Annotated in this window: 96 protein-coding genes and 1 pseudogene (2 of these 97 running past the window's edge); 49 read left to right on the top strand and 48 right to left on the bottom strand. The window is 74.3% G+C overall.

Features of this window, described 5'->3' with window-relative positions:
* Positions 1-157, bottom strand: the 5' portion of a protein-coding gene (locus tag ACZ66Z_RS19605) for a DUF952 domain-containing protein (protein ID WP_469935547.1). It extends 206 nt beyond the left edge of the window; 157 of the gene's 363 nt are visible here — the first part of the coding sequence; its start codon is at positions 155-157; its stop codon lies off the left edge, out of view.
* Between the two features lie 53 nt (positions 158-210).
* Complete coding sequence (locus ACZ66Z_RS19600) at positions 211-1140, bottom strand: LysR family transcriptional regulator (protein WP_469935545.1); 930 nt, start codon at positions 1138-1140, stop codon at positions 211-213.
* Positions 1141-1814: 674 nt separating this feature from the next.
* Here ACZ66Z_RS19600 and ACZ66Z_RS19595 point away from each other — a divergent pair.
* On the top strand, positions 1815-2642 hold the full coding sequence (locus tag ACZ66Z_RS19595) for a maleylpyruvate isomerase family mycothiol-dependent enzyme (RefSeq protein ID WP_469935543.1): 828 nt from the start codon (positions 1815-1817) through the stop codon (positions 2640-2642).
* A gap of 100 nt (positions 2643-2742) precedes the next feature.
* A complete protein-coding gene (locus ACZ66Z_RS19590) occupies positions 2743-3042 on the top strand; it encodes a DUF1876 domain-containing protein (protein WP_190157843.1) in 300 nt (99 codons plus the stop codon).
* Positions 3043-3110: 68 nt separating this feature from the next.
* Here ACZ66Z_RS19590 and ACZ66Z_RS19585 read toward each other — a convergent pair whose 3' ends face one another.
* Complete coding sequence (locus tag ACZ66Z_RS19585) at positions 3111-3713, bottom strand: CBS domain-containing protein (protein WP_469935541.1); 603 nt, start codon at positions 3711-3713, stop codon at positions 3111-3113.
* A 184-nt stretch (positions 3714-3897) separates the two neighbouring features.
* On the opposite strand from ACZ66Z_RS19585, the gene ACZ66Z_RS19580 reads away from it, so the two are divergent.
* Together ACZ66Z_RS19580 and ACZ66Z_RS19575 are read left to right on the top strand one after the other, a co-directional pair.
* Entirely contained in the window at positions 3898-5184 is a 1287-nt protein-coding gene (locus ACZ66Z_RS19580) for a YncE family protein (protein WP_469935539.1), read from the top strand.
* Between the two features lie 34 nt (positions 5185-5218).
* Positions 5219-7132 (top strand): glycoside hydrolase family 5 protein, encoded by a 1914-nt coding sequence (locus ACZ66Z_RS19575; RefSeq protein WP_469935537.1) that lies wholly within the window; start codon positions 5219-5221, stop codon positions 7130-7132.
* A 63-nt stretch (positions 7133-7195) separates the two neighbouring features.
* On the opposite strand, the gene ACZ66Z_RS19570 is transcribed toward ACZ66Z_RS19575, so the two are convergent.
* The 4 genes from ACZ66Z_RS19570 to ACZ66Z_RS19555 form a co-directional block, all read right to left on the bottom strand.
* Positions 7196-9265 carry a galactose-binding domain-containing protein gene (locus tag ACZ66Z_RS19570; RefSeq protein ID WP_469935535.1) on the bottom strand — a complete coding sequence of 690 codons (2070 nt, stop codon included), beginning with the start codon at positions 9263-9265 and terminating at the stop codon, positions 7196-7198.
* Between the two features lie 124 nt (positions 9266-9389).
* On the bottom strand, positions 9390-9983 hold the full coding sequence (locus ACZ66Z_RS19565) for a TetR/AcrR family transcriptional regulator (RefSeq protein WP_469935533.1): 594 nt from the start codon (positions 9981-9983) through the stop codon (positions 9390-9392).
* Between the two features lie 419 nt (positions 9984-10402).
* Complete coding sequence (locus ACZ66Z_RS19560) at positions 10403-11083, bottom strand: GntR family transcriptional regulator (protein WP_469935531.1); 681 nt, start codon at positions 11081-11083, stop codon at positions 10403-10405.
* A 66-nt stretch (positions 11084-11149) separates the two neighbouring features.
* A complete protein-coding gene (locus ACZ66Z_RS19555) occupies positions 11150-12358 on the bottom strand; it encodes a CaiB/BaiF CoA transferase family protein (protein ID WP_469935529.1) in 1209 nt (402 codons plus the stop codon).
* A 240-nt stretch (positions 12359-12598) separates the two neighbouring features.
* Here ACZ66Z_RS19555 and ACZ66Z_RS19550 point away from each other — a divergent pair, with 240 nt between their 5' ends.
* Positions 12599-13780 (top strand): acyl-CoA dehydrogenase family protein, encoded by a 1182-nt coding sequence (locus ACZ66Z_RS19550; RefSeq protein WP_469935527.1) that lies wholly within the window; start codon positions 12599-12601, stop codon positions 13778-13780.
* Positions 13781-13805: 25 nt separating this feature from the next.
* On the opposite strand, the gene ACZ66Z_RS19545 is transcribed toward ACZ66Z_RS19550, so the two are convergent.
* Entirely contained in the window at positions 13806-14309 is a 504-nt protein-coding gene (locus ACZ66Z_RS19545; protein ID WP_469935525.1) for an FBP domain-containing protein, read from the bottom strand.
* A gap of 63 nt (positions 14310-14372) precedes the next feature.
* Positions 14373-15794, bottom strand: coding sequence for a DUF6777 domain-containing protein (locus ACZ66Z_RS19540; protein ID WP_469935523.1), 1422 nt, complete (start codon positions 15792-15794; stop codon positions 14373-14375).
* Between the two features lie 111 nt (positions 15795-15905).
* On the opposite strand from ACZ66Z_RS19540, the gene ACZ66Z_RS19535 reads away from it, so the two are divergent.
* Entirely contained in the window at positions 15906-17240 is a 1335-nt protein-coding gene (locus tag ACZ66Z_RS19535) for a streptophobe family protein (RefSeq protein ID WP_469935521.1), read from the top strand.
* Here the strand turns inward: ACZ66Z_RS19535 and ACZ66Z_RS19530 are convergent.
* From ACZ66Z_RS19530 to ACZ66Z_RS19520, 3 genes are read right to left on the bottom strand one after another with little or no spacing between them, the layout of a single operon-like run.
* Complete coding sequence (locus ACZ66Z_RS19530; RefSeq protein WP_469935519.1) at positions 17237-18256, bottom strand: serine/threonine-protein kinase; 1020 nt, start codon at positions 18254-18256, stop codon at positions 17237-17239. The two genes, ACZ66Z_RS19535 and ACZ66Z_RS19530, sit on opposite strands and share 4 nt — an antisense overlap.
* Positions 18256-18939 (bottom strand): SH3 domain-containing protein, encoded by a 684-nt coding sequence (locus ACZ66Z_RS19525; RefSeq protein WP_469935517.1) that lies wholly within the window; start codon positions 18937-18939, stop codon positions 18256-18258. Before ACZ66Z_RS19525 ends, ACZ66Z_RS19530 begins: the two co-directional genes overlap by 1 nt.
* A 33-nt stretch (positions 18940-18972) precedes the next feature.
* Positions 18973-21588: an FHA domain-containing protein gene (locus tag ACZ66Z_RS19520; protein WP_469935515.1), complete on the bottom strand. Its 2616-nt coding sequence runs from the start codon at positions 21586-21588 to the stop codon at positions 18973-18975.
* Positions 21589-21698: 110 nt separating this feature from the next.
* Between ACZ66Z_RS19520 and ACZ66Z_RS19515 the strand changes: the two genes are divergently transcribed.
* Positions 21699-22358 carry a TetR/AcrR family transcriptional regulator gene (locus ACZ66Z_RS19515; RefSeq protein ID WP_469935513.1) on the top strand — a complete coding sequence of 220 codons (660 nt, stop codon included), beginning with the start codon at positions 21699-21701 and terminating at the stop codon, positions 22356-22358.
* Here ACZ66Z_RS19515 and ACZ66Z_RS19510 read toward each other — a convergent pair.
* Positions 22322-23128 carry a class II aldolase/adducin family protein gene (locus ACZ66Z_RS19510; RefSeq protein ID WP_469935511.1) on the bottom strand — a complete coding sequence of 269 codons (807 nt, stop codon included), beginning with the start codon at positions 23126-23128 and terminating at the stop codon, positions 22322-22324. The genes ACZ66Z_RS19515 and ACZ66Z_RS19510 overlap by 37 nt on opposite strands.
* Before the next feature lie 394 nt (positions 23129-23522).
* Here ACZ66Z_RS19510 and ACZ66Z_RS19505 point away from each other — a divergent pair, with 394 nt between their 5' ends.
* Positions 23523-24215 (top strand): ThuA domain-containing protein, encoded by a 693-nt coding sequence (locus tag ACZ66Z_RS19505; RefSeq protein WP_469935509.1) that lies wholly within the window; start codon positions 23523-23525, stop codon positions 24213-24215.
* Positions 24216-24355: 140 nt separating this feature from the next.
* On the opposite strand, the gene ACZ66Z_RS19500 is transcribed toward ACZ66Z_RS19505, so the two are convergent.
* Positions 24356-25096, bottom strand: a complete 741-nt coding sequence (locus ACZ66Z_RS19500; RefSeq protein WP_469935507.1) for a dienelactone hydrolase family protein — start codon at positions 25094-25096, stop codon at positions 24356-24358.
* A gap of 202 nt (positions 25097-25298) precedes the next feature.
* A complete protein-coding gene (locus ACZ66Z_RS19495; protein WP_469935505.1) occupies positions 25299-25787 on the bottom strand; it encodes a VOC family protein in 489 nt (162 codons plus the stop codon).
* 199 nt (positions 25788-25986) lie between these two features.
* Here ACZ66Z_RS19495 and ACZ66Z_RS19490 point away from each other — a divergent pair, with 199 nt between their 5' ends.
* Positions 25987-27384, top strand: a complete 1398-nt coding sequence (locus ACZ66Z_RS19490; protein ID WP_469935503.1) for an NADP-dependent succinic semialdehyde dehydrogenase — start codon at positions 25987-25989, stop codon at positions 27382-27384.
* A gap of 220 nt (positions 27385-27604) precedes the next feature.
* On the opposite strand, the gene ACZ66Z_RS19485 is transcribed toward ACZ66Z_RS19490, so the two are convergent.
* Complete coding sequence (locus ACZ66Z_RS19485) at positions 27605-28633, bottom strand: PHP domain-containing protein (protein WP_469935501.1); 1029 nt, start codon at positions 28631-28633, stop codon at positions 27605-27607.
* A gap of 10 nt (positions 28634-28643) precedes the next feature.
* Complete coding sequence (locus ACZ66Z_RS19480) at positions 28644-30728, bottom strand: SpoIIE family protein phosphatase (RefSeq protein ID WP_469935499.1); 2085 nt, start codon at positions 30726-30728, stop codon at positions 28644-28646.
* Positions 30729-30906: 178 nt separating this feature from the next.
* On the opposite strand from ACZ66Z_RS19480, the gene ACZ66Z_RS19475 reads away from it, so the two are divergent.
* The 9 genes from ACZ66Z_RS19475 (at position 30907) to ACZ66Z_RS19435 (ending at position 44548) form a co-directional block, all read left to right on the top strand.
* Positions 30907-34239, top strand: a complete 3333-nt coding sequence (locus tag ACZ66Z_RS19475) for an AfsR/SARP family transcriptional regulator (RefSeq protein WP_469935497.1) — start codon at positions 30907-30909, stop codon at positions 34237-34239.
* Between the two features lie 296 nt (positions 34240-34535).
* On the top strand, positions 34536-34736 hold the full coding sequence (locus tag ACZ66Z_RS19470) for a hypothetical protein (RefSeq protein ID WP_469935495.1): 201 nt from the start codon (positions 34536-34538) through the stop codon (positions 34734-34736).
* 198 nt (positions 34737-34934) lie between these two features.
* Entirely contained in the window at positions 34935-36113 is a 1179-nt protein-coding gene (locus tag ACZ66Z_RS19465; protein WP_469935493.1) for an acyl-CoA dehydrogenase family protein, read from the top strand.
* Positions 36114-36265: 152 nt separating this feature from the next.
* Positions 36266-37180, top strand: a complete 915-nt coding sequence (locus ACZ66Z_RS19460; RefSeq protein WP_469935492.1) for an oxygenase MpaB family protein — start codon at positions 36266-36268, stop codon at positions 37178-37180.
* Complete coding sequence (locus ACZ66Z_RS19455; RefSeq protein ID WP_469935490.1) at positions 37162-39408, top strand: serine/threonine-protein kinase; 2247 nt, start codon at positions 37162-37164, stop codon at positions 39406-39408. Before ACZ66Z_RS19460 ends, ACZ66Z_RS19455 begins: the two co-directional genes overlap by 19 nt.
* Positions 39409-39582: 174 nt before the next feature.
* Entirely contained in the window at positions 39583-41139 is a 1557-nt protein-coding gene (locus ACZ66Z_RS19450) for a phytoene desaturase family protein (protein ID WP_469935488.1), read from the top strand.
* Positions 41140-41375: 236 nt separating this feature from the next.
* Positions 41376-42410, top strand: a complete 1035-nt coding sequence (tdh, locus tag ACZ66Z_RS19445) for an L-threonine 3-dehydrogenase (protein ID WP_469935486.1) — start codon at positions 41376-41378, stop codon at positions 42408-42410.
* A 3-nt stretch (positions 42411-42413) separates the two neighbouring features.
* Complete coding sequence (locus ACZ66Z_RS19440; RefSeq protein WP_469935484.1) at positions 42414-43613, top strand: glycine C-acetyltransferase; 1200 nt, start codon at positions 42414-42416, stop codon at positions 43611-43613.
* A gap of 26 nt (positions 43614-43639) precedes the next feature.
* On the top strand, positions 43640-44548 hold the full coding sequence (locus ACZ66Z_RS19435) for a LysR family transcriptional regulator (RefSeq protein ID WP_469935482.1): 909 nt from the start codon (positions 43640-43642) through the stop codon (positions 44546-44548).
* Between the two features lie 195 nt (positions 44549-44743).
* Here ACZ66Z_RS19435 and ACZ66Z_RS19430 read toward each other — a convergent pair whose 3' ends face one another.
* Both ACZ66Z_RS19430 and ACZ66Z_RS19425 read right to left on the bottom strand, forming a co-directional pair.
* A complete protein-coding gene (locus tag ACZ66Z_RS19430) occupies positions 44744-46792 on the bottom strand; it encodes an exo-alpha-sialidase (RefSeq protein ID WP_469935480.1) in 2049 nt (682 codons plus the stop codon).
* Positions 46793-47052: 260 nt separating this feature from the next.
* A pseudogene (locus ACZ66Z_RS19425) lies at positions 47053-48842 on the bottom strand (serine hydrolase domain-containing protein).
* A gap of 116 nt (positions 48843-48958) precedes the next feature.
* On the opposite strand from ACZ66Z_RS19425, the gene ACZ66Z_RS19420 reads away from it, so the two are divergent.
* From ACZ66Z_RS19420 to ACZ66Z_RS19410, 3 genes are all read left to right on the top strand, one after another.
* Positions 48959-50071 (top strand): NAD(P)H-dependent flavin oxidoreductase, encoded by a 1113-nt coding sequence (locus ACZ66Z_RS19420; RefSeq protein WP_469935478.1) that lies wholly within the window; start codon positions 48959-48961, stop codon positions 50069-50071.
* Positions 50068-51702, top strand: coding sequence for an acyl-CoA synthetase (locus ACZ66Z_RS19415; RefSeq protein ID WP_469935476.1), 1635 nt, complete (start codon positions 50068-50070; stop codon positions 51700-51702). The genes ACZ66Z_RS19420 and ACZ66Z_RS19415 overlap by 4 nt, the downstream gene beginning before the upstream one ends.
* 474 nt (positions 51703-52176) lie before the next feature.
* Positions 52177-53283, top strand: a complete 1107-nt coding sequence (locus tag ACZ66Z_RS19410) for a calcium:cation antiporter (RefSeq protein WP_469935474.1) — start codon at positions 52177-52179, stop codon at positions 53281-53283.
* A gap of 9 nt (positions 53284-53292) precedes the next feature.
* Here the strand turns inward: ACZ66Z_RS19410 and ACZ66Z_RS19405 are convergent, their stop codons facing one another.
* On the bottom strand, positions 53293-55740 hold the full coding sequence (locus tag ACZ66Z_RS19405; RefSeq protein WP_469935472.1) for a penicillin acylase family protein: 2448 nt from the start codon (positions 55738-55740) through the stop codon (positions 53293-53295).
* Positions 55741-55897: 157 nt separating this feature from the next.
* Here ACZ66Z_RS19405 and ACZ66Z_RS19400 point away from each other — a divergent pair, with 157 nt between their 5' ends.
* Positions 55898-57406 carry a fatty acyl-CoA synthetase gene (locus ACZ66Z_RS19400; RefSeq protein WP_469935470.1) on the top strand — a complete coding sequence of 503 codons (1509 nt, stop codon included), beginning with the start codon at positions 55898-55900 and terminating at the stop codon, positions 57404-57406.
* Positions 57407-57434: 28 nt separating this feature from the next.
* On the opposite strand, the gene ACZ66Z_RS19395 is transcribed toward ACZ66Z_RS19400, so the two are convergent.
* Complete coding sequence (locus ACZ66Z_RS19395; protein ID WP_469935468.1) at positions 57435-57815, bottom strand: VOC family protein; 381 nt, start codon at positions 57813-57815, stop codon at positions 57435-57437.
* A 23-nt stretch (positions 57816-57838) separates the two neighbouring features.
* A complete protein-coding gene (gene paaK, locus ACZ66Z_RS19390; protein ID WP_469935466.1) occupies positions 57839-59125 on the bottom strand; it encodes a phenylacetate--CoA ligase PaaK in 1287 nt (428 codons plus the stop codon).
* A 296-nt stretch (positions 59126-59421) separates the two neighbouring features.
* Here paaK and ACZ66Z_RS19385 point away from each other — a divergent pair, with 296 nt between their 5' ends.
* Complete coding sequence (locus ACZ66Z_RS19385; RefSeq protein ID WP_469935464.1) at positions 59422-60843, top strand: family 2B encapsulin nanocompartment shell protein; 1422 nt, start codon at positions 59422-59424, stop codon at positions 60841-60843.
* A gap of 57 nt (positions 60844-60900) precedes the next feature.
* The gene (locus ACZ66Z_RS19380) at positions 60901-61677 is read left to right on the top strand and encodes a GNAT family N-acetyltransferase (RefSeq protein WP_469935462.1); all 777 of its coding nucleotides are present in this window, start codon (positions 60901-60903) and stop codon (positions 61675-61677) included.
* A 3-nt stretch (positions 61678-61680) separates the two neighbouring features.
* On the opposite strand, the gene ACZ66Z_RS19375 is transcribed toward ACZ66Z_RS19380, so the two are convergent.
* Positions 61681-62028: an ArsR/SmtB family transcription factor gene (locus ACZ66Z_RS19375; RefSeq protein WP_469935460.1), complete on the bottom strand. Its 348-nt coding sequence runs from the start codon at positions 62026-62028 to the stop codon at positions 61681-61683.
* Positions 62029-62177: 149 nt separating this feature from the next.
* Between ACZ66Z_RS19375 and ACZ66Z_RS19370 the strand changes: the two genes are divergently transcribed.
* Entirely contained in the window at positions 62178-63182 is a 1005-nt protein-coding gene (locus ACZ66Z_RS19370) for a zinc-dependent alcohol dehydrogenase family protein (RefSeq protein WP_469935458.1), read from the top strand.
* Between the two features lie 13 nt (positions 63183-63195).
* On the opposite strand, the gene ACZ66Z_RS19365 is transcribed toward ACZ66Z_RS19370, so the two are convergent.
* Positions 63196-64011, bottom strand: coding sequence for a pentapeptide repeat-containing protein (locus ACZ66Z_RS19365; protein ID WP_469935456.1), 816 nt, complete (start codon positions 64009-64011; stop codon positions 63196-63198).
* 170 nt (positions 64012-64181) lie between these two features.
* Here ACZ66Z_RS19365 and ACZ66Z_RS19360 point away from each other — a divergent pair, with 170 nt between their 5' ends.
* Positions 64182-65702, top strand: coding sequence for an alpha/beta fold hydrolase (locus tag ACZ66Z_RS19360; RefSeq protein ID WP_469935454.1), 1521 nt, complete (start codon positions 64182-64184; stop codon positions 65700-65702).
* A 37-nt stretch (positions 65703-65739) separates the two neighbouring features.
* On the opposite strand, the gene ACZ66Z_RS19355 is transcribed toward ACZ66Z_RS19360, so the two are convergent.
* Positions 65740-67383 (bottom strand): acyl-CoA synthetase, encoded by a 1644-nt coding sequence (locus ACZ66Z_RS19355; protein WP_469935452.1) that lies wholly within the window; start codon positions 67381-67383, stop codon positions 65740-65742.
* Between the two features lie 172 nt (positions 67384-67555).
* Here ACZ66Z_RS19355 and ACZ66Z_RS19350 point away from each other — a divergent pair, with 172 nt between their 5' ends.
* The 7 genes from ACZ66Z_RS19350 (at position 67556) to ACZ66Z_RS19320 (ending at position 73300) form a co-directional block, all read left to right on the top strand.
* A complete protein-coding gene (locus ACZ66Z_RS19350) occupies positions 67556-68356 on the top strand; it encodes a crotonase/enoyl-CoA hydratase family protein (RefSeq protein WP_469935450.1) in 801 nt (266 codons plus the stop codon).
* Between the two features lie 66 nt (positions 68357-68422).
* The gene (locus ACZ66Z_RS19345) at positions 68423-69391 is read left to right on the top strand and encodes a Zn-ribbon domain-containing OB-fold protein (RefSeq protein ID WP_469935448.1); all 969 of its coding nucleotides are present in this window, start codon (positions 68423-68425) and stop codon (positions 69389-69391) included.
* Positions 69388-70440 carry a thiolase domain-containing protein gene (locus tag ACZ66Z_RS19340; RefSeq protein WP_469935446.1) on the top strand — a complete coding sequence of 351 codons (1053 nt, stop codon included), beginning with the start codon at positions 69388-69390 and terminating at the stop codon, positions 70438-70440. The genes ACZ66Z_RS19345 and ACZ66Z_RS19340 overlap by 4 nt, the downstream gene beginning before the upstream one ends.
* Entirely contained in the window at positions 70433-71599 is a 1167-nt protein-coding gene (locus ACZ66Z_RS19335) for a thiolase domain-containing protein (protein ID WP_469935444.1), read from the top strand. Before ACZ66Z_RS19340 ends, ACZ66Z_RS19335 begins: the two co-directional genes overlap by 8 nt.
* A gap of 30 nt (positions 71600-71629) precedes the next feature.
* Positions 71630-72076: an ACT domain-containing protein gene (locus tag ACZ66Z_RS19330; RefSeq protein ID WP_469935442.1), complete on the top strand. Its 447-nt coding sequence runs from the start codon at positions 71630-71632 to the stop codon at positions 72074-72076.
* Between the two features lie 343 nt (positions 72077-72419).
* The gene (locus ACZ66Z_RS19325) at positions 72420-72920 is read left to right on the top strand and encodes a hypothetical protein (protein ID WP_030688984.1); all 501 of its coding nucleotides are present in this window, start codon (positions 72420-72422) and stop codon (positions 72918-72920) included.
* Positions 72921-72934: 14 nt separating this feature from the next.
* Positions 72935-73300: an RNA-binding S4 domain-containing protein gene (locus ACZ66Z_RS19320; RefSeq protein ID WP_030688986.1), complete on the top strand. Its 366-nt coding sequence runs from the start codon at positions 72935-72937 to the stop codon at positions 73298-73300.
* Between the two features lie 103 nt (positions 73301-73403).
* On the opposite strand, the gene ACZ66Z_RS19315 is transcribed toward ACZ66Z_RS19320, so the two are convergent.
* From ACZ66Z_RS19315 to ACZ66Z_RS19305, 3 genes are all read right to left on the bottom strand, one after another.
* Entirely contained in the window at positions 73404-75602 is a 2199-nt protein-coding gene (locus ACZ66Z_RS19315; protein ID WP_469935439.1) for a terpene synthase family protein, read from the bottom strand.
* A gap of 159 nt (positions 75603-75761) precedes the next feature.
* Positions 75762-77693, bottom strand: coding sequence for an N-acetylmuramoyl-L-alanine amidase (locus ACZ66Z_RS19310; protein ID WP_469935438.1), 1932 nt, complete (start codon positions 77691-77693; stop codon positions 75762-75764).
* 340 nt (positions 77694-78033) lie between these two features.
* On the bottom strand, positions 78034-79167 hold the full coding sequence (locus ACZ66Z_RS19305; protein WP_469935436.1) for an aminoglycoside phosphotransferase family protein: 1134 nt from the start codon (positions 79165-79167) through the stop codon (positions 78034-78036).
* Positions 79168-79400: 233 nt separating this feature from the next.
* Here ACZ66Z_RS19305 and ACZ66Z_RS19300 point away from each other — a divergent pair, with 233 nt between their 5' ends.
* Positions 79401-80891 (top strand): DNA-binding protein NsdB, encoded by a 1491-nt coding sequence (locus ACZ66Z_RS19300; RefSeq protein WP_469935434.1) that lies wholly within the window; start codon positions 79401-79403, stop codon positions 80889-80891.
* 213 nt (positions 80892-81104) lie between these two features.
* Here ACZ66Z_RS19300 and ACZ66Z_RS19295 read toward each other — a convergent pair whose 3' ends face one another.
* Entirely contained in the window at positions 81105-82583 is a 1479-nt protein-coding gene (locus ACZ66Z_RS19295; RefSeq protein ID WP_469935432.1) for a PP2C family protein-serine/threonine phosphatase, read from the bottom strand.
* A 467-nt stretch (positions 82584-83050) separates the two neighbouring features.
* Here ACZ66Z_RS19295 and ACZ66Z_RS19290 point away from each other — a divergent pair, with 467 nt between their 5' ends.
* The 4 genes from ACZ66Z_RS19290 to ACZ66Z_RS19275 all read left to right on the top strand — a co-directional run bounded on the left by ACZ66Z_RS19290 (position 83051) and on the right by ACZ66Z_RS19275 (position 87282).
* On the top strand, positions 83051-84343 hold the full coding sequence (locus ACZ66Z_RS19290) for a hypothetical protein (RefSeq protein ID WP_469935430.1): 1293 nt from the start codon (positions 83051-83053) through the stop codon (positions 84341-84343).
* Between the two features lie 89 nt (positions 84344-84432).
* Positions 84433-85644, top strand: coding sequence for a threonine synthase (locus ACZ66Z_RS19285; RefSeq protein ID WP_469935428.1), 1212 nt, complete (start codon positions 84433-84435; stop codon positions 85642-85644).
* 59 nt (positions 85645-85703) lie between these two features.
* On the top strand, positions 85704-86234 hold the full coding sequence (locus tag ACZ66Z_RS19280) for a GNAT family N-acetyltransferase (RefSeq protein WP_469935426.1): 531 nt from the start codon (positions 85704-85706) through the stop codon (positions 86232-86234).
* A 109-nt stretch (positions 86235-86343) separates the two neighbouring features.
* Positions 86344-87282 carry a carbohydrate kinase family protein gene (locus ACZ66Z_RS19275; RefSeq protein WP_469935424.1) on the top strand — a complete coding sequence of 313 codons (939 nt, stop codon included), beginning with the start codon at positions 86344-86346 and terminating at the stop codon, positions 87280-87282.
* Here ACZ66Z_RS19275 and ACZ66Z_RS19270 read toward each other — a convergent pair.
* The 3 genes from ACZ66Z_RS19270 to ACZ66Z_RS19260 form a co-directional block, all read right to left on the bottom strand.
* Positions 87260-88549, bottom strand: coding sequence for an ATP-binding protein (locus ACZ66Z_RS19270; RefSeq protein WP_469935422.1), 1290 nt, complete (start codon positions 88547-88549; stop codon positions 87260-87262). The genes ACZ66Z_RS19275 and ACZ66Z_RS19270 overlap by 23 nt on opposite strands.
* Positions 88550-88737: 188 nt before the next feature.
* Positions 88738-89094 (bottom strand): DUF805 domain-containing protein, encoded by a 357-nt coding sequence (locus ACZ66Z_RS19265; protein WP_469935420.1) that lies wholly within the window; start codon positions 89092-89094, stop codon positions 88738-88740.
* Between the two features lie 213 nt (positions 89095-89307).
* On the bottom strand, positions 89308-89745 hold the full coding sequence (locus ACZ66Z_RS19260; protein ID WP_469935418.1) for an SPW repeat protein: 438 nt from the start codon (positions 89743-89745) through the stop codon (positions 89308-89310).
* A 302-nt stretch (positions 89746-90047) separates the two neighbouring features.
* Between ACZ66Z_RS19260 and ACZ66Z_RS19255 the strand changes: the two genes are divergently transcribed.
* On the top strand, positions 90048-90419 hold the full coding sequence (locus ACZ66Z_RS19255; RefSeq protein ID WP_469935416.1) for a cupin domain-containing protein: 372 nt from the start codon (positions 90048-90050) through the stop codon (positions 90417-90419).
* A gap of 102 nt (positions 90420-90521) precedes the next feature.
* Here ACZ66Z_RS19255 and ACZ66Z_RS19250 read toward each other — a convergent pair whose 3' ends face one another.
* Positions 90522-90887: a hypothetical protein gene (locus ACZ66Z_RS19250; RefSeq protein ID WP_469935415.1), complete on the bottom strand. Its 366-nt coding sequence runs from the start codon at positions 90885-90887 to the stop codon at positions 90522-90524.
* 249 nt (positions 90888-91136) lie between these two features.
* Between ACZ66Z_RS19250 and ACZ66Z_RS19245 the strand changes: the two genes are divergently transcribed.
* Complete coding sequence (locus ACZ66Z_RS19245) at positions 91137-92615, top strand: carboxylesterase/lipase family protein (RefSeq protein WP_469935414.1); 1479 nt, start codon at positions 91137-91139, stop codon at positions 92613-92615.
* On the opposite strand, the gene ACZ66Z_RS19240 is transcribed toward ACZ66Z_RS19245, so the two are convergent.
* Positions 92612-93118: a DinB family protein gene (locus tag ACZ66Z_RS19240; RefSeq protein ID WP_469935413.1), complete on the bottom strand. Its 507-nt coding sequence runs from the start codon at positions 93116-93118 to the stop codon at positions 92612-92614. The two genes, ACZ66Z_RS19245 and ACZ66Z_RS19240, sit on opposite strands and share 4 nt — an antisense overlap.
* A gap of 110 nt (positions 93119-93228) precedes the next feature.
* Here ACZ66Z_RS19240 and ACZ66Z_RS19235 point away from each other — a divergent pair, with 110 nt between their 5' ends.
* Positions 93229-93921, top strand: coding sequence for an RraA family protein (locus ACZ66Z_RS19235; RefSeq protein WP_469935412.1), 693 nt, complete (start codon positions 93229-93231; stop codon positions 93919-93921).
* Positions 93922-93937: 16 nt separating this feature from the next.
* Here ACZ66Z_RS19235 and ACZ66Z_RS19230 read toward each other — a convergent pair whose 3' ends face one another.
* The 3 genes from ACZ66Z_RS19230 to ACZ66Z_RS19220 all read right to left on the bottom strand — a co-directional run bounded on the left by ACZ66Z_RS19230 (position 93938) and on the right by ACZ66Z_RS19220 (position 96351).
* The gene (locus tag ACZ66Z_RS19230) at positions 93938-94375 is read right to left on the bottom strand and encodes an OsmC family protein (RefSeq protein WP_030689015.1); all 438 of its coding nucleotides are present in this window, start codon (positions 94373-94375) and stop codon (positions 93938-93940) included.
* A 64-nt stretch (positions 94376-94439) separates the two neighbouring features.
* Positions 94440-95228, bottom strand: a complete 789-nt coding sequence (locus tag ACZ66Z_RS19225; protein WP_469935410.1) for a type 1 glutamine amidotransferase — start codon at positions 95226-95228, stop codon at positions 94440-94442.
* A gap of 469 nt (positions 95229-95697) precedes the next feature.
* Positions 95698-96351: a class I SAM-dependent methyltransferase gene (locus tag ACZ66Z_RS19220; RefSeq protein ID WP_469935408.1), complete on the bottom strand. Its 654-nt coding sequence runs from the start codon at positions 96349-96351 to the stop codon at positions 95698-95700.
* Positions 96352-96573: 222 nt separating this feature from the next.
* Between ACZ66Z_RS19220 and ACZ66Z_RS19215 the strand changes: the two genes are divergently transcribed.
* From ACZ66Z_RS19215 to ACZ66Z_RS19205, 3 genes are read left to right on the top strand one after another with little or no spacing between them, the layout of a single operon-like run.
* The gene (locus ACZ66Z_RS19215) at positions 96574-98955 is read left to right on the top strand and encodes a molybdopterin cofactor-binding domain-containing protein (protein ID WP_469935406.1); all 2382 of its coding nucleotides are present in this window, start codon (positions 96574-96576) and stop codon (positions 98953-98955) included.
* Between the two features lie 14 nt (positions 98956-98969).
* Entirely contained in the window at positions 98970-99449 is a 480-nt protein-coding gene (locus ACZ66Z_RS19210) for a (2Fe-2S)-binding protein (RefSeq protein WP_469935404.1), read from the top strand.
* 57 nt (positions 99450-99506) lie between these two features.
* Positions 99507-99938, top strand: coding sequence for a MarR family winged helix-turn-helix transcriptional regulator (locus ACZ66Z_RS19205; protein WP_469935736.1), 432 nt, complete (start codon positions 99507-99509; stop codon positions 99936-99938).
* 44 nt (positions 99939-99982) lie between these two features.
* On the opposite strand, the gene ACZ66Z_RS19200 is transcribed toward ACZ66Z_RS19205, so the two are convergent.
* Positions 99983-100675, bottom strand: coding sequence for a FadR/GntR family transcriptional regulator (locus ACZ66Z_RS19200; protein WP_469935402.1), 693 nt, complete (start codon positions 100673-100675; stop codon positions 99983-99985).
* Positions 100676-100855: 180 nt separating this feature from the next.
* Here ACZ66Z_RS19200 and leuA point away from each other — a divergent pair, with 180 nt between their 5' ends.
* A complete protein-coding gene (gene leuA / locus ACZ66Z_RS19195) occupies positions 100856-102595 on the top strand; it encodes a 2-isopropylmalate synthase (RefSeq protein ID WP_469935400.1) in 1740 nt (579 codons plus the stop codon).
* 84 nt (positions 102596-102679) lie between these two features.
* On the opposite strand, the gene ACZ66Z_RS19190 is transcribed toward leuA, so the two are convergent.
* Positions 102680-103060, bottom strand: a complete 381-nt coding sequence (locus ACZ66Z_RS19190; RefSeq protein ID WP_469935398.1) for a MerR family transcriptional regulator — start codon at positions 103058-103060, stop codon at positions 102680-102682.
* A gap of 77 nt (positions 103061-103137) precedes the next feature.
* On the opposite strand from ACZ66Z_RS19190, the gene ACZ66Z_RS19185 reads away from it, so the two are divergent.
* A complete protein-coding gene (locus ACZ66Z_RS19185; RefSeq protein ID WP_469935396.1) occupies positions 103138-104364 on the top strand; it encodes an MFS transporter in 1227 nt (408 codons plus the stop codon).
* A gap of 74 nt (positions 104365-104438) precedes the next feature.
* Here ACZ66Z_RS19185 and ACZ66Z_RS19180 read toward each other — a convergent pair whose 3' ends face one another.
* From ACZ66Z_RS19180 to ACZ66Z_RS19165, 4 genes are all read right to left on the bottom strand, one after another.
* Entirely contained in the window at positions 104439-105266 is an 828-nt protein-coding gene (locus ACZ66Z_RS19180; RefSeq protein ID WP_469935394.1) for a hypothetical protein, read from the bottom strand.
* Entirely contained in the window at positions 105266-106540 is a 1275-nt protein-coding gene (locus tag ACZ66Z_RS19175; RefSeq protein WP_469935392.1) for a VWA domain-containing protein, read from the bottom strand. The genes ACZ66Z_RS19180 and ACZ66Z_RS19175 overlap by 1 nt, the downstream gene beginning before the upstream one ends.
* A 50-nt stretch (positions 106541-106590) precedes the next feature.
* Positions 106591-107148 carry a hypothetical protein gene (locus ACZ66Z_RS19170; protein ID WP_469935390.1) on the bottom strand — a complete coding sequence of 186 codons (558 nt, stop codon included), beginning with the start codon at positions 107146-107148 and terminating at the stop codon, positions 106591-106593.
* Between the two features lie 284 nt (positions 107149-107432).
* Positions 107433-108314: a winged helix-turn-helix transcriptional regulator gene (locus ACZ66Z_RS19165; protein WP_469935388.1), complete on the bottom strand. Its 882-nt coding sequence runs from the start codon at positions 108312-108314 to the stop codon at positions 107433-107435.
* A gap of 138 nt (positions 108315-108452) precedes the next feature.
* Between ACZ66Z_RS19165 and ACZ66Z_RS19160 the strand changes: the two genes are divergently transcribed.
* Positions 108453-109709, top strand: a complete 1257-nt coding sequence (locus tag ACZ66Z_RS19160) for an MFS transporter (protein WP_469935386.1) — start codon at positions 108453-108455, stop codon at positions 109707-109709.
* A 45-nt stretch (positions 109710-109754) separates the two neighbouring features.
* On the opposite strand, the gene ACZ66Z_RS19155 is transcribed toward ACZ66Z_RS19160, so the two are convergent.
* The 3 genes from ACZ66Z_RS19155 to ACZ66Z_RS19145 form a co-directional block, all read right to left on the bottom strand.
* Positions 109755-110471 (bottom strand): flavodoxin family protein, encoded by a 717-nt coding sequence (locus ACZ66Z_RS19155; protein WP_469935384.1) that lies wholly within the window; start codon positions 110469-110471, stop codon positions 109755-109757.
* A gap of 286 nt (positions 110472-110757) precedes the next feature.
* Positions 110758-111021: a DUF6296 family protein gene (locus ACZ66Z_RS19150; RefSeq protein ID WP_469935382.1), complete on the bottom strand. Its 264-nt coding sequence runs from the start codon at positions 111019-111021 to the stop codon at positions 110758-110760.
* Between the two features lie 10 nt (positions 111022-111031).
* On the bottom strand, positions 111032-111904 hold the full coding sequence (locus tag ACZ66Z_RS19145) for an N-formylglutamate amidohydrolase (protein ID WP_469935380.1): 873 nt from the start codon (positions 111902-111904) through the stop codon (positions 111032-111034).
* 190 nt (positions 111905-112094) lie between these two features.
* On the opposite strand from ACZ66Z_RS19145, the gene ACZ66Z_RS19140 reads away from it, so the two are divergent.
* On the top strand, positions 112095-112670 hold the full coding sequence (locus ACZ66Z_RS19140) for an HPP family protein (protein ID WP_469935378.1): 576 nt from the start codon (positions 112095-112097) through the stop codon (positions 112668-112670).
* A 53-nt stretch (positions 112671-112723) separates the two neighbouring features.
* Here ACZ66Z_RS19140 and ACZ66Z_RS19135 read toward each other — a convergent pair whose 3' ends face one another.
* Positions 112724-113152 carry an ATP-binding protein gene (locus ACZ66Z_RS19135; protein ID WP_469935376.1) on the bottom strand — a complete coding sequence of 143 codons (429 nt, stop codon included), beginning with the start codon at positions 113150-113152 and terminating at the stop codon, positions 112724-112726.
* Between the two features lie 181 nt (positions 113153-113333).
* Here ACZ66Z_RS19135 and ACZ66Z_RS19130 point away from each other — a divergent pair, with 181 nt between their 5' ends.
* Positions 113334-114206: an RNA polymerase sigma factor SigF gene (locus ACZ66Z_RS19130; RefSeq protein WP_469935734.1), complete on the top strand. Its 873-nt coding sequence runs from the start codon at positions 113334-113336 to the stop codon at positions 114204-114206.
* Positions 114207-114568: 362 nt separating this feature from the next.
* Here ACZ66Z_RS19130 and thpD read toward each other — a convergent pair whose 3' ends face one another.
* On the bottom strand, positions 114569-115343 hold the 3' portion of the coding sequence (gene thpD / locus ACZ66Z_RS19125; RefSeq protein WP_469935374.1) for an ectoine hydroxylase. Its footprint extends 122 nt past the window's final position; 775 of the gene's 897 nt are visible here — the last part of the coding sequence; its start codon lies off the right edge, out of view; it ends in the stop codon at positions 114569-114571.

Genomic DNA, 115343 nt, shown 5'->3' with positions numbered 1-115343 from the left:
GCCCGGGGACGCCGCCGAAGAAGGCGTTGACGACGGCGAGCGTGGTCGGTTCGTCGGGGGAGCAGTGGACGAAGCCCTCCTCCGCGAGGGAGGCGGGGGCGTACGGCTCCTCCGGCCGGGCGGACCATTCGGCGGGCGTCACCACGTGGTAGATCATGTTCCGGTTATAGCAGGGGGTCCGCGCCCTCCGAAGGGCCGCGGCCGCCGGGATCACCAGGTGGGCCCGGCCTCGATCAGCAGGTCCCGGACCCGGGCGACGTCGGGGTTTCCGGGGCGGCCCGGGCGCTGGACGAGGTAGCCGGTGTTGAGGGGCGGGTCCTCCGGTTCGTGCAGGGCGACCAGGGCGCCGGAGGCCAGTTCGGCGTCGCAGAGGTAGCGCGGCAGGACGCTGAAGCCCGCTCCGGCGACGACGGCGGCGAGCACGCCGCGCAGGTCGGGGACGGTCACGTCGGCGGAGCGGGACAGCCGCGCCCCGAACACATGGCGCCAGTAGCGGCGGGCGATGGGCAGGTCCTCGGCGTACGCGACCAGGGGGACGGGGTGCAGCGCCGCCGGCCCCTCCAGGGCCGGCCGCTCCTTGACGCGGTCGGCCCACCCGGGGGCCGCGACGAGGACGAACTCCTCGTCGGTGAGCGGTACGGCGGTCAGCGCCCGCCCGCGCGGCCGGAAGGTGGCGATCACCAGGTCGTGCCGGCCCGCGCGCAGCTCGTCGAGGAGCGGCTCGGTCAGCCCCTGACTCACCCTCAGCCGTACGCCTTCGGCGGCCAGCGGGGCGAGGGCGGGCAGGACGCGCGCGCAGAGCAGTTCGGCGGGGCCCGCCAGGTGGACGGGAGCGGCCCGCTCGTGGGGCGCTGCCTCGCGCCCGGCCACCGCGGCCAGCGCGTCGAGGGGCCCGGCGACCCGGGCGGCGAGGTCGTCGGCGACGGCGGTCGGGGCGACACCGCGCGGCAGCCGCTCGAAGAGTTCGCGGCCCGTCTGCCGTTCCAGGGCGCGGATCTGGGTGGTCACCGTCGGCTGCGACAGACCGAGCAACCCCGCGGCCGCGGTGAAGGAACCGGAGCGGTGGACGGCGAGGAACGTCCGCAGCAGGTTCAGGTCGGTCACCGGCTGCACCGCGCCGTCGGAATCCCCGTGTCTCACCCGCCCCAGCCTATCGACCGGACCGGGGAAGGGCGGCCCCGCCCCGGAACGCGCGCCGGTACGCGAGCGGGGAGACGCCGATCACCGCCCGGAGGTGCCGGCGCAGCGAGGTGCCGGTCGTGAAGTCCGCCCGGCCGCGACGTCGGCCACGGCGAGGTCCCTGGACTCCGGCAACCGCCGGGCCCGGGCCGCCCGTTGCGGATCGGCCGGTGGCCGGGGCTCATTCCGGCCTCCTCGCCGGACCGGCGGGCGAAGGCCCGCGGCCCGTCCGGGCGTGGTCGGCGAGCTCGCTCGGCGTGAGCGGCTCGTGCGGGTTCTCCAGCGCCCGCTGCCGGGTCGCCGAGGTCCCGTTCGCGCCGGTCCCGGGCACGGGCTGCCCGGTGCACCGCGCCCGCCGTCCCGCCGGGGCGGTACGACGCACACGCGCGCCACGGGGGCGGCGACGGCGGCGCCGTGGTCCTTCCGTACGAGGTGCAGGCGCACGGCCGTGCCCGACGCGGCGCCCGCCGAGGTCGGCACGTCGCCGTCGTCCTCCGGGCCGAGCGGGCGCGCCCCGCCCCGGCGGCGTCCGGGGCCTTCCCGACGCCCTCGGTGCCGGAAGTCCTACTCGCTGGTACGGTCCCTGACCTACCGGTGCTCCACGGGGAGCGGCCGGAGCCGGGAGGGGCGGAGCCATGACGCGACGGACGGGCGGGGTGCTCCCCGGAGGGCTGGCCGAGGCGATACGGGACACCGCCGACGACATCGCGGCGGTCCTGCGCACCCCGGCACCGGACGGTTCCGGAGACGTCGCGCGGCTTCCCGTCCCCCGCTCCACCTGGACGGTCGGCGAGGCCGCCGCCCACCTGGCCCAGGCCAACGCCCTCATGGCCGACCTGGCCGCCGGGCGCGAGCGCCCCTACGGCGACGGCACCCCCGGCAGTCTGGCCGAGGCCAACGAACGCGCCCTCGCCGGATTCGCCGAGCGGTCGCCCGGCCCGCTCGCCGGGATGATCACGGCGCGGGCCGCCGCGTTCCTCGCGGACGTCGAGGAGCGCGACCCCGACGAGCAGCTCTCCACACCGCTCGGCCCCATGAGTCCGGCCGTCCTCGGCTCGTACCTGCTGACCCACATGCTCGGCCACGGCTACGACCTCGCCCTGGCCGTGCACCGGCCCCACATGCTCGACGCGCGGCGGGTCGAGCTCACCCTGCCGTTCATGGTCGAGGCGATGCCCCGGGTCGCCGACCCGGCCGCCGTCGCGGGCCTGACCGCGAGCTTCGCCGTACGGCTCCGGAACGGCCCGGGCTTCGGCGTCACCGTCACGGACGGCGCGGTCCGGACCGACCACGAGGCACCGGCACGTCCCGACTGCACGATCCTCACGGAGCCGGTCGCCTTCCTCCTCCTCGGCCTCGGGCGGGTCGACCCCTGGCCGGTGATCGCGCGGGGCAAGGCGCTCGGCTGGGGCCGCAGGCCGTGGCTGGCGCCCCGCTTCCCCCGCCTCTTCCGCGCGCCCTGACCGGTCCCCGCGCGTTCCCGTCCCGGCCGGTGGATCCTGGAGGTGTCGGAAGGGGCCGCACCTCGATTCCGCGCGGCCCGGCGATGCGAGGAGGCGGACCATGAGCCGCACGCTGGAATGGACGGTCGGCCTGGAGCTGACCGAGGAGAGCGGCAGGACGAAGGCCGAGGCCCGGCTGAGCACCGGCACCTCGACCCTCACGGGCCACGGCTCCGCGCGGTGCAACCCGGCGGACGTGGACGTGCCGGCGATCGGCGACGAACTCGCCGCGAGCCGGGCGATGAAGGACCTGGCGGGCAAGCTCATGCGGGAGGCCAACCGGGAGATGGAGGCGGTGGGCGCCGGGACCGTGCCGCAGCACACCGGCCCCGGGTACGGCTGGCCGGAGGCGGTCTCCTGACGGAGCCGCCGCCCGCACCGGGAACCCGACGGAGCCGGGAGCGGCCCCGCCGGGCCCCGGGCCGGTTTCTAGGGCCTGTCCCCGCCCTCCTCGTACGCCATCCGGTCCACGACCTCCACCACCCCGTCGACCGTCTCGCACAGGCGGACCAGGATCGGGCCGAGGCCCGGGCGTTCCAGGATGCCGCTGAGCGTCACCCGGCCCTCGTCGACGTCGATGTGCACGGCCGAGGGGGAGAGGCGCAGGATGCGGACGATCACGTCCTCGCGGATCTCCTCCTGGATCGAGCGGTCCCTCCGCAGGAACAGCTGGAGCAGATCGCTGCGGCTGAGCACCCCGATCAGCCGGCCGTCCGCGTCCACGACGGGGAGCCGCTTCACCCGGTGCCGCTCCATCAGACGGGCCGCCTCGACCGCCGTCCAGGAGGGCCGGGCCGTCACGGCCGGACTCGACATCATGGCCTCGGCCGTGCTCGGCCCGTCCTTGGCCGTGTGCCGCCGCAGCAGGTCCGCCTCGGAGACGACGCCCACCGGCCGGTTCTCCTCGTCGACCACCGGGACCGCGGTGACGCCGTACTCGTCGAGGAGCCGCGCGATCTCCTTGAACGACGTCCCGCGCTGCACCGCGACCGCGGTGGGCGTCATCAGGTCCGCGACACTGCGGTGCCTCATCGTCCGTTCCGTCCCTTCTGCGTTCCGGATTCCATGATCCCGCACCGCGGGGCCTCCCGGCGCGAAGGGGGCGGGGAGGGAGCCGGGGCGTGGCGGGAAACGGGGTGCGACAGGGGCTTGTGAGCATGGCACGACCGTGGTTACCTCCGGTAAGTCGTCGTCGCGCCACGGAAGAAGGACCCCCATGCCCTCTCCCCGCACGTCCGGGACCCGCCGCTTCCTCGGAGCCCTCGCGGCCTCCCTCGCCCTCGTCGCCGCGTCCGCGGCCACCGGATCGGCGTCCGTCGGAACCGCGTCGGTCCCGGGACCGGCCGCCGTCCCCGCCGGGCTCGAGGAGGTGATGTTCGTCGGCAACAACTGGGACGGCACCGCCGACGTCATCGCCTCCCGGGGCGACTTCCACCGCCTCGGCCGCGTGAACGTGATCCCCGACAAGGAGGAGCGCCTCCGCGAGATCTATCTGAACCCCGTCAAGCTCGCCTTCTTCCTCGGCGTCCGCAGCGGACCGGGCGAGGGCCACGACCAGTTCGTCGACGACATGTACGCGACCCCCGACGGCTCCGCCATGGTCGTCTCCCGCCCCAGCTTCGCCGACGTCGTCTCCCTCGACCTGCGCACCGGACGGATCAACTGGCGCTTCCCCGTGGCCGGTCACCGCGCCGACCACATGGCCGTCTCGCCCGACGGCACCCGCGTCGCGGTCTCCGCCTCCACCGCGAACACCGTGCACGTCCTGGACGTCGTCACCGGGCGCCAGGTCGGCTCCTTCAAGACCGGCGACAAGCCCCACGAGAACGTCTTCACCTCCGACGGCCTGCTCTGGAACATGTCCATCGGCGAGGTCACCACCGCGCTCGACGCCCCCTGGCTCGACTGGACCAAGGGCGACCGGAAGATCACCGTCGTCGACGCCGACACCTTCGAGACCGTCCGCGTCATCGACATGCGCGCCCGCCTGGACGCCTTCGGGCGCGGCGACCTCTCCGACGCCGTCCGCCCGCTCGTCTTCACGCCGGACGAGAAGAAGGTCTACTTCCAGGTCTCCTTCTTCAACGGCTTCCTGGAGTACGACGTCGACTCCGACCGCGTCACCCGCCTCAAGAACCTCCCCGGCAACCCGGCGACCGACCCCGACCGCACCACCTGGGTCAACGACTCGCGCCACCACGGCCTCTCGATCAGCCCGGACGGCGGCAAGCTCTGCGTCGCCGGGACGATGGACGACTACGCCACCGTCGTCGACCGCGACACCCTCCGGGAAGGCCCGCTCGTCCCGGTCTCCAAGCCCTACTGGGCGACCGTGAGCGGCGACGGCCGGTCCTGCGTCGTCTCCGAGAGCGGCGCCGACCGGGTCACCGCGATCGACTTCGCCACCGGACGGCGGGTGGCGAGCGTGGACGTCGGCGACCACCCCCAGCGCGTGCGCCTCGCCCGCGTCCCCGCCGACTGGACCGGCCCCACCGCCGGCTGACCGCCGCCGGACCCCTCACACCCCGAAGGACATCGTGAAGAGAACCCTCCTGGGGGCCGCGCTCGCCGCGGCCCTCCTGGCCGCCGGAACACCGGCAGCGGCACCCGCCTCCGCGACCGGAACCGCCCCGGCGGGAGCGACCGGACCCGCTCCGGCGGGACCCGCCCTCGCCGCCGGCTGGCAGCCCCCGCTCCACACCCAGGGCCGCTACGTCGTCGACGCGGCCGGCGACCGCTTCAAGCTCAAGTCCGCCAACTGGCACGGCGCACAGGGCTCGTGGACCGGCTCGGGCGACCGGGCCGACCCCGCGAACCACAACGCCGGCGAGAAGTCCGACCAGATGCCCCTCGGCCTCGACCGCGCGCCGGTCGCGACGGTCCTCGCCGACTTCCACGCCCTCGGCATCAACAGCGTCCGCCTGCCGTTCTCCAACGAGATGCTCCACGACCAGCGGCCCGTCCCCGACGCAGCCGTCGCCGCCAACCCGCAGCTGCGCGGCAAGACCCCGCTCCAGGTCCTCGACGCGGTGATCGCCGCCACCACCGCCGAGGGTTTCGCCGTCGTCCTGAACAACCACACCACCACCTCCCGCTGGTGCTGCGGCCTCGACGGCAACGAGCGCTGGAACACCAGCCAGACCACCGCGCGGTGGGAGGACGACTGGCTCTTCATGGCCAGGCGCTACCGGGAGAACAAGCGGGTCGTCGGCGCCGACCTCTACAACGAGGTCCGGCGCACGATCACCGACGACGCCAACTGGGGCTGGGGCGACTCCCACGACTGGTGGACGGCCACCCAGCGCCTCGGCGACCGGATCCTCACCGAGGCGAACCCCGACCTCCTCGTCATCGTCGAGGGCATCAACTGGCAGGGCATCCCCGCCGACGGACTCTTCCACTGGCGGCCGACCCTGGAGCCGGCCCGTACCCTCTCCCACACCCTCGTCGCCTCGGACAAACTCGTCTACTCGGCCCACTTCTACGGCTACACGGGCCCGAACCACACCGGCGCGACCGGCACCGGCGAGACCCACGACTGGCGCTACCAGGAACTCTCCCGCGACGAACTCTTCGCCACCCTGCGCCGCCAGGCCTTCTTCGTCGCCGCCGACACCGGCAGGCACTACACCGCGCCCGTGTGGATCAGCGAGTTCGGCATCGGCGCCGACGAGACGAACCCCCAGGCCCGCGCCTGGTTCGGGAACTTCGTCGACTACCTGATCGCGCACGACGCCGACTTCGCCTACTGGCCGCTCGTCGGCTTCACCGGCCACGGACGGTGGAAGCTCCTCGACTACGACACCGAGGGCCACCGCTCCGGCATCCTCGACGGCGACGACTGGCGCGCGGCCGACTGGCGGCGCCTCGTCACCGCCCCCGGCCTCACGGGACCCGTGCCGGCCGCCGAGACCTGGGACATGCTGAACCTCGACCACGCCGACGCCGTGCAGTCCCTCCGCACCCGCGCCGGGGGCGACTGGGACCCGGGCGCCCGCAAGGGCGTCTGCCCCGACGGGCAGCGGCTCGTCGGCCTCGCCCACCGCGACGGACGCGGCCTGTGCACGGACGCGGGAGCCGCCCGGCTCGCCGACCCGGCGGGCGGATCCACCGTCGTGACCGACGAACGGTACGTCAAGGAGGGCGACTGGGCGGGCGGCTACACCAAACTCCAGTGCCCGCGCGACCGGTTCATGACCGGCTACAGCGTCCGCGGCCAGGCCGTCTCCGCGGTCCTGTGCGCCGCCGCCTCCCGCGCCCTGCCGACGACGGGCCGCACGGTCTGGTTCGACCGCGGCGACGACCGCCCCGCCGGGGACCCCGGCGGGGAGTTCGCCCAGGGCGAGTACAAGGGCCAGTGCGCCACCGGGGAGTACGCGGCCGGGATCGCCTTCACCGGCGCCTGGGCCAAGGGGAAGACCCCCGACGCCCTGCTCTGCCGCGCCCTGTAGGCCCCGGGGCGAGCGGGAGGGGGCCTGCCGGATCCGGTCCGGCAGGCCCCCTCCTCCGTACGCTCAGGACCTGTTGACGGCCACCTCGTAGAGCGAGTAGCCCCAGTCCGTGGCCCGCCTCACCCCGTGGACCCGCACGTAGCGGGCCGGTTGCGAGGCGAACTCCGCCGTGTCGTAGCCGCCGTCACCCGCGTCCGTGGACCACACGCTCCGCCAGGCCGTGCCGTCGTCCGACAGCTCGATCCGGTACGCGCGCGCGTACGCCCGCTCCCAGTCGAGCGTGACCCGTCCGACCCGGCGCACCGAGCCCAGGTCCACCTGGAGCCATTGGTCGTCCGACCACTCGCTGGCCCAGCGGGTCCCCGTGTCCCCGTCGACCGTGAGCCCCGGCGAGAAGTTCACGAAGGGGTTCCACCACTGGGTGGTGGAGGCCGACACCGGCCGCCCGGCCGCGAGGTTCACACCCGGCTCGTGGTCCTCGGTCCGCTTCCAGGTGGTCAGGTACGACTCCGCTCCCCGCGACAGCTCGTCCACGACGCCCTGACCGCCGGGGGTGAGCCGGATCTGCTCGACCCAGTCCGGCACGAGACCGTTGTGCGCGGCGCCGTCCGTGTTGAGGTCCCAGGTGCGCTCACCGGTGACCTGACGGTCCAGGACCGAGCCCCCGTCGAAGCTGCGGAACGGGTACTTCACCGCGTTCGGCGCGTCCGCACCGACCGGGCCCGGCCAGCCGCCGACCCCGTTCATGTCCGTGCCGTAGCCGAACCCGACCCCGTACTTCTTCCGCAGCCCCGCCTTCTGGGCCGCCTCGCCGACGAAGCCCTCGGCGCCGTGCATGTACGAGGCGGCGAAACCGCCGAGACGGTAGAGCCGCTCGGTCCAGTCCAGGTCCATCCAACTGTGGCTGGACAGGACGCCGGGGTACTCCTCGGCCTCCAGGATGTCCAGCGCCCGCCCGGCGGCCTTGACGCTCATGTGGTCGAGCTCCAGCATCATGCCGCGCCGGACCATGCCCTTCAGGGCGTACTCCCCGAGCCGTGTGAGCCCGCGGGTGTTGCACTTGGCGTCCGAGGCGTACGAGGGGACGCTCACCCCGGCCGGGAGCTTCTCGGCCATCGCGGCCGGCGCGGCGGCGAGCCCGATCGGATTGTCGTGCTGGGGCCCCGCGCACTTCTCGGTGGCCCAGAAGGTGCCCGTGGACAGGAACTGGCCGATGTTGACCGCCACCCCCGTCGTCCCGCTGTCGAAGCGGACGCCGCAGAGCGCGTTGTCGAACTTGTGGCAGAGGAACATGCTGCGCACGCCGAGCGCGTACAGCTCGTCGAGCCCCTTGTCGATGTCCGCCTGGCCGCACTGGGCGACGTCGAGGATCTGCTTGCAGCCGAAGGGCTCCGAGGTCTCCACCCCGAGGACGACGGCGAGCTTCCCCTGCTCGATCACCGAACGGGCCTGGTCGGCGCTGGTGACGATCCGGAACCAGCCCTTGCCGGGGCCGCCGTGCATCGCGTCGACGTAGTCCTGCAGTTCGTACGTCCTGCGGGCCTCCAGCCGGATCGCGGTCATCTCGTCACAGGTGCGGTCCCGGGGCAGGAGCGAGCAGATCAGCCCGTTGGTCACCAGGTCGTTGACGAGAACCCGCTGGCCGCCGCGCCAGGCGCGCTCGACCCAGGCGTAGTAGTTCTGCTGGTGGCTGAGCGAGTTGTTGGCGGGCCAGTCCTTGAACGTGGGCCAGCCGACCGGGTCGTGCTTCCCGTTGTCACCGCCCGTGAGGTGCTCGAAGAGAGCCCCCGAGCCGTCCGGGTAGTGCTCGGGACAGTCCTTGAGGGCGTCGGCGACACCCGCCTGCGAGAACGTCGCCCCGCAGATCATCCGGCCGCCGAAGCCCTCGTTGGACATCAGGTGGTTGTGCGCGTCGACGAATCCGCGCACCTTCCCCTGCGCGTCCGTTCCCTTGAACGGTTCGCCCGTGACGTTGATCTGCGAGTCGGGTGCGGGCCGGGAGGCGGCCTCCCACCACGCGCCACCGGCGGCGGCGGGGACCGGAGCGGAGCCGAACAGCACCGCGGCGAGGGCGAGGAACAGCGCCAGGAGGGCGGATCCGCCGCCGGCCTTGCGCGAGAAGGGTCGAGTCATGTTCTGCGATGCCTCCGGACGGTGGGGGTGTACCGGGCGCCCCGAGGATCGCGTTACCGGAGGTACGAGTCAAGGGTCCGGGTCAAATGACCTGTTGACGAGTTCCCCGGCCCCACCGGGGGTATCAACCCTCGATCAGGCGCACGAGTTGATCGGCCGTCAGGTCCAGGTGGTCGGCGGCGGCCCGTTCGTCGCCGAGGACCAGGAACTGCAGGGTGAGCCCGTCGATCGCCGCCGCCAGGTACCGCGCCAGCACCTCCACCGGCATCCGGGCCTCCAGCCCCCGCACCTCGCGGACCTGCTCGACGAGCGCCGCCGCCGACGCCACGTACTGCTCGTACTGGGCGCGCGCCAGATGCTCGAACCCGGGCTCCCGCAGGGCGTACTGGGTGAGGTCGTACGTCAGCATGTGCTCGCCCGGGTGGGCCGTGACGTGGTCCCAGTACGTCTGCAGGGCGCCCCGGACGGTCTCGCGCAGCGTCGCACCCGGCTCGACCGCCGACATCACGCGCGCCACGTAATTGCCGGTGATCGTCTCGATCGCGGCTTCGAGGAGCGCCTGCTTGGAGTCGAAGCAGTAGTGGAAGACGCTCAGCGAGACACCCGCCTCGGCGCAGATCGACCGGGTCGTGGTCCGGGCGACACCGTCCCTGGTCATCGCCCTGATCGCCGCCTCGACCAGCTGTCTGCGTCGTTCGGCCGACGGCATCCGCGCCATGGTTCCTCCTCGCGTCCGGCGCAAGGGTAACCGCAGCCCCCGAACGCCGTGCGGGGGCTGCGAACACCGGGGGCGCCGGCCGGGAACCGTCGAACCGCCGGTCCGCGACCGTGAGGTCCCCGGCCCGGGACCGTCAGGCCGCCGAGCTCCGCGTCGCCGCCGGCTCCGCCCGCAGGGCGACGAAAGTCGGGTCGCCGCGCAGGGAGGCCACGTCCGTGCCCGGATCCTTGCTCCGGCGACGGTCACTTACAAGGGGCGTCCGCGATGCGGACGTAGCGGTCTCGCCGATCGGAACGGCGCGCGGGCGGCGGGCCCGACGCCTCCGGGTGAGTCCCGTGGGTTCGGGGCCCGGGGCCCTGGGGCAGGGGGCTGAGGGACGGGGACCTGAGGAAAGGGACCCGGGCCTGGAGGTCTGAGGGTCAGTCGCCTTCCGGGGCTCTCGCGTCGAGGACCTCGCGCAGTGCGGCCACCGCGTGGGCCCGGTGCTCGTCGAGCCGGCGGACGGCGGCCTCCTCGTCGCCGCGGCGGAGCGCGGAGATCACGGCCCGGTGCTCCCGTACCGCCTGCTTCCGGTGCGGCGACTCGGTGTAGTACAGCGAGCGGTACGCGTCGGTGGCGTCCCACAGGGTCGCGATGAGGCGGACGAGGCGCGGCATCCCGGACGCCTCGATCAGGGTGAAGTGGAAGAGCCGGTTCGCCGCCGCCATCGCGGCCACGTCCCCCTCCTCGGCGGTCCGTTCCACCTCCCGCTGGATCCGTTCGAGCGCGGCGACCGTGCCGTCGGGCATCCACCGGACGGCCATGCGGACCGCCTCGGTCTCCAGGAGTTCGCGGATGCGGTAGATCTCCTCCAGGTCGTCCAGGGACAACTCGGCGACGAAGTACCCCCGGTGGACGTGATGGACCACCAGGCCCTCCGCCTCCAGCGCCTTCAGGGCCTCCCGGAGCGGCACCCGGCTCACCCCGAACCGCGCCGCCAGGGCCTCCTGGCGGATCGGCCCGCCGGGCCCGAGCTCCCCGGTGGTGATGGCACGCCGCAGTTCCTCCAGGACGAACTGCTGAGCGGTCTGCGGCCGCCGCTTCCGCGCCGTGCTGCTCATCTCCCGTGACCCTCCGTTCCCTCACGTCGCCGCCGGTGGACCCCGCCACCTGCGGCGACCATCTTCCTACGCGTCGCCGTCCGCCGCCGACGCCCTGTGGACGACTCGTCCCAGCTCCGACAGCACGTCGTCCGTGTGCTCGCCCAGGCGCGGGGGAGGGGTGCGGTAGGAGGGCGGCGTGGCGCCGAGCCGGATCGGGTGGGCGACCTGACCGGGACCCGCCGCGGACTCGGGGACGCGCGGCGCGAGCCCGAGCCGGTCGGCGAGGTCGAAGGCGGCCGCCAGGTCGTTGATCGGGCCACAGGGCACGCCGGCCGCGGTGAGCTCCTCGAACCAGCCGTCGGCGGTACGGGTGCCGAGCGGGCCGGCCAGGGCCTCGACCAGCTCCTCCCGGTGGGCGACCCGGGCCGTGTTCGTCGCGAAGCGGGGGTCTCCGGCGAGCTCCGGCAGGCCGAGCCGTTCGCACAGCACGCCGAACTGCCGGTCGTTTCCCACGGCGAGGACCAGCGGCCGGTCCTTCGCCTCGAACACCTCGTACGGGGCGATGCTCGGGTGCCTGTTGCCCATCGCGCGCGGCACGACCCCCGCCCCGAGGTGGGCCGAGGCCTGGTGGGTGAGCGCCGAGAGGAGGGAGCCGAGCAGGGAGACCTCGATCCGCTGGCCCTCGCCGGTGCGCTCCCGGTGGCGCAGGGCGGCGAGCACGCCGAGGCCGGCGTGGAGGCCGGTGACGACGTCGACCAGGGCGACCCCCGCCTTCGTGCCCTGCCCGCCCGGTTCGCCCGTCACGCTCATGAGGCCGCCCATGGCCTGGACGAGCAGGTCGTAGCCCGGCAGCCGGGCGCCCTCGGCGGTGCCGAAGCCGGTCACCGAGCAGTAGACGAGGCCCGGATTGCCCGCGCGCACCTCCTCGTACCCGAGGCCGAGCCTCTCCATCGTGCCGGGACGGAAGTTCTCGACGAGGACGTCCGCGCGGTCCACGATCGCGCGTGCCGTGGCCAGGTCCTCGGGGTCCGTGAGGTCGAGCGAGACGGAACGCTTGTTCCGGTTGACGCCGAGGAAGTACGTGGCCTCTCCCGCGGCGAACGGCGGGCCCCACGCGCGCGTGTCGTCCCCCGAGCCCGGCCGCTCGATCTTGATCACGTCCGCACCCAGGTCGGCGAGGAGCATCGTCATGTACGGCCCGGCGAGCACCCGGCCGAAATCGGCGACGACGATCCCGGACAGGGCGCCACCCGTCGGTGGCGTCCCCGGGGCGTCCGGCTGGTCTGCGCGCATGCGGTTTCCCTCGCTCCCGCTGGAGGAACCGGAGGCCGGAGGTCGGATCCGGGCGACCGGGGACGGGATCCGTGCGACTGGAACCCGGACCCGACGACTGGAGATCGGATCCAGGTGACTGGAGATTGGATCCAATCGGACCGTACGGCTCGGATGTGGGATTTTCAATACTGGATCCAATATCCGATCGAGGGCTACGCTTCGGCTCGCCGAGTCGCCACAGTCGCCAGGAGGCCGTCCGTGAAGTCGCCGTCCACCCCCGTCCACCCCTTCGACCTGCTCGCCGTCGACGGACTCCTGACCGACGAGGAGCGGGAGATCCGGAACACCGTCCGAGCCGTCGCCGACCGCGAGCTGCGACCGCACGTCGCCGGCTGGTTCGAGAAGGGCGAGATCCCGGCCCGCGAGCTCGCCCGCACCCTCGGCGGCATCGGCGTGCTCGGCATGCACCTGGAGGGCTACGGCTGCGCGGGCACCAACTCCGTCGCGTACGGCCTGGCCTGTCTGGAACTGGAGGCCGTCGACTCCGGACTGCGCTCCCTCGTCTCCGTACAGGGCTCCCTCGCCATGTACGCGATCTGGAAGCACGGCTCCGAGGAGCAGAAGCGGCGCTGGCTGCCGAAGATGGCGGCCGGCGAGTACATCGGCTGCTTCGGACTCACCGAGCCGGACGCCGGATCCGACCCCGGAGCCATGCGGACCAACGCCAAGCGGGACGGCTCCGACTGGGTGCTGAACGGCACCAAGATGTGGATCACCAACGGTTCGGTGGCCGACGTCGCCGTCGTCTGGGCGCGCACCGAGGACGGCGTCCGCGGCTTCCTCGTCCCGGCCGGCACCCCCGGCTTCAGCGCCCCCGAGATCACGATGAAGCTCTCGCTGCGCGCGAGCGTCACCAGCGAACTCGTCCTCGAGGACGTGCGACTGCCCGCCGACGCCGTGCTGCCGGAGGCCCGCGGCCTCTCCGGCCCGCTCGGCTGCCTCAACGAGGCCCGCTTCGGCATCGTCTTCGGCGCGCTCGGCGCCGCCCGCGACTGCCTGGAGACCGCGATCTCCTACGCCAGGGACCGGGTGGTCTTCGCCCGCTCCCTCGCCTCCTACCAGCTGACGCAGCAGAAGCTCGCCGACATGTCCGTCGAGCTCGGCAAGGGCATGCTCCTCGCCCTCCACCTCGGCCGCCTCAAGGACGCGGGCGCGCTCACCGCCGAGCAGGTCAGCGTGGGCAAGCTGAACAACGTCCGCGAGGCGATCGCGATCGCCCGCGAGTGCCGCACGATCCTGGGCGCCAACGGCATCACCCTCGAATACCCCGTGCTGCGCCACGCCAACAACCTGGAGTCGGTGCTCACCTACGAGGGCACGAGCGAGGTCCACTCGCTGGTCATCGGCAAGGCGCTGACCGGCGAGCAGGCCTTCCGCTGAGCCGTCGGGACACCGTCCCGACCCCTCAGCCCGCCGTCACCCGGTCCAGGAACGCGTCCAGGTTGCCCGTCAGACGGGCGACCTGCTCGTCGAGGGTGAGGGACTCCTCGTGGCGCCGGTGGCGCAGCTTCGGCTGCCGCCGGCCCCGGACGTAGAGGGAGCAGGCGAGGTCGGCGCAGAGGTAGATCCCGACCGTGTTCCCCTCGCGGCCGCGGCTGCCGGCCAGCGGGGCCACCAGGAGCGTGACGCCCGAGGACGCGTGCGCGGTCAGGCAGACCTGGCACATGCTCGACTTCACGGCGCTGGTCCGGCCGGTGGCGGGGACCCGGAGGGTCACGCCCAGCGGCCCGTCCTCACGGGGCACGACCAGGTGCGCCCGCAGGGGCGCGCCCGGGTCGACCCAGCCGAGGAAGTCCAGGTCGTCCCAGGGGAGTTCGGCGAAGTCGAGGGGCAGCTTGAGCCGCGCCGCCTCGCCCTTGGTGCAGTTCACGAAGGACGAGCGGATCTGTTTGTCGGTCAGTGGTTCCACTCGGTGGACCGTACACGGACCCCCGGCCGCGGGCATCCGAATATGGGCCCGCGCGGGGCGCGCTCAGGCGATGGGCGCCCGCCCGGGGGCCGGTGCCGGGGCGGGGCCCGGAGCCGAGGGGGACAGCGACGCGACCGACGGGACCGTCCCCGCCGACCGGTCCGTCTGCTGGTCCGCCGACTGGCTCGTGAGGCCCGCCGACTGGTCCGAGGCCGGTGCCGGTGCCGACGCCGGGTTCGACGGCTCCGCGGGCGGCTCCGTGGACGACTCCGTCGACGGAGGCGAGTCGCTCGGGCCGGAGGAGTCGGACGGCGGCGAGGAGGGTGCCGACGTCGAGGGGGAGAGCCCCGAGGGACACGGCTTCGGGGCCTCCGCGCCCGTCACGCAGGGCACCGGTGACAGCGAGGAGGTCGACGGCGACGAACTGGACAGGGAGGTCGAGGGGGACGCCGACGGGGAGGCCGAGAGCGGGGCGGGCGGCGGCGTCGGCCTGTCGTGCTCGCCGGTGTCGCCCTGCTTCCGCGCGAACCAGCCGTCGTCCTGGGGGTCGTACACCACGAAGACGTTCACGACCGTCACCGAGGGCGCCACCACGACGACCCGCTGGGAGCTGTACCCCTTCCAGGGGGTGCCGGTCGTGCGCGGCGCCTTCTGCGCCACGGGGTCGGTCAGCGGATTGCCGCAGGCGCAGCGGACCCGGGGCACGCCGTGGCTGTCGACCATGACCGCCGTGCCGGCCTGGAGCACCGACTGGTAGGCGGTGGCGGCGCCGTTCCGGAAGCCGTGGTTGGTCACCCGGGTGTCGACCCGGAGCTGGAGCGGGGTCAGGGAGCGGAGATACGCCGGCACGTCGTTCGCCTGGATGCCGATGACCGAGGCGAAGGCCGTGTTCTTCGCGGGCGCGGCGGAGAGGTAGCGGACCTGCTGCTCGACGTCGCAGCTGGAGACCGACCGCGTCCCGCCGTAGAGGCCGGGCGTCGACCCCGACATCTCGGGTACGGCCGAGGCGGTGCGGGGCGGCAGCGAGGCCGGCGGGACGGAGCTGCCGCCGGTGCGGGCCGTCGACGGGGTGAACGGGTCCGGGCCGGTCGCGGCGGCGTTCTGCAGGAAGACCTCGCCGCCGCCGGACCCCGCCGTGTCGCCCTTGCCGTCGGGACGGTTGGTGAGGACGACCGCGAGCGCCGCGGCCGCCACGAGCACGGCGGTGACCGAGGCGACCTTCGGGACGGAGCGCCACCAGGGGCCGCGCCCCGAGCCTCCGGCGCGGGACGAACCGCCGCCCGACGGGGTTCCGCCGTCGCCTCCCGACCCTCCGCCGCCCGACGAACCGCCGCCGCCCGCGCCGCCCCCCGAACCGTCGTGGGGCGGTCCGGGCGGCGGTGGGGGACCGGCGCTTCCCGGGCGTGTGCTCGGACCCGAGAGGGGGCCCGAGGGGGGACCTGCGGGGGGAACCGACGGGGGGCCGGACGGCGGGTGGGAAGTCACGTTTTTCCCTTTCTTCCGTTCCGCGCCCATTGTGTGCGCCGCACAGTGCCCTCCCGCAAGCGGAAGGCCTCCCGCAAGCGGACCCCCGGCCCCGGCACTAGCGTGGGCAGGGTGACGAGCAGTCGGCTCCCCGCCTCCGCGCGGTCGTCCGCGCCCCCGACCGGGCCCTATGCCCGCGTCGTCCTCCAGGCCCTGGCCGCCGTGGTCGCCGGGTTCGTCGCGATGGGCGTCGTCGCCGGGCTCGGCCTGTGGGCCGCCGGCGCCGCCGACCTCCCCGGCGGCTTCACCGCCGTCCTCGCCGCGGTCGTCGTCATGGCGTCGGGCGGCAAGGTCGAACTCTCCGGCGACGCGGGCGCCCTCGCCGGCACCCAGGCCGAACTGACCGCCATGCCGCTCACCGTCACCCTGGTGGGCGCACTGGTCACCGGTTTCTGCTTCCTGCGCCCCCTGCGCCACCACGCGGTGGCCGGCGCCCGTGAACTCCTGCTCCGCGCGGCGAGCGTCGTCGTGCTCTGGCTGGTCGCCCTCGCGGGGGTCTCGGCCCTCGCCCGCCACGACTTCCCCCTCACCCTCGGCGGCGGCGACACGCAGGACTCGCTCACGGACCTCTTCGGAGAGCTCCTGGACGCCGTGAACCCGACCGTCGGCTTCCGCACCGACCTCGGGCCCACCCTCTTCTACGGCCTCCTGTGGATCCTGGGCGTGCTCGCCGTCGCCCTCCTCGTCTCCCGCAGGACCCCGCTGCCGCCCCGACTCGTCCGCTACCAGGAACCCGTCCGGCCCGCGGCCTTCGCGATGCTCCTGCTGCTCCTCGCGTACGTCGTCGTGGGCCTGGTCATCGGGATCGTCGTCGCGGCGACGAAGGGCCACCCCGCGGAGACCTTCGCCGTCCTCCTCCTGGGGCTGCCCAACGTCGCCTGGATCGCGCTCGGGGTGGGCATCGGCGGCTCCTGGCAGGGCAGGGCGGAAGGCCCCTTCGGCCTGCCCATGCCGCAGGTCCTCGACGCCGTCCTGCGGGGCGGCGGCGACAGCCCGGACCTCTCGACCGTCGACCTGTCGTCCCTCGCCGCCCAGGACGCGCGCGCGTGGTGGCTGCTGCCGATCGCCGCCGTCCTGGTGCTGGCCGTGGCCTTCGTGGCGGCCGTCCGCTCCCCGGCCCGGACCACGCTCCGGCAGCACGCCCTGCACCTGGGCGTCGCCTTCGCGCTCACCATGCTGGTCGCCGCGCCGGTCACCCTGGTCGAGGCCCGCTTCGGCCTCTCGGTCCTCGGCATCGGCGACCTCGCCTCGCTCGGCGGCGAGGTCGTGCTCCGCCCGGACGTCTGGAAGACGGCCGGCTTCGCACTCCTCTGGGGCCTGGCCTTCGGCTTCCTCGGCGGACTCCTCGCCTCCCGCGTCCACCGCAGGGGCGAGGTCGACGAGACCCCCGCCAAGGGCGGCCCCTAGTCGAGGTCCCGCCCGCTCCCGTCCGGTTCCCGTTCGCGGAAGACCGGGCGCGCCCACGCGGGCGGGGCGGGCGGGGCGCCGGGGGGCCGGGTGCCGCGGGGCGCCGCGGGGCCGCCGACGACGTGCGCGCCGGTCAGGACGGCGCGCAGCTCGGCGACGAACTCCAGGCACGTCCCGTACCGCTCCTCGGGGGTCTTCGCCAACGCCCTGGCGAAGACCGCGTCCGCGGCCTCCGGCAGTCCCGCCCGCAGCTCGGAGAGCGGGGGCGGCGGATCGTACTGCTGCGCCCACAGCACCGCCCAGTCGGTGTCCCGGCGGAACGGCGGCGCCCCCACGAGGGTCTCGAAGACCACGCACGCCAGGCTGTAGACGTCGCACCGGCCGTCCACCGGCTTGCCGGAGATCTGCTCGGGCGCCACGTAGTCCAGCGTCCCGACGAACTCACCCACCGTGGTGAAGCCGGTGAGGGACAGCGACTTCTTCGTCAGGCCGAAGTCGGTCAGGTAGACGTGTTCCGGGTGGTCGCGGTCGGTGCCCTCGGCGACCAGGATGTTGCCCGGCTTCACGTCCCGGTGCACCAGGTCGTGCGCGTGCGCCGCGTCCAGGGCCGAGGCCACTTGCACCGCGATCCGGCCCGCCTTCACCGGCGGCAGCGGCCCCTCGCGGTCGAGCAGGGCCACCAGGTCCTGCCCCGCCACGTACCGCATGGCGATGTACAGCACGCCCTCCGTCTCGCCCGCCTCGAAGACCGGCACGATGTGCGGGTGGTCGATCGAGGCGGCGACCCGCGACTCGTGCGCGAAGCGCTTGCGGAAGGTGTCGTTGCGGGCCAGCTCCGGGGCGAGCAGCTTCAGCGCCACCGTACGGTCGAGGCGCAGGTCCCGAGCCCGGTACACGACCGCCATGCCGCCGCGCCCGATCTCGCCCTCCACCCGGTAGCCCGCGATCTCCCTGCCGACCAGACCCGAGGGCCGGCCCGCCGGGATCTCCGGGTCCCCGTGCGCCCCGCCGGCCATCAGCCCTCACCGTCCGGGCCCGGGGGCCGCTCCACCACCTGGGTCGGTGGCGGCGCGGCGGCGACGGCGGGATCGCCGCGCAGCACCACCTGGGTCGGCTCGTGCGCCGGGGGCGCGGTGTCCGCCCGTTCGCCGCCGGGGCCGGGGCCGCCGGGGCCGGGGCCCGAGGGGGCGGCCGACGGTGCCGCCGAAGCCGCGTACGTACCGAGCCCGACGCCGTCGCAGTACACCCAGCGCTCGTGCTCCGCGTCGTACAGCCACACCGACTCGCCGTCGACGACCATGCCGACCCGCAGGCCGCGGGTCCGCAGCCGGAAGCCCTCGCCGTCGAGGCGGCCCGCGCCCAGCTCCTCCGCCGCCCGCCGGTAGCGGCCCAGCGCGTCCTCGGCGCGCGCGATGAGCGGCCGGGGGTCCGCGGTCCTGGTGAGGGGCCCGCCCGCCGCCGGAGGGTCGTCGGGCACGCTCACGAGGAGCCGCGCGTCGACCCACGCGGTCCAGCCGTTGGAGCACAGCACCCGCCCCCAGTCGCCGGCCCGCTCCACCAGCCGTACCGGCAGGAAGGCGTCGAGGGGCGTCGTGGGCAGCGCCGGGTCCGGCGCCTCCCAGGCGGAGAGCCCGGAGCGCGGCACCACATGGGTGGGCCGGAAGTCCGGCACGCCGTACTCGGACACGGGGACGCTCACGGCCTCACCTCCACCACGGGAAAGCCCACGGGCCTACCTCCGCATCACGACCGGCTCGTGGCGGCGCAGCAGCCGCGCCACGAGCAGGCCGAGGACGAGACAGAGCACCACCAGGACGCCCATGTCGAGCAGCCAGGCCTCCACCGTGTGCCGCATCAGCGGATCGGCGGTCTTCTCGCTCGGCGCGGTCCTCCCGATGTCGATCGTCGCCCCCATCGCCGCGAACGCCCACCGCGAGGGCACGAGCCAGGCCAGCTGCTCCAGGACGATCGTGCCGCGCACCTTCAGGAGCGCCCCGCAGAACACCACCTGCACGATCGCGAGGAGGACGAGCAGCGGCATCGTCACCTCCTCCTTGCGGACCAGCGCCGAGACCAGCAGGCCGAGCATCATCGCCGTGAAGGCGAGCAGCGCGACGGCGAGGGTGATCTCCACCAGGGGCGGCATCAGGACGCCCTTGCCGCCGGGCACGTTCAGCGGTACGCCGACCAGCGCCACCAGCGTCAGGACCACCGCCTGCACGACCGTGATCAGGCCGAGGACCACCACCTTCGAGGCGAGGTAGGCGGAACGGGAGAGGCCGACGGCTCTCTCGCGCCGGTAGATCGAGCGCTCCTTGACCAGCTCGCGCACGGCGTTCGCCGCGCCCGTGAGGACACCGCCCACACAGAGGATGAGCAGCACGTTCATCGTCGACTCGGGGTTGAGGCTGCCCTCGGACAGCGCCCGGGCCATCGCGCCCATCACGAACGGCAGCGCGATCATGATGGCGAGGAAGGTCCGGTCGGCGGAGAGCGCCGCCGCGTACCGGCGCACGAGCGTCCGCAGCTGGGAACCCCAGCTCTGCGGCTTCGGCGGAGGAGCGGGCTCCCCGGCCGCGACCCCGCCCGCCGAAGCGGAAGCGGAGGCGCCGGGGACGGGGACGTCGGGGCGGGCCGTCGCGTCCGCGATGTACCGGCGGTGGAAGCGGGAGGCACGGTACTGCTCCGCCCAGTCGCGGTCCCGGTCGTTCTCGAAGGCCTCGAAGGCCTCCGGCCACTGCTCGAAGCCGAAGAAGCCGAGCGTGTCGCCGGGCGGTCCGTAGTACGCGACCCGGCCGCCCGGCGCGAGCACGAGCAGCCGGTCGCACACGTCGAGGCTGAGCACGCTGTGCGTGACCACGACGACCGTGCGCCCGTCGTCCGCGAGCCCGCGCAGCATGTGCATCACGGAGCGGTCCATGCCCGGGTCGAGCCCGGAGGTCGGCTCGTCCAGGAAGAGCAGGGAGGGCTTGGTGAGCAGTTCGAGGGCGACGCTCACCCGCTTGCGCTGGCCGCCGGAGAGGCTGTGGATCGGCTGGTCGGCGCGCTCCACGAGCCCGAGCTCCCGGATCACCTCGTCGACCCGGGCCCGCCGTTCGGCCGCCACGGTGTCCTCGGGGAAGCGCAGTTCGGCGGCGTACCCGAGGGCCCGGCGGACGGTGAGCTGGAGGTGCAGGATGTCGTCCTGCGGGACGAGCCCGATGCGCTGGCGCAACTCGGCGTAGTCCCGGTAGAGGTCACGGCCGTCGTAGAGCACCGTGCCCCGGTCGGCCGGACGCTGGCCGGTGAGGGCGTTCAGGAGCGTGGACTTCCCGGCGCCGGACGGACCGACGACCGCGAGCAGGCACTTCTCGCCCACCGGGAACGACACCTCGTCGAGGAGGGTCTTGTGCCCGTGGTCGACGGTGACGGCGAGCGACCGCACGTCGAGGGAGACCTCGCCGGTGTCGGTGAACTCGACGAGCTGCCCGCCGAGCAGACAGAACGCGGACCGGCCGATGCCGACGATGTCCTCCGCCGTCACGCGGGCGTCCACGACGGGGGCGCCGTTGAGGAAGGTGCCGTTGTGGCTGCCGAGGTCGTGGATCCAGTAGGTGCCGTCGGGATGGGCGCGGAGCTCGGCGTGCTGCCGGGAGACGACCAGGTCGGCGACGACCACGTCGTTGTCGGGGGCGCGCCCGATCCGGACGCTGTGGGCCGGCAGCGGACGCACGGAGGTGGGCTGCCGGAAGGTGCCGGTCGCGGCGGGACGGGAGACGGAGGGCGGCCGGAGGACCTCGGGCCGGAGCACGGGGTCGGGGGCGGGAGCCGATGCGGGAGCCGGCGCGGGCGGAGCCTCGGTCCGGTGCTCCGGTACGGCCTCCGGTGGGGTCTCCCGTGCAGCCTCCGGCGGGGTCTCCCGTGCAGCCTCCGGCGGGGACGGGGGCGGGGGCGCGTCCTCCCCCCGTACGTCCTCCGGTGGGGCCTCTGGCGGCACCTCCGGAGGGGCCTCCGGCACGTCGCGCGGGCCCGCCGGCCCGGCCGGGGCACCGGTCGAGAGCACCGCGCGCGGTCCGTCGGCCGGATGCCCGAACCGTACGACCGTCCCGGGACCGACCTCCCGCACCCGGGCGACCCGCAGGCCGTCCGCGAACGTGCCGTTCGTACTGCCCTCGTCCGCCAGGGTCCAGTGGCCGCCCGCGGCGCTGAGCACCGCGTGGTGCCAGGACGCCCGGGCGTCCGCGAGCACGATGTCGCTGGTGGGGTCGCGCCCGATGCGATAGACGCGACTCGGGTTCATGAGCGTCGCGTCCCCGTCGATCTCGAGGACCAGATCGGGCGCCGCGGGCACGACGGGCCGCTCTGCCATGCATGAATTTTATCCGCCACGGCCGGTCGTCGCCCGGGAAGGAACCGGAGGGAGACGCCGGTAAGGTGGGCGTCCGCCGCGAGAGCGGCCCGACCGAGGAGGACGCACCCGTGCCGAAAGGTGTCACCAGGAGGCGGCCCCGCACCCGCGCGGCGCTCCTGAAGGCCGCCCTGGAGACCTTCGCCGAGCACGGCTTCCACGCGACGACGATCGAGCAGGTCTGCGAGCGCGCCGGTTACACGCGGGGGGCGTACTACTCGAACTTCGCGAGCAAGGAAGAGCTCTTCCTCGCCCTCTTCGACGAGCACAGCGAGCGGACCGTGCGGCGCCTCGCCGAGTCCATCGACGCGCTCGCGCCCGAGGAGTACACCCTGACCCGGCTCGCGGAGCTCGCCGCCCGCGTCGAACCGGACGAGCGGGAGTGGTACCTCGTCACCACCGAGTTCACCCTGCACGCCATCCGCGACCCGCAGGCCGCCTGGGTGCTCGCGCGCCACGACGAGCGGCTGCGGGCCGAGATCGCCCGCGGCCTCACCCTCGTGCTGCGCCGTGCCGGACGCGAACTGACCGTGACCGCCGACCGGTTCGCCCGGCTCCTCATCGCCCTGCGCGAGGGCGGTCTCGCGCAGAGCTACGTGGAGCCGTCGGAGCTGCCGCCCGGCACCTTGGAACGGCAGTTCCTCGTCCCGCTCCTGGAGGCGACGACGCGCGAGATCCCCGGCCGGTCCGGGAGTCAGTCGAAGAGGTCGGGGTCGGACGCGGTGATCTGATCCCACAGGGGACGCGCCTGGAACCATCCGGCCAGGTGTCCGCCGATCTGCCCCCGGGTGAGGAGGGCCGTCTCGCGGTCGATGAGGTGCGGGGTGCCCGCCGCCATCGCGAGGAGCTGTGCCTGGCAGGAGCGCTCCATGGTGACGAACCACCACACGGCCTCGGCGACGGAGTGGCCGACGGTGAGCAGCCCGTGGTTCTTGAGGATGACCGCCTTGTGGTCGCCGAGGGCCTTGGCGACCCGCTCGCCCTCCTCGGTCTCGTTCACGACGCCCCGGTAGTCGTCGTGGATCCCGTGGTCCTCGAAGAACGCGCAGGCGTCCTGGGTGATCGGGGCGAGCGGGATGCCGAGGCTGGAGAAGGCCTTGCCGTGCAGGGAGTGCGAGTGCGCGGCGGCGATCGCGTCGGGGCGGGCGGCGTGGACCCGGGAGTGGATGACGAAAGCGGCCCGGTTCACGGGCCGGCGTCCTTCGAGGACGTTCCCCTCGTGGTCGACCAGGATCAGGTCCGAGGCCTTGATCTGGGTGAAGCTCATGCCGAACGGGTTGACCCAGAAGGCGTTCGGGTCGCCCGGGTCGCGGACGGTGATGTGCCCGGCGACGCCCTCGGAGAAGCCGAACCTCCCGAAGATCCGGAATCCGGCGGCGAGCTGTTCCTTTCGGTACGCGCGCTCCTCCTCGACGGTCGCGAAGGCGGGCGGCAGCGGAACGACGGCCCCCTCGGGCAGGGGCCCGACGGCGGCGGCGATAGCGGGCGGCACGGTGCTCATGGCGGCTCCTCGGTGAACGGGACGCGGAGGTGGTGCACGGGTGACGCGCGAGTGGTGCACGGACGACGCGCGAGTGGTGCACGGCGCGCCAAAAGATACAGATCTGTATCCGATACGCCAATGCATCGGAACTCGGTGTGGCGCACGGCTCAGTCGACGGAGGCGTGGAAGCCCCGTGCCGCTCCACCCGGCGCGGCGGCTTCCGTGCCGCCTCCTGCACCTCCGTGCCCCGGTGGCTAGGGGCCGGAAAAGGGGGCATCGGGGCAGTGCGGAAGAGGGGGAGGGGTTGCGACCCGGGGTTTTCGATGGCTACGGTCGTGGGATGGAGAAAGCGCTTTCTCCTTCGCTGCAGGGCCCGTTCCCCCTCCCTCCTCACCCGCCCAGGAGCCCCCGCGTGACCACCGCCGACGTCCTCGTGCACACCCGTACGGCGGGGTACCGCCACGACTCGATCCCCGCCGGAGCCGCCGCTCTCGTCGAGCTGGCGGCGGAGCTCGGCCGGACGGCCGAGGTCACCGAGGACCCGGCGGCCTTCGCGCCGGAGCGCCTGGCGAGGTGCGCCGCCGTCGTCCTCCTCTCCACGACGGGGAACGTCCTGACGCCCGAGGGGCGCACCGCCTTCGAGGCGTACCTCCGCGGCGGCGGTTCCCTCCTCGCCGTCCACGCGGCCGCCAACGCCGAACCCGACTGGCCCTTCTACGGCGAACTGCTCGGCACCCGCTTCGACGGGCACCCGGAGATCCAGCCGGGCACGGTGCTCGTCGACGACCGGGAGCACCCGGCGACCGCCCCGCTCCCGGAGCGCTGGGACCGGACGGACGAGTGGTACAACTTCCGCTCCGACCCCCGGACTTCCGGGGCGTCCGTACGGGTCCTGGCCCGGGCCGACGAGACCACCTACCGGGGCGGCACCCACGGCGCCGACCATCCGCTGGTCTGGTGCCGGGAGATCGGCCGGGGGCGCGTCTTCTTCACCGCCCTGGGGCACGCGCCGGAGACCTACGGCGATCCCGCCTTCCGGGCCCACCTCAGGGGGGCCCTGGCCTGGCTGACGGCCGACCGCGCTCCGGCGGTCCCTTCGGCGTGAGGCGACGACGGCCGAGCGCCTGGGCGCTCGGCCGTCGCGACATCCCCGGGGCTCCGGTCTCCGCGTCTCCGACCGGCACCACCCGGAGCGGACCGCCGGGCCGGACGCGCGCGACGCGAGCCCGGCCCGGCGGCCCGGGCTTACTTCAGGTGCCGGGCGAAGAACCGGGCCGCGTCGTCGCCCGCGAACTGCGGGACGCCGGTGTGCCCGCCCATGTTGGCCTGGAGGGTCTTCTCCGCGGAGCCGAAGGCGTCGAAGAGGTCCAGGGCCGCCTGACGGTCGTTCCCCTCGTCGTCCCACTGCAGGAGGACGTGCAGCGGAACGGTGACCCGGCGGGCCTCCTCGAACACGGCGCGCGGCACGAGGCTCCCGGCGAAGAGCCCGGCGGCCGCGATGCGCGGCTCGACCACCGCGAGGCGGACGCCGATGGAGATCACGCCCCCGGAGTACCCGACCGGGCCGCCGATCCCGGGCAGTGACAGAAGGGCGTCCAGGGCGGTCCGCCATTCCGGGACCGCCCGGTCGACGAGCGGGAGGACGAGGGCGTCGACGAGCTCGTCGCCGACCGGTTCGCCGGCCTCCATGGTCCGGCGCAGGTCGGCGCGGGCCTGATCGAGGGCGGCCCAACGGGGCCGGTCGCCGCTTCCGGGGAGCTCGATGGTGGCCGCGGCGAAGCCGTCCGCCACGGCCTGCCGGGCCCGGGCCGCCAGCCGGGGGTACATCCTGCCCAGTCCGAGCGGGGGGTGGCCGAGCAGGATCAGCGGCGCCGGTGCGGACGCGGACGGCGATGCGGACGTCCACAGGATGCCGGGGATCTCGCCGAGGGTGAACGCGCGCTCGAGGACGCCGCCGTCGAGGTGCTGTTCGGAAGTGAAGTGCACGGTCGTGCCTTTCGGGAGTGCTCTGAACGGCGCTCCCGGACGAACTATCGCCCGACCGTGGCCCGGGGAGGGAGCACCCATGTCGATACTGCGTTCACGGGTACCACCTCCTCGTTCTCTCGTACGGCCTCCGGCAAGGTAGCAGCGGCCGCCGCGCCCCGCCAACCGGTTTTCGCACCAGCCCCCGCCGGGCGCGGGCCCGTCAGCCGGCGAACCCGCCCCTGGGCTCGATGATCTCCAGGTTGGTGCCGTCGGGGTCGTTGAAGTAGGCGACCCTGGTGCCGAGGGCCGCGTCCGGGGTGACCTCGCCCGCGAGGAACGTGTAGTCGTCGCCCAGGAAGGCGTAGCCGGCCTCCTTCATGCGCCGGTGGACGGCGTCGAAGTCGTCGACCCTGAAGCACAGGTGCATGGATCCGGGGCGGTTCGCCGCCCCGTTCGTCCGCCAGCCCACCGGGTCCTCGAACTCGATGAGGTCGATGCCGAGGCCGTCGATGTTGATCGTGGCGTACCGCAGGTTCGCGTCGGGCAGCCCCTGCGACCTGCCGAGGGACGCACTGTGCATGGTCCCCCGCGCGACGGGCGGCCGACCCGTCAGGGCCTGGTAGAAATCGATCGCCACGTCCAGGTCCGAGACCGAGATCCCGACGTGCGCGCCCCGGGTGAGCCCGATCGGAGTGCTGGAAACAGCCATGACGAATGCCTCTCGTTCGTGAGCTCCGTGTGGATGCTTCTGTGTTCATCCTCCCGAATAGTCCGGATCGTGCATCCTTGGAGACGGGCCCGCTCCGGCCGACCGGGCGGGAGGTCACCCCACCGCCCCGCCCCTGTTGCGCCGACGGCCGGGGAGGGGAAGGTTACGGACGGGGGCCGATGGCAGGAGGAGGCACGTCATGGGCATCGCCACCGTGAACCCCGCGACGGGGGAGACGCTGCGCACCTACGAGGCCCACGGGCCCGAGGAGGTCGAGCGTCGCATCGCCGCCGCGCACGAGGCGTACCGCCAGTACCGCACGACGTCCTTCGCCGAACGCTCCCGGCTCCTGCGCGCCGCCGCGGCCCTCCTCGACGAGGACACCGAGGACATCGCCCGCACCATGACCACCGAGATGGGCAAGCCGATCGCCGCCGCCCGCGCGGAGGCCGCCAAGTGCGCGAAGGCCATGCGCTGGTACGCCAAGAACGCGGAGCGACTGCTCGCCGACGAGCACCCGGCGGAGAGCGACGTCCAGGACTCGGGCGCCGACGTGGCCCGGGTGCACTACCGGCCCCTCGGCCCGATCCTCGCCGTCATGCCGTGGAACTTCCCGCTCTGGCAGGTGATCCGTTTCGCCGCGCCCGCGCTCATGGCGGGCAACACCGGCCTCCTCAAACACGCCTCCAACGTGCCGAGGACCGCGCTCTACCTGGGCGACCTCTTCCGTCGCGCCGGGTATCCCGACGGCTGCTTCCAGACCCTCCTCATCGGCTCCCGCGAGGTCGAGGGCGTCCTCCGGGACCCCCGGGTGGTGGCCGCCACCCTCACCGGCAGCGAACCGGCCGGCCGGTCCGTCGCCGCCGTCGCGGGCGGCGAGGTGAAGAAGACCGTCCTGGAGCTCGGCGGCAGCGACCCGTACATCGTCATGCCCTCCGCCGACATCGTCGGAGCCGTGAAGACCGCCGTCACCGCGCGCGTGCAGAACAACGGGCAGTCCTGCATCGCCGCCAAGCGGTTCATCGTCCACCAGGACGTGTACGACGACTTCTCGGAGCGCTTCACCGCCGCCATGAACGCCCTCACCGTCGGCGACCCCCTCGACGAGTCCACCGACGTCGGCCCCCTCGCCACCGAGCAGGGCCGGGCCGACCTGGAGGAGCTCGTCGACGACGCCGTCGAGCGGGGCGCCACCGTCCTCTGCGGCGGGAACCGCCCGGAGGGGTCGGCGCTCCGGAGCGGCTGGTACTACCGGCCCACCGTCCTCACCGGCATCACGCCGGAGATGCGGATCCACCACGAGGAGGCCTTCGGCCCGGTCGCCACGGTCTACCCGGTCAGCGACATCGAGGAGGCCGTGGCCGTCGCCAACGACTCTCCGTTCGGCCTCAGTTCCAACGTCTGGACGCGCTCCCCGGAGGACGTCGCGTTCTTCGTCCGCGACCTGGAGGCGGGCGGGGTCTTCGTCAACGGCATGACGGCCTCGCACCCGGCGCTCCCCTTCGGCGGGATCAAGCGCTCGGGGTACGGCCGGGAACTCTCCGGTCACGGCATCCGCGAGTTCTGCAACGCGACCACGGTCTGGCAGCGCGCCTGACGTCCGTGCGGCCACGGCCGGCAGGAGCGCCCGGCGCTCTCGGGGGAGCGGCCTCCTCCGGCCTCCCGCCCTCTCCGGACGCCTGCCCTCTCCGGACGCCTGCCCTCTCCGGACGCCTGCCCTCTCCGGACGCCTGCCCTCTCCGGACGCCTGCCCTCTCCGGCCTCCTGCCCTCTCCGGACGCCGGCCCTGTCCGGACGCCCCGGCCCCCGGCGGTGCCTCAGCCCCGTGCCCACTCCAACAGCCGCTCCACCGGCCAGGTGTTGATCACCCGCTCCGGCGGGACCCCGCACTCCTCGGCACGTGCGCAGCCCAGGATCTGCCACTCCAGCTGACCGGGCGCGTGGGCGTCCGTGTCGACGGCGAAGTACGTGCCCGCCGCGACCGCCGCCCGCAGCAGCCGGCGCGGCGGATCGAGGCGCTCCGGGCGGCTGTTGACCTCCACCGCCGTGCCCGACTCGGCACAGGCGGCGAAGACGCGCTCCGCGTCGAACTCGGACTCGGGCCGCAGTCGCCCGCCCGCCACCAGACGACCCGTGCAGTGCCCGAGCACGTCCAACAGCGGGTCGCGCACCGCCCGTTCGAGACGACGGGTCATCGACCGGGCGTCCATCCGGAGCTTCGAGTGGACCGAGCCGACGACCAGGTCGAGGCGGGCGAGCAGCTCCGGTTCCTGGTCGAGCGAGCCGTCGTCCAGGATGTCGCACTCGATCCCGGTGAGCAGCCGGAAGGGCGCCCACCGCTCGTTGAGCCGTGCCACCGCGTCCAGTTGCTCCCGCAGGCGCTCGGGGGACAGGCCCCGCGCCACCGTGAGGCGCGGCGAGTGGTCGGTGAGGACGGCCCACTCGTGCCCGGTCGCCGCCGCCGCCCGCCCCATGGCCTCGATGCCGGCGCCGCCGTCGGACCAGTCCGAGTGCAGGTGGCAGTCACCCCGCAGGGCCGCCCGCAAGGCCCCGCCCGCGCGGCCGTCCCCCTCCACCGGGCCCAGGGAGGCTTCCGACTCCTCCTCCAGGCGCGCCAGGTACTCCGGCACCCGGCCCTCCAGGGCCTCGCGCACCACCGCCGCCGTCTTCGGCCCGACGCCCTTCGACGACTCCAGGGTGCCGGCCGCCGCCCGCCGGGCCGCCTCGCCCTCCGGCAGGGCGGCGACGACCGCGGCGGCGGTACGGAAGGCACGCGCCCGATAGCCCGGCGCCTGGGCGCGTTCCAGCAGGAACGCGATGCGTTCCAGCGCGGCGACGGGGTCCACGACGGCCTCCTCACCCACCGCCGGGGACGGAGTCGACCGCCACCGGCACGGGCCCGATCTCGCACCACACCGCCTTGCCCTCGCCGCGCGGTTCCACGCCCCACCGGGAGGCCAGCGCGTCGATCAGGAGCAGCCCCCGGCCCGAGGTGGCGGCCTCGCCGGGGGTGCGCCGCCGGGGCCAGGCGCTCGACCGGTCCTGCACCGAGAGCCGCACCCGCCGCACCGGCTCGGGCAGCACCTCCAGCGTCAGCACCGCACCGCCCTCGGTGTGCAGCAGCACGTTCACGAGCAGCTCGCCCGTCAACAGCTCGGCGTCGTCCACGAGTTCCGTCATGCCCCAGTCGCGGAGCGCCTGCCCGACGGCCGCCCGCGCGTCCGAGAGGCCCTGCGGATCGGCCTGGTGGATGTACTGGTGGATGCGCGGCGCCCGGTGCGTGCCCGGGTCCGGGCTGCGCCGCAGCACGAGGAGCGCCACGTCGTCGCCCGAACCCCACCGCTCCCAGAGGCGCTCGGAGAGGTGGTCGGCGAGCGCCTCCGCCTGCGGCGGACCGCTGGCGATCGCGCCCGAGAGCGCGGCGAGCCCGGACTCGATGTCCGAGCCGGGCTGCTCGACGAGCCCGTCCGTGCAGAGCACCAGCGTCTCGCCGGGCACGAGGTCGAGCCGGGTCTCCGGGAACTCCTCGTCGCCGAACACGGTCGCGAGGCCCAGCGGGAGGCCGCCCCGCAGCTTCGGCTGCCCGACCCGGCCGTCGGTGTGCCGGATCAACGGGCCGAGATGCCCGGCCCGCACCGCGCGCAGGGTGCCGCTCGCCAGGTCCACCTGCGCGTACGTGCAGGTCGCGAAGCGGTTGGTGTCCAGCTCGGCGAGGAACCGGGAGGCCCGGGCGAGGACGGTCGACGGGGCGTGTCCCTCGCCGGCGTACGCGCGCAGGGCGATCCGCAGCTGCCCCATGATGGCGGCGGCGTGCGTGTCGTGGCCCTGGACGTCGCCGACGACGATCCCGACCCGGCCGCGCGGCAGCGGGATCACGTCGTACCAGTCGCCGCCGACCTGCCGACCGCTCCACGCCGCGTGGTAGCGGACGGCGATCTCGCCGCCGGCGAACTGCGGGATCCGCCGCGGCAGCATCGTCGCCTGGAGTCCGGTGGCCAACTCCCGCTCCTCGTCGAAGAGGATCGCCCGCTGGAGCGACTGGGCGACGATCGCCGCGAGGCCGAGGGCGAGGTTGCGCTCGTCGGCGTTGAAGGAGGTGCGGCCCCGGTAGAACAGGGCCATGCCGCCCAGCGAACGCGCCTGCGCCACCAGCGGGAGGTAGCAGGCGGCCCGGAACTGCAGGTGCGCCAGATAGGGGGCGAGTTCGGGGAAGTCCCGCCCCAGCGAGGGGAACGAGGAGACGAACCGGGGCCGCCCGCTCAGCACCGCCTCGGCCAGCGGCAGTTTCCGGTCGAGGCGACGGCTGCGGAAGTCGTCGAGGACGTCGAGGGACTCCCCGCTGAGCGCGATGATGTTGAGCGAGCCGTTCTCGACGAGGCCGAGGGCGAGCCCCTCCGCGCCGAGCCGGGCGAGGCCGCCCGGGCCGGTCAGGGCCGCGGTCACGTCGTCCACGGTCACCGCGCGGGACAGGGCGTTCGTCGTCCGCTCGACGATGTTCGTCTGGACCTCGCGCCGCTTCTCCAGCTCCTGCACGAAGGCGAAGTGCGCGACCTCGGCGGTCGTGTCCCGCACGATGCCGACGATCCGCCGGGCCCGGCCGTCCGGCGAGCGCAGGATCCTCGCCTGCACGTGCGTCCAGTGGGGTGACCCGTCGGCCTGCGGGATGGGGAAGTGCGCCGTGTACGAGACCGCGCCGCCGCGCACGGCCTGCCGTACGACGTCCTCCAGCTTGACCTGCTCGTCGGGCGCCAGGCGCGTCACGATCGACACCGGCCGTCCGTCGAAGGCGTCCGGGGCCACGCCGAAGATCAGCAGCCCGGACTCGTCGACATCGATGGTGCCCGCGTCGAGATCCCAGTCGAAGCTGCCGGTCCGGTTCATGGCGAGCCACTCGGCGGGCCCGATCTCGCCACTGCGCGTACGCCGGTCGTCATCGGTCATCCTCCCCATTGTCGAACCCGCGCCCCGCGGACGCCATGGCGGTGACACGGCGTGGCGCGAGTTCGCCGCGACGAAGCCGACCGGACCGGCGGCCGGTCGGGGCCGGAGGGGCAGTCGGGGCCGGAGGGGCAGTCGGGGTGACGGAGCCCGTCCGCCCGCGCCGGGGCAGAATGGGCCGGTGCAGCCGCCGCCCTACCGTGTTCTCGGTCCGTGCCGGGCCCTCCGTACCGACGACGGGACGGAGGCGGTCCTGAGCGGTGCCAGGCTCAGGGCCCTGCTCACCGCGCTCGCCGCCGCCGGCGGGCGCACGGCGGACCCCGGCGCGCTGATCGACCGGGTGTGGGCCGACGGCGACCCGGCCGACGACCAGGACCGCACGGCGGCGCTCCAGGCCCTCGTCGGCCGCCTGCGCCGGGCCCTCGGCCGCGAGGCCGTCGTCTCCGTCCCCGGCGGCTACCGGCTGGCCGCCGACCCGGACGCCGTCGACCTGCACCGCTTCGAACGGCTCGCCGCCGAAGGCGCCGCCGCGCTCGCCGCCGGCCGCGCCGAACGGGCGGCCGCACTCCTCGACGAGGCCCTGGCCCTCTGGCACGGGCCCGCCCTCGTGGATCTGCCCGGCCGGGACACCGACCCCCTGGTCGTACGGGTCGAGCGGCGGCACGCGCAGGCGCGGCGCGACCGGCTCGCCGCCGACCTGGCCCTCGGACGGGCCGACGCCGTGCTCGCGCCCCTCGCCGCGCTCGCCGCCGGGCAGCCGCTCGACGAACCCCTCCAGGCCCTGCGGATCCGCGCCCTGCGCGCGTCCGGGCGGCCCGCCGAGGCCCTCGCCGCGTACGAGGAGGTGCGCACGGCCCTCGCGGACCGGCTCGGCACGGACCCGGGGCCGGAACTGCGCTCCCTGCACGCCGAACTCCTCACGGGGGGCGGGCCCGTGCCGCCCCGCCCGCCCGCTCCCGCCGACACCCTTCCCGCCCGCCTGACCTCGTTCATCGGCCGGACCGACGAGCTGGGCTCGCTCGCCGCCGCCTGGGACGGACGGCGGCTCGTCACCCTCACCGGGCCGGGCGGCGTGGGCAAGACGCGGCTCGCCCTGGAGGCGGCCGGGACGTACGAGGGCCCCGTCCACCTCGCCGAACTCGCCTCCGTACGAGGGGAGTCCACGGTCGCCGCCGCCGTGCTCACCGCGCTCGGGGCCCGCGAGACCCAGCTCTGGCACACCCCGGCCGTTGCCCCGGCCGACCCGGAGGACCGGTTCGCCGCCCTCGTCGAGCACTGCGCCGGACGCCGCATGCTGCTGGTCCTCGACAACTGCGAGCACGTCGTCGCCGAGGCGGCGGAGCTCGCGCAGGCGCTCCTCACCCGCTGCCCCGGCGTGACCGTCCTCGCGACGAGCCGCGAGCCCCTGGGGGTGCCGGGGGAGGAGGTGCGACCCCTGGACCCGCTGCCCGTGGACATGGCGCTGCGGCTCCTCGGGGAGCGGGGCGCGGCCGCCCGGCCGGGCTTCCGGGTGGCGGAGGACCCGGAGGCGGCGGAGGAGGTCTGCCGTCGCCTCGACGGGCTCCCGCTGGCCGTCGAACTGGCGGCGGCGCGTCTGCGGATGCTGTCGGTGCGGCAGGTCGCGGACCGGCTCGACGACCGGTTCCGGCTGCTGACCTCGGGCGCGCGGACGGTGCTGCCGCGTCAGCAGACCCTGCGGGCGGTGGTGGACTGGTCCTGGGAGCTCCTCGACGGGACCGAACGGGCGGTGCTGCGGCGGCTCGCGGTCTTCACGGGCGGCTGCGACCTGGCGGCGGCGGAGGCGGTCTGCGCGGAGGGCACGGAGAACACGGGGCGTGCGGACGACACCGGGGACACGGGGAGGGGCGCGCCGGGTGCCGACGTCCTGGACGCGCTCGGTGCTCTCGTCGACAAGTCGCTGGTGGTGGCCGTGCCCGACGGCGACGGGATGCGGTTCCGGCTCCTGGAGACCGTGGCCGAGTACGCGGGGGAGCGGCTGGACGAGGCCGGGGAGCGGGCGGCGGCGCGACGCCGGCACCTCACGTACTACCGGGAGCTCGCCCGCCGGACCGAACCGGAGCTGCGCGGTCCCGGCCAGCTCGACGCCATCGCCCGCTTCGAGCGGGAGCACGACAACCTGCGCGGCGCCCTCCGGACGGCCGTCGCGCTCGGCGACGAGCAGGAGCTGCTCTGCCTGGTCCACGCGCTCAGCTGGTTCTGGCAGCTCCGCAACCACCAGGCCGACGCCCGCACCTGGGCCGCCGAGGCCGGCCGCCTCGGCCCCGACCCCTTCCAGGAGCCCGTCCGCCCCGCCGAGCCGCTGGCGGGCCGGTGCGTGGACGTCCCGCCGCCGTGGACCGGCGAGCGGTTGTGGGAGGCCCGGCGCGGCGGCCGGCTGTACGCCCTCGCGACCGAGGGCGGCGAGGGCGCCACCGCCCTGGAACGGCCCGAGACCCGCGCCCGGCTCGTCGCCCTGGCCGCCGCGTACCGCCCCGGACTCCCGCAGACCTGCCGCCAGCCGGGCACGATGTGGTACTTCGCCCGGCTCATGACCGGGGAGCTCACCGGCCTCGACGAGACCCTGACCCTGATCGTCGACGCCTGCCGCGCCCACAGCACCGGCTGGGACCTGGGCTTCGCCCTCCTCATGCGGGCCAAGCTCGTCGGCCGGGGCGCCGACGCCGCCGAGGCGCTCGCCCTCTTCGAGGCCGCCGGGGACTCCTGGGGGATCGCGGAGTCCCTGGCCGCCCGGGGCGAGGCCCACGAGCGCGAGGGCCGGCCGGCCGAGGCGGCGGCCGCCTTCGAACGGGCCACCGACGCCGCCGCCCGCGTCGGAGCGCGCTCCCAGGTGCCCGTCTTCACCGCCCGTCTCGCGGCCGTGCGGCTCCGGCTCCGGCCGGAGGGGGACGCGGCGGCCGAGCGGCTCCTGGTCGAGGCCGCCGACGAGGCCGGGCGGTGGGGCGCCGAGGCCGCCGGCGCCGGCAGGCTGCTGCTCGCCCAGCACTACGGCGACACCGGACGCACCGCCCTCGCCCGCGCGCAGCTCTCCCTCCTGGAGGAGGAGTTCGGGGACGTCACCCCGGCCCTCTTCTGGGGGCTCGTCGGCGGGACGTGGGCGTGGCTCGACTGCCTCGACGGCGCCCACGACCGGGCCCTGTCACGCCTCGCCCGGGCCGTCGTGGACATCGAGACCCTCGCCCACCTGGTCGCCCCGCACCTCGTCGTCGCCCAGTTCGGAACCGCCGCCTGGGCCCGTGGCGGCCGTGGCGCGCCGGGCGACGCCGAGACGGGGGCCCGGCTCCTCGGCGCGTACGACGTCCACGCAGGATCCGACACGGGCGGCGGCTTCCGCCCCTTCACCCCGTGGACCGAGACCGCGATCCGGGCCCGTGCCGAGGCGGTGCTCCGCGCGGCCCTGCCACCGGAGGAGTACGGCCGTCGGTACGGGGAGGGCGCCGGCCTCTCCCTGAGGGCGGCCGCCGCCCTGGTGCGGGACCTGGCGGACGTCGGCTAGCCGGGCGACAGGCGCTCACGGGCCCGCGTCCCGGTCCTCCCCGGGGCGGAGCACCGAGGGCGACGCGACGCGTGCGCGGGGTCACCGGGCGGGCGTCGACCGGGCGCAGGAGCCAGGGTGGGGCAGCGGCCGGGCCCGGGGCGTCGTCGACTCCCCGGGTGGGACGGACCCCGCCTTTCCCGGCCCCGTCGACGCCCCGCCACCGGGCCCGCAGGCGGTCCGGTGGTGGCCCCGGATGCGCGCACGGGGACCTGACACGAGAATGGCGAGTGCCGGACGAACACGTAGGAGGCGGCATGAACGCTGAGCCCGACAAGACGTCCCCGGGGGAGTTTCCGACGCCCGACAAGCTGCTGCACGCGGGATCGGAGGGTGAGTTCACGGCGGAGGACCTGGTCCTCGCCTCCGGCCGTGACGTGAATCCGAAGAGCCTCGCCTGGGCGGAACGCCGCATGGCGGAGAAGGGGCGTGCCTCCATGGACGAGCTCCTGCCGTAGGAGCCCGTCCGGCCTTCGGGCCGGATCCCGTCCTCCCCCTCTCCCTCCCGCAGGCCCCGGATCGGTCGCACCGAACCGGGGCCTCGGGCGTCCCGAGGCTTCCGCATGTGTGGAACACGTTCTACCGTGTCCGCCGTCGCGCGTCGCACCGCACGGGGACGCAGCGGACGCCGCAGGACGCCGCCACGGGAGGACGCCATGCACCTCGAGTACACGCCCGCACAGAACGGTCTGCGCGCCGAGCTGCGGGCCTACTTCGCCGAACTGGTCCCGGACGACGTCCACACCCGCCACACGGACCCGGGGGCCCGGAAGCGCTTCTACCGCGAGACCGTGCGACGCCTCGGCTCCGACGGCTGGCTCGGGGTGGGCTGGCCCACCGAGTACGGCGGGCGCGGCCTGACCCCCATGGAACAGTTCATCTTCTTCGACGAGGCCGCGCAGGCCGGCGTGCCGCTGCCGCTGATGGCGCTGAACACCGTCGGCCCAACGATCATGCGGTACGGGACGGACGAGCAGAAGGCGCACTTCCTGCCCCGGATCCTCTCCGGCGAGATCGACTTCGCCATCGGCTACAGCGAGCCCGACGCCGGCACCGACCTGGCCGCCCTGAAGACCCGCGCGGTGCGGGAGGGCGACACCTACGTCGTCAACGGCCAGAAGATCTGGACGACGAACGGCGACACCGCCGACTGGGTCTGGCTCGCCGTCCGCACGGACCCCGACGCCCCGCCGCACAAGGGCATCACCATGCTCCTCGTGCCGACGAGCGACCCCGGCTACTCCTGCACGATCATCAACACCCTCGCCTCGCACGACACCACCGCGAGCCACTACGACGACGTCCGCGTCCCGGTCTCCCGCCGCGTCGGCGAGGAGAACAAGGGCTGGCGGCTCATCACCAACCAGCTCAACCACGAGCGCGTCACCCTCGCCGCCCACGGCACCATGGCGATCCGCGCCCTCCACGACGTCCGCCGCTGGGCCGCCGACACCCCGCTCTCCGACGGCCGCCGGGTCATCGACCTGCCCTGGGTCCGCCGCGCCCTGGCCCGCACCCACGTCCGCCTCGACGCGATGAAGCTCCTCAACTGGCAGATGGTGAACGCCGTCCAGCACGGCACCCTCACCCCCCAGGACGCCTCCGCCGTCAAGGTCTACGGCTCCGAGGCCCGCCGCGACGCCTACGCCGCCCTCATGGAGATCGTCGGCGCCGTCGGCGCCCTCAAGGAGGGCTCGGCGGGCGCCGTCCTCCACGGCGAACTCGAACGCGGCTACCGCTCCGCCGTCATCTTCACCTTCGGCGGCGGCAACAACGAGATCCAGCGCGAGATCATCTCCTGGATCGGCCTGGGCATGCCCCGCGTCCGCCGCTGATCCCCCCCCGTGCGGCGCCGCGTTCGTCCCCGTCCCGGAGCCCCCGGGCGTGTCGGCCGGGCTCGCGGTCGACTCCCGGTGCCCGGGCGGGGAGAGAAGAGGGCCCGGCCCGACGGGTTCCGAAGGGCCCGTTCCGGCGTAGCCTGAGCGCCATGAGGCAGGACGCCGACCCCGGGCTCTTCGGCCCCCGTTCCGTGACCTGGCAGCTGCACAGCGACCCGGTGATGTGGATCGCCGGGGTCAGGGCCCTCTGGCTCCAGGCGCTGCATCCCGTCGCCGTCCGCGGCGTCATGATCAACAGCGGTTTCCGGGAGGACCCCTGGGGCCGGCTGATGCGGACCGCGAACTTCGTCGGGACCCTCAGCTACGGAACCGCCGAGGCCGCCGAGGCGGCCGGCGCGCGCGTGCGGCGGATCCACCGGCTGCTCGGCGTCGACGACCCCGAACTGCTGCTCTGGGTCCACTGCGCCGAGACCGACTCGTACCTCTCGGTCGCGCGCCGCTCCGGGATCCCGCTCACCGACGCCGCGGCCGACCGGTACGTCGACGAGCACCGCACCTCGGCCCGGCTCGTCGGCCTCGACCCGGACGCCGTTCCCGCGTCCACCGCCGGCCTCGCCGCCTACTTCGACGCGATGCTCCCCGGGCTCACCGCCGGACCGGACGCCCGGACCGTCGCCGACTTCCTCCGCCGCCCGCCGGTGAAACCCGTCCTGGTACCGGCGCGCGAGGTGATCTGGCGGCGCGTCGCCGCGCTCGCGTACGACACCCTGCCTCCCTACGCCCACGCGCTCTACGGCCGCCCCGCCCCGCCCCCGGAGACCGTCACCCGCCGGCTCGTCGCGACCGCCGGCCTGCTGCGCCGCGTCCCCGCCCGGCTGCGCTGGCGGCTGCCGCCCCGGCACGTCCTGCGCGCCGTGGACCGGCTCGGCCCGGAGACCCGACCCGACCCGTACGCGTACCCCGCCCCGTATTCACCGTCCGACCCGGCGGCCATACTGGAGGAGCCGAGGAGGCAGTACGGAATCGACGGGGGCGGCAGCACACGATGGGGGACTCCAGACTGATCCAGGGCCGGTACCGCCTGCACGAGGTCATCGGTCGCGGAGGCATGGGCGAGGTGTGGCGCGCCACCGACGAGGCGCTCGGGCGCGGCGTCGCCGTCAAGTGCCTCAAACCGCTCGGACCGCAGCAGGACCCGCAGGTCCTCACCGTGGTGCGCGAGCGCTTCCGCCGCGAGGCCCGGGTGGCGGCGGCCCTCCAGCACCGGGGCATCACCGTCGTGCACGACTTCGGCGAGTACGACGGCGTGCTGTTCCTCGTCATGGAGCTCCTGGAGGGCCGCAACCTCAGCCAGCTCCTCGTCTCCAACGACCAGCAGCCGCTGCCCGTCCAGGACGTCGTCGAGATCGCCGACCAGGTCGCCGACGCCCTCGCGTACACGCACCGGCAGGGGATCGTGCACCGCGACCTGAAGCCCGCGAACATCATGCGGCTGCGGGACGGCACGGTGAAGATCTGCGACTTCGGGATAGCGCGGCTCGGCGCCGACATGGGCTTCACCTCCAAGCTCACCGGGACCGGCATCGCCATGGGGACGCCCCACTACATGTCCCCGGAGCAGATCGGGGGCGGCGGCGAGATCGACCACCGCAGCGACCTCTACTCGCTGGGGTGCGTGCTGTACGAACTGGCCACCGGCGCCCCGCCCTTCGACCTCGGCGACTCCTGGGCCATCCTCATCGGCCACCGGGACACGGTGCCGACCCCGCCGCGCACGCTCCGCGCCGAGCTGCCCGACTACTTCGACCGGATCGTCGTCGACCTGCTCGCCAAGGTCCCCGAGGAGCGGCCGGCCGACGCGGGCGACCTGCGCCGCCGGATCGTCTCGGGCCGCTTCGCCCCGGCTCCGTTCCCGCCGCCGGCCGGGGCGCCCCCGCTCCCCGCCCTTCCGCTGACCCTTCCCATGCCCGTCCCCGAGGGCGCCCCCGTCGCCGAGCGGGCGGCCCCCGCGCCCGCGTGGGCCCGGGCGATCACCGGCGGGCACCGCCCGGCGGCCGTCGGCGGACCGCGCCCGGCCGCCCAGGACCCCGCCGCGGCCGTCCTCACCACCGAGTGGACCACCGCGGCGCCCGGCGGCACGCCGCCGCCCGCCCCCGCGCCCCCCGCGGAGCTGGTCGCGGTGCTCGCCGGCCGGTTCCGGGCCGGGATGGGGCTCGGCCGGCTCGGCCGCTGGGACGAGGCCGAGTCCGTGCACCGGTCGGTCGCCCGGGACCGCGCGCGGACCCTCGGCGAGGACCACCCCGACACCCTGACCAGCCACTACGAGGTCGGCTTCGCCCTCGCCCGGCTGGACCGCCCCGCCGACGCCCTGCGGGTCTTCGACGGGGTCGCCGGGGCCCGCGCCCGCGTCCTCGGCGACGACCACCCCGACACCCTGGCGGCGCGTCAGGAACGGGCCTACGCCCTGGGGCGCCTCGGACGGCACCCCGAGGCGTACGCGGTGTACGCCGAGGTGCTCGCCGCCCGCGAGCGCACCGTCGGCCCCGACCACCCCGACACCCTGCGCTGCCGCCACAACATGGCGTTCACCCTGGGGCGCCTCGGCCGCCTGGAGGAGTCGTACCGCACGGCCCACGAGGTCGCCGAGGCCCGGGCCCGGCTCCTCGGCGAGGCGCACCCCGACACCCTCGTGACCCGCCACGAGGTGGCGTACACCCTCACCCGGCTCGGACGCGGGCGGGAGGCGCTCGCCCAGTACCGCGCCGTCGCCGACGCGCGCGCCGCCGCCCTCGGCCCCGACCACCCCGACACCCTCGCCGCCCGCTACGAGACCGGGGTCTGCCTCGGCCGGCTCGGCCAGGCCGCGGACGCCCTCGACCTCTGCCGCGACCTCGTCGCCGCCCGCACCCGCGCCCAGGGCCCCGACGGGCCGGAGACCCTGCGCGCCCGCCAGGCCCTCGCCGTCAACCTCGGCCGGCTCGGACGCTGGACGGAGGCGCTCGCCGAGTCCGAGGGCGTGCACGCCGATCGCGCGCGGGTGCTCGGCGCCGACCATCCGGACACGCTCACCAGCCGCTGGGAGACGGCCGTGGCCCTCGGGAGGCTCGACCGCTGGGAGGAGGCGCTGGAGTGCCACCGGGAGATCGCCGCCGCCCGCACCCGGCTCCTCGGCCCCGCCCACCCCGACACCCTCGCCGCGCTCGACGCCGAGGCCCACTGCCTGGAGCGCCTCGGCCGCGACGCCGAAGCGGCCGCCCTCCTCCTGCGCGCGGCCACCCCGCCGGGGGCGTGAGGCCCAGCCGGACGGCGTGAGCTCCTTCGGGCCGTGCGGGGCGCGCTCGCCGCACTCCGTCACGGGTACGGCGGCGACCCTCTGATCCGGCACCGGAACGATCCCGGCCGTCCCGCGATCATGACGCACGGCGGCGGCCTTCCCCCGGCACACCGGTGCGTGTGAGCATGAGCCATGACCGCCCCTCACGCTTCCGCAGGGTCCCGCCCGTACGACGCCGTCGTCGTCGGAGGCGGGCACAACGGGCTCGTCGCCGCCGCCTATCTGGCCCGTGCCGGACGCTCCGTCCTCGTCCTGGAGCGGCTCGGCTCCACCGGCGGGGCGGCCGTCTCGACGCGGCCGTTCGCCGGGGTCGACGCCCGGCTCTCCCGGTACTCGTACCTGGTCTCGCTCCTCCCCGAGAAGATCGTGCGCGAGCTGGGGCTGCGGTTCGCCGTCCGGAAACGGTCCGTCTCCTCGTACACCCCGAAGGGGGACGGCGGCCTCCTCGTCGGCGGCGGACCCGACCGCACCCGCGCCTCCTTCGCCGCGCTCACCGGTTCCGACCGCGCATACGAGGCCTGGCAGGACTTCTACGCCCGCACCGGCGGGGCCGCCCGCCGGATCTTCCCCACCCTCACCGAGCCCCTCCCCACCCGTGACGGGCTGCGCGCCCGCGTCGACGACGCCGAGACCTGGCGGATGCTCTTCGAGGAGCCCCTCGGCGTCACCATCGAGAAGACCTTCGCCGACGACCTCGTCCGGGGCGTGGTCCTCACCGACGCCCTCATCGGCACCTTCGCCGACGCGCACGACCCCACGCTGCTCCAGAACCGCTGCTTCCTCTACCACGTCATCGGCGGCGGCACCGGCGACTGGGACGTGCCCGTCGGCGGCATGGGCGCCCTGACCGACGCCCTCGCGGACGCCGCCCGCGCCGCCGGGGCCCGCGTCCTCACCGGCCACGAGGCCACCCGGATCGAGACCGACGGGCACCGCGCCGCGATCACCTACCGCACCGCCGACGGCGAGGGCACCGTCGAGGCCGGCCGGGTCCTCGTCAACGCCTCCCCGCAGGAGCTCGCCGTCCTGCTCGGCGAGACGCCCCCGCCCGCCCCGGAGGGCGCCCAGCTCAAGGTCAACATGCTGCTGACCCGGCTGCCGAGGCTCCGCGACCGCTCCGTCGACCCGCGCGAGGCCTTCGCCGGCACCTTCCACATCGCCGAGGGGTACGGGCAGCTGGCCACCGCCCACGCCGAGGCCGCCGCCGGGCGCCTGCCCTCCGCCCCGCCGTCCGAGATCTACTGCCACTCCCTCACCGACCCGACGATCCTCGGCCCGGAACTGGCCGCCACGGGCCACCAGACGCTCACCCTGTTCGGCCTGCACACCCCCGCCCGATTGTTCACCGCCGACAACGAGGGCACGCGCGCGAAGCTGCTGGCGGCGACCCTCGCCCAGCTCGACGCCCACCTGGACGAGCCGATCGCCGACTGCCTCGCCCTCGACGCCGAGGGCCGCCCCTGCGTCGAGGCGAAGACACCGCTCGACCTCGAACGCGAACTGCGGCTGCCCGGCGGCCACATCTTCCACCGCGACCTCTCCTTCCCGTACGGGGACGGGGACGCCGGCCGCTGGGGCGTCGAGACCCGGCACGCCAACGTCCTCCTGTGCGGAGCGGGCGCGATCCGCGGCGGGGGAGTCAGCGGCGTCCCCGGCCACAACGCGGCGATGGCGGCGCTGGGGCGCTGACGGCGGGGCCGCTCCCGGCGGGGTCGCCCGGCCGCCCCCGACCGGGCCCTCTCCGTTCGGCCCCGTTGACGTCGCCCTCTCCCCGCCTGGGGTGTGAAGCTGATCTGCGAGCGCGCTTAAGAAATCCTCGATGGACCGCGGGCCTCGCGTACGGGAGATTCTCTTCCAGGGATCTTGGGCGCGCAGCCGTGCCCGCACCCCCACATCACAGGACACGCACGTCGGGAGCCGTTGCATTGAAGGCGCTGGTCAAGCTGAACGCGGAGCCGGGACTCTGGCTCACGGACGTGCCCGAGCCGGAGACCGGTCCGGGGGACGTCCTCATCAAGGTCAAGCGGACCGGCATCTGCGGGACCGACCTGCACATCCGCTCCTGGGACGGCTGGGCGCAGAAGACGATCGCCACGCCGCTGACGATCGGCCACGAGTTCGTCGGCGAGGTCGTCTCCGTGGGCCGTGACGTCGCGGACATCACCGTCGGCGACCTGGTCAGCGGCGAGGGCCACCTCGTCTGCGGCAAGTGCCGCAACTGTCTGGCCGGCCGCCGCCACCTCTGTCGCGCCACCGTCGGCCTCGGCGTCGGCCGGGACGGCGCCTTCGCCGAGTACGTGGCGCTGCCCGCCTCCAACGTGTGGGTGCACCGGATCCCCGTCGACCTCGACGTCGCCGCGATCTTCGACCCCTTCGGCAACGCCGTGCACACCGCCCTCTCCTTCCCGCTCGTCGGCGAGGACGTCCTCGTCACCGGCGCAGGCCCCATCGGCATCATGGCCGCGGCCGTCGCCAAGCACGCCGGCGCCCGCAACGTCGTCATCACCGACGTCAGCGAGGAGCGCCTCGCCCTGGCGCGCAAGACGGGCGTCACGCTCGCGCTGAACGTCGCCGAGCAGACCATCGCCGACGGCCAGCGCACCCTCGGGCTCAAGGAGGGCTTCGACGTCGGCCTGGAGATGTCCGGGAACCCGCACGCGATGCGCGACATGATCGCCAACATGACCCACGGCGGGAAGATCGCCATGCTGGGCCTGCCCAGCGAGGACTTCGCCGTCGACTGGGCGAAGATCGTCACCTCCATGATCACGGTCAAGGGCATCTACGGCCGCGAGATGTTCGAGACCTGGTACGCGATGTCGGTGCTCCTGGAGGGCGGCCTCGACCTCGCCCCCGTCATCACCGGCCGCTACGCGTACACGGACTTCGAAGCCGCCTTCGACGACGCGGCCTCCGGCAAGAGCGGCAAGATCATCCTCGACTGGACCACGGGAGCCTGACCCATGTTCGATTCCGTACGCGACTCCGTCCGCGCCACCCTCGAAGAGATCGAGCAGGCCGGACTGCACAAGCCCGAGCGGGTCATCGGCACCCCCCAGTCCGCGACCGTCGAGGTCACCGCGGGCGGCCGCCCCGGCGAGGTGCTCAACTTCTGCGCCAACAACTACCTGGGCCTCGCCGACCACCCCGAGGTGATCGCCGCCGCCCACGAGGCCCTGGACCGCTGGGGCTACGGCATGGCGTCCGTCCGCTTCATCTGCGGCACGCAGGAGGTCCACAAGGAGCTGGAGGCGCGCCTGTCCTCCTTCCTCGGCCAGGAGGACACGATCCTCTACTCCTCCTGCTTCGACGCCAACGGCGGCGTCTTCGAGACCCTCCTCGGCGCCGAGGACGCCGTCATCTCCGACGCCCTCAACCACGCCTCGATCATCGACGGCATCCGCCTCTCCAAGGCCCGCCGCTTCCGCTACGCCAACCGCGACATGGCCGACCTGGAGCAGCAGCTCAAGGAGGCCACGGAGGGCGGCGCCCGGCGCAAGCTGATCGTCACCGACGGCGTCTTCTCCATGGACGGCTACGTCGCCCCGCTCGACGAGATCTGCGACCTGGCCGAGCGCTACGACGCCATGGTGATGGTCGACGACTCGCACGCGGTCGGCTTCGTCGGCCCCGGCGGCCGCGGCACCCCCGAACTGCACGGCGTCATGGACCGCGTCGACATCATCACCGGCACCCTCGGCAAGGCCCTCGGCGGCGCCTCCGGCGGTTACGTCGCGGCCCGCGCCGAGATCGTCGCCCTGCTGCGCCAGCGCTCCCGCCCGTACCTCTTCTCGAACACCCTCGCCCCGGTCATCGCCGCCGCCTCCCTGAAGGTCATCGACCTCCTGGAGTCCGCCGGCGACCTGCGCGAGCGCCTGGGCGCCAACACGGCGCTGTTCCGCTCCCGCATGACCGAGGCCGGCTTCGACGTCCTCCCCGGCGACCACGCCATCGCCCCCGTCATGATCGGCGACGCGGCCGAGGCCGGCCGGATGGCCGAGCTGCTCCTGGAGCGCGGCGTGTACGTGATCGGCTTCTCGTACCCGGTCGTGCCGCAGGGCCGGGCCCGCATCCGCGTCCAGCTCTCCGCCGCCCACTCCACGGAGGACGTGAACCGGGCCGTCGACGCCTTCGTCGACGCCCGCGCAGCCCTGCGCGGCTAGTGTCCGGGGGCTGAGACACTGGGGGCATGATCGAAGCGCGGCGGTTGCACATCCTCCGTGCGGTGGCCGACCACCGCACGGTCACGGCGGCGGCCGCCGCGCTCTACCTCACCCCCTCCGCCGTCTCCCAGCAGCTCGCCGCCCTGGAGCAGGAGACCGGCCACCGCCTGGTGGACCGCAGCGCGCGCGGCGCGCGCCTCACCCCGGCCGGGGAGATCCTGCTCAACCACGCCAACGCCGTGCTCGCCCAGTTGGAGCGCGCCGAGGCCGAGCTCGCCGCCTACGGCTCCGGCGACGCGGGCACGGTCACCGTCGCCGCGTTCGCCACCGGCATCGGGCTCGTGGTGGCCCCGGCCATCACGTCCCTCGCCCGCACCGCGCCCGGCATCCGGGTCAGGGTCCGGGACGCGGAGGGCGACGAGAGCCTGCTCATGGTCCTGGACCGGCAGGTGGACGTGGCCGTCGCGGTCGAGTACCGGGGGGCGCCGGGCGAGGACGACGACCGGCTCACCCGCGTCCCGCTCTATGCCGAGCCGTTCGACGCGGTCCTGCCGCCCGGCCACTCCCTGGCGGCCGGCGAACGGGTCGCGCTCGCCGACCTCGCCAAGGACACCTGGATCGGCCAGTCCGAGGGGAACCCCTGCCACGACGTGACCGTCCTGGCCTGCGAGTACGCCGGGTTCACGCTGGACCCCGAGCACTCGTCCGACGACTTCCGCGCCGTCGTCGCCCTCGCGGCGGCGTCCGCCGGCGTGGCGCTCGTGCCGCGGTCGGCCCTGCGCGGGATGGAGCTCACGGGCGTGGAGGTCCGCCCGATCGAGGGCGTCGCCCCGACCCGCAGGGTCTTCGCCGCCGTCCGGCGCGGCGCGGAGGACCACCCCCTCATCCGCCCCGTCCTGGCCGCCCTGCGCACGGCCTCGGAGGACGGCGCCTGACGGGCGTCCCGCCCGCCGGGACACCGGAGGCGCACTGGCGGAACCCCCGCACGCCGGAGACGGCCGGACGGATCCCGGGCCGCCGCCTCGTCGGGCCGGCCGCCTCCGACCACCACCCGACGCCGCGCGAACCGGAGCGCGTCGCCCGGCTGATCGAGGAGCCGTGCGCCGAGGCTCCGATCCCCGGAGCCCCGGCTACCAGATGGTGGAGAAGCCGAGGCGGAGCTTCTCCTTGTCCTTCGCGACCTCGAGGGAGCCGGCCTTCACCTCGGCCGCCTCGGCGTCGGTGAGGGCGGTGGTGAAGAGCCGCACGTCGTCCAGGGTGCCGCGGAAGAGCTGCGCCACCCCGGCCGGCTGGTTGGGGAAGTCGGGCCGGGCACCGACGTGGACGTTGAACTCGGCGGCCGGAGTGAGGTTCCGCTCGCTCGCCGAGGCCCCGGCCGGCATGGTCGCGGTGGCCGCGGGGCCCCCGTCCACGGCGAGGCGGACGGTGAGGCCCTGGCGCGTGAACACGACGTGGTGCCATCGGCCGTCGTCGTACGAGGACGGCAGCGTCACCTCGGTGGAACCGATGTCCGTGCCGACGGTGCCGCGCAGCACGCCGCTTCCGGGTTCGGCCCGGACCGAGAAGTGCCGTCCCTTCTTCAGCGGGTCGGTGCCCGGCATGCCGTACGCCCAGACGATCGGCAGCGTGCCCGTCGTGGCGGAGTGCCGGAACCAGGCCGTGACGGTGAAGTCCTTGTCGTCGACCCGCAGGGACGGCGAGCAGACGAGGCGCAGGTAGTCGTCCGTGCCGTCGAACTCCATGGCGGACCCGTCGAGACGCGTTCCCAGCCGTGCGCCGCCGTGGACGACGGCGTGGTTGCCGGCCTCGCCGGGAGCCCGGACGTGCGTGTCGGTGGTGCGCGGACGACGCAGCTCGGTCTCGGAGTCGTTCATGGCCCGCTCGGTGAAGGCGGTGAAGACGACGTTGCCGTGCGGGACGTTGCCGGCCGTCTCGTACGCGATGCCGAGGGAGCCGTTCGGCAGCACCGTCAGATCGGAGTAGCCGGTGCGGGCCGCCGAGACCAGGGTGCCGGAGGTCTGCCAGGTCTTCCCCTCGTCGTACGAGGAGCGGACGGCCAGCTCGCGCCGGTCCTCCAGCGCGCTCGGGCCGAGGCGGGAGCCACCCGAGTACAGCAGCCGGTCGGGCTTCCCGTCCTGGTCCACGGCGTGCAGCCGCATCAGCGAGCCGAACACCGGTGAGGTGTCCAGATCGGCCACCGGGGTGAAGGGGGCGGCGAAGGACCCGCCGCCGTCGGTGCTGACGGTTTCGAGCCGGTGCTCGTTGGTCCGGCAGTGCGTGGGCGCGGAGTTGCGGGCGCTGACGTAGACGTCGCCGTCGACGGTCTCGGCGACCGTCGGCTCGGCGGGGTACGCGCCGCTCTTGCTCGCCTCGGAGCCGGCACCGAGGGTCCAGGTGAGGCCGCCGTCGTCGCTGAGGTACAGCTGGCCGCCCGCGGTCGTGTCACCGTCGGCCGTGTGGTCGCCGGTGACGATCAGCCGGCCGTGGTGCGGCCCCCGGCGGAGCTGGACGCCGTGGCCGGGGCCGGTGGAGACCCAGCCCCAGCCGGCGGCCTTGAGCTGCGGCTGCGGCACGCTCGCGGACCAGGTCGCGCCGTCGTCCGTGCTGTGGACGGCGTGGACCGTGCGCCCGTACCCCGCGCGGCTGGGCTTGGCCGCGTCGTGGTTCCAGTCGCTGCTGGAGTACAGGAGCGTGATCCGGCCGGTGACCGCGTCCACGACCGGCGCGGGGTTGCCGTGGGCGAGCTCGTCGGAGCCGCCGACGACGACCTGGAGGTTCTGCCAGGTCGCCCCTCCGTCGAGGGACCTCTTGAGCACGATGTCGTTGTCGCCGACGTCGTGGCAGCCGGTCGCGTCCAGCCGGGTGCGGCCCTCGGCGAAGGCGAGGAGGACGCCCGCCCTGCTGGTGACGACGGCGGGGATGCGGGTGCAGTAGTAGTTCTCCCGCGCCTTGAACGGCGTGGTGGAGACCTGCGTCGCGAGCGGCGGCACGGTGGTCGTGGCCGTCGTGGCCGTCGTGGCCGTCGTGGCCGTCGTGGCCGTCGTCGACGCGACGGCGGGCGACTGCGGCGTGACCGCGAGCACGACCGCGGCCAGGACGGCGAGGGAGAGCGCGCACAGCCATGCGGACAGCGCGAGGCGGCGCGCGCCCGGTGGACGGTGCTCGGACAGGGGTGGCACGGAGGAACACCTCTCGGAACGAAGGCGGAGGCGGAGGGCGGTGGGGCGGCCGGGTCGGGAAGCGGTGGTGGCGCGTTCGCCGGCGGACCGGCGGTGGCTCCCCCGGAGCGGAAGGACACCGTGCACGGGCGGCGCGACGGACGCTCGCCCCGGCGTTCGTCCCGTCCCCCGGTGAGATCTCCCGGCGGGGGACGCTACCTCATGTGATCACGTGTGCGCAGCTCGCCCCGCAGCCGACCCGACGGTTCGTCAGCTCGGGCTCAATCGGCGGACCGGGTCCAGCCGTTCGCCTCGATCCGCGCCCCGTCCGCCGGCCGCGCCTCGTCGAACACCGGCAGCCCCGCCGCGTCGAGCAGCCGCAGCCCGTCCACGTACACGCCCCGCCCCACGTACCGCCGACCGGTGGTGTACCGCCAGCGCAGGAGGACGTCCGCCCCGGGCAGCGGCGCGGACACGGTGTGCCAGACACGGCCGGACCAGCCGCCGACCGTGCCCGACGGATGCCCGGCGCGCCCGTCGGTGGTGAAGGGCACCGGCCGCCAGGTCGTGCCGTCGTCGGCCGAGGCCTCCAGGGCGACCGGGTCGGCGCCCGGCCCGGTGTCCCACCACAGCGCGCACTCCAGGCGCGCGGCGCCGGTCGCACGGGGCAGCGTCAGGGTGGCCGTCGTGGCGCTCGCCATGCCGGAGAACCATGAGGTGCGGCCCCGGGCCGGGCGGACGGGGACGGCCCGGGCCAGCCGGTCCGCCGTGGCGACGCGCGGCGCGGAGCCGGAGCGCCAGGAGCGCACCGGGTGCACGGAGTTGCCGAGCACGATCAGGAACGTGTCGGTCGTCGGGTCGAGGACGAGGCTCGTGCCGGTGAAGCCGGTGTGTCCGGCCGTGCGCGGGGTGGCCATGGCGCCCATGTACCAGTGCTGGTGGAGCTCGAAGCCGAGCCCGTGCCCGTCACCGGGGAAGGCGGTGTTGAAGTCGGTGAACATCAGCTCCACCGACGCGGGGGAGAGGATGCGGGCCCGGCCGTACGCGCCGCCGTTGAGCAGGGTGCGGGCGAGGACCGCGAGGTCCCAGGCGCGGGAGAAGATCCCGGCGTGGCCCGCGACGCCGCCGAGGGAGTGGGCGTTCTCGTCGTGGACCTCGCCCCACACCATGCCCCGGTCGAGGGCGGACCAGGGCGGCCGGGCGTCCTCGGTGGCGGCGATCCCCGGCCGCCAGGAGAGCGGCGGATTGAAACGAGTGCGGTGCATCCCGAGGGGAGCGGTGATCTCGTCGTGGAGCAGGGCGTCCAGACCGCGACCGGTGATCTCCTCCAGGACCAGCTGGAGCGAGATCAGGTTCAGATCCGAGTAGAGGTACGCGGACCCCGGCGGGTTCACCGGGGGCTCGGCCCACAGCAGCCGCAGCTTCCCCTCCCGCGTCGGCTCCCGGTGGAGCGGGATCCAGGACCGGAACCCGGAGGTGTGGGTGAGCAGCTGCCGTACCGTGACGCCCTGCTTCCCGCCGCCGCCGAACTCCGGGAGGTACGCGACGACCCTCTCCTCCGGCTCCAGCGTCCCGCGCTCGATCTGCTGCACCGCCAGGATCGAGGTGAACAGCTTGGAGACCGACGCCAGGTCGAACACGGTCTCCTCGGTCATGGGGATCCGCCGCCCGGGCGGCAGCTCGACACCGGTGTCGGTCCCCTCGTCGTACGCCGCGTACCGCACGGCCGAGCCGATCGCCCGGTGCAGGGCGACGGTCCCGCCCCGCCCGGCGAGCAGGACGGCGCCCGCGTACCACGGGTGCGCGGGGGAGGGCGCGAGGAAGCGTTCGGCCTCCGCGACCAGTCCGTCCAGGTGCACGGCGAGCAGCCCGGCGCGCTCCGCGGAGCCGCGCCGCAGCGTGGTCCGCCGCGCGGACCCGCGCACGGCCTCGTACGGGACTCCCGTCCCCCGTTCCGGGGAGGCCGCCGCCCCCGGCACCGCACCGATCACCAGCGCACCTCCGAGGCCTGCGTCCCGCCGCCGAACGCGCGGCGGCCCGGCCCTCCGTCTCGCTCCCCCTCGTCCGTCATGCCCACCCTCCCCCCTCGGGGCGGCGGCGTCACGCCGACGTGCCGCCCGCAAAGAATCTGACGCTGCATCAGAAAATGTCTTCCCTCCGCCGCGCCGCTGCGGCATCCTGCCGCCCATGAAGACGGAGCTGAGTCGCACCCTGGGGATCGAGCACGCCATCTTCGGCTTCACGCCCTTCCCCGCGGTGGCCGCCGCGCTCACCAGAGCCGGCGGGTTCGGCGTCCTCGGCGCGGTCCGCTACACCGCGCCCGACGACCTCGCCCGCGACCTCGACTGGATGCAGGAGCACACCGACGGCCTGCCCTACGGCCTCGACGTCGTGATGCCCGCGAAGAAGGCGGTCGAGGGCGTCACCGAGGCCGAGATCGAGGCGATGATCCCCGAGGAGCACCGCGCGTTCGTCCGCGCCACCCTCGCCGAGCACGGCGTCCCCGAACTGGCCGGGGGCGAGGCCTCCGGCTGGCGGATCACCGGCTGGATGGAGCAGGTCGCCCGGAACCAGCTCGACGTGGCCTTCGACTACCCCATCAGGCTCCTCGCCAATGCCCTGGGACCGCCGCCGCCCGACGTCGTCGCCCGCGCCCACGACCACGGCGTCCTCGTCGCCGCCCTCGCCGGCAGCGCCCGTCACGCCCGTCACCACGCCGACGCCGGCATCGACGTCGTCGTCGCCCAGGGGTACGAGGCCGGCGGCCACACCGGCGAGATCGCCTCCATGGTCCTCACCCCCGAGGTCGTCGACGCCGTCTCCCCGCTGCCCGTGCTCGCCGCCGGCGGCATCGGCAGCGGCGAGCAGATCGCCGCCGGACTCGCCCTCGGCGCCCAGGGCGTCTGGCTCGGCTCCGTCTGGCTCACCACCACCGAGGCCGAGCTGCACTCCCGCGCCCTCACCGCCAAGCTCCTCGCCGCCGGCTCCGGCGACACGGTCCGCTCCCGTGCCCTGACCGGCAAGCCCGCCCGTCAGCTCCGCACCGAGTGGACCGACGCCTGGGACGACCCGGCGGGGCCCGGCCCGCTCCCCATGCCGCTCCAGGGACTCCTGGTCGCCGAGGCCGTCTCCCGCATCCAGAAGTACGAGGTCGAGCCGCTCCTCGGCACCCCCGTCGGCCAGATCGTCGGCCGGATGAACTCCGAGCGCAGCGTCCAGGAGGTCGTCGACGACCTCACCCGCGGCTTCGAGAGGGCCGTCGACCGCATCAACCGCATCGCCGGACGGAGCGCCCAGTGAACAACGGTCCCACCGCAAGCCGGCCCTCCACCGCAAGCCGGCCCTCCACCGGAAGCCGGACGCCCACCGGGCCCCAGGCCCCCGCCGGATTCTGGGCCCAGGCCGCCGCCGACCCGGGCCGCACCGTCCTCGTCGCGCCCGACGGCGAGGAGTGGAGCGCCGGCCGGCTGCACGCCGAGGCCAACCGGCTCGTCAACGGACTGCGCGCCGCCGGACTCGAACGCGGCGACGCGTTCGCCGTCGTCCTGCCCAACGGCCCCGAGTTCTTCACCGCCCATCTCGCCGCCACCCAGGCCGGCTTCTACCTCGTCCCCGTCAACCACCACTTCGTCGGTCCCGAGATCGCCTGGATCGTCGCCGACTCCGGCGCCAAGGTCCTGGTGGCGCACGAGCGCTTCGCCGAGGCGGTCACCCTCGCCGCCGACGAGGCCGGGCTCGCGCCCACCCACCGGTACGCCGTCGGCACCGTCCCCGGCTTCCGCCCGTACGCCGAACTGCTCGACGGACAGGACGGATCCGCGCCCGCCGACCGCACGCTCGGCTGGGTCATGAACTACACCTCCGGCACCACCGGCCGGCCCCGGGGCATCCGCCGCCCGCTCCCCGGGAAGCTCCCCGAGGAGACCCATCTCGGCGGCTTCCTCGGCATCTTCGGCATCCGGCCCGCCGACGGCAACGTCCACCTCGTCTGCTCGCCGCTCTACCACACCGCCGTGCTCCAGTTCGCGGCCGCCGCCCTGCACATCGGCCACCCGCTCGTCCTCATGGACCGGTGGGCGCCCGAGGAGATGCTCCGGCTGATCGACCGGTACGCGTGCACCCACACCCACATGGTCCCCACCCAGTTCCACCGTCTGCTCGCCCTCCCGGCGGAGGTGCGGGAGCGGTACGACGTCTCCTCGATGCGCCACGCCATCCACGGCGCCGCGCCCTGCCCCGAGCACGTCAAGCGGGCGATGATCGACTGGTGGGGCCGGTGCGTCGAGGAGTACTACGCGGCCAGTGAGGGCGGCGGCGCCTTCGCCACCGCAGAGGAGTGGCTCAAGAGGCCCGGGACCGTCGGCCGGGCCTGGCCCATCAGCGAACTCGCCGTCTTCGACGACGACGGGAAGCGGCTGCCGCCCGGTGAACTCGGCACCGTCTACCTCAAGATGAACACCGGCGGCTTCCAGTACCACAAGGACGAGGCGAAGACCGCGAAGAACCGCATCGGCGACTTCTTCACCGTCGGCGACCTCGGCGTCCTCGACGAGGACGGCTACCTCTTCCTCCGCGACCGGAAGATCGACATGATCATCTCCGGCGGGGTCAACATCTACCCCGCCGAGATCGAGGCGGCGCTGCTCGCCCACCCCGCCGTCGCGGACGCCGCCGCCTTCGGGATCCCGCACGCCGACTGGGGCGAGGAGGTCAAGGCGGTCGTCGAGGCGGCCGAGGGGCACGAGCCGGGGCCCGCGCTCGCCGCCGAGATCCTGGCCCACTGCGGCGGCCGCCTGGCCGGCTTCAAACGCCCGAAGTCGGTCGACTTCGTCCCGGCCATGCCCCGCGACCCCAACGGCAAGCTGTACAAGCGCCGCCTCCGCGAGCCGTACTGGGAGGGCCACGAGCGCCCGCTCCCGTCCGGCCCGTGAGAAATCCGGCCCGTGCCGGAGGCGCGGCCGGGTCAGGGTGCGGCGGTCGATCGGGGTGATCGGGTCGATCCGGCCCCGGCGGAGTCGCGGGGGAGGCGGAACCGGTCGCGCTCGACCTGGTCCTGGTCCACCACGGCCTGCAGTTCCCCGCCGCCTCGTGGAAGCGGGTCCGGACCCGGCTCGGTGCGGGCCCGTGGTCGCGGCTCCGGACCCGCCGCGACGTGCCGGGCACCCTGCACGCCCAGTACTGCGAGGACCGGCGCATCGGCTCCACGGAGCCCGCCGGGTCCGGGAACTGACGCCCCGGGAGGTCGAAGGCGCCGCCCTCACCGGGCTGGTGGGGGCGGCCCCCGCCGACCGGCGGGGGAGGGTCGGCTCCGTCGCCGGGGCCCTCGCCGCCCGCGAACGCGGTCCCGCCGGTCACGCGACTGAACGAAACGGGCGAAAAGCCCTTCTTGTGGCAGGATGCGGATCATGGGTTCGAGCACGGCAACGTTGACACGGCAGTGGACCACCTGGGGGCCGGTGGTGGCGGCGCTTGTGCTCGGCCTCGCCTGGGGGCGGGACCTCCCGGGCTTCGCGGTGGCGATCGTCGTCGTCTGTCTGTTCGCCGCGGTGCTCTCGGCCGTCCACCACGCCGAGGTCATCGCCCACCGCGTCGGCGAACCCTTCGGCTCCCTCGTCCTCGCCGTGGCCGTCACCGTCATCGAGGTCGGACTGATCGTCATGCTGATGATCGGGGGCGGCGACAAGGCGACGAGCTACGCCCGGGACACGGTCTTCGCCGCCGTCATGATCACGTGCAACGGCATCGTCGGCCTCTCCCTGCTCGTCGGTGCGCTGCGCAACCGGATCGCCGTGTTCAACGCGGAGGGTTCCGGCGGCGAGCTCGCGATCGTCTGCACGCTCGCGACCATGACGCTGGTCCTGCCGACGTTCACGACGACCCATCCGGGCCCCGAGTTCTCCGCCGGACAGCTCGCCTTCGCGGCCGTCTCCTCGCTGCTCCTCTACGGGGTCTTCGTCGCCGTCCAGACGGTCCGGCACCGCGACTACTTCCTGCCCGTGCCACGCCCCGACCGGGGGATCCCGGAGTCGGAGGACGAGCACGCCGCGCCGCCGACCGCCCGCGACGCCTGGTTCAGCCTCGGCCTGCTCGTGGTCGCGCTCGTCGCCGTCGTCGGCAACGCCAAGCTCGTCTCGCCCACCATCGAGGACGCCGTCGCCTCCGCGGGCCTGCCCAAGGCGGTCGTCGGCGTGGTCATCGCCCTGATGGTGCTGCTGCCCGAGACGCTCGCCGCCGTGCGCGCGGCGAGCCGGGACCGCATGCAGACCAGCATGAACCTGGCGTACGGTTCGGCCATCGCCAGCATCGGCCTGACGATCCCGTCGATCGCGCTCGCGTCGATCTGGCTGGACGGGCCCCTGATCCTGGGCCTGGGGGCCCTCCACATGGTGCTGCTCGTGCTCACCGCCGTGGTGAGCGCCCTGACCGTGGTGCCCGGGCGCGCCACCCTCCTGCAGGGCAGCGTCCACCTCTCGATCTTCGCCGCCTTCGTCTTCCTGTCGTTCAGCCCGTGAGGCGCCCGTTCACCCCCTGACGACCACCACCCGCAGGCCGGGCGAGCGCAGGATGTCCTTCTCGCAGAACCGGGAGGTCACCCAGCGCCCGTCCGCGAACAGCCGGGTCTGGTCGCTGTAGTGCGGGGACGCCGGGTTCGACGACTGGGAGTACGAGAGCAGGGTCCGGGCCACCGGGCACCGGCCGCCGTCCCAGCCCACGGCCTGCACGTGGCTGGTCCCGTGCGCGACCTCCACGTAACCGCCGCCCGCCGCGTTCCACACGGGCTCGACCTTGTTCCAGACGCCCAGCGACTCGGTCCCGCCGCTCACCGGGATCCGCTCCCCGTTCCGTACGACGAACTGGTGGGCGCCGAGCGGCGCGTCCAGCGCGATGCCCGCCGCCCGCAGCTCCGCCGCCGCGTCCGCGAGGGCCTTCGCGAACTCGGGCAGCCCGGTGTTCAGGGTGTTCGGGGTGCGGACCGGGTCGGCCGCGGAGAACGGCACCTTCCACTGGTCGGCCGGCCTCACCGTGCCCGTGAACTTCCGCCAGAACCGGTCGAAGAGCAGCGCACCCCGGCTGCCGGTGTCCGTCGTCCGGTCCCAGGCCCCGATCACCCGGCAGACCTCCGGGTCCTCCGGCAGCGCCGCCGCACACGCCCCGGCCGCGTCGCCGGCCGCCATGTCACCGGCCGGCACCCGGTTCGCGAACTGCTGGCGCTGGAGGTCGGCCACCGTGAGCCGGCCCCGGTCCGCCATGGCCGCCACGTCCTCGATCCCGCCCCGGGTGCGCAGCGAGCGCGGCGTCGCGACCGTGCCGAAGATCCGCTCGTAACCCGTCAGCGGCCGGTCGGCGTTGGCCAGCCAGGCGCTGTCGTTGGAGTTCTCCACGTACGGCGCGTCCCGCAGGACCGGCGTCTTCGCCGGGCCGAAGACGCCCGGCTGCACCGCGTCGGGGTCGGAGCCGAGCGCGCAGTCCGACCGCGAGCCGTCGAGCACGGCGACGCCCGAGGCCGGGTAGGTGGCCCGGCCGAGCGGGGTGGAGCAGCGCGCGGCGAGCTCGTCGGTGATCCGGGGGAGCACCTGGGACTGGGCGAAGAGCGAGTGTCCGGCCGAGTCCGCCGCGATCGTGTTGACCCACGGGAGCCCCTGCGTGCGCCTCAGGGCGTCGGCGACGTCCCGCGTGGAGCGGGCCCTGCCGAAGCCGAGCGCGGTGTCGGAGCCCCGCAGGTTGAGCGCGTTGGGGTCGTTCAGCGCGTACGCCGTGGTCGCGGTCCACGGCAGCGGCAGCTGCGCCCCGAGGCCGCCGACGACCGGTCCGTACCGGGTCCACCACTGGGTACGGGTGACGGGCGCGCCGTCCTTCACGGCGACGGTCACCGCGCGCGGGGTCATCCGCTCCGGCTTCCCGTCCACCAGGTAGGAGGTCGGGTCGCCGGGCGCGAGCGCCAGCTGGTGCAGGTTGAGGGGCACCCCGGTGGCGACGGTGTGGCTCCAGGCGACCTTGTCGTTGAAGCCGATGTTGACGACGGCCGTGCCCAGGAGCGAGGCGCCGGAGACGTTCAGCTCGCCCGGGATGGTCTGCTGAGACTGCCAGAACCGGCGGCCGCCCTGCCACGGGTAGTGCGGGTTCCCCAGGAGCAGCCCGCGCCCGCCGGCCGTCGCGGCCCCGGAGAACGCGACGGCGTTGGAGCCCATGGTGGCGTTCTCGGGAGCGAACAGCGCGCGTGCCGCCTCGGCGGCTTCGTCCGGATCGGGGACGGAGCCGGAGCCGGAGCCGGAGCCGGAGCCGGAGCCGGAGCCGGTGCCGGAGCCGGCGGCGGTGCGCGGGGTCGCCGGGGGAGAGGCCGGGGGCCGGGCGGCCGTGATGCCGTCCACGGCCCTGCCCTGGCCGCCGAGCACCGAGACGGCGAAGCCGCGCCGGGCCACGTCGAGCGCGGTCACCGGACGCACCCAGTCGGCGCCCGCACAGGCCGGATCGGTGACGCGGTTCTTCCGCAGCCAGGCGTCGTAGCCGGCCGCCCAGCCGCGCATCAGCTCCTTCAGGTCCCGGCTCGGTCCGGCCGGCGCCGGGGTGTCGAGCAGGTCCTCGACCGTTCCCGCGTCCTTCACGCCGCGGAAGTACAGGTCGCTGGAGAGGTTCGTGGCGGCGGAGGAGAGCGAACCGTCGGGGGCGGCGTCCGGGCCGAAGTACCGGGAGCGCTCCCCGTTCACGGTCAGGAAGCCGTCGGCGAGCACACAGACCTGGTCGGCGGCCTGGGCCCAGCCCGTGCCGAATCCGAGGTTCGCGTAGTCCTTCGCCACGATGTGCGGGACGCCGTACTCGGTGTAGCGGATGACGGCCGACAGGCCCCGGTCGGCGGGGTGACGGTCCCGGTCGCCGGGGTCGGCGGCCGCCGCGCCGGGCAGCGAGGCCATGACGACGGCGAGGGCCGCGCCGGCGAGCGCCAGGTGTTCCAGACGGGTACGGAGGTGCAAGGTGCCTCCCAACGGGCTGACGGGCACTGCGGGTCGGACCATGCACGCAGCTGCCCGCCCCCTTGTCAACGTCCCGTTCGGTATCCGAGGTCCGCGCGGACACGGCGCCCCCGCCCGGTACTTGACCTTCCGTGCGTCCCGCGCCGAGGATCACCGCATGGACCGACTCCTCAGCCGTACCGTCGACGGCTGCCTGCGCGCGAGCGCCCGGCGCGTGCCCGACCGGATCGCCGTGCGGTACGCCGACCGGACCTGGACGTACGCGGAGCTGGACGCGGCCGTCTCCACGGCCGCCGCCGTCCTGCGCGGGCCGGAGCACGGGATCGCCCTGCCGGAGTACGCCCGCGTCGCCGCGTACGGCCACAACTCGGACGCCTACCTCGTCGCGTTCCTCGCCTGCGCCCGGGCCGGCCTGATCCACGTGCCGGTCAACCACCACCTGACCGGCGAGGACCTCGCGTACGTCCTGGAGCAGTCGGACAGCTCGCTCGTGCTCGCCGACCCCGCCCTCGCCGACCGGATCCCCGAGGGCTTCGCGGTCAAGGCCCTGCGGGACGCGCCCGGTTCACTGCTCGACGCGCTCGCCGAACCGGAGGAGCACCTCACCGACCGCGACGCCCGCGACCTCGCCCAGCTGCTCTACACCTCGGGCACCACCGCGCTCCCCAAGGGCGCGATGATGACCCACCTCGCGCTCGCCCACGAGTACGCGAGCGCGATCGAGGCCCTCGACCTGAGCGAGGACGACCGGCCGGTGCACGCGCTGCCGCTCTACCACTCGGCGCAGATGCACGTCTTCCTGCTGCCCTACCTCGCCGTCGGCGCCGAGAACACGATCGTCGACGGGCCCGACCCGGACGTCCTGTTCGACCTGATCGAGGCGGGCCGCGCCGACAGCCTCTTCGCCCCGCCGACCGTCTGGATCGGTCTCGCCGACCACCCCGACTTCGCCGCCCGCGACCTCTCGGCCCTGCGCAAGGCCTACTACGGGGCCTCGATCATGCCCGTGCCCGTCCTGGAGCGGCTGCGCGCCCGGCTTCCGGGGCTCGCCTTCTACAACTGCTTCGGCCAGTCGGAGATCGGCCCGCTCGCCACCGTCCTCGGTCCCGACGAGCACGAGGGCCGGATGGACTCCTGCGGCCGTCCCGTGCGCCACGTCGAGGCCCGCGTCGTCGGCGAGGACGGGGAGGACGTGCCCGACGGCACTCCGGGGGAGATCGTCTACCGCTCCCCGCAGCTGTGCGAGGGCTACTGGCGCAAGCCCGACGAGACCAGGGCGGCCTTCCGGGGCGGCTGGTTCCACTCGGGGGACCTCGCGGTCCGCGACGCCGAGGGCTACCTCACGATCGTCGACCGGGTGAAGGACGTCATCAACTCCGGTGGCGTGCTCGTCGCCTCCCGCCAGGTCGAGGACGCGCTCTACACCCACCCGGGCGTCGCGGAGGCAGCCGTCATCGGCCTGCCCGACGAGCGGTGGATCGAGGCGGTCACGGCCGTCGTCGTCCCGCGCGGGGAGGTCACCGAGGCCGAACTCCTCGATCACGCCCGCGAGAGGCTCGTCCGGTTCAAGGTGCCGAAGCGGGTCCTCCTCGTGGACGCGCTTCCCCGCAACGCCAGCGGCAAGATCCTCAAGCGGGAGCTGAGGGACCGCTTCGGCACCCCGTGACACCGTGACGCCCCGGGCGTCACGGCCCTCAGCCCTCGCGCTCCTCCATCACGCAGAGGACGTTGCCCTCGCTGTCCTTGAACCAGGCGCCCCGCATCGTGTCCGACTCGACCACGCCGTCGACCGTCTTGATGCCGGGGAGGTCGTAGTCCTCGAAGGTCACGCCCTTGGAGCGGAGCGTCGACATCTCCGCGTCGAGGTCGGCGACCTTCCAGCTCGCCAGGGTGTGCTCGGCCTTGCCGCCGTAGGGCGTCTCGTAGAGGCCGATGATCGTGCCACCGCACTCGTACCTGGTGTCCTCCGACGACTCCTTCGTGAGGGGCAGACCGAGGGTCTCCGAGTAGAACTGCTTGGCCCGGTTCATGTCATTGACCGGAATGATCGCGGCTATGGGTGAGTCCGACAGCATCGCAACCACCTCCTTCCCCCAGGCTACGCGCCCCGGAGGTCCACGATCCGCTTGATCTTGCCCACCGAGCGCTCCAGCGTCTCCGGGTCGACGACCTCCACGTCCACGGAGACCCCGACCCCGTCCTTCACCGCCGCCGCGACCGCCCGGGCCGCCGCCTCGCGCTCCTCGGGCGTCGCGTCCGGACGGGCCTCGGCCCGCACGGTCAGGGCGTCGAGCCGGCCCTTCCGGGTCAGCCGCAGCTGGAAGTGCGGAGCCACGCCCGGGGTGCGGAGCACGATCTCCTCGATCTGGGTGGGGAAGAGGTTCACCCCGCGCAGGACGATCATGTCGTCACTGCGCCCGGTGACCTTCTCCATCCGGCGGAACACCCGCGCGGTCCCCGGCAGCAGACGGGTGAGGTCACGGGTCCGGTAGCGGACCACCGGCATGGCCTCCTTGGTGAGCGAGGTGAAGACCAGCTCGCCCTCCTCCCCGTCGGGCAGCACCTCGCCGGTGAACGGGTCCACGACCTCCGGGTAGAAGTGGTCCTCCCAGATGTGCAGGCCGTCCTTGGTCTCCACGCACTCCTGCGCCACCCCGGGGCCGATCACCTCCGACAGGCCGTAGATGTCGACCGCGTCGATCGCGAACCGCTCCTCGATCTCCCCGCGCATCTCCTCCGTCCACGGCTCCGCGCCGAAGACGCCGACCTTCAGCGAGGTCGACCGCGGGTCCACGCCCTGCCGCTCGAACTCGTCGAGCAGCGTCAGCATGTAGGAGGGGGTCACCATGATGATCTCGGGCCGGAAGTCCTGGATGAGCTGCACCTGCCGGGCCGTCATGCCGCCGGACGCCGGGATCACCGTGCACCCGAGCCGCTCCGCGCCGTAGTGGGCGCCGAGCCCGCCGGTGAACAGGCCGTACCCGTACGCCACGTGGACCTTGTGTCCGGGGCGCGCCCCGGCCGCGCGCAGGGAGCGGGCCACCACGTCCGCCCAGGTGTCCAGGTCGGCCTGGGTGTAGCCGACGACGGTCGGCCGGCCGGTGGTGCCGCTGGAGGCGTGGATCCGCCGGATCCGGGACCGGTCGACGGCGAACATCCCGAAGGGGTAGTGCTCGCGCAGGTCCGACTTGGCGGTGAACGGGAAGCGGGCCAGGTCCGCGAGCGTACGGCAGTCGTCCGGGGACAGCCCGGCCGCGTCGAAGGAGCGCCGGTAGAAGTCCACGTTCTCGTACGCGTGCCGCAGGGTCGCGCGCAGCCGCTCCAGCTGGAGGGCCGCGAGCTCCTCGCGCCCGAGCCGTTCGCCGCTGTCCAGCAGTTCCGTCATGCGCCGCTCCTCCGCCGTCGTAAAACGGACAACCGATCATTCGGTTGATCCGTTCGGGGCCAGTAAAACCGGAGGCCCCCGGGGGTTGGCAAGGGGCCGGGAGAACTTTTCCCGCCAGGTGGCCGTCGGGCGCCCGCCCGGACGGCGGAGCGTGCACGGCGCTCACGGGGTGGCCGCCGTGGCCCGGCGCTCCCACCCGTTCGCGCCGCACCCGGATGACGTACACCGCCGTGCGTTACATCTGGATGCGGAGAGTGACGTACGAGTCCGCGAACGCCCCAGAAAGCGAGTCACCCATGTCGGTCGACACCGAGCCGGCGGCCACCCCGCCCGCCCTCGAGCTCCGCCAGGTGCAGCTCAGCCTCAGCACCGCCGCCGCCCGCAACCTCGCCACCACCACCAAGTCCGAACCCCAGATGCAGGGCATCAGCTCCCGCTGGCTGCTCCGCAAGCTCCCCTGGACCCACACCCCCGGCGGCGTCTACCGGGTCAACCGGCGCCTCTCGTACGTGGTCGGCGACGGCCGCGTCACCTTCGTCAAGAGCGGCTCCAGGGTCGAGGTCATCCCCGCCGAGCTGGCCGAACTCCCGCTGCTGCGCGGCTTCGACGACCCCTCCGCGCTCGGCGCCCTCGCCGAACGCTTCGTCCAGCAGGAGTACGAGCCCGGCCAGATCATCGTGAACGCCGGCAGGCCGGCCGACCACGTCCACCTCGTCGCGCACGGCAAGATCGAGAAGCTCGGCACCGGACAGTACGGCGACGAGACCCTCCTCGGCCGGCTCGGCGACGGCGACACCTTCGGCTGTCAGGCGCTCGCCGGGGACGGGACGTGGGACTTCACCGCCAGGGCCGTCACCGCCGTCACCCTCCTCGCCCTGCCCCGCACCGCCTACCTGGCCGTGGCCGAGCAGTACGAGAACCTCCGCGACCACGTCCGGGGCGCCGGGACGAACGGCCACCGCCGCCCCACCAACCGGGCCGGCGAGGCGGCCATCGAGCTCAGCGCCGGCCACGTCGGAGAGGCCGCGCTGCCCGGCGCGTACGCGGACTACGAACTCAGGCCGCGCGAGTACGAACTCAGCGTCGCCCAGACCGTCCTGAAGGTCCACACCCGCGTCGCCGACCTCTACAACCAGCCGATGAACCAGACGGAGCAGCAGCTCCGCCTGACCGTCCAGGAGCTCCGCGAGCGCCAGGAGCACGAGCTCGTCAACAACCCCGAGTTCGGGCTGCTCCACAACACCGACTTCGACCAGCGCATCCAGACCCACTCGGGACCGCCGACCCCCGACGACCTCGACGACCTGCTCAGCATGCGCCGCGACACCGACTACCTCTTCGCCCACCCCCGGGCCATCGCCGCCTTCGGCAAGGAGTGCAACAAGCGCGGGCTCGTGCTCGGCACCGTCGACGTCGAGGGACGCCACATGCCGGCCTGGCGCGGGGTCCCCCTCCTCCCCTGCGGGAAGATCCCGGTCACCGACCGGCAGAGCTCCTCGATCATCGCCGTCCGTACCGGCGAGGACAACGAGGGCGTCATCGGACTCCACCAGACCGGCCTGCCCGACGAGATCGAGCCCGGCCTCAACTGCCGCTTCATGGGCATCGACGAGAAGGCGATCATCTCCTACCTCGTCTCCGCCTACTACTCCGCCGCGATCCTCGTGCCGGACGCGGTCGGCATCCTGGAGAACGTCGAGGTGCGTCCGCGCGCCTGACCGCCGGCCGGGCGAAACCCGTTGCCCGTCCCGGACGCCGGTGCTGGAGTGACCGTCATGGAACCCCAGCACCTGCGTGACCTCCACGACCTCCAGCTGCGCCGCGGGGCCCGCCCCGACGGGCCCGGCTGCCGCGTCGAGCACGTCGACGGCGTCGTCCGCCAGACCGGCCCCGCGCACGCCTGGAACGGCGTCCTCTGGTCCGGGTCCGACGCGCACGACGCCGACCGCGTCATCGCCGCGCAGATCGAGCACTACCGCGCCGCCGGCCTGTCCTTCGAGTGGAAGCTGTACGCGCACGACGCCCCCGCCGACCTCGGCGAACGGCTCCGCGCGGCCGGCTTCGCCTCCGAGGAGCCGGAGACCCTGATAGCGGCCGAGGCCGCGGCCCTGCCCCGGGAGGTCCCGCTCCCCGAGGGCGTCGAGCTCCGCGCGGTCACCGACGAGGCCGGGGTCCGCCAGGTCGTCGAGGTCCACGAGCGCGCCTTCGGCACCGACGGCTCCCGTCTCGGACGCCGGCTCCTGGACCGGTTCGCGGCCGACCCCGACACGGTCACCGCCGTCGTCGCCCTCGCCGCGGGGGAACCCGTGAGCGCCGCCCGTCTGGAGCTGTACCCCGGCACGGACTTCGCGGGCCTCTGGGGCGGCGGCACCGTCGAGGGCTGGCGCGGCCGGGGCCTCTACCGCGCCCTCGTCGCCCACCGCGCCCGCGTGGCCGCCGACCGGGGCCACCGCTACGTCCAGGTCGACGCGGCGGACACCAGCCGCCCGATCCTCCGGCGCCTGGGCTTCCTGACGCTGACGACCACGACGCCGTACCTGTACGAGGTCTGAGGCCTAGGGGGCGTCGTGCTCGTGCGCGCTCACCACGGCCCGCAGGAGTCCCGGGAAGCGCTCCTCGAACTCCTCGCGGCGCAGGGCGTTCATGCGGGAGGTCCCCGCGTAGTGCTGGCGGATGAGGCCGGCCTCGCGCAGGACGTGGAAGTGGTGGGTGGCCGTGGACCTGCTGACCGGCAGGTCGATGGTCCCGCAGGCCAGGTCCTCGCGCGCCGCGTACAGCTCGGCGACGATCCGGCGCCTGACGGGGTCGACCAGGGCCTCCAGGACCTGCTGCAGGCCGATCTCGTCCATGTCGGGGTGGGGCGGGACGCGGTCCCGCCGGGCGGTGCCCGTGGCTGCTCTCATCGTCGTGTCGACCTCCGGGAGCATCGTACGACAGGGATCAAAGTTTTATGAACATCAAAGTTTGACACTGGTCGAACCTTGCGCTTGGCTGGGGCACGGCGGCGGAGCGGCCCGCGCGCCGCCGTCACCGAGCGGGGAGGGGAAGTCCGATGAGCAAGGCCAGGACGGTGCGGTTCCACGAGCACGGCGGTCCGGAGGTGCTCCGCCTGGAGGACGTGGAGGTGGGCGAACCCGGCCCCGGCGAAGTCCTCCTCCGGGTGGAGGCCATCGGTCTCAACCGGGCCGAGGCGCTCTTCCGCTCCGGCCACTACATCGAGCCCGTCCGGCGCTTCCCCGCCCGGATCGGCCTGGAGGCGGCGGGAGTCGTCGAAGCCCTCGGCGAGGGGGTGAGCGGGCTCGCGACCGGGCAGGCGGTGAGCGTCGTGCCCTCGTTCTCGATGAACGACCACGGCGTCTACGCCGAACGCGCCGTCGTCCCGGCGGCCTCCCTCGTCCCCCGCCCCGAGGGCCTCGGTCCCGTCGAGGGCGCCGCCGTCTGGATGCCGTACGTCACGGCGTACGGCGGACTGGTCGAGGTCGGCGGGGCGCGCGCCGGGGACACCGTCGTCCTGACCGGAGCCTCCAGCAGCGTCGGCCTGGCCGCGATCAGGACCGCGCACCGGATCGGCGCCGTGCCCCTCGTCACCACCCGCACCCGGGCCAAGAAGGACGCCCTGCTCGCGGCGGGAGCGGCCGAGGTGATCGTCACCGACGAGGAGGACGTCGCCGAGCGCGTACGGGACCTCACGGGCGGGCGCGGCGCCGACCTCGCCTTCGACGGGGTCGCGGGCCCCGGCGTCACCGACCTCGTCAGGGCCGTCGCCCCCGGCGGCACCGTGCTGCTCTACGGAGCCGTGAGCGGGCTCCCGACCCCGTACCCCGGCTTCGACCTCGGGATGCCCGCCGTCTCCCTGCGGACCTACACGATGCCGGAGACGACCGGGGACCCGGAGCGGCTGCGCCGGGCCCGCGCCTTCGTCGAGTCCGGACTGCGCACCGGCTTCTTCGAACCCGCCGTCGACCGCACCTTCACGCTCGACGGGATCGTCGCGGCGCACCGGGCCATGGAGGCGGGCCACCAGGTGGGCAAGATCGTCGTGACCGTGCCCCACTGAGGTCCCGGAGCGGTCAGGCCGTCCAGTGCGCGGGGCGGTCGAAGCCCTCCGGGAGACGGGTCGCCGCGCTCCCGCGCGCCGAGTTCAGCTGGGGCTGCGTCAGGAACAGCGCGCCGGTCAGGTCCGCGCCCGACAGGTCGGCGTCCCGCAGATCGGCGCCGATCAGGTCCGCGAGCGACAGGTCCGCCCCCGTCAGGTCGGCCGCGATGAGCAGCGCCCCGCGCAGGTCCGTGCCCCGCAGCTTCGCCCCGCGCAGCCGCTTGCCGATCAGGTCCGCCCCGCGCCGGCTCTTCGGCCGGCCGCCGGCCGTGGCGCGGACCAGTTCGCTCGTCCTGAGGAGCAGCGGATTGACCCCGGCGCGCACCGCGGCCACGTCCAGCTTCTCCAGGGCGTCCGGCGTGCCCCCGGCGAGCTCCTCGACCCGGGCCAGCGCGGCCCGCAGCTCGGCGTGGACGGGGCGGGCCGTCCGCAGCGCCAGGGCCTCGGTGAGGTGGCGCAGCAGCTCGTGCAGCTGGCGCACCACCGGGAACACCTCGTACATCTGCCGGGCCGTCTCGGGGGCCTCGCGCCAGGACACCCCGCCGAAGGTCACCTGGGAGACCCGCTGGCCGGCGCCGAAGCAGTCGTACACCGTGCAGCCCTGGAAACCGCTCGGCCGCAACCGGGTGTGGATCCCGCAGCGGAAGTCCTTCCGGAGGTTCCGACAGGGCTCGCCCGACGCCTTGTCCACGGCGAAGTCGGCCGACCTGGCGAAGGGCAGCGCCACGCAGCACAGGCCGAAGCAGTTCGCGCAGTCGCCGCGCAGTGCGGATTCCCGGGTGTCGGGCACGGTGAGACGGTTCCTTCGCGGTCGGGGGAGGACCGACCCACCGTATCGCGCCCCCGGTACCGCACGGCCCGCCCGGCGCCGTGACCTCGCGCTTCGGCCCCGCGCCCGGCCGTCGTGCTCTCGGCGAAACCGATTGCGGTGCCCCACCGGCGCCGGTGAGGATCGGCGGCATGCCGACGTTCACGACACATGACGGAACCGAACTCGCCTACCGCGTCCAGGGGGAGGGGGAGCCGCTCGTGTGCCTGGCGGGCGGGCCGATGCGCGACGCCGGCTACCTCGGGGACCTCGGCGGACTCTCCGCCCACCGCGCCCTGGTCCTGCTCGACGCCCGCGGTACCGGGGCGAGCGCCGAGCCCGCGGACCCCGGCACGTACCGCTGCGACCGGCAGGTCGGCGACGTCGAGGCCCTCCGCGTCCACCTCGGCCTGGACCGGATCGACCTCCTCGGCCACTCGGCCGGCGGGAACCTCGCCGTCCTGTACGCCGCCGCCCACCCCGAGCGGATCCGCTCCCTCGTCCTCGTCACCTCCGCCGGACGGGCCCTCGGCGTCGAGACCACCGACGAGGAGTGGGACGAGGCCGCCGAGGTCTTCGCCGACCGGCCCTGGTACCCCGAGGCCAGGGCCGCCCTCGACGCGCTCGGCCCCGACACCCCGCTGCGGCGCGTCAAGGAGGTCACCGCCCCCTTCGCCTACGGCCGCTGGGACGCCGCCGCCCGGGAGCACGCGGCGGCCGGCGGGCGGGAGACGAACTGGGAGGCCGCCCCGGTCTACCACGGCGAGGGCGCCTACGACCCCGGGGCGACCCGCCGCGCGCTCACCGCGCTCACCGCGCCGGTCCTGGTCCTGGCGGGCGAGTGCGACGCGGGCCCGACGCCCGCGAAGGCCGCCGAGGCGGCGGCCTCCTTCCCGCACGCGGAGCTCGTCGTCCAGCGGGGCGCCGGACACTACCCCTGGATCGACGACGCCGGCGCCTTCGTCCGCGCGGTCGTCGCCTTCCTCGACCCGGCCGTGCGCACGGTCACCGTGGACGGCGTACGGCTCGCCCACCGGGTCGCGGGAGCCGAGGACGCCCGGCCCGTCGTCCTCGTCCACGGCCGCGGCGAGTCCAGCGCGACCTGGGCGGAGGTCATCGAGGACCTGGCCGTCGACCACCGGGTGTACGCGGTCGACCTGCGCGGCCACGGCCTCAGCGACCGGCCGGGCCGCTACGGCTTCGAGGACTTCCGCGACGAACTCGGCGGCTTCCTCAAGGCCCTCGGCCTCGTCGGCGCCACCGTCGTCGCCCACTCGATGGGCGCCGGCGCCGCGCACCTCCTCGCCCAGCGCGAACCCGGCCTCATCGGCCGCCTCGTCCTGGAGGAGGCGCCGGCCTTCGTCCCGCTCGACCCGCCGCGCCCGGTGGCCGAGCGCCCCGAAGGTCCCCTCGCCCTCGACTGGGACGTCGTCACGACCACCGACGCCCAGCTGAACGTCCCCGACCCGGCCTGGCGCGAGGGGCTCGCCGCGATCACGGCACCCACCCTCGTCCTCGCCGGCGGCCCGACCAGCCACATCCCGCAGGACCAGCTGGCCGGGCTCGTCGACCGCATCCCGGAGGCCCGTCTCGTCACGATCGAGGCCGGCCACCTCGTCCACGACGCCGCACCCGCCGCGTTCCTCACGGCGGTGAGGGAGTTCGGCCTCTGAGCGCCCCGGGCGCGCCCCCGCACGTCCGGTACGACCGTCACGGGGCCCCTCGGTCGGACCGGTCCGCGTCCGCCTCCACCGCCACCGCGCGGGCCCAGCGGTAGTCGGCCTTGCCGCTGGGGGAGCGCTGGATGCGCTCGGTGAGCACCAGCTGGCGGGGGACCTTGTAGCCCGCCAGCTGCTGCCGGCAGTGGATCTGGAGGGACTCCAGGCCCAGCGGCGGGGCGTCCGGGCGGAGTTGGACGACCGCGGCGACGTGGTTGCCCCAGCGGGCGTCGGGGACACCGGCGACCAGCGCGTCGTACACGTCGGGATGGGACTTCAGGGCCTGCTCCACCTCCTCCGGGTAGACCTTCTCGCCCCCGGTGTTGATGCACTGCGAGCCGCGTCCCAGGACGGTGACCACCCCGCCCTCGTCGACGGTCGCCATGTCGCCGAGCAGCACCCACCGCACCCCGTCCCGCTCGAAGAAGGTCTCGGCGGTCTTGGCCGGGTCGTTGTAGTAGCCGAGCGGGACGTGGCCGCGCTGGGCGAGACGACCGGTCTCGCCCGGCGCGACGGGGGCGCGGGTCGCCGGGTCCACGACCTGGGTGCGTTCGTTGACGTGCAGCCGGAAGCCCCGGGCCGGACCGGAGTCGTCGGTGGCGCGCCCGTTGGAACCGGACTCGGTGGAACCGAAGTTGTTGAGCAGCAGGACGTGCGGCATGAGCTCCTGGAGCTCGGCCCGCACCGTCTCGGACATGATCGCCCCGGAGGAGGAGAGGCTGAAGAGGGCGGACAGGTCCGTGCCTTCGAGCGGTCCGCGCAGCGCGTCCACGAGCGGGCGCAGCATCGCGTCCCCGACCAGGGAGATGCTGGAGACCTTCTCCTTCTCCAGGGTGCGCAGCACCTCCTCGGGCACGTACTTGCGGTGCAGGACGACCCGTTGCCCGTAGTTGAGGGCGATGAACGCGGTCAGCGTGGAGGTGCCGTGCATGAGGGGCGGCGCGGGGAAGAAGGTGATGCCGGCGCCGCCGGCGGCGACCCGCTCCGCCAGCTCCTCGGGACGCTTCACGGGCTCGCCCGAGGGGTCGCCCCCGAAGAGGCCCGCGAAGAACAGGTCCTCCTGGCGCCACAGGACGCCCTTGGGCATGCCGGTGGTGCCGCCGGTGTAGATGACGAACAGGTCGTCGGGCGAGCGGGGGGCGAAACCCCGCTCCGGCGCTCCGGCGGCCTCCGCCTCGGCGAACGGCACGCAGTCGAGTGCCGGGGCGTTCTCGGGAGGGGTCCCCACCCTCACGAGGTGCCGCAGCTTCTCCGTCTGCGGCAGCGCCGCCGCGACCCGGTCGGTGAACTCGGCGTCGAAGACGAGCGCCGCCAGGTCGGCGTCCCGGTAGAGGTAGACGAGTTCCTCCTCCACGTACCGGTAGTTCACGTTGACCGGGACGATCCGCGCCTTCAGGCAGGCGAGGACGGTCTGCAGGTACTCGACGCCGTTGTACAGGTGGAGGCCGAGGTGCTCGCCGGGCCGGACGCCCGCGCCGATCAGGTGGTGCGCGATCCGGTTGGCGGCGGCGTCGAGCCCGGCGTAGGTGAGCCGCCGCTCCTCGCCCGTGCCGGGGTGGTCGACGTACACCAGCGCCTCGCGGTCGGGGACCACGTCGACGACCGATTCGAACAGGTCGGCAAGGTTGTACTCCACCGTTCCTCCTGACCCAGGTTCGCCGGTTCACATGGACGTGGCGGTCATTAGAGCGTCGACCGGTCACCGGGGGAAGGGGACGCACAGAAGAATCTGACTGAGTGTCAGAAAACTATTGAACTGGACCCCCGGCTCCTGCAACCTGTTCCAGAACTGGAGACGGGAGGCCCCCATGGGCGGCACCGAACACCTCAGCGTCCGGCGCGAAGGCGCCACGCTCGTCCTCACCCTGAACCGGCCCGAGGCCAAGAACGCCCTCTCGCTGCCGATGCTCGTCGGCCTGTACGACGGCTGGCTGGAGGCCGACGCCGACGACACCGTCCGCTCGGTCGTCCTCACCGGCGCGGGAGGCTCCTTCTGCGCCGGCATGGACCTCAAGGCCCTCGCCGGGAAGGGCATGGCGGGCGAGCGGTACCGGGACCGGCTGAAAGCCGACCCCGACCTGCACTGGAAGGCGATGCTCCGGCACCACCGGCCCCGCAAGCCCGTCATCGCCGCCGTCGAGGGGTACTGCGTCGCCGGCGGCACCGAGATCCTCCAGGGCACCGACATCAGGATCGCCGCCGCCTCCGCCACCTTCGGCCTCTTCGAGGTCCGGCGGGGCCTCTTCCCCATCGGCGGCTCCACCGTCCGCCTGCCCCGCCAGATCGCCCGCACCCACGCCCTCGAAATGCTCCTCACCGGCCGCCCGTACAGCGCCGACGAGGCCGCCGCCATCGGCCTCGTCGGCCGGGTGGTCCCCGACGGCACCGCCCTGGACGCGGCCCTCGACGTCGCCGAGCGCATCAACGCCTGCGGACCGCTCGCCGTCGAGGCGGTCAAGGCCTCCGTGTACGAGGCGGCCGAGCTGACGGAGGCGGAGGGGCTCGCCGCCGAACTGAAGCGGGGGTGGCCGGTCTTCGACACGGCGGACGCGAAGGAGGGGGCGAGGGCGTTCGCGGAGAAGCGGACGCCGGTGTACCGGCGGGAGTGACCCCTTCCGCACCCCTCCCCCCCCACACCCGGCACCCCTGTGCACCCCTACCGAGGAGCCCCGCCCATGACCGTCACCGATCCACCGGAGGCCCTCCGCGCCTCCCTCGTCGTCGAGTTCCCCTTCACCCGTTCCCTCGGCCCCGTGCAGTCCGCCTTCCTCACCGGCCTGCGCGAGCGCACCGTCCTCGGCGTGCGCACCGAGGCGGGCGAGGTGCTCGTCCCGCCCGTCGAGTACGACCCCGAGACCGCCGCCGAACTCCGCGAACTCGTCGAGGTCGCCCCCACCGGCACCGTCACCACCTGGGCCTGGAACCCCGAGCCCCGTCCCGGACAGCCCCTCGCGACCCCCTTCGCCTGGGTCCTCGTGCGCCTCGACGGCGCCGGCACCGCCCTCCTCCACGCCCTCGACGCCCCCGGTCCCGAAGCCGTCCGCACCGGCCTGCGGGTGCGGATCCGCTGGGCCGCCGAACGCTCCGGCGCGATCACGGACATCGCCTGCTTCGAACCGTACGAGAGCACGGCGGAGCACGAACCGGCCCCGCACGACGGCCGGTTCGAGGCCCCCGTGACCGGCATCGTCGCCCCCGCCCGCCTCGACTACACCTACAGCCCCGGCCGCGCCCAGACCCGCTATCTGCACGGGCTCGCCGAGCGCCGCACGGTCGGCGAGCGCTGCCCCTCCTGCGCCAAGGTGTACGTGCCTCCCCGCGGCGCCTGCCCCACCTGCGGCGTCGCCACCACCGACCGGGTCGAGGTCGGCCCCCGCGGCACCGTCACCACCTTCTGCATCGTCAACATCAAGGCCGCGCACACGGCGAACCTCGACATCGAGGTCCCGTACGTCTACGCCCACATCGCCCTCGACGGCGCCGGTCTCGCCCTCCACGGCCGCATCGCCGGGATCCCGTACGACGAGGTCCGCATGGGCCTGCGCGTCGAACCCGTGTGGAGCGAGGACGGCCGCTACCCCGACCACTACCGGCCCACCGGCGAACCCGACGCCGACTACGACACGTACAAGGAGCTGCTGTGAGCCGGGACGTGGCGATCGTCGCCTTCGCCCAGAGCGACCACCGACGGCACACCGACGACCTCTCCGAGGTCGAGATGGTGATGCCCGTGCTGCACGAGGTCCAGCGACGGACCGGCCTGAAGGCCGCCGACATCGGCTTCACCTGCTCCGGTTCCTCCGACTACCTCGCCGGACGCCCCTTCTCCTTCACCATGGCCCTCGACGGCGTCGGCGCCTGGCCGCCGATCTCCGAGTCCCACGTCGAGACGGACGGGGCCTGGGCGCTCTACGAGGCCTGGGTGAAGCTCCTCACCGGCGAGGCCGACACGGCCCTCGTCTACTCCTACGGCAAGTCCTCGGGCGGCTCCGTCCGCGACGTCCTCACCCGCCAGCTCGACCCGTACTACCTCGCCCCGCTCTGGCCCGACTCCGTCGCCCTCGCCGCCCTCCAGGCCCAGGCCCTCCTCGACGCCGGGGACGCCGACGAGCCCGCCCTCGCCGCGATCGCCGCCCGCAGCCGCGAGGACGCGAGGACGAACCCGCACGCCCAGCTGCCCGGCGCCCGCCCCCAGGGCGGATACGCCGTCCATCCCCTCCGCACGGGCGACTGCCCCCCCGTCGGCGACGGCGCCGCCGCCGTGATCCTGGCCGCCGGCGACCGGGCCCGCGAACTGTGCGGGCGCCCCGCCTGGATCCGGGGCATGGACCACCGGATCGAGGCCCACTCCCTCGGCGTCCGCGACCTCACCGACTCGCCCTCCACCCGCCTCGCCGCCGAACGCGCCGGAGCGTTCGACCGGCCGGTCGACACCGCCGAACTCCACGCCCCCTTCACCTCGCAGGAAGTCGTCCTCAGGAAGGCCCTCCGCCTCGACGACGGCGTGCGGGTCAACCCCTCCGGCGGCGCCCTCGCCGCCAACCCCGTCATGGCCGCGGGGCTGATCCGGCTCGGCGAGGCCGCCGCCCGCGTCCACCGCGGCGAGTCCGACCGCGCCCTCGCCCACGCGACCTCCGGCCCCTGCCTCCAGCAGAACCTGGTCGCCGTCCTGGAAGGAGAGAACCGTGCCTGAGGAGCCCGTCGCCGTCGTCGGCATCGGCCAGACCAAGCACGTCGCCGCCCGCAGGGACGTCTCGATCGCCGGACTCGTCCGCGAGGCCGCCCTCCGCGCCCTGGAGGACGCCGAGCTGACCTGGGCGGACATCGACGCCGTCGTCCTCGGCAAGGCCCCCGACTTCTTCGAGGGCGTCATGATGCCGGAGCTGTACCTCGCCGACGCCCTCGGCGCGGTCGGCAAGCCCATGCTCCGGGTCCACACCGCCGGCTCGGTCGGCGGTTCCACCGCCCTCGTGGCCGCCAACCTGGTCTCCGCGCGCGTGCACCGGACCGTCCTCACCCTCGCCTTCGAGAAGCAGTCCGAGTCCAACGCCATGTGGGGGCTCTCCCTGCCCGTCCCCTTCCAGCAGCCCCTGCTGGCCGGCGCCGGAGGCTTCTTCGCCCCGCACGTGCGCGCGTACATGCGCCGCACCGGCGCCCCCGACACGATCGGCTCCCTCGTCGCGTACAAGGACCGGCGCAACGCCCTCAAGAACCCGTACGCCCACCTCCACGAGCACGACCTCACCCTGGAGAAGGTCCAGGCCTCCCCGATGCTCTGGGACCCCATCCGCTACTCCGAGACCTGCCCCTCCTCGGACGGTGCCTGCGCCATGGTCCTCACCGACCGCGCCGGAGCCGACCGCGCGCCACGACCGCCCGCCTGGGTGCACGGCGGGGCGATGCGCAGCGAACCCACCCTCTTCGCCGGCAAGGACTTCGTCTCCCCCCGGGCCGGCCGGGACTGCGCCGCCGACGTCTACCGGCAGGCCGGCGTCACCGACCCCCGGCGGGAGATCGACGCCGTCGAGATGTACGTGCCGTTCTCCTGGTACGAACCCATGTGGCTGGAGAACCTCGGCTTCGCCGAGGAGGGCGAGGGCTGGAAGCTCACCGAGGCCGGGGTCACCGAGCTCGACGGCGACCTGCCCGTGAACCCCTCGGGCGGGGTCCTGTCCACCAACCCCATCGGCGCCTCCGGGATGATCCGCTTCGCCGAGGCCGCGCTCCAGGTACGGGGGGACGCCGGCGAACACCAGGTCGAGGGCGCCCGCCGGGCCCTCGGCCACGCCTACGGAGGGGGCGCCCAGTTCTTCTCCATGTGGCTCGTGGGGGACACCCCGCCCACCGGCTGAGCTCCCGCGCCGGGGCCTACCCTGGCCCGCATGAACGCGGAACGTGACCTCACCCGGCTCCTCGCCGGGATGCGCCCGGAACTCGACCCCGGCCGCTACGTCTTCACCACGGTGGACGGCCCCGCCCCGGCCGGGGTCGCCCCCGTCGTCACCGTCGCCGAACCCGAGGGCCTCACCCTCGTCGTACGGCAGGAGGAGGCGGACGCCGCCGGCCTCCCGTACGACTACGTGGCCGGCCGGATCACGCTCCGGGTGCACTCCGCGCTCGACGCCGTCGGACTCACGGCGGCCGTCGCGGGCGAGCTCGCCGCCGAGGGCCTGAGCTGCAACGTGGTGGCCGGGTTCCACCACGACCACCTCTTCGTCGAACACGACCGCGCGGGGCGGGCGTTGGACCTCCTGAACCGGCTCTCGCGCCGGTCGGCCGACCCGGCCGCAGACCCGGCGGTCGGCCCTGTCGACGATTCGGTCGCATGAGCGCGACCGGTCCCGCAGGCCCCGCCCCGCGCACGGGGCCTGCGGACCCGGTCGTCCTCGCCGGGGCCGCCACGGGGCGATCCCGGCGACGTCGCCGTCCCCGCCGACCTCCCGGGGTCGAACGGACGCTCTCCGTGACCGCCGGAACCTCCGGGCCGCCGTGTGCGTGAAGCTCCCGGAGGGGTCCGCCGGCCGGTCCGGCCGGTCACCCGCGGTGCACGGGCCGGTCCGGGCCGCCCCGCCCGGGCCGGCGGGGCGGAGGACCGACGGCCCGGCGAGCGGCGACGCCCCGGGGCGGCGCCCGGCGCGTCGCGTCGTGCGCCGGGGCACGTACCATGGCCGTATGTCCTTCCTCCGCCGCCGCAGCGCCGCCACCCCCGCGGGCCCGGACTTCGACGTCCTGGCCATGGACCCGGGGGACTGGCCCGGCAATCTGGGCGCCGGCCTGCTGCCCGCCCCCGACGGCTCCTGTCAGGGCGTGTTCCTCCGCTACGACCTGTTCGGCGGCCGCGGACCCGCGATGATCATCGGCAACCTCCCCGAGGGCTCCCCGGCGCGTGAGCTCGCCGACGGCCAGATCCCCTTCGAGGTGGCGCAGCTCCTGGCCGCCCTGGAGAACGACGAGCCGGTCGAGGTCCTCGACACCGAGGACATGCCCGTCATGCAGGGCGACAACCTCCTCATCGTCCGCCGCCTCAAGCTCTCCGAGAGCCGCATCTCCTGCGTCCAGTTCGACCGCAGCGACAACGTCCTCGTGACGATCGCCAGTTGGGACCGGCCGATCACCGACGACCTGTACGCGCTGCTCAAGCCGCTGCCCGCCGAGCTGTTCCAGCAGGGCTGACGGGGGCGGGGCCGATGAGCGCGCGCGTCGACGCCTGGATCTGGGCGGTCCGCCTCACCAAGACCCGCTCCCAGGCCGCGGCCGCCTGCCGCGCCGGACACGTCAAGGTCAACGGCGAGCGGGTCAAGCCCGCCCAGGCCGTGAAGCCCGGCGACGAGGTCCGGATCTTCCACGGCGGCCGGGAGCGGATCGTCGAGATCAAGGAGCTCCACACCAAGCGGGTCGGCCCGCCGGTCGCCGTCGAGGCGTACGTGGACAACAGCCCGCCCCCGCCGCCGCGCGAACACGTCGCCGTCGCCGCCGTGCGCGACCGGGGCGCGGGGCGTCCCACCAAGCGCGAGCGCCGCGAACTCGACGAACTGCGCGGCCGGCGCCCCTGAGGCGGACCGGCGACGGGTGCCCCCGGGGCGCGCTGACGAGCGCGCCCCCGATCCGGCCGGACCCGAAGGCCTCCGGGACCCTCCCGGAGGCCTTCGGCACGCGTCAGCGGGGCCCCGCGCCGAGCAGCTCGGAGATCCGCGCCGCCGAGGTGCCGAGCCCCCTCGGCCCGCGCCGCAGCAGGGCGCCGCCGCTGCCCGCCCGTACGTCCTCCGCGCCGTAACGCCGCACCTTCCGGTGCCAGTTGAGGACGCCCGCGAGCCAGTCCTCCAGCTCCCGCAGGTACGCCTCGAAGGCCTCCCGTCCCGTCGCGTCGAGCCCGAACTCCTCGTACAGCAGGGGGACCTCGCGCTGCTTCAGGTTCTCGTACTGGCGCAGCCGCCCCCGCATCAGGTCGTCGACCATCGACACCGCGGTCGGGTAGTCGCAGTCGAAGAACTTCTGGAGCACCAGGACGCCGTTGTGCACCTCGCCCTCGACCTCGACCTCCTTCTGGTACGAGAAGAGGTCGTTGACGAGCGCCCCGTAGTCCATGACCGCGTTCTCCAGGCTGCGCACCGTCCCCGACCGGAACAGCTCCGGCGGCAGCGTCCCCTCCTGCCGCAGCCGGCACAGCAGCGTGGTCAGCTCGGAGCCGAAGGTGCTGCGCCGCATCTCGACGTAGTCGACCGGGTCGGGCACCCGGTGCTGCACCACGTTGTGCATCTCCCACATCCAGCTGTCGAGCATCAGGTCGAGCGAGGCCCGCAGCTGCGCCAGCGCCGAGGGCGCCGTCGTGGCGGCGGTCCGCTCCCAGACGTCGGCGAGCGCGCGCTCCAGGGGGTTCGCCGCGTGCGCCGCGCCGGCCGCGGGCTCGTCGAGCGGCATGCACGCCTTGAGCCGGTCGGTCTGCTCCTTCGCGCCGGCCAGGCCGCCCGTCCGCCCGAAGACGGCAGGGTAGTAGTCGTCCGCGTAGGTTCCCCAGGTCAGCCAGTCGGCGCTGAGCTTCAGTTCGTCCGGGGAGGCGTCCGGATCGAGGCCCGCCGCGCACAGCGCGAGGTCGAAGCCCTCCGCCATCGGCCGGTCCCAGAGGTCGTCGAGGAGGCCCGTCCGCTCGGCCCAGTCCACCGTGTGCCGCGCGGCCTCCTGGTGGTGGGGGTTGAGCGTGAGCGGGTACGGCAGCTCGAACTCGGGCAGCAGCGAGGGCCCCACGTGCTGGTGCGGCACGTGCGTGAACGCCCGGTGCCGGGCCGCCGCCGGCCGTCCGAACAGGGTCCGGACGTCGAGCGCGGAGGTGCCCAGGACCCCGTCGAGCCGCGAGGGCCCCGCGACCATGCCCTCGTTCATGTAGCGGCTGGAGCGCATGTGCCACTCGTGACCGCCGGACTGCCAGTCCTGGAGCCCCTTCGCGTACGCCGCGACCGCCGCGCACTCGGCCGGGCTCAGCCCCTTCTCGGCGGCGAGCAGCGGCACTTCGGTGAGCGCGGTGTTCTCGAACTGCTGGACCCGCGAGGTCAGCAGGTCGTTGACGGCGTTCGCCGCCTCCTGCGTCGTGCAGCCGAGGAACCGCTCCAGGACGAGGACGCCGTTGCTGTTCTCGCCCTCCTCCTCCACCTCCCGCTGGTAGGAGAAGAGGTCGTTGCGCAGGTGCACGGCGTCCGAGAAGGCGTCCCTGAGCACCCGCAGCGGCCGGGAGCGCGCCACCCGGGCGGGCACCTCGGCCCCCGCCGCGTACTCCACGAGACCGGCCGACCAGGGCGCGCCGCCCACCTTGCGGCGCATCTCGATGTACTCCAGGGGGTTGGCGACCCGTCCGTCGTTGATGTTGTCGAGCTCCCACAGGGACTCGTACAGCAGGTGCTCCGTCGCCTCCGCGAACCGCACCCGCCAGCCCTCGGACATCGCCGGGACCGTCCGCCGCCAGAGGTCGGCGAGGCCCGCCTCGACGGGGTTGGCCGGCTCGGGCATGCCGGTCGCCGGGTCCGCCGGCATGAACAACGGGAGCCGGTCGAGGTACGCCTTGCTGCCGGCCCGGTCCTGGGTGCGCTTGAAGACCTCCAGGAAGTGGTCGTCGAAGAAGAAGACCCAGGTGTACCAGTCGGTGACGAGGTTCAGCGCCTCCTCGTCGCAGTCGGGGTGGGTGTACGAGCAGAGCAGCGCGTAGTCGTGGGACGCGAGGTCGTGCTCCTCCCAGACCCCCGAGCCCTCCAGCATCCCCATCTCCCGCGCCCAGTCACGCGTGTGCGTGCGGGCGACCTCCACGTGGGGATTGAGCCGTGCCGGATGCGGAACATAGAAATCCGGCATAACGAAGGGCTGAGGCATTTCCTGGGGGGCCTTCCGGTGGGCTGGGGTGGTGACCGGCCCAGCCTTACCCGTCCCCCGGGCGGCGCACGCGACCTCCTGAATAGTCGTATGAACGGCCAAGGGGTGGTGCCGGACCCCACGGTCGGCACCACCCCGCACCTTTCGGCCAGACCTCCGTCAGCCCTGGGAAACCCGCACGTCAGCGGCCTTCACAAAGGCCACTCGATGGCCGAACTGGATCTCGTAGTAGTCCTCCTGGCCCCGGACCACGGTGTGCCCGCTGGGGTCGAACACCGGAGCGAAGTAGTACTCGCCCGGCGTGCGGCCCCCCACCACGTACCGCTGGCCCGCGAGCAGCTTGTACGGCAGCGGCGACACCGACTGCACCGGTACGCCCGCCGGATACGCCGAGGCCTCCGGATACGCCCGCCCGTACACCGGCACCTCCGCCAACCCCTCCCGGGGCGTCAGGACCCGACCGCGCGCGTTCACCGCCGTCGGCTCCTTCGCCGGGTTGAGGAACCACGCCTTCTGCCCGAGGTACCAGACCGCCGTCCAGTCCCCCCGCCGCTCCGCCACCGCGAAGCTCTGCCCGGTCGAGGCCCGCGCCCCCGTGTCGTTGACCCCGGTCGTGGAGTCCTGACCGCCCGGCCGCAGACCGACGTCCTTCACCAGGGGCGCGTCGGCGCTCGGCGCGGTGTGCAGCCGCACCGCCCCGCTGCCGTGCGGCACGCACGCCTGCCCCGCCGTCGCACAGCCCGTGTAGACCGGCTGGTGGGACGCGTAGTCGGGCCGGACCGTCACCACGCCCGCGTGCGGACCGGCGCTCGGGGTGATCGGACGACCGAGCAGCCGGAAGTAGTGCGCCCAGTCCCAGTACGGCCCCGGGTCCGTGTGCATGCTCTTGATCGTGGACGCCGTCGTGCCCGGCACGTTGTCGTGGCCCAGGACGTGCTGCCGGTCCAGCGGGATGTCGTACCGCGCGGCGACGTACCGCACCAGGCGCGCCGACGTCCGGTACATCGCCTCCGTGTACCAGGAGTCCGGCGAGGTCAGGAAGCCCTCGTGCTCCAGGCCCACCGACTTGGCGTTCACGAACCAGTTCCCCGCGTGCCAGGCCACGTCCTTCAGCGGCACGTGCTGGGCGATGTGCCCGTCGGAGGAGCGCAGCGAGTACTGCCAGGACACGTAGGTCGGGTCCTGCACCAGCTTCAGGGTGGTCCTCCAGTCGGCCTCGGTGTCGTGGATCACGATGTAGTCGATCGACTGGGAGGCGGGCCGGTTCGCCTTGTCGTGGTTGCCGTAGTCGCCGTCGCCGAACTCCTCGTACGGCGCCGGGACCCACTCGCAGGCCACCGACGACGGGCACTCCACGGGCCCGGCGGCCGGCCGGCGGAGGCCCAGGGCCGCCACCTGACCGGTCTCGGGCGCGACGGCCGGGGCGGCCGGCAGCGACACCACCTGTCCGCTGTCCGTGGTCCGCGTCTCCCCGGTCCGGATCACGTCGAACACGTCGTTCGCGTACGCCGTCGCCGTCGCCGAGTCGTCCGCGCCCGAGTAGCGCGCCACCGCCCCGTACCAGTCGGCCGGGTCCACGCTCGCCGGTAGGCCGGCCTCGCGCTGCGCCGCCGCGAGCAGCGCCGCCCCGCCCTCGATGTTCGCGGCCGGCACCGTGCGCAGCTCCTCGGCCGGGATCCCGGACAGCGCGGACGCCCGCTCCAGGGTCCGCAGCCCCTCCGGCAGCCGCTCGGGCGCGGGCACCGGGACGTCTCCGCCGGTGCGGACCGGACGGGCGGAGTCGCCCCGGGCGTCCTCCCCGCCCTCCGAGTGGTGCGGGACGGACCGGGCCAGCGCCGTCACCGCGTCCGTCAGGTGCATCGGCCCGTAGCCGCCGGTCACGCTGGGCGCACCGCCGTGGGTGTCCCACCGCGACTGCAGGTACGAGACGGCGAGCAGCACGCTCTCGGGCACGCCGTGACGCCCCGCCGCCCGGGCGAACTGCCCCTGCAGGACACCCGCCTCGGGCACGTCGGCGCCGGCGGGCGGGGCGGCGGACAGCAGGGGGAGCAGCAGGGCGGCGGACGCCAGGGCCCCCACCGCCCCCGGCACACGGATCGGCGAAGGACGTCTGCGCGACGCGGGACGGGGCAAGGCAGCCTCCAGGGGCAGGGGATGACACGGGGGCGTGCGGGGCCGAACCCGTACAGGGGTATCGGCTCCCGGACGTCCCGTCAATCACGCCTGCGAGAAAGGAAGTTCCCACGTCAGGGCGGAAATGGAGGCCATGTGGCGGAGTTTCGCGGAGACGGGTCCCGGGCCTGGGGCGCGTCACCGGAGTGGACCAATGAAGGACCTCGCGGAGGGGCGCGGACAAGCCGGTGCGCCGCGTCCCGGTGTGTCGGCACCGGGACGCGGCGCACCACCCCCGTGTGGTCGGCCGGACCGCCCTTCAGCGCGTCCCGACCGCCGCGCGCACGGCCCGCCGTGCCATGGCGCAGTCGTCGTGCAGCCGCCTCAGCAGCAGCCGCTGTTCCTCGCCGGGCGCGAGCGCCCCCGAGGGCACCGGCACCGAACCGGCCGGCGGGGCCTCCTTCATGGTGCGCTGCACCGCCGTCTCGTAGGTGCGGATCTCCCGCGTCAGCACGATCATCAGGTTCACCAGGAAGGCGTCCCGGGAGGCCGGGCCCGCCTGCTGGGCGAGCCCGCTGACCTGGCGCCGGGCCAGCGGCGCGTCACCGAGCACCGCCCACAGGGTCGCCAGGTCGTAACCGGGCAGGTACCAGCCCGCGTGCTCCCAGTCGACGAGCACCGGCCCGGCGGGGGAGAGCAGGATGTTGGAGAGCAGGGCGTCGCCGTGACAGAACTGACCCATGCCCTGACGGCCGCCCGCGTGCGCCAGACCGTGCAGCAGCTTCTGCAGGTCGTCCCGGTCCCGGTCCGTGAAGAGCCCGAGCTCGTGGTACCGGGCGATCCGGGCGCCGTAGTCCAGCGGCGCGTCGAAGGTCCCGGCCGGCGGCCGCCAGGCGTTGAGCCGGGCGATCGCGCCGAGCGCGGCCCGCACGTCGGCCCGCGGCGGAGCCTCGACGGGGTGGCGCGAGAGCGCCGCCGCCCGTCCGGGCATCCGCTCGATCACCAGCGTGCAGTTCTCCGGGTCCGCGGCGATCAGCCGCGGCGCCCGCACCGGAGGACGGTGCCGGACGAAGGAGCGGTAGGAAGCTATCTCGTGCCGGAACCGCTCGACCCAGGCGGGGGAGTGGTCCAGTAAACACTTCGCGACCACCGTCGCCCGCCCGGTCGTGCCGACGATCAGTACGGAACGGCCGCTGCGCCGCAGCACCTGCACCGGGTTGAACTCCGGGCAGATCCGGTGGACCGACGCGATCGCCGTCTTCAGCTGCGCCCCCTGGGGGCCGGACAGATCGATTCTCCCGCTGACCGGCTGGGTACCGGTGCCGGCCGCCCAGCGCCTCGGCCTGACGGCCTGGGGCGCGGGGGCGGGGGCGAGGTACGGGCCGGCGCCTGCCGGGACGATGCGGTGCTGCGGCCGGGGCGGGGCGGACACGGAGGACGATGCTGTGTACATGGAGGTGACAGATCCCTTCGTGCGCCGACGAATTGCGTGCGTCGCCCCGCCCGCCCCCGGTCCGCACCCTGGGGAATGAGGGCCGGTCGGCGGGGCGGGGTGGCGCGTTCCTACCTGACACCCGGGCGCGGGTGGCGGAACATCCAGCGCACCCTGGCGAACCCTGGCGAATTGTCGCCAGGCCTATGACAGAGGGCTACTGTCAACTCAGCCGAGAACCTGGGGGCTTAGACGTGACCGGACAAACCAACACCCGCCTGGCAGACCTGTTCGGCCTGGCCGGCTGGTCCAAGGGCGAACTCGCGAGGCTCGTCAACCGGCAGGCGGCGGCCATGGGCCACCCCCAGCTGGCGACCGACACCTCGCGGGTGCGGCGGTGGATCGACCGGGGCGAGACCCCGCGCGATCCCGTCCCCCGGGTGCTGGCAGCACTGTTCACCGAGCGACTCGGCCGTGTCGTGACCATCGAGGACCTCGGGTTCGTACGACACGGGCGTGCCGGAAAGAAGCAGGACGTCAGGAAGACGGAGAACCCTGACGGATTGCCCTGGCCACCCGATCGTGCGGCGGCGGTCCTCACCGAATTCACGGGAATGGACCTCATGCTCAACCGACGCGGCCTGGTGGGCGCGGGTGCCGCGCTTGCCGCCGGCTCCGTACTCAGCAACGCCATGCACGACTGGCTGCAGACCGACCCCGCACGCAAGGGCGTCGCTCCGCGGGCCACCGATCCCCTCCATGCCGACCCCGCCGGGTTCGACCGCTACGAGGCCGCCCCCATCGGGTCGGAGGAGATCGAGGCCCTGGAGCACTCCGTGGTGGTGTTCCGCGCCTGGGACGCCTCCCGGGGCGGCGGCCTCCAGCGCAAGGCGGTCGTGGGCCAGCTCAACGAGGTGGGCGGCATGCTCGCCTACCGCCACGCCGACCACCTCCAGCGGCGCCTGTGGGGCGTCGCCGCCAACCTCGCCGTCCTCGCCGGCTGGATGTCCCACGACGTCGGCCTCGAACCGACGGCGCAGAAGTACTTCGTCATCGCCGCCCACGCGGCCCGCGAGGGCGGCGACCGGCCCCGGGCCGGCGAGGCGCTGTCCCGGGCCGCCCGCCAGATGGTGCACCTGGGCCGGCCCGACGACGCCCTCGACCTGATGAAGCTCGCCAAGGCGGGCTCGGGCGAGCGGGTGCTGCCCCGCACGCAGGCCATGTTCCACACCATCGAGGCCTGGGCGCAGGCCTCGATGGGACGGGGACAGGCCATGCGGCGGACCCTCGGCGAGGCCGAGGACCTCTTCGTCTCCGACACGGGCGAGGAGAAGCCGAGCTGGATGCAGAACTTCGACGAGGCCGACATGCACGGCATGCAGGCCCTCGCCTACCGCACCCTCGCCGAGCACGACCCGGCCGCGGCGATCCCCGCGCAGCGCCACGCCAAGCTCGCCATCGAACTGCGGCACGGCGGGCACGAGCGGTCGAAGCTCTTCGACCACATCTCGCTCGCCTCGGCCTGCTTCATCGCCGACGACCCGGAGCAGGCCGACCGGTACGCCCGGCTCGCCCTCATGTCCATGGGGGACACCTCGTCCCACCGGACCTGGGACCGGTTGCGGGAGATGTACCGGCTCACCGGCCAGTACGCGGGCTACTCCAGGATCGAGACCCTGCGCGAGGAGATCGAACTGGCCCTCCCCAGGTCGCCCGTCAACCGCCCCAGGGCGGGGCAGGTCTGAGCCTCCCCGTCCGGCGGGCACGGAGGGACTCGGGAAGGGCTCTCGTCACCGTGCGGGACGGGGAGGCCCGGGGGACGTTCTTCACCGTGCGTCACGGAGAGGCCATGCGTCACGGGGAGGCCGTGCGTCACGGAGAGGCCCCTGCGTCACGGAGAGGCTCGGGAAGGGCTCGTCGACGGGTGGCACCGGTTCCCGGTTCCGGCGCGGGTGGCCTCAGCCCCGGCGGGCGACCCGGACCACCATCACGCAGGCGTCGTCCTCGCGCGGCTCCTCGCCGAACTCCTCCACCACCGCGCGCACGCCGTCCTGGGCGTCCCGCGCCTCCGCGAGCCGGGGGCCGAGGGCGAGCAGCCGTCGCGCGCCCGCGTCGTCGTCCGTGCCGCCGCCGCGGGTCAGCCCGTCGGTGTGCAGGACCAGCAGGTCGCCCGGGAGCAGCCGGGTCTCGGCCTCGCCGTAGGCGCCGCCGGTCGTCGCCCCGAGCAGCACGCCCTCGGGCCGCCGGAGGGCGTACCCCGTCCCGTCGCGGAAGAGCAGCGGGGCGGGGTGGCCGGCCTGCGCCCAGACCAGGGTCTGGGCCACCGGGTCGTAGCGGCAGCACATCGCGCTGCCGAGCGCGGGCTGTACGGAGGTCTCCAGGAGCTGGTTGAGGTGGCCCATCAGCGCGGCGGGCCGGATGCCGGCGACGGCCATGCCGCGCAGCGCGCCGAGGAGCATGGCCATGGAGGAGGTCGCGGCGACCCCGTGGCCCGTCAGGTCGCCGACGGTCAGCAGCGCGTCCCCGTCGGGCAGGGCGAGCGCGTCGTACCAGTCGCCGCCGATCAGGCCGGTGCTGGCGGCCGGCAGGTAGTGCGCGGCCACGTCGAGCGGGGCGGGGCCGTCGTGGGCGAAGCGGAGCGAGCCGCGCCAGGGCGGGAGGACCGCCTCCTGCAGCTCGACGGCGACCCGCCGCTCGGTGAGCTCGACGTGGCGGCTGCGCTCCAGGCTGTCCCGGCTCTCGCGGACCGCCCGCTCGCTGCGCCGCAGCTCGCTGACGTCGCGCAGGACGGCCCACATGGAGGCGGTGCAGCCGTCGGTGTCGAGCACGGGTTCACCGGTCATGTGGACCGTGCGCACCCGGCCGTCCGTCCGTACGATCCGGAACTCGCCGTCGATCGGCTTCCCGTCGATCAGGCAGTCCGTCACCATGCCCTGGAGGACGGGCTGGTCCTCGGCGAAGACCATCGTGGGCATCTCGTCGAGCGACATCGGGCCGCTCTCGGGGAGCCGTCCGAAGATCTGGAACAGCTCCTCGGACCAGCTGACCTCATCGGTGAGCAGGTTCCACTCGGCGCTGCCGACCCGGGAGAGCAGCGAGCCGGTCCGGGGCGGGGCGGCCACGCCGTACGCCGTGCCGGGGTCGGTCGCGAGCGCGGTGTCGGCGACGGCCTCCTCGTGGCAGCCCTCGGGGTCCGCGCTCGCCGGGACTCCGGCCCGGAGCTGACCCAACTGGGCGCCCAAGTCGTCGAGTTGATGGACCGCCAGGTCGCACAGGGCTCGCTGCCACCGCTGTCGGGGGTCGTCCTCGTCCGCCACGGAGTCCCGGCGGACGGCGTCCACCTCGCCGCGCAGGCGGCGGGTCTGCGAGATCAGCGCGTCCACCGCGCCCGGCTCCGGCGGCTGGGCGGGGCGGTCCGCGAACAGAGGGGACGGCATGTCGTACTCCGATACAGGCGCGGCGCGGCCAGGTGGGGAAGGAGGCCCGGAGACGACTGTGGCACAGCCCGGGACGGCCCGTAAGGGATTCGGCAACACTCGATCCGGTGGTGCTTCTGTCATATGCCAAAGGCCCGGCGATTATCGGACAGGGCGGGACCCGTTACGGTGCTGGGGTGGTGAACGACGGCGGAAACGGCACGGTGGGCGCGGGGGCGACGGTCGCGGGCGGGGTGGTCGCGGGAGGTTCGGACGTGCGTACGGAGACGGACGCGGGAGCTCCGGGAAGCCTCGCCCCCGACCCCCGGAGGCCGGGCGCGGGTGCCGGTACCGGCGTGGGCGCCGTGCCGGACGGGCGGGGCTCGGCGGGGGGCGATGGGGGTGCGCCGGCAGACGGTTCGGGCGCGCGCACGGACGCGCGTGCAGACGTGCGTACGGATGTGCGTACGGAAGCGGGTGCGGCGGTCGTGAGTGCGGTCGGCACCGCCGTCCTGCTCGCGGCCGCGCCCGCCGGCCGGGGCCGTGCGATGGACGCCGCTTCGGTGCTGCCGGCGCTCGCCGCCGTACCGCCCGGGGTCCTCACCGGCACCACGGCCGCCACGGTCGTCGAACTCGCCGATCCGCTCGACCCGCAGACCGTGCTCACCCGCCTCCGCGCGGCGGCCGCGAGCCCCGGGCCCCTGGTCGTCTGCCTGGCGGGCCAGCTCCACCTCGACCGCCGCCAGCAGCTGCCCCACCTCGCCCTCGCCCGCACCACGCCGGCGACCCTCCGCTACACCGCGCTGCCCTGGCACTGGCTCGCCGGCGAACTCGGCTCCCGGCCGCCCGGCACCACGACCGTCGTCGCGGACCTCGCGGCCGACCAGGACGTCTGGCAGCGCCTCGCCGCCGCGCCGGGGCTGCTGCACCTGGGGCCCGGCCCCCTCCTCCACGCGCGCGTGGTGCCCGCCCCGCGCAGGGGCGAGCCCACGACCCCCGCATACCTGCGGGCCTGGGCCGAACTCTGGCGCTCCGGAGCCCGGTTGACGCCGTCCGCGGCGCACGCCGAGGCCGCTGCGCGGGCGGTGGCGGTGGCACCCGCACCGGCACCGGTCTTCCTCACGCCCGGGCTCGCGCCTCCACCGGCACCCGTGCCCGCGAGGAGCCCGGCCCCCGTTTCCGCGGTCCTCCCGGGATCCGCTCCCGCGGCGGGCCCGACGCCCGTTCCCGCGACGCGCCCGACACCCCCCGCGACGACCCGCCCCGCACCCGCCCCGGCGGCCGCACCCCTGCCCGTGACCGTGACCCGCCCCGCACCCCTGCCCGTGACGCCTCCGGCGCCCGTGTCCGCCGGTGCGGGCGGACCGGCGGCCGTGCAGGACCCGCACCCCGCGATCCTCGCCGCCGCCATGGCCGGGCGGCACGGGGAGGCGGCCGCGGTGGCGGCGGCCTGGGAGAGCGAGGCCCTGCGCCGCCACGGGCCCCGGTCGAGGGAGGCCGTGCACTGGACGGAGGTGCGGGCCGACCTCGCCCGTCTGGCCGGGGAACCGGCCCGCAGCTGCGAACTCTGGCTCGCCGCCGCCGAGGCCCGGCTCGGGCTGGGCCAGCGGACGGACGACCCCGACGTCGAAGGGGCCGTCGACCGGGCCCACCACCAGTGGGAGCAGATCGGCGACCCCGCCCGCGCCCGCGCCCTCGGCCCCGTCCTGGTCGACCTCCGCCGACGGGTCCCGGGCCGCCGGCCCGGCGCACTGGCCGCCCTCACCCGCCGCATGGGCTGACGCGGCCGGACAGGAGCGAGCGGCGGCCCGCCCCCGCACGCCTCCGTACGCACGACCGTCCGAGATCCCCGTCCCCGAAAGGCCGCCGCGTGACCTCGCTCGCCACCGTCCAGCGCTCGCTCGCCGATCCGTCCGTACGCCACCCGCTGTGGCCGCCGCTCACCCGGGGCTGCCCCGTCACCTCGACCGAGGACGTCGCGTACCCCCTCGACATCGACTACGCCTACGACCGGGTCCCCGCCGACCTGTTCGCCCGACCGGCCGCCCACGGCCTCGAACGGTGGGCCCCGCTGCTCCCGCCCCTCGCCGCGCCCGGCCTGGGCGAGGGCAACACGCCCCTGGTCGAACTCCCCGACGGCGTCTGGATCAAGGACGAGTCCCGCAACCCCACCTGGAGCCACAAGGACCGGCTCAACCGGGTCGCCGTCAGCGCCGCCGTCGCCTCGGGGGCCCGGGGCATCGTCGTCTCCTCGTCCGGCAACCACGGTGCGGCGGCCGCCGCCTACGCGGCCCGGGCCGGACTCCCGTGCGCCGTCTTCACCTCCCCGTCCGCCCCGCCCGCCGTCGCCTCCCACCTGCGCGCGTACGGGGCGACGGTGCTGACCGTCCCGTTCGAGTCGGTGCGCCCGCTGATGCGCCGCATCGTCGACGAGCTCGGCTTCCAGAGCGTCAGCAGCGTCACGGACACCGCCCACACCGGGCACCCCTTCGGGCCCGAGGGCTACAAGACCCTCGCGTACGAGCTCGCGCTCGGTCTCGGGCGCGCTCCGGCGGAGGTGTACCTCCCCACGGGCTACGGCGAGTTGCTCTTCGGCGTGGCCAAGGGCTTCCAGGAGCTCGCGCGGCTCGGCGTCACCGGATCCGTCCCCCGCGTGCACGCGGCCGAACCCGCCGCGGCCGGCGCCCTCACCGAGGCCCTGCGGACGGGTCGACCCGTCGCCCGCGTCCCCGTCGGGCCGACCGCCGCGTACGCCATCGACTGCGAGGTCAACAGCTACCGGGGCGTCCTCGCCGTACGGACGACCGGGGGAGCGGCCCGCACGGTGACCGACGGTCAGATGGCTTCCGCACGGGCGGAGTTGGCGGCCCAGGGCATCTGGTGCGAGACGTCCTCCGCCGCCGGGCTCGCCGCGCTCCGCGCCCACGGGGGACGCGAGGCCGACGGCCCGGTGGTGTGCGTGGTCACCTCCAGCGGTTACAAGGACATCGCGACGGCGAAGGAGTCCTTCGCGCCGACGGCGCCGGACTGGGAGCCGATCAAGGCCGCCCTGACGGCCGCCGTGGACGGCGAGCCGCGCTGACCGGCGTGCCGCGTCGGCCGGGGTGCCGGTGGGCCCCGCCGTGCTGCGATGATGGGGGCATGGCCACCGTCCCGCCCCCGGCGTCCTCCCCGGTCGGTTCCCCCGCCCCGGCAGGGCGGGCACCGCTCGCCACCGAGCGGCTGGTCCTGCGGCCCGTCCGGAGCGGTGACGTGCCGGACGTGACGCGGCTGTGGACCGACCCCCGGGTGCGGCACCACCTCGGCGGCCCCGTCATCGACGCGGTCGTCCGGATCCGGCAGCGGCGGATCGTGGGGGCGCCCGGCTGCCACGCCGTCGTCAGGGCCGAGGACGACGTCCTCGTGGGTCTGGTCACGGTGGAGGACGGCGCGCGGAACGGGGAGACGGAGGTCTCGTACCAGTTCCTGCCGGAGCACTGGGGACGGGGGTACGCGCGCGAGGCGGTCGACGCGGTCGTCGGCCTGGTCCTGGAGGGCGCGCCGAGCGTGGTCGCGCTCACGCAGGAGGCGAACGCCCCCTCGCGGCGGCTCCTGGAGGCCCTCGGCTTCGAGCACGCGGAGTCCTTCGTGGAGTGGGAGGCCCGCCAGGTGCTCTACCGGCGGTGCGCTTGAGGACCGCCGGGCCCCCACCGGGCCGCTCACCCGCGCCCGGCGCCCCGTACGATCTGCGGACCGTCCACCAGGGCGTCCGTGTCCAGGTTTCCCCGAGGAGATCCGACCCATGTCCTTCCTGGTGATCGGCGAGTGCGTCGCCGACATCGTCCGCGCCCCCGCCGGCTCCGGCGCCGCCGACCGTGTCCACCCGGGCGGCAGCCCCGCCAACGTCGCCTACGGCCTCGCCCGCCTCGGCCGGGACGTCGGCCTGCTCACCCAGCTCGCCGACGACCCCGCCGGTCGGCTGATCGCGGACCATCTGGAGGGCGCGGGGGTACGGGTGGAGATCGGCGGCGTTCCGGCACGGACCCCGTCGGCGGTCGTCGGGCTCGACGGGCAGGGCCGGGCCGCGTACGCCTTCGACATCGCCTGGACGCTGGAGACCGGCGCGCCGTCGGCCGGGACGCCCGCCCATGTGCACATCGGCTCGATCGCCGCCGTGACCGCTCCGGGCGCGGCCACCGTCCTCGCCGAGGTCGAGCGGCTCCGCGACCGGGCCACGGTCAGCTACGACCCGAACGTGCGGCCCGCCCTGATGGGGGAGCACGGCGCCGCCGTCGCCCGCGTCGAGCGCTGCGTCGCGCTCAGCGACCTGGTGAAGGCGAGCGACGAGGACCTGGCCTGGCTGTACCCCGGCGAGGACCCGCGGACGGTCGCCGCCCGCTGGCTGGCCCTCGGCCCGGCCGTCGTCCTGGTCACCCGGGGCGCGGCCGGCTCGCTCGCCCTCACCCGGCACCACACGGCCGCCGTCGAGGCGCCGACGGTCACCGTCGTCGACACGGTCGGCGCGGGCGACTCCTTCATGTCGGCCGTCCTCGACCTCCTCGCCGGGCGGGGGCGGGAGGCTCTCGACGGCCTCGGCCCCGAGGACCTCGCGGGGCTGCTGCGCGGGGCGGGCGCGGCGGCGGCCGTCACGGTCTCCCGGGCCGGCGCGCTGCCGCCCGACCGGGTCGAACTGGACGCGGCCCGGGAGGAGTTCGCCCTCAGACCCGGGCGTGTGTCGTGATGTCCGAGGCGAACTGCTCGACCATCTCCGGCGTGACCGTCGGCCGGCACTCGGCGATGGCCTCCAGGTAGTCCGCGGTGCTCGCGCCGGGCGCCGGGACGTCCCCGCCGCGTCCGCCGACCGCGACCAGGTCCCGCTCGAAGGAGGCCTGGGCGGCGATCCGCGCCGCGTGCTCGATGTCGGCGGGGGTGAACAGCTCGCTCGCGAGCACCAGTTCGTCGATGTCGACGTCCGGTCGCCCGTCGGTGTAGCGGGACCAGATCGCGGCCCGCGCCGCCTTGTCCGGCGTGCCGATCGGGATGAGGTAGTCGAACCGGCCGGGCCGCAGGAACGCCGGGTCGAGGGAGCGGATCGAGTTGGTCGCGCAGACGAGCAGGCGCTCGTCGCGCTCCCGGAAGCCCGGTATCAGCTTCAGGAGCTCGTTCGTCACCCCGTGCATGCCGCCCGGCTGGGCGGGCTCCGAGCGGACCGGGGCGATCTCCTCGACCTCGTCGATGAAGACCAGGACCCGCTCCAGCTCGGCGATCCGCGCGAACGCGGACCGCAGGGCGGCGGCGAGGTTCCCCTCGTCGGCGAGGCGGGACGGCAGGATCTCCACGAAGGGCCAGCCGAGCCGGGAGGCGATGCCCCGCGCGAACGTGGTCTTCCCGGTGCCGGGCGGGCCGAACAGGCAGATCGCGCGCGGCGGCCGCACCCCGTGCCGGGTGGCCCGCTCCGGCTCGGCCAGCGGCAGCACCACCCGGCGCTCGATCAGGTCCTTCTCCCGTTCCATGCCGGCGACCTTCGCCCACAGGTCGCCCGGGAGCAGCCGGCCGCCCAGGTCGTCCAGGAGCCCGGCGGCGGGGCCGTGCAGCGGTTCCACCTTCTCGAAGTACGCGACGGCCGGCTGGCGCGTGTACCCGGCGTTCAGCAGGCCCTCGCCGAGGAGCTCCTCCTCCGGCAGGACGTACGCGATGCGCCCGACGCGTGCCGCGACGAGCCGGCGTTCCAGCTCCACGAGCAGGGCGCTGGCGAGGCCGCGCCCGCGCCACGCCGAGGAGATCGCGATCCGCATGACCCAGGCCCGCTCGCCGGAGACGCAGGCGAGCGCCGCCCCGATGGGGGCGCCCTGGTGCACGGCGACCACGGCCGGCTGACGGGTGGTGAGGGCGCCGATGCACTCGGCGAGGGAGAAGACGGACTCCTGCCCGAGCTCGGCGGTGGTGTCGATCAGATGGACGACGGCGGCGAGATCGCTCTCGCGGTAGTCGTGGATGTGCCAGTTCACCGGTGGTACCGCCCCTCGTTCGTGCTGTTGCGGCGAGGCTAGGCGGGACGGCGGGGCCGGGGCCTGCGCCACCCTGCACAAGGAGGCGCGGTCCATCACTCCGTACCGGCTCTATGCACCCGCTTCCGGAAGGCGCGAAACCCCCGGGAGCGGGCCTTCCGGGGGTTTCGGCGAAGGAGCGGGGAGCGTCAGTGGGCCTGGGCCGCCTTCGGGTTCGGGCCGTAGGCGTTCTGCTGCCGCTCGCCCTCGGTCGCGAGGAAGACGATCAGGACGATGCAGCCGACCAGCGGGATCAGACCGATGAGGAGCCACCAGCCGGAGCGGCCGGTGTCGTGCAGGCGGCGGACCATCACGCCCAGGTGCGGCAGCAGCACGGCCAGGAAGTACACCGCGTAAAGCAGCGGGAAGGTGCCGATCGTCAGGTCGACCGCCAGCACGACGAGCACCGCGATGATGTTGAAAAGGAGGAAGATCCAGTGTTCCTTGCGGCGCGCGCGGCCGTCGAACACCACGTACTTCTTGAGAACGTCGAGATACCAGTTCACTTTGTCCCCCCGAGGACTGGGTGTGCGAGCGGGAGCCTGTCCCGGTGGGGCAAGCCTTGTGCAGAACGTATGCAGCGGAAAGCGTGCGGGTCAATTCGCCTCCCGGCAAACGCAGTTCACGCGCAGGACGCGGTGAACGGCGGCACCTCCGGGAGAGGAGGCGCCGCCGTTCCGGGAGAGGATCGATGGATGTCGGGGGCGAGGGTCAGGACGTCACGTCCTCCTCTTGGTCATCAGCAGTCCGCCGGCCGTGAGGGAGAACAGGCAGACGCACGCGCCGGTGATCACGTTGCTGAGGATCGTGCCCGTGTCGGGGTTCCGCGACACCACCCACGGGGAGACGATCAGCCACGCGCCCATGAGCAGGACGACGAAGTTCAGGTCCTGCGACCGTTCGGGGACCATCGACATGCACAGACCGAGCACCGCGAGGGAGATGCCGACGATCAGGTTGCTGATGGCGAGTTCCGGCCGGGCGGCGGCGAAGTGGACCGTCCACGCGGAGATCGCGGCGTACACGCCGGCGAGGATCACGAGCTCCTCGACCGCCGCGACACCCCTGGTCTGGAGCATGCGGGCGTAACGGTCCCGCATTTCCGGGGCGTCGGGGTGTCCTGTGATGTCACCGTGACGGTGAGAGACGTCGGCCATGTGACTCGCCTCCTTCGGCGTCGTTCGTGTCTGGCCGCACTGCGGCGATTGCGCCGCTGCTCCATTGTGCTCTTATATGTCCTTTATGTGTAGATCCGCCCGGTGAGAGATGTGTACAGAAAAAGGGTGATCGACATGAAGGGATTCACCAAGGTGCCTTTCCGTTCGACGAAAACTCGACGCGGAACCGGACCCTTCCTCGTGTCGAGGTGCGGGCCTCCTCCGTCCGGTGGCCCGCGCCGTCCCGGCGTAGCCTGGAAATGGACTCGGGGACCGGACTTTCCCACCGCCGGGAGTGCGCGATGGCCGGCATCGTACGAAAGAGCTTCGACTCAGCGGACGAGACGCGTCCCTTCGAGGACGGCAAGGGCAGGCTGGACCTGATCAACGGCGACGGGGGCTCGGTGGGCCGGGCCGTCTTCGAGTCGGGCTGGCAGTGGACCAAGCACATCAAGCCCCTCGCCGGCACCGACAGCTGCCAGGCCTCGCACGTCGGGTACGTGGTCAGCGGCCGGATGAAGGTCGTCATGGACGACGGCGAGACGGCGGAGTTCGGAGCGGGCGACTACATGGAGGTCAAGCCCGGACACGACGCCTGGGTCCTCGGCGACGAGCCCTGTGTGGTCATCGACTGGACGGGCTTCACGGACTACGCCATGCCGCAGTCCTCCTGACGGGCGCCTTCGCGCCGTTCTCGCCCTGCGGTCGCGCCGGTGCGCGAGGGACGCGGTCGCCCGCGGGGCCCTGCCGCGGGCGTCCCCGCGGGGCGAGCGGTCCTATCCATAGGCGTCGGTGACGCAGTCGGCGGCGCAGCGCCAGTGCTCGAACCTCTGGCGGAGCGCCGCCGCCGCGTGCCGCCGCTCCACCTCCGTGCGGCCGTACCGCTCCTCGGCCGTCCGCACCACCGCCCCGACGGTGACGATCGCCGGCTCCCCCTCGCCGGCGGACCGGCGGGCCTCCGCGATCACGTGGTCGGCCGCCCGCCGGAGGTCCCGGGCGTACTCCCGCTGCGCGACGGACCGCGCCCGCGAGGCGGCGAACGGCCGTACGGCCCGCCCCTTCCAGATCACCCCGGCGGCCATGAGGGCGGCCCCGGACAGGAACCAGAGCGTCCATCCCACGGCTCCGGCGTCCCATCTCATCACCGCCGCCTTCCCCCACGACCCGAGGGTCCCTGTCGAGCTTCCGAGTCTAGGGGGCGGGCCCGCGAAGGCCCGTAGCCCCGGCGGTCGGTCTCTCACGGCTCCGACGGTCGGTCTCCAAGGCTGGTCTCCGGCAGTCGGCCTCCGGCGGCGGAGCACACCGGGTCGACACGGGATTGACACGTGTAAGTACGCGGTGACAGGCTCCTTTTCCGGCCCCACGTGCCCGCGCAGAAGGAGCAGCGCCCCATGAGCACCACCGTCACCACCGCCCGAGGTCCCGTGCGCGGCGAGCGCCGCGCGGACGGCAGCCTGCGCTTCCTCGGCATCCCGTACGCGCAGCCGCCCGTCGGCGGGCTCCGCTTCGCGGCCCCCGTACCGCCGGAGCCCTGGTCGGAGCCGCTGGACGCGACGGCGTACGGGCCGACGGCCCAGCGCCGACCGTTCGCCGAGGTCACGACGATCCCGGAGCCGTCGATCCCGGGCGCGGGGGTGCTGAACCTGAACGTGTTCACACCGTCGGCGCATCCGGAGGCCGGTCTGCCGGTGCTGGTCTGGATCCACGGCGGCGGGTACGTGGCGGGTTCGGCGGCGAGCCCCTGGTACGATGGCGCCGCGTTCAACCGGGACGGAGTCGTGCTCGTCTCGGTCGGCTACCGCCTCGGGATCGAGGGGTTCCTGCACCTGGAGGGCGCGCCGGACAACCGGGGCGTACGGGACTGGATCGCGGCCCTGGAATGGGTGCGGGACAACATCACGGCCTTCGGCGGCGACCCGGCGAAGGTCACGGTCGCCGGCCAGTCGGCGGGCGGCGGCGCCGTGCAGACGCTACTCGCGGTCCCGTCGGCGCGGGGCCTGTTCCGGGGCGCGCTCTCCGTCTCGGGCGCGGTCGTGCGGCCCGACGGCCCCGAGGCCGCCCGCGCCGCGGCCCGGCTGTTCACGTCCCGCACCGGCGTCCCGGCGACCGTCGCGGCCCTGCGGGACCTGACCGACGACGAGCTCCTCGACCTCCAGGACCGGATGTCCGCGCCGGGTCCGGACCGCGAGGGACTGCCGCCGATGCCGGCCCTCGCCCCCTTCGCCGACGGCGAGCTGCTCCCCGTGCCCGTCCTGGACGCCCTGACGACGGGCGGGGCCGGCGCGGACGTACCGCTGATGCTCGGCTTCACCGAGGACGAGTTCACGATGGTCCCCCCGCCCGGCCCCGGCGCCCCGCCGCTGCCCGTCCTCCTCGGCGGGCTCGGTCTGGACCCCGCCGGGGTCGACGCCTTCACCGAGGCGTACGCGGCGGGCGGTGAGGAGCGGTACTTCGGCCAGGCGCTGACGGACACGCTCTTCCGCGCCCCGAACCTCGCCGTCGCGGACGCCCGCGCCGCCCGTGAACGCCCCACCTGGTTCTACGAGTTCCGCTGGCGCTCGCCGGCCGTCGGCCTCGCCTTCCACTGCCTGGACCTGCCCTTCGCCTTCGACCTCCTCGACGCCGAGGGCGTCGCGGCCGTCGCCGGGGCCGAGCCGCCGCGCGCGCTCGCCGACGCCCTGCACCGGGCGTGGGTCGCGTTCGTCACCGACCAGGACCCGGGCGCCGACTGGCCGCGCTACACCGCCGTGGAGCGGGCCGTGAAGATCTGGGACGCGGAACCCCGGACCGCCCCGGACGCCGTGCGCGGAGTGCGTGAACTCTGGCTCGACCGACCGGGACGGTCGAGCGGTCCGAGGGAGACGGCCTAGTCGCCGGTCGTGCCGTCGAGCAGCTCGCGCAGGATGTCCAGGTGGCCGTTGTGGCGGGCCGTCTCCTCGGTGAGGTGGAGGAGGATCCAGCGGAGGTCGACGTGGAGGCCGCTCCGCACCGGGCGTTCGGCCTTGGCGTCCAGGCCGTTCCCTGCGACCAGTTCGCGGTAGCGGGCGCTCTGCGCGGCGTACTCGTCGAGCAGCTGCGGGAGGGGGAGGTCGACGGCGATCCGCATCTCGCGGTCGGGGTCCTCCTCGGTCCACGGTCCCTGGTCCTCCTCGCCGAGGAAGACCACCTGGAACCAGTAGTACTCGACCCAGCGGAGGTGGTTGATCAGGCCGCTCATGGTCATCAGCGGCGAGCCCGGCAGGAGGGCCTTGCGGGCGTTCTCCGGGGAGACGCCCTCGCACTTGGCTCGGGCGGTGTCACGGGCGTAATCGAGGAACGTGGTGAGCTGGGTGCGCTCGTCCCACGCGGGCGGTGTGTCGTCGATTCTGGTCATCGTGCGAAGCGTCCCCGATCACCGTGACCGGTGTCGAAGCATTTATCGATGTCACCGCACCCCCTAGCATCGGGCCCAGCCCACCCGCCACGGACGGATCGGAACGCCAGATGCCGAAGGACTTCGCCGAGCTCTCCACGCCGCTGATCGCCGACGCCTGCGTACGGCTCGGTGAGCCGCTGCGGGCCGCGCCCGCCGGGATCCTGCCCGTCACCGCCGGGCAGCGCGTCGCCGGCCGGGTGCTGCCCGTCCGCCACTACGGGAGCGTCGACGTCTTCCTGGAGGCCTTCACGCGCGCCGCGCCCGGGGACGTCCTCGTCATCGACAACGCGGGCCGCCGCGACGAGGCCTGCATCGGCGACCTCGCCGTCCTGGAGGCGGAAGCGGCGGGCGTCGCCGGAGTCGTCGTCTGGGGCCTGCACCGGGACACCCCGGACCTGATCGAGATCGGACTGCCCGTCTTCTCGTACGGACGCCACGCACCCGGCCCCGTCCACCTCGACGACCAGGACCCGGACGCGCTGACCACCGCGCGGTTCGGCGACCACCTGGTGACCGCCGCCGACGTGGTGTTCGGCGACGACGACGGCGTGCTCTTCGTGACGGCCGACCGCGTGGACGCCGTCCTGGAGACCGCCCGGTCCCTCTTCCGCACCGAGCGGGAACAGGCCCGCCGGATCCGGGCGGGGGAGACCCTGCGCGTCCAGACCCGCTTCGACGAGTACCTCGCCGGCCGCGCCGAGGACCCCTCGTACACCTTCCGCCGCCACCTGCGCCGGATCGGCGGCGCGATCGAGGAGTGACCGCGCCGCCCGCGGTTCAGCCCTCGAAGCCGACCGTGCCGTCCGGCAGGATCGCCTCCACGCGCGCCCCGTGCTCCACGGTCCGGCTCACCGTGCAGAACTTCTCGTGCGTCAGGCGCACCCCCCGGGCGAACACCTCGGCCGCCTTGGGGTTGTTGTCCGGCAGGTCGAACTCGTAGCTCACCCGGATCCGGCCCACCCGGCCGTCGTCCTCCGGTCCCGACACCGACTCCACCACGATCCGCAGGTCGTCGTGGTCCACCGCCCGGGCCGTCCGGTCGACGACGAGGCCGCCGCAGCCGCCCATCGCCGCGAGCAGCAACTCGACCGGCGTGAACGACGGCTGCGCGTCCGCGTCGTCGGCGGCGGCCATCCGGACCTCCGCGCCCCGGTCGTTGCGGGCGGTCCAGTTCCGGTACCCGGTGCGGACGGTCTCGATCCGGTAGTCGGCCATGACGGTGGGCTCCTTCGTTCACGTGCGTGTTCCCGTACGGTACGCGCCGGAGGCGACGGAAGCCTCAGACGCCCCGCGCGTCCGCGCGGGCACGGACGACCGCGCCCCACGCCTCCGACACCGCGCCCCAGACCGACCGGAGTTCCGGCTCCGCCTCCCGTACCGCCGCCACCGCCGCCCCGGGGTCGCCGCCCGCCGAGCGCAGCTCCTCCCCCTCGGCCGCCGCCCACGCCGCGACCGTCTCCGCGTCCACCTCCGGATGGAACTGCACCGCCCAGGCCGCGCCGCCCACCCGGAACGCCTGGTACGGGCAGTCGTCACCCGTCAGCAGCGGCACGGCGCCGGCCGGCGGACGGTCCACCTCGTCCCAGTGCCACTGCGCCGCCGGAGCGCCCTCCGGCACCCCGCCGAGCACCGGGTCGCCCTCGGCGGCCGGCAGTCTGCGCAGCGGCACGGCACCCACCTCGGGCCCCTGGGGCCGCCGCGCCACCGAACCGCCCAGGGCGTGGGCGACGATCTGGCCGCCCAGGCATATCCCCAGCAGCGGCACCTCCCCGGCCACGGCCTCGCGGACGAGCGTGCGGACCCCGGGCAGCCAGGGCGCGGCCCCGTCGTCCTCGCAGTTCACGGCCCCGCCGAGGACGATCAGCCCCGCGTGGCCGCCCAGCGTCCCCGGGAGCGCCTCGCCCCGCCAGGCACGCCTCACGTCCAGGCGGAGCCCGGCCCGCACGAGGTGCTCGCCGACCAGGCCGGGGCCGGCGCCCTCCTCGTGCTGCACGACGAGCACGACCGGCCCGCCGTGCTCCGCCCCACCCGCTCCGGCCGCACCGGTCTCCCTCGTCCCCGTCGTCACGGTCGCCCCGCTCCCCATGTCCCGTCCCGGAACGCCCGGGTGCGTTCGCTCCCCCGAGGATCGCCGAGAAAGCGCCGATGCGGGAGCCCTTGGGCACCGGTGGGCGAGGACGCCTGAGTAGCGCGGTACGGACGGCTGAGTACCCCGACCGATGCGGCGGACCGCCGCCCGCCGATGAACTGGGGCCATGACCTTCGACGCCCGGCGCAACCGCCGCCTCCAGCACGTCACCGCCACCGGCACGGCCCTCGCGGTGGCCCTCGGCCCGCTGGTCGTCGGCGCGCTGCTCGCCAAGTCGGTCGGCGGGGACCCGATGGTCTCCGTCAACGCCCTGATCGCGGGCGGCGGCCAGCGCGCCCGGATCTCCCGCGCCCAGCTCCGCTCGGGCACCCGCCTCCGCGGACGGCCCCGCGCCGGGTTCCGGCCCCGTGCCGGCCTCCGGAGCCGGGGGGCCGTTCCGCGGCCCGGCTCAGGCGTGCCGCCTGCGCGCCAGGAGGAAGGCCTGCGGCGTCTTCTCCCCGGAGTCCGGCTCCCGCACCAGACGGGCCGACTCGACCAGGCCCGCCGCGCCCAGCAGGGCCGCGAGACGGTCGGGTGACCAGCGGTACACGTCGAGGGCGACCTCGTGCCCGTACGCCCGCTCCAGCCGCACCCGCTCGTCGCCCACCTTGAAGGCGACCAGCGCGTACCCGCCCGGCGCGAGGACCCGGTGGAACTCGGCGAAACAGGCGGCGAGTTCGTCCTCGGGCATGTGCACCGTCGAGTACCAGGAGAGGACCCCGCCGAGCGACGCGTCGGGCAGGTCGAGTCCGGTCATGGACCCCACCTCGAAGCGCAGCCCCCGGTAGGTGTCCCGGGCGACCGCGATCATCCCGGGCGACAGGTCCACGCCGAAGGCGTCGGCTCCCGTCTCCCGCAGGTGGGAGGTCACCCGGCCCGTTCCGCAGCCCAGGTCGCCGATCGTGCGCGGCCCGTCCGCCGCCTCCACCTTCTCCACGAAGCCGGCGAGCATCGCCCGGTCCAGCGGCGCCGTCGCCAACTGGTGGGCGAGCAAACGCTCGTAGTCGACGGCGACGGTGTCGTAGGAACGGCGGGTGGCGGTGACGTGCGCGGCTTCGGTCATGAACGGGACCCTACGACGGCGTCACGACGCCCTCCGCGACCCGGCGCTCCGCGCACGCCGCCCTCCGCCACCCGGCGCCCCCGCGCACGACGCCCTCGCGGGGCGTCTCCCCAGGACGTCCACGTCCGAACGGCTCCCGGGGGTCCCGCACATGAGCGGTGATCGTCGTCTCTGAGGACACCCGGGAGCAGCCCGCCGGGTTCACGGCGAAAGGCACACCGAATGGCGAGGCGGCACCCCGCGCGGGACGACGACCACACGAGCGGCGCCGGGGACGCGCGCCCGGCCGACCGGAGCGCACCCGGCATCGGGCGGCGCCGGTTCCTCGGGTACGTCCTGGCGGCGCCCACCCTGACCGTCGCCGCCCAGCTCGGCGCCGAGGCCCTCGCCCCGCGCCCGGCCGCCGCGGCGACACCGGCCCTCGTCCCCTCGCTGCCGGGACCGGCCGAACTCCTCGACCTCAACGAGCTCCTCACGCTCGCCGCCCTGCCCACCGGCCACCTCATCACCATCCGCGTCGACACCGACGGCACCGCCCACTTCGCCCTGCCCCGCGCCGAGGTCGGCCAGGGCGTCACCACCTCCAGCGCCATGATCGTCGCGGAGGAACTCGACCTGCCCCTGGACAAGGTGCGGGTCACCCTCGCCGACGCCCGTCCCGAGCTGCTCTTCAACCAGCTCACCGGCGGCTCCAACACCACCTTCTCCACCTACACCCCCATCCGGGTCGCCGCCGCCCTCGCCCGCGGACGGCTCCTCCACGCCGCCTCCCTCGTCCTCGGCGAGGCCGTCGACGCCCTCACGACGAAGGCCGGCACCGTCGTCTCCCCGGCCGGCGCGCTCCTCGGCTACGGCGAACTGGCCGTCAAGGCCGCCGCCCTCGCCGACGCGGCGGTGGAGGTCACGCTCGAGGACCCGGACCGCTTCCGCGTCATCGGCACCGGGCAGCGCCGCGTGGACGCCCTCGAAGCGGTCACCGGGCGCAAGAAGTTCGCCATGGACCTCCAGGTCCCGGACGCGCTGCCCACCATGGTCTGCCGGCCGCCGACCATCAACGGCACGGTCCGCTCCGTCGCCAACCTCGCCGAGGTCCGGGCCATGCCCGGCATCACCGACGTCGTCACCGTCTCCACCGGCGTCGCCGTCCGCGGCCGCACCTTCGGCCAGTGCGTCGACGCCGTCCGCGCCCTCCGCGTCGACTGGGGACCGGGCACGGCCGAGGGCGCCTCCGACGCCACGGTCCTGGAGAAGCTCCGCCGGGCCGAACTCCCGCTCGCCGTCCCGCCGCTGCCGCTCCTCACCCAGGCGGTCGACGCCCGCTTCACCTTCCACTTCGCCAGCAACGCCGCCCTGGAGACCAACTGCGCGATCGCGGACGTGCGGAAGGACTCGGCCGAGATCTGGGCCTCGCTCAAGGCGCCGATCGTCGCCCAGGAACAGATCGCCCTCACGCTCGGCCTGCCGCCCACCGCCGTCCGCGTCCACGTCACCGAGGGCGGCGGCTCCTTCGGCCGCAAGCTGTTCTCCGACGCCGCCCACGAGGCCGCCGAGATCTCCCGGGCCCTCGGCAAGCCGGTGAAGCTGATGTGGCACCGCACCGACGACTTCCGCCAGGGCCGTACGCACCCGATGTCCGCCTCCCGGGTCCGGGCCACCCACGCGCTCGGCGAGGTCCTCACGTACGAGCAGCGCCACACCTCCGTGGCCACCGACTTCGGGCACGGCATCGGCGAGGTCCTCACGGCGGAGGCGGCCCGGCTCCCCGTCGCCGACGCGGCCTTCTCCGAGACGATGTTCCAGCTCACCCAGATCAGCCCCTACCACCTCGGCGTCACCACCCAGCTCCTCGCCGAGACCGACAAGGGCTTCAACACCGGCTCCATGCGGAACATCTACTCGCCCAACGTCCGCTGCGCCCAGGAGCTCGTCATCGACGAACCGGCCCGGCGGACGGGCCGGGACCGGTACGCGATGCGGCGCCGGCTCCTCAAGGACGCGCGGGCCCGCGCCGTCCTCGACGAGGTCGCCGAGGCGGGGGAGCGGGGCCGGAGCATGCCCGCCGGCACGGGCCGGGGCATCGCCGTCCACACCGAGTACCACTCCGCCGTCGCGGTCCTCGCCGAGATCGACTGCCGTCCCGAGACCACCGGACGCACGATCCCGGGCGCGTACACCGGGCCCCGCGTGGCCAGGGTCGTCTGCGCCGTCGACGTCGGCCTCGCGGTCAACCCGCGCGGCCTGGAGGCCCAGATGACGGGCGGCATCTCCGACGGCATCGCCCTCGCCCTGACGTCCGGGCTCCACCTGAGCGAGGGGCACTTCCTCGAAGGCAGCTGGGACCAGTACTTCTACACCCGGCAGTGGAACACCCCGCCCGAGCTGGAGATCATCGTGATGCCGCCGAGCGGCGACGAGCCGGGCGGTGCGGGGGAGCTGGCGGTCGCCGGCGCCATGGCCGCCGTCGCCTGCGCCTACGGCCGGGCCACCGGCTCGATGCCGACGGTCTTCCCCGTCAACCACGCCGAGCCGCTCGCCTTCACGCCCCTGCCGACCGTCCCGCCCGTCCCGACCTCGCCCACCGACGGCCGCGACCGCACCGTCTGAGACCTGGAGCCCCCGTGCCGCAGCACACCTTCATCCTGAACGGCAAGGCCGTCACCGCCGACGTCGAGGGCGACGTCCGGCTCCTCTGGGTCCTCCGGGACGTCCTCGGCGTCACCGGCCCCAAGTACGGCTGCGGGGTCGGCGTCTGCCGGGCCTGCACGAGCCACCTCAACGGCAAGGCGTTCACCCCCTGCGCCGTGCGCGTCGACGACGTGGCCCCGACCGACGAGATCACCACCATCGAGGGCCTCCCGGACACCGTCGGCGCCGAGCTCCATCCCATGCAGGAGGCCTGGCTCGACCTCGACGTGGCCCAGTGCGGCTTCTGCCAGCCGGGCCAGATCATGGCCGCGGTGGCCACCGTCCGCCGGGTGCGCGAGACGGGACGCGAGGTCACCGAGGCCGACCTCGACACCATCCGCAACATCTGCCGGTGCGGCACCTACCACCGCATCCGGCGGGCCGTCCTGGAGGGCGCCCGCCGGATGGGATGAGATCGGTTCGCACCACGAAGGTATTCTTGCCGCATGGCGAAGGACGACGGCGGGAAGATGAGCGTGGTCACCGCGTTGGTGCGCGGCGCGTTCCTCGTGAACGCGGTCTACGCGCAGGCGGGCAGGGAGTACGGGCTGACGCCGCAACAGGGCCAGCTGCTCTGCGTCCTGATGCCGGGCCCGTCCGGGATGGGCGAGCTCGGCACCAAGCTGGGGCTCGCTAAGTCCAGTCTGACCGGGCTCGTCGACCGGACCTCCCGCCTCGGCTTCGTCCGCCGCGAACCCGACCCGGAGGACCGGCGGGCCGTGCGGGTGACGCTCACCGAGGACGGCGCGCGCGTCGCCGAGGACTTCTACACGGAGACCTGCCGGCGGATCGAGGAGCTGCCCTCGGGGCTCGGAGCACCCGAGCGCGAGCGGTTGGCGGCCCTGCTCGGCCGGGTCGTCCAGGACAACGAGGTTCCGGTCGTCTTCGTCGACCCGGCCTGAGCGACGGGGAGCCCCCCGGCCCGGTTCCGTACCGCCCCGCGGGCTCAGGGCGTCGACTGGAGCAGGGCGAGCGTGGACTCCAGTTCCTGCCGCGTCAGGCGCGCGGCCTCCTCGGGATCGCCCGCCTCCACCGCTCGGACCACGTCGGCGTGAGCGTCCTCGCCGTGCCGCAGGTCCGTGCCCCGGAGGCCGAGCAGGTCCAGGAGCTCGATCAGGCCCTCGCGGAGCACCGGCGCGAACTCCCCGAACAGATCGCTCAGGACCGGGTTGCGAGCCGCGGCCACGATCGTCGCGTGCAGGGCGATGTCGGCGTCCACGAAGGCCGCGTCGTCGCCCCCTGCGGCCTCCCGCCGCCCCGTCAGCGCCTCCCGCATCGCCGTCACGTCCTCCTCGGTCCGGCGCAGCGCCGCGAGGCGCGCCGCCTCCACCTCGACCAGCATCCGCACCTCGTAGACGTCCGTCACCGCCGCCCTGCGCAGGCGGGCCGGCCAGTCCTCCGTCGGCCGGGTCGCGGTCACGAAGACGCCGGCGCCCTGCCGGGGCTGCACGAGGCCCGCGCCCGCCAGGGCCCGCAGCGCCTCGCGGACCGTGGAGCGTCCCACGCCCAGCTCCTTGGCGAGCGTGGTCTCGCCGGGGAGTTTCGTGCCGACCGGCCAGTGGCCCCGGACGATCTGCTCGCGCAGCCGCTCGGTGGCCTGTTCGACCAGAGGGCTGGGGCGCAGGGCGTCGAGCGGCATGGGGTCACCTGATTCTCTGATGGTCCGGTGTTTCTCTGCTGCCCGGATCCCGGGCACGTGGTCCGGATCCCGGGCGCGTCCTCCGGATCGCGGGAACGCTGCGAGGAATGTACCCGAAGTCGACGAACTTGTCTGAGGAGTACTTGTCTGAGGAGCTGAGGAGTGGATACGGTACCCGCCATGATCCGCGATCCCCAGCGCCCGAGCCCCATGCCGTACCACCGCTACCGCCCGTTCCAGGAGCGCGTCCACGTACCCGAGTTCGACCGCCACTGGCCCGCCGCCCGCCTGGAGCGCGCCCCGCTCTGGGTCCCCGTCGACCTCCGCGACGGCAACCAGGCCCTCGCCGAGCCCATGGACACCGAGCGCAAGCGCCGCTTCTTCGACCTGCTCGTCCGCACCGGCTTCAAGGAGATCGAGGTCGGCTACCCCTCCGCCAGCCGCGCCGACTTCGACTTCGTCCGCCACCTCGCCGGACTCGTCGCCGCCGGAGCCGTCCCCGAGGACGTCACTCCCGTCGTCTTCACCCCGGCCCGCCCCGAACTCATCGAGCGCACCTTCGCGGCCGTCGACGGTCTGCCCCGCGCCGTCGTCCACCTCTACATCGCGACCTCGCCGGTCTGGCGCGAGACCGTCCTCGGCCGCGACCGCGCCGAGGTCCGGCGCACCGTCCACGAGGCCGCCGCGCTCATGGCGCGGCTCGCCGAGGCCCGCCCGGGCGCCGACATCCGCTTCCAGTTCTCCCCGGAGACCTTCAACCTCACCGAACCGGACTACGTCCTGGAGCTGTGCGACGGCCTCACCGCGCTCTGGGACGCGAGCCCGGACCGGCCGGTCACCCACAACCTGCCCGCGACCGTCGAGATCTCCACCCCGAACGTGTACGCCGACCAGATCGAGTACGTGCACCGCCACCTCGACCGCCGGGACTCCGTGATCCTCTCCGTCCACCCCCACAACGACCGCGGCACCGGAGTCGCCTGCGCCGAACTCGCCGTCCTCGCCGGAGCCCAGCGCGTCGAGGGCTGCCTCTTCGGCAACGGCGAACGCACCGGCAACGTCGACCTGGTGACCCTCGCCCTCAACCTCTACGCCCAGGGCGTCGACCCCATGCTCGACCTCTCCGACATCGACGCCGTCCGCGACGTCGTCGAGCACTGCAACCGGATCCCCGTCCACCCCCGCCACCCCTACGCGGGCGACCTCGTCCACACCGCCTTCTCCGGCACCCACCAGGACGCCATCAGCAAGGGTCTCGCCCGGCACGCCGAGGACGCCGCCGAGGCCGGGGTCCCGCCGGAGCTCGCCCCCTGGAACGTGCCCTACCTGCCCCTCGACCCCGCCGACCTCGGCCGCGGATACGAGGCCGTCATCCGCGTCAACTCCCAGTCCGGCAAGGGCGGGGTCGCCCATCTGCTCCGCACCCGCCACGGCCTCGACCTGCCGGACCGGATGCGCCCGGACGTCTCACGGGCCGTCCAGGCGGTGACCGACGACACCGGCCGCGAAGCCACCCCCGACGACCTCCGCGCGCTCTTCCGGACGGCCTACCTGGAGCCCGGCCGGGGGGGCGGCCCCGTCGCCCTGGAGTCCTGGAGCGCCGACCGCGACGCGGAGGACGGGCACCGCTTCACCTGCGTCCTGCGCGTCGACGACCGCACCGCGCCCGCGGAGGGCCGGGGGAACGGGCCGCTGTCCGCCCTGGCCGACGCGCTCACCCGGGCCGGAGTCGCCGACACCGTCGACGTGCTCGACTTCGCCGAGCACGCCGTCACCACGGGCAGCGCGGGCGAGGCCGCCGCCTACGTCGAGTGCCGGGTGGGGGACCGCACCGCCTGGGGCGCGGGCCTGGACACCTCCGTCCTCACCGCCTCGGTGCAGGCCGTCCTCTCCGCCGTGAACCGGGCGCACACGGCATGAGGCCGTCCCCGCGCCCGGCCGCGCCGACGCCGCCGCACTCCGTGGAGCGGCACGACGGCCGCCAGGCCGCGCGGCGGGCACGGGCTACGCCGACGAGCCCGCCGCCAACTTCGCCCGCACCACGTCGAGGTACTCCGCCACCGCGTCCCGGTTCCGGGTCAGGCAGCGGATCCGGTTGGTCATCCGGTCCCGCTCGTTCTCCAGGGTCTCCAGCATCTCCGGGGTCGCGTCGGGGAAGTGGATGGTCCTCGGCCTGTTCAGGCAGGGGAGGATCTGCTTGATGATCCGGGTGGGCAGTCCGGCGTCGAGCAGGCCCCGGATCTGCATCACCCGGTCCACGTTCGACCCGTCGTAGACCCGGTAGCCGTTCGGCAGCCGGTCCGCGACGATGAGGCCCTGTTCCTCGTAGTACCGCAGCAGTCTGCGCGGCGTGCCGGTGCGTTCGGACAGCTCGCCGATCCTCATCGAAAGCCCCTCCGGGGAATCGCTCGCCAGGGAATCGCTTGACCTTCACATCGGTGTGAGGGTTCGAGCATACGGACATGACCCACGACACGACAGGGGCGGCCGCTCCCGCCCCTCCCGCGCCCGTCCGCCCCGAACTCCGCCCCGCGTCCGGCCGGTTGCCCCTTCCGGCACTGCTCGCCCTCGCCACCGCCGTCTTCGTCACCAGCCTCACCGAGACCCTCCCGGCCGGGGTCCTGCCCGGCATGAGCGCCGACCTCGGCGTCGGCGAGGCCGCCATGGGGCAGTCGGTCACCGCCTACGCCCTCGGCACGGCCCTCACCGCCGTCCCGCTGGCCGCCCGCACCGCCGACCGGCGCCGCAAGCACCTGCTGCTCACCTCGACGGCCGGCTTCGCCGCCGCCAACACGGTCACGGCGGTCTCCTCCTCGTACGTCCTCACCATGGGCGCCCGCTTCCTCGCCGGGGTCGCCGCGGGCGTCGCCTGGGCCCTGCTCGCCGGCTACGCCCGCCGCCTCGCCCCCGCGCACCTCCAGGGCCGCGCGGTCGCCGTCGCGATGACCGGCATCCCGCTCGCGCTCTCCCTCGGCGTCCCGGCCGGCACCTTCCTCGGCGACGCCGTCGGCTGGCGGGCCGCCTTCACCGCCATGACCGTGATCGCCGTCGCGCTCCTCGGCTGGATCGTCCTCGCCGTCCCCGACCTGCCGGGCGAACCGCGCGGCGGGCGCGCGCCGGTCGCCCGCACCCTGCGCACCCCCGGCGTCCTCCCCGTCCTCGCCGTCACCTTCGCCCTCGTCCTGGCCCACACCGTCCTCTACGCCTATGTCGCCGCCTATCTCGACCACCTCGGCCTCGCCGGCTCCACCGGCCTCGTCCTGCTGGTCTTCGGCGCCGCCTCGCTCGTCGGGATCTGGTTCACGGGTCGTCACGTCGACCGCCGGCTCCGGGCCCTGACCCTCGCCGGAACGCTCCTCTTCGCCGTCGCCGCGGCCGCCTTCGCCGTCCCCGCGGCGAGCACCGCCCCGGTCCTCGTGGCCGCGGCGCTCTGGGGCCTCGGCTGGGGCGGTGCGCCCACCCTCCTGCAGACGGCCGTCGCGGAGGCGGGCGGGGACGACGCCGACACCGCGCAGACGATGCTGGTCAGCCTCTGGAACGCGGCCATGGCGGCGGGCGGCGTCGCGGGCGGCCTCCTCCTCGACGGGCTCGGCGCCGGCGCCCTGCCCTGGAGCGTCCTCGTGCTGCTCGTCCCGGTGCTCGCCCTCGTGACCGGCGCCCGCGCCCACGGCTTCCCGGCCCGCGGGTGAACCCGGCCCGTCCCGCCGGACGCACCGGGGCCCCCACCGCGTGCGGTGGGGGCCCCGGTGCGTTCCGAGCCGGCTCAGACGGCCGGCGGCACCCGGGACGGGCGGCCCGTGCCGCGCGTCAGGACGTAGCCGCCGATGCCCGCGAGCGCGGCCAGGACGCCGCCCGCGAGGGTCCAGACCCAGCGGTCGGACCACCAGCCGGAGGACCAGCCGTCCTCCGGGGCCGCCGCCTCGACGGCGGTCTTCCGGCCGGCGTCCTCGTCCGCCTTCGCCCGGTCGGCGGTGGTCGCCCCCGGGACGAGCGGCGCGGCGAGCGAGCCGTCCGTGGCGTGGGCGCCGCCCTCGTCGAGGACGTCGGCCCCGATCCGCGCGGTGAACGGCTGGCCGAGGTCCTCGTCCGGGCCGCCGGTGACGGTCAGCCGGACGTGGTAGCTGCCGGGCAGCGGGTCGTTCGCCCAGGCGTCGGCCGAGGCCCGGACCGGGCGCAGCACACAGGCCAGCTCCACGGTCGCGGCCTCCTTCGCCGCCGTGCGGGACTGCATCCCGTACATGCACGGCTGACGCCGCCGCAGCCCGTCGTACACGTCGATCCGCCAGGTGGCGGGCCCGTGCCGCAGGGCGGCGTCGGGCAGCGTGACCGTGGCCCGCACGGTCGGCCGCTCCCCGGTGTCGGCGGGGAACACCCAGTACAGGTAGTCACCCGTGGCGGCCTGTGCCGTGGCCTGCTGCCCCGGGAGGAACCGGGCGGCCGTACGGAAGGTGGTGCCGGCCTCCGTGGGACCGGCCTCCCCGGAGGAGGACGCCGAGGGGCCGGGCGAGTCGGCCAGGGCGGCCGGGGCCGCGAGGCCGAGCAGGGCGGCGCCGGTGAGCACGGCCGTGGCGAGCACGCGTACGGTACGCATCAGTTGGTCCTCCAGACGGCGACGCGCCAGCGGGACAGCCAGCCCCAGAGCAGACCGGCCAGGAAGCCGGCGAGGACCAGCACGCCGAGCAGCCACCAGCCGCGGCCGAGACCGAACGAGGCGACGTCCGACGCGCTCGACGGGCCGTCGACGACGTCCACCGTCAGCTCGACCGGCATGCCCGGCGTCGTCTTGACCGACGGGGGAGCGGAGAAGGAGTTGCTGACCTGGAGGCAGACCGTCTCGGCCGCCGGCTCGGTGTCCCCGGGCCCGTCGTCGGCCTCCGGCTTCGGGTAGCGCAGTCCGGTCGAGATCACGTCCGTGCGTCCGTCGCCCGCCTCGGAGCCGCGGACGACCTCCCGGCCGTGGAGCGTGACGGCGCGCAGCAGCACCCCGTAGTCGTCGTTGACGGCCCGGTCGGCCGACACGCTGACGGAGGCGCGCAGTTCCTGGCCGGGCAGCAGGTCCACCCGGTACCAGCGGTGCTCGCCGAAGGACTCGCGGTCCGTGTAGAGACCGGGCTCCAGCTGCGGCGCCCCGTCGCACCGCGCCGCGCCCCGCGTGGCCACGGGGGTGACGACCGGGTCGGCCGCGCGGTCGACCAACTGCCGGACGCGGCGGGAGAGTTCGTCGGTGCGGTGGACCGAGGTGTACGTGCCTCCGGTCGCCTCCGCGATGCAGGTGAGCTGCTGCCGGGTCTTGGCGTCCGGCACGAGGCCCAGGGTGTCGATGACGAGGTGGATGCCCTTCGCCGCGATCTCCCGCGCCACCTGGCACGGGTCGAGCGGGGCGCAGGTGTCCTCGCCGTCCGTGATGAGCACGATCCGCTTGGTCGCCCCGTCCTCGCCGAGGTCGTCGGCCGCGCCGAGCAGCGCCGGGCCGATCGGCGTCCAGCCGGTCGGGGCGAGGGTGGCGACGGCGGTCTTGGCCTCGGTCCGGTCGAGCGGTCCGACCGGATACAGCGGGCGGGTGTCCTTGCAGCCGCGCTTGCGGTCGTTGCCGGGGTAGTCGGCGCCGAGCGTGCGGATGCCGAGCCGCACCTCCTCCGGCACCGCGTCCAGGACCTCGTTGAAGGCCTGCTTGGCGGCGCTCATGCGGGACTTGCCGTCGATGTCCTTGGCCCGCATGGAGCCGCTGACGTCGAGGACCAGCTCGACCTTGGGGGATTCCTTCGCCACCGGTTCGTCGGCGGCCGCGCCCGTCGGCAGGAGCGCGGCGCTCAGGGCGGCGAGCAGCGCGCAGGCCCCGGTCGCCAGCCGTTTTCTCGTGATCATCGCCGGATCGTATTGATGATCGTCCGACAAACCAAAACCGGGGTGGGGGGTCAGCTCCCCTGGCTGTTGAGGAAACCGATGACGCAGGCGCCCCACCAGCCGGTCTGACTGACGGTCGCGGCGAGGCCCGAGCGGACGAGCAGCCGGCGCGGGACGGTGCCGGTGCGGTGGACCTCCAGGAGCTGGCCGAGCCGGTGGGCCCACAGGCCGTTGAGGGTGACGGCGACGACGAGGCCCAGCTTGACCAGGGTCAACGGGGAGTGGAGGTCGGGGCGGAGGAAGAGGCCGGAGACGACGAGTCCGCCGAGCCCGGCCCAGATCGGCGTCTGGAGGGCGACGGCCGTGTCGAGGACGGAGGCCAGCGGCCGCTTCCCGGTCAGCCAGAGCACGGCGAGCCAGTCGACGGCGAGCACCGAACCGAGCCCGACGACGAGGGAGGCGACGTGGAGGAAGCGGGCCACCGTCAGCAGGGAGGCGTCCGCGTGGACGTGTCCGGCGGTCCAGCAGGCCGCCGCGATGCCGGCGGTGGCGACGAGCCCGAGGGCGGTGAGGAGCCAGGAGGGGGTGAGCTCCTGCGCGGGTCTGAGCTCCTGCGCGGTTCTGGACATGAGTTGATCTTCCGGACGTAAGGACGGCATAACTTAGGTAAGGCGAAGCTAAGTCTCACCTGTGTGCACGTCAAGCCGGTGTGGCGCACGTCCCAACCCTCGGAAGGCGCGGTCGGCGGTGCTCCGGACGGGGGGGCTCGGGCCCGCGCCCGGCGCCCCGGACCGAGCGCCGGTTCCCGTGCGCCGGGGCGTCGCCGGACCGTGTCAGGAGCCCCGCCCCGTGCATCGGGTTCCAGGCCGTGAAGGTCGCGTTCCGGTCGGTGAGGTGGTCGATCCCGTGGGCGTCAGTCCTCCGCGGCCAGGCGCCGCACCTCGCCCAGCGCCTCGCTCACCGCTGCCGGGATGTCCGTCACCGGGAAGCGCGCGTGCCGCACCGTGCCCTCGCGGTCGACGACCAGCACGGACCGTTTCAGTCGCAGCAGTTGTCCGGCGCGGAAGGTGGGCAGGCGCAGGGCGGCGGCGAGACGGAGGTCGACGTCGGAGAGGAGGGTGAAGGGGATGTCCTCCTGGCTCGCGAACGCACGCTGCTCGTCGGGGCGTTGGGTGCTGACGCCGCGCACCTCCGCGCCCTCCGCGCGGAAGTCCTCGTACGCGTCCCGGAAGAGACGGTTCTCCAGCGTGCAGCCGACGGTGCCCGGGATCTGTGACCAGCCCTCCGGCAGGGGGCCGGGGCTCCCGGTCGCCGGATAGCAGAACAGGACGGTGGCCACGCCGTCGGCCACCGGGTCGACCGGCGCGCCGTCCCGGTGGCCGGGCAGCCGCAGGCGCGGCAGCCGCCGGCCCGTCAGGTCCGCGACGCGCCGTGCCTCCGCGCTCGTCCCGTCGGCGGTGCCGCTGAGCGAGCCGTCGCCGAGGAGCCAGCGGTCGGCCCAGTCCTGCATCGACAGCAGGACCGGCAGCAACCCCCTGCCGCTCTCGGTCAGCCGGTACTCGTGCCGCGTCGGCCGCTCCTGGTAGGGGACCTTCTCCAGCACCCCCGCCTCCACCAGGTGCGCCAGACGTTCGGTGAGCACCTTCCGGGAGATGCCCAGCTCTTCCTGGAGCGCGTCGAACCGGTGGTGCCCCCGGGCGGTCTCCCGGATCAGGAGCAGGCTCCACCAGTCGCCGACCACCGCCGCCGCCTGCGCGATCGCGCAGGCGGCGTCCCGCTCGGGAACCGACCTCATCACTGCGTCTCCCCTTCTGCGCGCACGGCGGTCGTTCGTCGGGACCATCTTGCGCCATGAGGTCGGTTCCCGATAGAAACTCACCCGGAACAAGTGAGTTCCCAAAAGAGACTGACGAGACCCGGGGGTGGGCTCCGCATGAGCGGAACACGAGCGATCCAGGAGCACGACCGACGCGACGACGAACGGGAGGCCTCATCGCCGGGCGTCTTCTGGCGCTTCTGGGCCGCCGCCACCGTCAGCGGCGCGGGCACCGCCGTCACGGCCCTCGCTCTGCCGCTCGTCGCCCTCACCGTTCTCGACGCCACCGCCTTCCAGGTCGCCCTGCTCGCCGCCGCCGGGCAGGTCTCCTGGCTGCTGCTCAGCCTCCCGGCGGGCGTCGTCGCACAGCGCGTACCGCTGCGCCGCCTCCAGGTCGCGCTCGACCTCGTACGGTTCGCGGCGCTCGGATCGCTGCCGCTCGCCTGGTGGCTCGGCACCCTCACGTACCCGCACCTGCTGTTCGCGGCGCTCGTCACCGGCTCGGCGACCGTGCTGTTCGACATCGGCAACTCGACCTTCCTGCCCGCCGTCGTCCCGGCCCGGCAGCTGGCGGCCCGCAACAGCGTCATGTCGGGCACGCACGCCGTCACCGACACCGGCGGCCCCTCCCTCGGCGGCGTCCTGATCGGCGCGACGGGCCCGGTCGCCGCGCTCGTCGTGGACGCCGCCAGCTACCTGGCCTCCGCCGTGCTCCTGCGCACCCTCCCCGAGAGCCGCCCCGCGCCCCGCACCGGCGAGAGCCCGCTGCGGCTGATGCGCGAGGGCTTGCGGTACGTCACCGGGCACCCGGTCATGCGCCCCTGCACGGTCTGGGCGACCGCCGCCAACTTCCTCAACGCGGCCCTCGTCGCCCTCACCCCCCTCTACCTGGTCCGCGGGGCCGGCTTCGACTCCGTACAGCTCGGTCTCGTCCTGGCCATGGACGGGGTCGGCGCGCTCGCCGGCGCCGCCGTCGCGGTCCGGGTGACCACGCGCCTCGGCACCGCGCGGGGCGTCATCGTGGCCGATCTGGCCGGCGGCGCGCTGCTCCTGCTCGCCCCGCTGACCACGTCGGCGGGGGACGCGTACTGGTTCGCCCTGGGCAACGCCGGCTTCGCCTTCGGCTCCGTCATCGGCTCGATCACCACCCGCACCTACCGGCAGACGCAGTCGCCGCCGGAGCTGCTGTCCCGTGTGATGGCCACGGTCCGCTTCGTCTCCTGGGGCGCGCTGCCGCTCGGCGCGCTCACCGCCGGCCTGCTCGCCACCCACTTCGGCGCCCGTACCGCGCTCTGGACCGTCTGCGCCGCCGCCCTCCTGCCCCCGCTCTACCTCTTCTCCAGCAAGGTGGGCCGCCACCGCGACCTCGTCTGAGGTCCTGGCGCCACGGCACCGTCGGACGACCGTTCCGGCCCGCGCTCAGCGGTGCTCGGGGTTCTCGAAGTCGAAGCGGCAGCCGGCGTCCCACTCGGAGCGCTGGTTTCCGTGGGCGGGGATGCCGCCGGCCTCCTTGAGCATCCTCGCCAGGTGGAGCTGGTTCCAGGTCATGAAGGTGGTGTTGCGGTTGGTGAAGTCGTTGTCCGGACCGCCGGAGCCGGGGTCGAGGTACGACGGGCCCGGGCCGGCCTCGCCGACCCAGCCCGCGTCCGCCTGCGGCGGAATGACGTATCCGAGGTGCTGGAGGCTGTAGAGGACGTTCATCGCGCAGTGCTTGGCGCCGTCCTCGTTGCCGGTGACCAGGCAGCCGCCCACACGACCGTAGTAGGCGTACTGGCCGCGCTCGTTGAGGATCGACGAGCAGGCGTACAGCCGCTCGATCACCTTCTTCATGACCGAGGAGTTGTCTCCCAGCCACACGGGTCCAGCCAGGGTGAGGATGTCCGCGGCCATCACCTGCGAGTAGATGACGGGCCACTCGTCGGTCTCCCAGCCGTGCTCCGTCATGTCCGGCCACACGCCGGTCGCGATGTCGAGATCCACCGCCCGCAGCACGTCGACCTCGACGCCCTGGCGCTCCATGATCCCGGTGCTGATGTCGATCAGCCCCTGGGTGTGGCTCCGCTCCGGTGAACGCTTGAGCGTGCAGTTGATCACCAGGGCGCGGAGACCCCGGTAGGACGTGCCGATGTCGGTCATGGATGCGTTTCCCCTGCGGACGAGTGGGCGGGTCGGGCGGCGAAACGCGCCCGGCTGCCGACGTCGACGGGGCTCCGGGACGGGGCAGCCGAAAATCCCGTCCACTGTCCCGCCCCGTGGGACGGAACGACCCGACGCCATGCCGACGCCGACGAAGTCGGCTGTCCGATCACCCGCGTGGCCTCACGGTCATGACAGGTGTTCCCGACTCGGACCGGCCCGCGCACCGGACGGGCCCCGGGCCCGTCCGGTGCGACCGGACGCACGAGGAGCCGGGCGGGTGGCCTCAGGCGGCCGAGGAGGGCGGATCCTCCGCGTCGGGATCGGCCAGGGGGCGGGCCCGGACCTGCCGGGAGATCTCCTGATGGGCCCCGGTCGCGAGGATGCGCACCTCGTCCCGGTCACTGATCTCGGCCCGGATGATGCCGGTGGGGTCGGCGTAGACCGGATGCCCGCCGGACCCCGTGAAGGGCGTGCGCTCCACGACCACGACGTCCTCGTCCGCCCCCGTGCCGTCGGAGAACACCAGCTCGTATCTGAGTGGGCTCATCTGTCCGATTTTACGCCGATCGGGTGGGCCCACCCGCCGGGGCCACCGCGTCGACCAGGGCGGCCAGCGCCCTCCCGAGGGCCTCGGCGCCCGGGCCCGCCGGACCGCCCGGCTCGCTCATGTACCGGTCGCGGCGGATCTCGACCATCAGGGCGCTCACCCGCGGATCCCGGCCGTAGTGCTCCAGCGGCACGTACGTCCCCGCGAACGGGCTGTCCGTCCCGACGCCGCCGAACCCGCCGAACGCCTCCCGCGCCGCGTCGAGCAGCGCGGGCGGGGTGTGGAAGGGGTCCGTGCCGAGGCAGACCGGCGGGCGCGGGCCGTCGCCGTGCAGCTCGTACGGCAGCCGCTCGGTCGGGTACGAGTGGACGTCGACGATCACCGCCCGCCCCGTCACGGCCAGCCGCTCCGCCACGGCCTCCGTCATGGCCCGGGCGTACGGGACGAAGTACCGGTCGAGCAGCGGCCCCGGGTCGAACCCGGCCGGCCGCAGCGCCGTGCGACGGGTGGTCCGGGTGTAGACCGCGCCCATCCCGACGGACAGCATCTCCTCGCGTTCGTCCGGGAAGCGCTCCGGGTCGACGACGAGCCGCGAGAGCTCGTTGACGAACCGCCAGGGCGTCACTCCGGCCGCCGCCGCGGCCACGGCGGCCATCTCCGCCGTGTGGGAGTCCGTGATGTGGTCCATCTCGTGGTCCAGCTCCTCGTCGTCGAGCAGGATCCCGGCGCGCACCTCCGCGGGGACCTCACGGGAGGAGTGCGGCACGTGGAGGAGGACGGGGGAGTCCGCCGCCCCGGGGAGGAGGCGGAAGGAGGGGGGAGCGGAGGCGGACGGGACGGAGGCGGGCGTGGCGCGGGACGTGACGGAGGACGTGTCGGTCATGAGGAGATCCTGCCTCCGACCCCGCCCGCGCCGTGGCGAAACCGCTGGTTAGAGTGGTGCGAGGCCACGCCGCCGCACCAGGTCGGGCGTGAGACCGGGCCGACTGTCGACCACAGGGACCCGTACGACCGCCCCACCCCGTCCCCGTCCCGTCCGGCCACGGCCGCCTGCCCAGGAAACCTCGCACCCCATGAGCACCGACGTCGCTCCGCGTCCCGACACCGCCCCCGCCCCGACCTCCGCCGCCCCCGACGGCCGGGGGGCGCGCCTGCCGTGGATCGCCGGCCGCGCCCCGGCCCGGCCCGCGCCCGGCGCCGCCTTCCACAGCGTCAGCGCCGCGACGGCCGCCCTCCTCGGGCTCGTCGCCATCGGCGCCCTCATCCACGAGCCCGTCCTGATACCCCCGCTGGCCGCCAGCGCCGCGCTCGTCCACTGCGCCCCCGCGCTGCCCCTGGCACAGCCCCGCAGCGTGATCGTCGGCCACCTCCTCGGCGCCGCCGCCGGATACGCCGTGGCGGCCGTCGCCGCGCACGGCAGCGCCTGGGCCGCCGCCCTCGCCGCCGGAGTCACCCTGGCGCTGACCACGCTGGCCCGCACCCCGCATTCGCCGGCCTGCGCGACCGCCGTCGTCATCGTCCTCCAGGCCCCCGCGCCCGGCCGGTTCGTCCCCCTGCTCTTCGGCGCCACCGTCCTGCTCGTGCTGACCGCCTTCGCCGCCTCCCGCATCCGTCGCGCGGCACCGAGGTACCCCGCCTACTGGTGGTGAGCCCGGGGCCCGCGCCGCCGGGCGGGCCGGTCCCGCCCCGCGGACGTCCGAGCTCAGCGGTCGACCGCCACCGCCGCGTGGACGGTCTTGCCGTCCGGCCGCGTGTCCACCGACACCTCACGGCACAGCCGCAGCACGATCGGCCAGCCGAAGCCGCCGGGCCGCAGCCCCTCGCGGGGCTCGTGGCGCGGCGGCTCCCCGCTGGCGTCGGCCACGGAGACGGTCACCCGGTCGCCGCCGACGGCGATGCCGAACGAGGTGACCCCGCCCCCGTGGCGGTGGGCGTTCGTGACCAGTTCCGAGGTGACCAGCAGCAGGTCGTCGACCTGGGAGGTCGGCAGGGGGTCGAGGGCCCCGAGGGTGCGGCGGACCAGCCGCCGGGCCTGGGCCGGGGTGAGGAGGGGCGGCGGCCCGGTCCTCCAGGGGGCGGCCGGAGAAGCCCCGGCGTTCGTGCGGGGCCGGGTGTCGAGCCGGCTGTTCATCGCGAGTCCCTCTCTTCCCTGTGTGTCGAAGGGTGATGGCCACCGCCTGCCCGAATATGTCGAGCCGATTCCCTTTCGTCCCGTCCGGAGGCAGTTCATACGACCGGAGAGTGGGCCCGTGCGGAAGGGGTACGCGGACCGGGACCGCCGAACGGACGAGAAGCAGGAGGAGGGCGTCCCCGTGCGGACCGAGGTGGCCGAGGCGACGACGACGTACGAGACGGGCGGTACGAGGGGGGACCTTCCCGTTCTGGAGGCGCCCCACGAGGTGGCGCCCCGGGACGCGCGCGCCCTGTCACGGGTGTTCTTCCGCGAACTCGCGGAACGGGAGGAGGGGACGGCCGGCCACCAGTACGCCAGGAACACCCTGATCGAGATGAACATGACGCTCGTGCGCTACGCGGCGAGCCGTTTCCGCGCGCGGGTCGAGGAGAGGGAGGACATCGTCCAGGTCGGCATGATCGGCCTGATCAAGGCGATCGACCGCTTCGACCTGTCCCGCGAGGTGGAGTTCACCACCTTCGCCCTGCCCTGCATCGTGGGCGAGATCAAGCGGTTCTTCCGCGACACCACCTGGGCGGTCCACGTCCCGCGCCGGCTCCAGGAGGCGCGGGTGGAGCTGGCGAAGGCGACCGACGAGCTGAGCTCGCGGCTCGGCCGCGCACCCCGGGCCGCGGAACTGGCGCCCGTCATGGAGCTGTCCGAGGAACAGGTGATCGAGGCCCAGCTGGCCGCGAACGGCTACCGGACGACGTCCCTGGACGCGGCGATCGGCAGCGGTGACGACGAGAACGACGACGCGGCCCTGGCCGACCTCATCGGCGAGGAGGACCCGGCGCTCGGACTCGTCGAGGACCTCCACGCCCTCGCCCCGCTCGTGGGGGCCCTCGGCGAGCGCGACCGGCTGCTGCTGCACCTGCGCTTCGTCGAGGAGCTGACCCAGACGCAGATAGGCGAACGCCTCGGCGTGTCCCAGATGCACGTCTCGCGCCTCCTGGCCCGGAGCCTGGGCCGGCTGCGGAAGGGCATGACCGGGACGACGACCGGCCGCTGACCGGGAGGGCACGCCCCGCGCACCGGAGCGCGCTCCGGGCGGGACCCCGGCCGGTGGACTCACCGGACCGTGTCGAGGAACGGGCGCGCGTGCGTGGACGTGTGCGGGGACGCCTCCAGGAGTTCGCCGGCCGGGCCCGACTCCACGATCCGATCACGCCCCGGCCCGGTCCCCGAGGCCCACCGGGCAGCGGCCGATGAGCGGTCCGGGGACCAGTGCGCCGAACTCCGTCGGCACGAGCCGCGGTGCGCGTACGCCGAGCGCCCCGAGACGTTCGGGGCGCTCGGCGTCGGGTCCTCGCCGTCTTGCAAGCCGTACGGCGCCTCACCGGAGGGAGCGGCGGTCGAACGGCGAGGAGTCGCTCAGGCCGACCCCTCCGGGCGGGCCGCGACGAAGGAGGGGCGCCGGACCGGAGCGGCGAAGGGCGCCTCGGGCAGGTTCTCGACGCTGTTGAAGACGAGGAACACGTTGCTCCGGGGGTACGGCGTGATGTTGTCGCCCGAACCGTGCAGGGCGTTGCAGTCGAACCAGGTGGCCGATCCCGCCGGGCCCGTGAAGTGCCGGATGCCGCAGGCGTCGGCGAAGGTGGTGAGCGCCTCGTGGGAGGGCGTTCCGGCGTCCTGCATCTGCAGCGACCGCTTGTAGTTGTCCTTGGGCGTCTCGCCCGCGCAGCCGAGGAAGGTGCGGTGCGAGCCCGGCATGATCATCAGGCTGCCGTTGGTGGTGTGGTTCGGGGTGAGCGCGATCGAGACCGAGACGGTCCGCATCCGGGGCAGCCCGTCCTCGGCGTGCCAGGTCTCGAAGTCGGAGTGCCAGTAGAAGCCGCTGGCGCCGAAGCCGGGCTTGACGTTGACCCGCGACTGGTGGACGTACACGTCGGAGCCGAGGATCTGCCGGGCCCGGCCCACGATCCGGGGGTCCTCGGCCAGCCTGCGGAAGACCTCGCTGATCCGGTGCACCTCGAAGACGGAGCGGATCTCCTGGGAGCGGGGCTCGACGACGGCCCGCTCGTCCGCCCGGAGGGCGGGGTCGGCGACGAGCCGGTCGAGCTCGGCGCGGAGCTCGTCGACCTCGTCCGGGGTGACGAGCTCCTCCACCGTGAGGAAGCCGTCGCGGTCGTACTCCTCCAGTTCCCGG

Source organism: Streptomyces sp. NPDC107498 (genome assembly GCF_055582805.1).
Note: the sequence above shows the minus strand (reverse complement) of the source record. Positions and strands in the feature narration are given on the sequence as shown.

Coding starts and splice junctions, on each gene's coding strand:
- ACZ66Z_RS19160 (WP_469935386.1), top strand. CDS start 108,453: ATGAGCGGAACACGAGCGATCCAGGAGCACGACCGACGCGACGACGAA.
- ACZ66Z_RS19410 (WP_469935474.1), top strand. CDS start 52,177: ATGGGTTCGAGCACGGCAACGTTGACACGGCAGTGGACCACCTGGGGG.
- ACZ66Z_RS19330 (WP_469935442.1), top strand. CDS start 71,630: ATGAACGCGGAACGTGACCTCACCCGGCTCCTCGCCGGGATGCGCCCG.
- ACZ66Z_RS19230 (WP_030689015.1), bottom strand. CDS start 94,375: ATGGCCGACTACCGGATCGAGACCGTCCGCACCGGGTACCGGAACTGG.
- ACZ66Z_RS19375 (WP_469935460.1), bottom strand. CDS start 62,028: ATGAGAGCAGCCACGGGCACCGCCCGGCGGGACCGCGTCCCGCCCCAC.
- ACZ66Z_RS19560 (WP_469935531.1), bottom strand. CDS start 11,083: ATGAGCAGCACGGCGCGGAAGCGGCGGCCGCAGACCGCTCAGCAGTTC.
- ACZ66Z_RS19570 (WP_469935535.1), bottom strand. CDS start 9,265: ATGACTCGACCCTTCTCGCGCAAGGCCGGCGGCGGATCCGCCCTCCTG.
- ACZ66Z_RS19180 (WP_469935394.1), bottom strand. CDS start 105,266: ATGCGTACCGTACGCGTGCTCGCCACGGCCGTGCTCACCGGCGCCGCC.
- ACZ66Z_RS19255 (WP_469935416.1), top strand. CDS start 90,048: ATGGCCGGCATCGTACGAAAGAGCTTCGACTCAGCGGACGAGACGCGT.
- ACZ66Z_RS19185 (WP_469935396.1), top strand. CDS start 103,138: ATGACCCACGACACGACAGGGGCGGCCGCTCCCGCCCCTCCCGCGCCC.
- ACZ66Z_RS19490 (WP_469935503.1), top strand. CDS start 25,987: ATGGGCATCGCCACCGTGAACCCCGCGACGGGGGAGACGCTGCGCACC.
- ACZ66Z_RS19435 (WP_469935482.1), top strand. CDS start 43,640: ATGATCGAAGCGCGGCGGTTGCACATCCTCCGTGCGGTGGCCGACCAC.
- ACZ66Z_RS19465 (WP_469935493.1), top strand. CDS start 34,935: ATGCACCTCGAGTACACGCCCGCACAGAACGGTCTGCGCGCCGAGCTG.
- ACZ66Z_RS19555 (WP_469935529.1), bottom strand. CDS start 12,358: ATGCGCGCAGACCAGCCGGACGCCCCGGGGACGCCACCGACGGGTGGC.
- ACZ66Z_RS19315 (WP_469935439.1), bottom strand. CDS start 75,602: ATGCCTCAGCCCTTCGTTATGCCGGATTTCTATGTTCCGCATCCGGCA.
- ACZ66Z_RS19350 (WP_469935450.1), top strand. CDS start 67,556: ATGGGCGGCACCGAACACCTCAGCGTCCGGCGCGAAGGCGCCACGCTC.
- ACZ66Z_RS19145 (WP_469935380.1), bottom strand. CDS start 111,904: ATGACCGACACGTCCTCCGTCACGTCCCGCGCCACGCCCGCCTCCGTC.
- ACZ66Z_RS19275 (WP_469935424.1), top strand. CDS start 86,344: ATGTCCTTCCTGGTGATCGGCGAGTGCGTCGCCGACATCGTCCGCGCC.
- leuA (WP_469935400.1), top strand. CDS start 100,856: ATGATCCGCGATCCCCAGCGCCCGAGCCCCATGCCGTACCACCGCTAC.
- ACZ66Z_RS19170 (WP_469935390.1), bottom strand. CDS start 107,148: ATGTCCAGAACCGCGCAGGAGCTCAGACCCGCGCAGGAGCTCACCCCC.
- ACZ66Z_RS19510 (WP_469935511.1), bottom strand. CDS start 23,128: ATGAGCACCGTGCCGCCCGCTATCGCCGCCGCCGTCGGGCCCCTGCCC.
- ACZ66Z_RS19460 (WP_469935492.1), top strand. CDS start 36,266: ATGAGGCAGGACGCCGACCCCGGGCTCTTCGGCCCCCGTTCCGTGACC.
- ACZ66Z_RS19595 (WP_469935543.1), top strand. CDS start 1,815: ATGACGCGACGGACGGGCGGGGTGCTCCCCGGAGGGCTGGCCGAGGCG.
- ACZ66Z_RS19215 (WP_469935406.1), top strand. CDS start 96,574: ATGGCGAGGCGGCACCCCGCGCGGGACGACGACCACACGAGCGGCGCC.
- ACZ66Z_RS19305 (WP_469935436.1), bottom strand. CDS start 79,167: ATGTACACAGCATCGTCCTCCGTGTCCGCCCCGCCCCGGCCGCAGCAC.
- ACZ66Z_RS19245 (WP_469935414.1), top strand. CDS start 91,137: ATGAGCACCACCGTCACCACCGCCCGAGGTCCCGTGCGCGGCGAGCGC.
- ACZ66Z_RS19155 (WP_469935384.1), bottom strand. CDS start 110,471: ATGACCGACATCGGCACGTCCTACCGGGGTCTCCGCGCCCTGGTGATC.
- ACZ66Z_RS19235 (WP_469935412.1), top strand. CDS start 93,229: ATGCCGAAGGACTTCGCCGAGCTCTCCACGCCGCTGATCGCCGACGCC.
- ACZ66Z_RS19175 (WP_469935392.1), bottom strand. CDS start 106,540: ATGATCACGAGAAAACGGCTGGCGACCGGGGCCTGCGCGCTGCTCGCC.
- ACZ66Z_RS19385 (WP_469935464.1), top strand. CDS start 59,422: ATGTCGGTCGACACCGAGCCGGCGGCCACCCCGCCCGCCCTCGAGCTC.
- ACZ66Z_RS19320 (WP_030688986.1), top strand. CDS start 72,935: ATGAGCGCGCGCGTCGACGCCTGGATCTGGGCGGTCCGCCTCACCAAG.
- ACZ66Z_RS19280 (WP_469935426.1), top strand. CDS start 85,704: ATGGCCACCGTCCCGCCCCCGGCGTCCTCCCCGGTCGGTTCCCCCGCC.
- ACZ66Z_RS19420 (WP_469935478.1), top strand. CDS start 48,959: ATGAAGACGGAGCTGAGTCGCACCCTGGGGATCGAGCACGCCATCTTC.
- ACZ66Z_RS19205 (WP_469935736.1), top strand. CDS start 99,507: ATGAGCGTGGTCACCGCGTTGGTGCGCGGCGCGTTCCTCGTGAACGCG.
- ACZ66Z_RS19565 (WP_469935533.1), bottom strand. CDS start 9,983: ATGGCGCGGATGCCGTCGGCCGAACGACGCAGACAGCTGGTCGAGGCG.
- ACZ66Z_RS19585 (WP_469935541.1), bottom strand. CDS start 3,713: ATGAGGCACCGCAGTGTCGCGGACCTGATGACGCCCACCGCGGTCGCG.
- ACZ66Z_RS19480 (WP_469935499.1), bottom strand. CDS start 30,728: ATGACCGATGACGACCGGCGTACGCGCAGTGGCGAGATCGGGCCCGCC.
- paaK (WP_469935466.1), bottom strand. CDS start 59,125: ATGACGGAACTGCTGGACAGCGGCGAACGGCTCGGGCGCGAGGAGCTC.
- ACZ66Z_RS19530 (WP_469935519.1), bottom strand. CDS start 18,256: ATGGCCGGCGGGGCGCACGGGGACCCGGAGATCCCGGCGGGCCGGCCC.
- ACZ66Z_RS19580 (WP_469935539.1), top strand. CDS start 3,898: ATGCCCTCTCCCCGCACGTCCGGGACCCGCCGCTTCCTCGGAGCCCTC.
- ACZ66Z_RS19395 (WP_469935468.1), bottom strand. CDS start 57,815: ATGCTGTCGGACTCACCCATAGCCGCGATCATTCCGGTCAATGACATG.
- ACZ66Z_RS19400 (WP_469935470.1), top strand. CDS start 55,898: ATGGACCGACTCCTCAGCCGTACCGTCGACGGCTGCCTGCGCGCGAGC.
- ACZ66Z_RS19260 (WP_469935418.1), bottom strand. CDS start 89,745: ATGGCCGACGTCTCTCACCGTCACGGTGACATCACAGGACACCCCGAC.
- ACZ66Z_RS19135 (WP_469935376.1), bottom strand. CDS start 113,152: ATGAACAGCCGGCTCGACACCCGGCCCCGCACGAACGCCGGGGCTTCT.
- ACZ66Z_RS19590 (WP_190157843.1), top strand. CDS start 2,743: ATGAGCCGCACGCTGGAATGGACGGTCGGCCTGGAGCTGACCGAGGAG.
- ACZ66Z_RS19240 (WP_469935413.1), bottom strand. CDS start 93,118: ATGACCAGAATCGACGACACACCGCCCGCGTGGGACGAGCGCACCCAG.
- ACZ66Z_RS19470 (WP_469935495.1), top strand. CDS start 34,536: ATGAACGCTGAGCCCGACAAGACGTCCCCGGGGGAGTTTCCGACGCCC.
- ACZ66Z_RS19325 (WP_030688984.1), top strand. CDS start 72,420: ATGTCCTTCCTCCGCCGCCGCAGCGCCGCCACCCCCGCGGGCCCGGAC.
- ACZ66Z_RS19295 (WP_469935432.1), bottom strand. CDS start 82,583: ATGCCGTCCCCTCTGTTCGCGGACCGCCCCGCCCAGCCGCCGGAGCCG.
- ACZ66Z_RS19360 (WP_469935454.1), top strand. CDS start 64,182: ATGCCGACGTTCACGACACATGACGGAACCGAACTCGCCTACCGCGTC.
- ACZ66Z_RS19345 (WP_469935448.1), top strand. CDS start 68,423: ATGACCGTCACCGATCCACCGGAGGCCCTCCGCGCCTCCCTCGTCGTC.
- ACZ66Z_RS19495 (WP_469935505.1), bottom strand. CDS start 25,787: ATGGCTGTTTCCAGCACTCCGATCGGGCTCACCCGGGGCGCGCACGTC.
- ACZ66Z_RS19450 (WP_469935488.1), top strand. CDS start 39,583: ATGACCGCCCCTCACGCTTCCGCAGGGTCCCGCCCGTACGACGCCGTC.
- ACZ66Z_RS19380 (WP_469935462.1), top strand. CDS start 60,901: ATGGAACCCCAGCACCTGCGTGACCTCCACGACCTCCAGCTGCGCCGC.
- ACZ66Z_RS19370 (WP_469935458.1), top strand. CDS start 62,178: ATGAGCAAGGCCAGGACGGTGCGGTTCCACGAGCACGGCGGTCCGGAG.
- ACZ66Z_RS19440 (WP_469935484.1), top strand. CDS start 42,414: ATGTTCGATTCCGTACGCGACTCCGTCCGCGCCACCCTCGAAGAGATC.
- ACZ66Z_RS19140 (WP_469935378.1), top strand. CDS start 112,095: ATGAGCACCGACGTCGCTCCGCGTCCCGACACCGCCCCCGCCCCGACC.
- ACZ66Z_RS19520 (WP_469935515.1), bottom strand. CDS start 21,588: ATGGCAGAGCGGCCCGTCGTGCCCGCGGCGCCCGATCTGGTCCTCGAG.
- ACZ66Z_RS19190 (WP_469935398.1), bottom strand. CDS start 103,060: ATGAGGATCGGCGAGCTGTCCGAACGCACCGGCACGCCGCGCAGACTG.
- ACZ66Z_RS19165 (WP_469935388.1), bottom strand. CDS start 108,314: ATGAGGTCGGTTCCCGAGCGGGACGCCGCCTGCGCGATCGCGCAGGCG.
- ACZ66Z_RS19150 (WP_469935382.1), bottom strand. CDS start 111,021: ATGAGCCCACTCAGATACGAGCTGGTGTTCTCCGACGGCACGGGGGCG.
- ACZ66Z_RS19455 (WP_469935490.1), top strand. CDS start 37,162: ATGGGGGACTCCAGACTGATCCAGGGCCGGTACCGCCTGCACGAGGTC.
- ACZ66Z_RS19200 (WP_469935402.1), bottom strand. CDS start 100,675: ATGCCGCTCGACGCCCTGCGCCCCAGCCCTCTGGTCGAACAGGCCACC.
- ACZ66Z_RS19220 (WP_469935408.1), bottom strand. CDS start 96,351: ATGACCGAAGCCGCGCACGTCACCGCCACCCGCCGTTCCTACGACACC.
- ACZ66Z_RS19250 (WP_469935415.1), bottom strand. CDS start 90,887: ATGAGATGGGACGCCGGAGCCGTGGGATGGACGCTCTGGTTCCTGTCC.